This window comes from Ruegeria sp. BE1 (genome assembly GCF_056538885.1).
Genome location: NZ_JBQFTY010000001.1, coordinates 448705 through 561395 on the forward strand (window position 1 = coordinate 448705; position 112691 = coordinate 561395).

General features: G+C 60.0%; 107 protein-coding genes and 3 tRNA genes (2 of these 110 only partly in view). 67 read left to right on the forward strand and 43 right to left on the reverse strand.

Translation table 11 applies throughout. The features are described 5' to 3' along the window. A protein-coding gene (gene hisN, locus ACR0J5_RS02245) for a histidinol-phosphatase (RefSeq protein ID WP_480650225.1) crosses the window boundary here: on the forward strand, positions 1–458 show its 3' portion. Its footprint begins 334 nt before the window's first position; 458 of the gene's 792 nt are visible here — the last part of the coding sequence; its start codon lies off the left edge, out of view; the stop codon is at positions 456–458. 115 nt (positions 459–573) lie between these two features. Beyond that, a complete protein-coding gene (locus ACR0J5_RS02250; protein WP_480650226.1) occupies positions 574–1908 on the forward strand; it encodes an 8-oxoguanine deaminase in 1335 nt (444 codons plus the stop codon). On the opposite strand, the gene guaD is transcribed toward ACR0J5_RS02250, so the two are convergent. Then, positions 1905–3194: a guanine deaminase gene (guaD, locus tag ACR0J5_RS02255; RefSeq protein WP_480650227.1), complete on the reverse strand. Its 1290-nt coding sequence runs from the start codon at positions 3192–3194 to the stop codon at positions 1905–1907. The two genes, ACR0J5_RS02250 and guaD, sit on opposite strands and share 4 nt — an antisense overlap. Positions 3195–3334: 140 nt before the next feature. Between guaD and mgtE the strand changes: the two genes are divergently transcribed. Both mgtE and ACR0J5_RS02265 read left to right on the forward strand, forming a co-directional pair. Continuing rightward, a complete protein-coding gene (gene mgtE / locus ACR0J5_RS02260; RefSeq protein WP_480651421.1) occupies positions 3335–4729 on the forward strand; it encodes a magnesium transporter in 1395 nt (464 codons plus the stop codon). Further along, positions 4726–5283 carry a 5-formyltetrahydrofolate cyclo-ligase gene (locus tag ACR0J5_RS02265; RefSeq protein ID WP_480650228.1) on the forward strand — a complete coding sequence of 186 codons (558 nt, stop codon included), beginning with the start codon at positions 4726–4728 and terminating at the stop codon, positions 5281–5283. Before mgtE ends, ACR0J5_RS02265 begins: the two co-directional genes overlap by 4 nt. 2 nt (positions 5284–5285) lie before the next feature. Here the strand turns inward: ACR0J5_RS02265 and ACR0J5_RS02270 are convergent, their stop codons facing one another. Continuing rightward, positions 5286–5513, reverse strand: a complete 228-nt coding sequence (locus tag ACR0J5_RS02270) for a putative hemolysin (protein WP_480650229.1) — start codon at positions 5511–5513, stop codon at positions 5286–5288. A gap of 88 nt (positions 5514–5601) precedes the next feature. Between ACR0J5_RS02270 and ACR0J5_RS02275 the strand changes: the two genes are divergently transcribed. The 3 genes from ACR0J5_RS02275 to ACR0J5_RS02285 all read left to right on the forward strand — a co-directional run bounded on the left by ACR0J5_RS02275 (position 5602) and on the right by ACR0J5_RS02285 (position 9118). Then, positions 5602–6417, forward strand: coding sequence for a TIGR00282 family metallophosphoesterase (locus tag ACR0J5_RS02275; protein WP_480650230.1), 816 nt, complete (start codon positions 5602–5604; stop codon positions 6415–6417). Between the two features lie 79 nt (positions 6418–6496). Next, positions 6497–8275 carry an SLC13 family permease gene (locus ACR0J5_RS02280; protein WP_480650231.1) on the forward strand — a complete coding sequence of 593 codons (1779 nt, stop codon included), beginning with the start codon at positions 6497–6499 and terminating at the stop codon, positions 8273–8275. 96 nt (positions 8276–8371) lie between these two features. Then, positions 8372–9118, forward strand: a complete 747-nt coding sequence (locus ACR0J5_RS02285; RefSeq protein ID WP_480650232.1) for a YbaY family lipoprotein — start codon at positions 8372–8374, stop codon at positions 9116–9118. Here ACR0J5_RS02285 and ACR0J5_RS02290 read toward each other — a convergent pair. The 4 genes from ACR0J5_RS02290 to ACR0J5_RS02305 all read right to left on the reverse strand — a co-directional run bounded on the left by ACR0J5_RS02290 (position 9115) and on the right by ACR0J5_RS02305 (position 14241). Then, positions 9115–10776: an FAD-binding dehydrogenase gene (locus tag ACR0J5_RS02290; RefSeq protein ID WP_480650233.1), complete on the reverse strand. Its 1662-nt coding sequence runs from the start codon at positions 10774–10776 to the stop codon at positions 9115–9117. The two genes, ACR0J5_RS02285 and ACR0J5_RS02290, sit on opposite strands and share 4 nt — an antisense overlap. A gap of 11 nt (positions 10777–10787) precedes the next feature. After that, positions 10788–11639 carry a bile acid:sodium symporter family protein gene (locus tag ACR0J5_RS02295; RefSeq protein ID WP_480651423.1) on the reverse strand — a complete coding sequence of 284 codons (852 nt, stop codon included), beginning with the start codon at positions 11637–11639 and terminating at the stop codon, positions 10788–10790. 78 nt (positions 11640–11717) lie between these two features. Continuing rightward, entirely contained in the window at positions 11718–12452 is a 735-nt protein-coding gene (locus ACR0J5_RS02300) for a glutamine amidotransferase (protein ID WP_480650234.1), read from the reverse strand. Between the two features lie 16 nt (positions 12453–12468). Continuing rightward, the gene (locus tag ACR0J5_RS02305) at positions 12469–14241 is read right to left on the reverse strand and encodes an SLC13 family permease (RefSeq protein ID WP_480650235.1); all 1773 of its coding nucleotides are present in this window, start codon (positions 14239–14241) and stop codon (positions 12469–12471) included. Positions 14242–14351: 110 nt separating this feature from the next. Between ACR0J5_RS02305 and ACR0J5_RS02310 the strand changes: the two genes are divergently transcribed. Together ACR0J5_RS02310 and ACR0J5_RS02315 are read left to right on the forward strand one after the other, a co-directional pair. Continuing rightward, positions 14352–15092 (forward strand): YebC/PmpR family DNA-binding transcriptional regulator, encoded by a 741-nt coding sequence (locus ACR0J5_RS02310; protein WP_480650236.1) that lies wholly within the window; start codon positions 14352–14354, stop codon positions 15090–15092. A 133-nt stretch (positions 15093–15225) separates the two neighbouring features. After that, complete coding sequence (locus ACR0J5_RS02315) at positions 15226–16500, forward strand: MFS transporter (RefSeq protein WP_480650237.1); 1275 nt, start codon at positions 15226–15228, stop codon at positions 16498–16500. Here ACR0J5_RS02315 and ACR0J5_RS02320 read toward each other — a convergent pair. After that, complete coding sequence (locus tag ACR0J5_RS02320; RefSeq protein WP_480650238.1) at positions 16495–17373, reverse strand: LysR family transcriptional regulator ArgP; 879 nt, start codon at positions 17371–17373, stop codon at positions 16495–16497. The two genes, ACR0J5_RS02315 and ACR0J5_RS02320, sit on opposite strands and share 6 nt — an antisense overlap. A gap of 86 nt (positions 17374–17459) precedes the next feature. On the opposite strand from ACR0J5_RS02320, the gene lysE reads away from it, so the two are divergent. The 5 genes from lysE (at position 17460) to ACR0J5_RS02345 (ending at position 21639) form a co-directional block, all read left to right on the forward strand. After that, positions 17460–18059, forward strand: coding sequence for an L-lysine exporter (gene lysE / locus ACR0J5_RS02325; RefSeq protein ID WP_480650239.1), 600 nt, complete (start codon positions 17460–17462; stop codon positions 18057–18059). A 40-nt stretch (positions 18060–18099) separates the two neighbouring features. Continuing rightward, entirely contained in the window at positions 18100–19008 is a 909-nt protein-coding gene (locus tag ACR0J5_RS02330; protein ID WP_480650240.1) for a DMT family transporter, read from the forward strand. A 91-nt stretch (positions 19009–19099) separates the two neighbouring features. Then, the gene (gene betI / locus ACR0J5_RS02335; RefSeq protein WP_480650241.1) at positions 19100–19672 is read left to right on the forward strand and encodes a choline-binding transcriptional repressor BetI; all 573 of its coding nucleotides are present in this window, start codon (positions 19100–19102) and stop codon (positions 19670–19672) included. After that, positions 19669–21177: a choline-sulfatase gene (gene betC / locus ACR0J5_RS02340; RefSeq protein WP_480650242.1), complete on the forward strand. Its 1509-nt coding sequence runs from the start codon at positions 19669–19671 to the stop codon at positions 21175–21177. The genes betI and betC overlap by 4 nt, the downstream gene beginning before the upstream one ends. 222 nt (positions 21178–21399) lie before the next feature. Continuing rightward, positions 21400–21639: an HP1242/YdcH family protein gene (locus ACR0J5_RS02345; protein WP_480650243.1), complete on the forward strand. Its 240-nt coding sequence runs from the start codon at positions 21400–21402 to the stop codon at positions 21637–21639. 67 nt (positions 21640–21706) lie between these two features. Here ACR0J5_RS02345 and ACR0J5_RS02350 read toward each other — a convergent pair whose 3' ends face one another. Both ACR0J5_RS02350 and ACR0J5_RS02355 read right to left on the reverse strand, forming a co-directional pair. Next, a complete protein-coding gene (locus ACR0J5_RS02350) occupies positions 21707–23107 on the reverse strand; it encodes a helix-turn-helix domain-containing protein (RefSeq protein ID WP_480650244.1) in 1401 nt (466 codons plus the stop codon). Between the two features lie 65 nt (positions 23108–23172). Next, a complete protein-coding gene (locus ACR0J5_RS02355; RefSeq protein ID WP_480650245.1) occupies positions 23173–24378 on the reverse strand; it encodes a multidrug effflux MFS transporter in 1206 nt (401 codons plus the stop codon). Between the two features lie 183 nt (positions 24379–24561). Here ACR0J5_RS02355 and ACR0J5_RS02360 point away from each other — a divergent pair, with 183 nt between their 5' ends. From ACR0J5_RS02360 to ACR0J5_RS02370, 3 genes are all read left to right on the forward strand, one after another. Further along, entirely contained in the window at positions 24562–26094 is a 1533-nt protein-coding gene (locus ACR0J5_RS02360) for an acyl-CoA carboxylase subunit beta (RefSeq protein ID WP_480650246.1), read from the forward strand. A 221-nt stretch (positions 26095–26315) separates the two neighbouring features. Then, complete coding sequence (locus ACR0J5_RS02365; protein WP_480650247.1) at positions 26316–26693, forward strand: DUF6497 family protein; 378 nt, start codon at positions 26316–26318, stop codon at positions 26691–26693. Between the two features lie 133 nt (positions 26694–26826). After that, positions 26827–27180, forward strand: a complete 354-nt coding sequence (locus tag ACR0J5_RS02370; RefSeq protein WP_480650248.1) for a hypothetical protein — start codon at positions 26827–26829, stop codon at positions 27178–27180. Between the two features lie 87 nt (positions 27181–27267). On the opposite strand, the gene ACR0J5_RS02375 is transcribed toward ACR0J5_RS02370, so the two are convergent. Beyond that, positions 27268–28419 carry a DcaP family trimeric outer membrane transporter gene (locus tag ACR0J5_RS02375; RefSeq protein WP_480650249.1) on the reverse strand — a complete coding sequence of 384 codons (1152 nt, stop codon included), beginning with the start codon at positions 28417–28419 and terminating at the stop codon, positions 27268–27270. Between the two features lie 650 nt (positions 28420–29069). Between ACR0J5_RS02375 and ACR0J5_RS02380 the strand changes: the two genes are divergently transcribed. Both ACR0J5_RS02380 and ACR0J5_RS02385 read left to right on the forward strand, forming a co-directional pair. Further along, complete coding sequence (locus tag ACR0J5_RS02380; protein WP_480650250.1) at positions 29070–29273, forward strand: hypothetical protein; 204 nt, start codon at positions 29070–29072, stop codon at positions 29271–29273. Positions 29274–29387: 114 nt separating this feature from the next. Further along, positions 29388–31436 carry an acetyl-CoA carboxylase biotin carboxylase subunit gene (locus tag ACR0J5_RS02385; RefSeq protein ID WP_480650251.1) on the forward strand — a complete coding sequence of 683 codons (2049 nt, stop codon included), beginning with the start codon at positions 29388–29390 and terminating at the stop codon, positions 31434–31436. 76 nt (positions 31437–31512) lie between these two features. On the opposite strand, the gene ACR0J5_RS02390 is transcribed toward ACR0J5_RS02385, so the two are convergent. Continuing rightward, on the reverse strand, positions 31513–31959 hold the full coding sequence (locus ACR0J5_RS02390; protein WP_480650252.1) for a DUF4174 domain-containing protein: 447 nt from the start codon (positions 31957–31959) through the stop codon (positions 31513–31515). 168 nt (positions 31960–32127) lie between these two features. On the opposite strand from ACR0J5_RS02390, the gene scpA reads away from it, so the two are divergent. From scpA to ACR0J5_RS02420, 6 genes are all read left to right on the forward strand, one after another. Continuing rightward, the gene (scpA, locus tag ACR0J5_RS02395) at positions 32128–34254 is read left to right on the forward strand and encodes a methylmalonyl-CoA mutase (protein WP_480650253.1); all 2127 of its coding nucleotides are present in this window, start codon (positions 32128–32130) and stop codon (positions 34252–34254) included. A 107-nt stretch (positions 34255–34361) separates the two neighbouring features. Continuing rightward, a complete protein-coding gene (locus tag ACR0J5_RS02400) occupies positions 34362–34964 on the forward strand; it encodes a VOC family protein (protein ID WP_480650254.1) in 603 nt (200 codons plus the stop codon). Next, the gene (locus ACR0J5_RS02405) at positions 34961–35449 is read left to right on the forward strand and encodes an N-acetyltransferase family protein (RefSeq protein ID WP_480650255.1); all 489 of its coding nucleotides are present in this window, start codon (positions 34961–34963) and stop codon (positions 35447–35449) included. Before ACR0J5_RS02400 ends, ACR0J5_RS02405 begins: the two co-directional genes overlap by 4 nt. 45 nt (positions 35450–35494) lie before the next feature. Next, a complete protein-coding gene (locus ACR0J5_RS02410) occupies positions 35495–36175 on the forward strand; it encodes a TerB family tellurite resistance protein (RefSeq protein WP_480650256.1) in 681 nt (226 codons plus the stop codon). 4 nt (positions 36176–36179) lie between these two features. After that, positions 36180–37157 (forward strand): endonuclease/exonuclease/phosphatase family protein, encoded by a 978-nt coding sequence (locus ACR0J5_RS02415; protein WP_480650257.1) that lies wholly within the window; start codon positions 36180–36182, stop codon positions 37155–37157. Positions 37158–37195: 38 nt separating this feature from the next. Next, the gene (locus ACR0J5_RS02420) at positions 37196–37567 is read left to right on the forward strand and encodes a hypothetical protein (protein ID WP_480650258.1); all 372 of its coding nucleotides are present in this window, start codon (positions 37196–37198) and stop codon (positions 37565–37567) included. A 107-nt stretch (positions 37568–37674) separates the two neighbouring features. Here ACR0J5_RS02420 and ACR0J5_RS02425 read toward each other — a convergent pair whose 3' ends face one another. The 5 genes from ACR0J5_RS02425 to ACR0J5_RS02445 all read right to left on the reverse strand — a co-directional run bounded on the left by ACR0J5_RS02425 (position 37675) and on the right by ACR0J5_RS02445 (position 43462). After that, the gene (locus ACR0J5_RS02425) at positions 37675–39219 is read right to left on the reverse strand and encodes a Ppx/GppA family phosphatase (protein ID WP_480650259.1); all 1545 of its coding nucleotides are present in this window, start codon (positions 39217–39219) and stop codon (positions 37675–37677) included. A 49-nt stretch (positions 39220–39268) separates the two neighbouring features. Beyond that, positions 39269–39958 (reverse strand): HdaA/DnaA family protein, encoded by a 690-nt coding sequence (locus tag ACR0J5_RS02430; protein ID WP_480650260.1) that lies wholly within the window; start codon positions 39956–39958, stop codon positions 39269–39271. Further along, positions 39959–41032 (reverse strand): AI-2E family transporter, encoded by a 1074-nt coding sequence (locus ACR0J5_RS02435; RefSeq protein ID WP_480650261.1) that lies wholly within the window; start codon positions 41030–41032, stop codon positions 39959–39961. 91 nt (positions 41033–41123) lie between these two features. Then, entirely contained in the window at positions 41124–42098 is a 975-nt protein-coding gene (locus ACR0J5_RS02440) for an isopenicillin N synthase family dioxygenase (RefSeq protein WP_480650262.1), read from the reverse strand. Then, positions 42098–43462, reverse strand: coding sequence for an FAD-dependent oxidoreductase (locus ACR0J5_RS02445; protein WP_480650263.1), 1365 nt, complete (start codon positions 43460–43462; stop codon positions 42098–42100). Before ACR0J5_RS02445 ends, ACR0J5_RS02440 begins: the two co-directional genes overlap by 1 nt. A gap of 167 nt (positions 43463–43629) precedes the next feature. Between ACR0J5_RS02445 and proS the strand changes: the two genes are divergently transcribed. Continuing rightward, entirely contained in the window at positions 43630–44970 is a 1341-nt protein-coding gene (gene proS / locus ACR0J5_RS02450) for a proline--tRNA ligase (protein WP_480650264.1), read from the forward strand. Continuing rightward, a complete protein-coding gene (locus ACR0J5_RS02455; RefSeq protein WP_480650265.1) occupies positions 44954–45865 on the forward strand; it encodes a glycosyltransferase family 2 protein in 912 nt (303 codons plus the stop codon). The genes proS and ACR0J5_RS02455 overlap by 17 nt, the downstream gene beginning before the upstream one ends. On the opposite strand, the gene ACR0J5_RS02460 is transcribed toward ACR0J5_RS02455, so the two are convergent. Next, positions 45862–46221, reverse strand: coding sequence for a hypothetical protein (locus ACR0J5_RS02460; RefSeq protein ID WP_480650266.1), 360 nt, complete (start codon positions 46219–46221; stop codon positions 45862–45864). The genes ACR0J5_RS02455 and ACR0J5_RS02460 overlap by 4 nt on opposite strands. A 366-nt stretch (positions 46222–46587) precedes the next feature. On the opposite strand from ACR0J5_RS02460, the gene ACR0J5_RS02465 reads away from it, so the two are divergent. Together ACR0J5_RS02465 and ACR0J5_RS02470 are read left to right on the forward strand one after the other, a co-directional pair. After that, a complete protein-coding gene (locus ACR0J5_RS02465) occupies positions 46588–47883 on the forward strand; it encodes a lipoprotein-releasing ABC transporter permease subunit (protein WP_480650267.1) in 1296 nt (431 codons plus the stop codon). Then, positions 47876–48562: an ABC transporter ATP-binding protein gene (locus ACR0J5_RS02470; protein WP_480650268.1), complete on the forward strand. Its 687-nt coding sequence runs from the start codon at positions 47876–47878 to the stop codon at positions 48560–48562. Before ACR0J5_RS02465 ends, ACR0J5_RS02470 begins: the two co-directional genes overlap by 8 nt. On the opposite strand, the gene ACR0J5_RS02475 is transcribed toward ACR0J5_RS02470, so the two are convergent. Then, positions 48546–48983: a DMT family transporter gene (locus ACR0J5_RS02475; protein ID WP_480650269.1), complete on the reverse strand. Its 438-nt coding sequence runs from the start codon at positions 48981–48983 to the stop codon at positions 48546–48548. The two genes, ACR0J5_RS02470 and ACR0J5_RS02475, sit on opposite strands and share 17 nt — an antisense overlap. A gap of 92 nt (positions 48984–49075) precedes the next feature. Here ACR0J5_RS02475 and ACR0J5_RS02480 point away from each other — a divergent pair, with 92 nt between their 5' ends. Further along, positions 49076–49480, forward strand: coding sequence for a c-type cytochrome (locus ACR0J5_RS02480; RefSeq protein ID WP_480650270.1), 405 nt, complete (start codon positions 49076–49078; stop codon positions 49478–49480). A 3-nt stretch (positions 49481–49483) separates the two neighbouring features. Here the strand turns inward: ACR0J5_RS02480 and ACR0J5_RS02485 are convergent, their stop codons facing one another. Both ACR0J5_RS02485 and ACR0J5_RS02490 read right to left on the reverse strand, forming a co-directional pair. Further along, on the reverse strand, positions 49484–50170 hold the full coding sequence (locus tag ACR0J5_RS02485) for a hypothetical protein (protein WP_480650271.1): 687 nt from the start codon (positions 50168–50170) through the stop codon (positions 49484–49486). Positions 50171–50211: 41 nt separating this feature from the next. Continuing rightward, positions 50212–50874, reverse strand: a complete 663-nt coding sequence (locus tag ACR0J5_RS02490; protein WP_480650272.1) for a DNA-3-methyladenine glycosylase I — start codon at positions 50872–50874, stop codon at positions 50212–50214. Between the two features lie 162 nt (positions 50875–51036). Here ACR0J5_RS02490 and ACR0J5_RS02495 point away from each other — a divergent pair, with 162 nt between their 5' ends. The 4 genes from ACR0J5_RS02495 to ACR0J5_RS02510 all read left to right on the forward strand — a co-directional run bounded on the left by ACR0J5_RS02495 (position 51037) and on the right by ACR0J5_RS02510 (position 54733). Further along, the gene (locus ACR0J5_RS02495) at positions 51037–51702 is read left to right on the forward strand and encodes an NnrU family protein (protein ID WP_480650273.1); all 666 of its coding nucleotides are present in this window, start codon (positions 51037–51039) and stop codon (positions 51700–51702) included. 71 nt (positions 51703–51773) lie between these two features. After that, positions 51774–52292 carry a DUF2478 domain-containing protein gene (locus ACR0J5_RS02500; RefSeq protein ID WP_480650274.1) on the forward strand — a complete coding sequence of 173 codons (519 nt, stop codon included), beginning with the start codon at positions 51774–51776 and terminating at the stop codon, positions 52290–52292. A gap of 87 nt (positions 52293–52379) precedes the next feature. After that, the gene (locus ACR0J5_RS02505; RefSeq protein WP_480650275.1) at positions 52380–53627 is read left to right on the forward strand and encodes a D-arabinono-1,4-lactone oxidase; all 1248 of its coding nucleotides are present in this window, start codon (positions 52380–52382) and stop codon (positions 53625–53627) included. Continuing rightward, positions 53624–54733: an alanine racemase gene (locus tag ACR0J5_RS02510; protein WP_480650276.1), complete on the forward strand. Its 1110-nt coding sequence runs from the start codon at positions 53624–53626 to the stop codon at positions 54731–54733. Before ACR0J5_RS02505 ends, ACR0J5_RS02510 begins: the two co-directional genes overlap by 4 nt. A 34-nt stretch (positions 54734–54767) precedes the next feature. On the opposite strand, the gene ACR0J5_RS02515 is transcribed toward ACR0J5_RS02510, so the two are convergent. After that, positions 54768–54851: transfer RNA gene (locus ACR0J5_RS02515), tRNA-Tyr, on the reverse strand. Positions 54852–54967: 116 nt separating this feature from the next. On the opposite strand from ACR0J5_RS02515, the gene rlmB reads away from it, so the two are divergent. The 4 genes from rlmB to ACR0J5_RS02535 all read left to right on the forward strand — a co-directional run bounded on the left by rlmB (position 54968) and on the right by ACR0J5_RS02535 (position 57263). After that, positions 54968–55741: a 23S rRNA (guanosine(2251)-2'-O)-methyltransferase RlmB gene (rlmB, locus tag ACR0J5_RS02520; protein ID WP_480650277.1), complete on the forward strand. Its 774-nt coding sequence runs from the start codon at positions 54968–54970 to the stop codon at positions 55739–55741. Continuing rightward, the gene (locus tag ACR0J5_RS02525) at positions 55722–56036 is read left to right on the forward strand and encodes a hypothetical protein (protein ID WP_480651425.1); all 315 of its coding nucleotides are present in this window, start codon (positions 55722–55724) and stop codon (positions 56034–56036) included. The genes rlmB and ACR0J5_RS02525 overlap by 20 nt, the downstream gene beginning before the upstream one ends. 108 nt (positions 56037–56144) lie before the next feature. Next, positions 56145–56591: a YHS domain-containing (seleno)protein gene (locus ACR0J5_RS02530; RefSeq protein ID WP_480650278.1), complete on the forward strand. Its 447-nt coding sequence runs from the start codon at positions 56145–56147 to the stop codon at positions 56589–56591. A gap of 201 nt (positions 56592–56792) precedes the next feature. Next, a complete protein-coding gene (locus tag ACR0J5_RS02535; RefSeq protein WP_480650279.1) occupies positions 56793–57263 on the forward strand; it encodes a CoA-binding protein in 471 nt (156 codons plus the stop codon). A 3-nt stretch (positions 57264–57266) separates the two neighbouring features. On the opposite strand, the gene ACR0J5_RS02540 is transcribed toward ACR0J5_RS02535, so the two are convergent. The 4 genes from ACR0J5_RS02540 to ACR0J5_RS02555 all read right to left on the reverse strand — a co-directional run bounded on the left by ACR0J5_RS02540 (position 57267) and on the right by ACR0J5_RS02555 (position 61280). Then, on the reverse strand, positions 57267–57830 hold the full coding sequence (locus tag ACR0J5_RS02540; protein ID WP_480650280.1) for a hypothetical protein: 564 nt from the start codon (positions 57828–57830) through the stop codon (positions 57267–57269). A gap of 71 nt (positions 57831–57901) precedes the next feature. Further along, positions 57902–58219: a phosphoribosyl-ATP diphosphatase gene (locus tag ACR0J5_RS02545; protein ID WP_480650281.1), complete on the reverse strand. Its 318-nt coding sequence runs from the start codon at positions 58217–58219 to the stop codon at positions 57902–57904. After that, positions 58216–58977: an imidazole glycerol phosphate synthase subunit HisF gene (gene hisF / locus ACR0J5_RS02550; protein ID WP_170331703.1), complete on the reverse strand. Its 762-nt coding sequence runs from the start codon at positions 58975–58977 to the stop codon at positions 58216–58218. Before hisF ends, ACR0J5_RS02545 begins: the two co-directional genes overlap by 4 nt. Positions 58978–59063: 86 nt before the next feature. Beyond that, positions 59064–61280 carry a transporter gene (locus ACR0J5_RS02555; protein ID WP_480650282.1) on the reverse strand — a complete coding sequence of 739 codons (2217 nt, stop codon included), beginning with the start codon at positions 61278–61280 and terminating at the stop codon, positions 59064–59066. A gap of 256 nt (positions 61281–61536) precedes the next feature. Between ACR0J5_RS02555 and ACR0J5_RS02560 the strand changes: the two genes are divergently transcribed. Beyond that, the gene (locus ACR0J5_RS02560) at positions 61537–61983 is read left to right on the forward strand and encodes a DUF302 domain-containing protein (protein WP_480650283.1); all 447 of its coding nucleotides are present in this window, start codon (positions 61537–61539) and stop codon (positions 61981–61983) included. Between the two features lie 4 nt (positions 61984–61987). On the opposite strand, the gene hisA is transcribed toward ACR0J5_RS02560, so the two are convergent. Further along, positions 61988–62707 carry a 1-(5-phosphoribosyl)-5-[(5-phosphoribosylamino)methylideneamino]imidazole-4-carboxamide isomerase gene (hisA, locus tag ACR0J5_RS02565; protein WP_480650284.1) on the reverse strand — a complete coding sequence of 240 codons (720 nt, stop codon included), beginning with the start codon at positions 62705–62707 and terminating at the stop codon, positions 61988–61990. Between the two features lie 134 nt (positions 62708–62841). Between hisA and ACR0J5_RS02570 the strand changes: the two genes are divergently transcribed. Further along, complete coding sequence (locus tag ACR0J5_RS02570; RefSeq protein WP_480650285.1) at positions 62842–63243, forward strand: DUF2147 domain-containing protein; 402 nt, start codon at positions 62842–62844, stop codon at positions 63241–63243. Positions 63244–63246: 3 nt separating this feature from the next. Here the strand turns inward: ACR0J5_RS02570 and hisH are convergent, their stop codons facing one another. Together hisH and hisB are read right to left on the reverse strand one after the other, a co-directional pair. After that, positions 63247–63885, reverse strand: coding sequence for an imidazole glycerol phosphate synthase subunit HisH (gene hisH, locus ACR0J5_RS02575; RefSeq protein WP_480650286.1), 639 nt, complete (start codon positions 63883–63885; stop codon positions 63247–63249). 88 nt (positions 63886–63973) lie between these two features. Next, complete coding sequence (gene hisB, locus ACR0J5_RS02580; RefSeq protein WP_480650287.1) at positions 63974–64561, reverse strand: imidazoleglycerol-phosphate dehydratase HisB; 588 nt, start codon at positions 64559–64561, stop codon at positions 63974–63976. Between the two features lie 155 nt (positions 64562–64716). On the opposite strand from hisB, the gene ACR0J5_RS02585 reads away from it, so the two are divergent. Beyond that, entirely contained in the window at positions 64717–64956 is a 240-nt protein-coding gene (locus tag ACR0J5_RS02585; RefSeq protein ID WP_480650288.1) for an Lrp/AsnC family transcriptional regulator, read from the forward strand. A gap of 1 nt (position 64957) precedes the next feature. Here ACR0J5_RS02585 and ACR0J5_RS02590 read toward each other — a convergent pair whose 3' ends face one another. The 8 genes from ACR0J5_RS02590 to ACR0J5_RS02625 form a co-directional block, all read right to left on the reverse strand. Continuing rightward, positions 64958–65557 (reverse strand): hypothetical protein, encoded by a 600-nt coding sequence (locus ACR0J5_RS02590; RefSeq protein ID WP_480650289.1) that lies wholly within the window; start codon positions 65555–65557, stop codon positions 64958–64960. Positions 65558–65596: 39 nt separating this feature from the next. Then, on the reverse strand, positions 65597–66463 hold the full coding sequence (locus ACR0J5_RS02595; protein ID WP_480650290.1) for a GNAT family N-acetyltransferase: 867 nt from the start codon (positions 66461–66463) through the stop codon (positions 65597–65599). Between the two features lie 84 nt (positions 66464–66547). Then, positions 66548–66622, reverse strand: a tRNA-Gly gene (locus ACR0J5_RS02600). A gap of 34 nt (positions 66623–66656) precedes the next feature. Continuing rightward, positions 66657–66731, reverse strand: a tRNA-Gly gene (locus tag ACR0J5_RS02605). Between the two features lie 315 nt (positions 66732–67046). Further along, positions 67047–67430: an MAPEG family protein gene (locus ACR0J5_RS02610; RefSeq protein WP_480650291.1), complete on the reverse strand. Its 384-nt coding sequence runs from the start codon at positions 67428–67430 to the stop codon at positions 67047–67049. Between the two features lie 72 nt (positions 67431–67502). Beyond that, positions 67503–70940, reverse strand: coding sequence for a pyruvate carboxylase (locus ACR0J5_RS02615; protein WP_480650292.1), 3438 nt, complete (start codon positions 70938–70940; stop codon positions 67503–67505). Positions 70941–71064: 124 nt separating this feature from the next. Further along, positions 71065–72222, reverse strand: a complete 1158-nt coding sequence (locus ACR0J5_RS02620; RefSeq protein WP_480650293.1) for an alpha-hydroxy acid oxidase — start codon at positions 72220–72222, stop codon at positions 71065–71067. Between the two features lie 39 nt (positions 72223–72261). Next, positions 72262–73992, reverse strand: coding sequence for a sensor domain-containing diguanylate cyclase (locus tag ACR0J5_RS02625; protein WP_480650294.1), 1731 nt, complete (start codon positions 73990–73992; stop codon positions 72262–72264). A gap of 223 nt (positions 73993–74215) precedes the next feature. On the opposite strand from ACR0J5_RS02625, the gene ACR0J5_RS02630 reads away from it, so the two are divergent. Continuing rightward, positions 74216–76609, forward strand: coding sequence for an ATP-dependent helicase (locus tag ACR0J5_RS02630; RefSeq protein WP_480650295.1), 2394 nt, complete (start codon positions 74216–74218; stop codon positions 76607–76609). A gap of 620 nt (positions 76610–77229) precedes the next feature. Here the strand turns inward: ACR0J5_RS02630 and ACR0J5_RS02635 are convergent. Next, positions 77230–77454, reverse strand: a complete 225-nt coding sequence (locus ACR0J5_RS02635; protein ID WP_480650296.1) for a DUF1127 domain-containing protein — start codon at positions 77452–77454, stop codon at positions 77230–77232. 937 nt (positions 77455–78391) lie between these two features. On the opposite strand from ACR0J5_RS02635, the gene mraZ reads away from it, so the two are divergent. From mraZ to ACR0J5_RS02680, 9 genes are all read left to right on the forward strand, one after another. Continuing rightward, on the forward strand, positions 78392–78859 hold the full coding sequence (gene mraZ / locus ACR0J5_RS02640) for a division/cell wall cluster transcriptional repressor MraZ (RefSeq protein WP_480650297.1): 468 nt from the start codon (positions 78392–78394) through the stop codon (positions 78857–78859). Between the two features lie 4 nt (positions 78860–78863). Next, entirely contained in the window at positions 78864–79856 is a 993-nt protein-coding gene (rsmH, locus tag ACR0J5_RS02645; RefSeq protein WP_480651427.1) for a 16S rRNA (cytosine(1402)-N(4))-methyltransferase RsmH, read from the forward strand. After that, positions 79853–80221 carry a cell division protein FtsL gene (gene ftsL, locus ACR0J5_RS02650; RefSeq protein ID WP_480650298.1) on the forward strand — a complete coding sequence of 123 codons (369 nt, stop codon included), beginning with the start codon at positions 79853–79855 and terminating at the stop codon, positions 80219–80221. The genes rsmH and ftsL overlap by 4 nt, the downstream gene beginning before the upstream one ends. Further along, entirely contained in the window at positions 80218–82005 is a 1788-nt protein-coding gene (locus tag ACR0J5_RS02655) for a peptidoglycan D,D-transpeptidase FtsI family protein (protein ID WP_480650299.1), read from the forward strand. Before ftsL ends, ACR0J5_RS02655 begins: the two co-directional genes overlap by 4 nt. Positions 82006–82027: 22 nt before the next feature. Further along, the gene (locus tag ACR0J5_RS02660) at positions 82028–83509 is read left to right on the forward strand and encodes a UDP-N-acetylmuramoyl-L-alanyl-D-glutamate--2,6-diaminopimelate ligase (protein ID WP_480650300.1); all 1482 of its coding nucleotides are present in this window, start codon (positions 82028–82030) and stop codon (positions 83507–83509) included. Further along, the gene (locus tag ACR0J5_RS02665; RefSeq protein ID WP_480650301.1) at positions 83506–84900 is read left to right on the forward strand and encodes a UDP-N-acetylmuramoyl-tripeptide--D-alanyl-D-alanine ligase; all 1395 of its coding nucleotides are present in this window, start codon (positions 83506–83508) and stop codon (positions 84898–84900) included. Before ACR0J5_RS02660 ends, ACR0J5_RS02665 begins: the two co-directional genes overlap by 4 nt. A gap of 24 nt (positions 84901–84924) precedes the next feature. Beyond that, the gene (mraY, locus tag ACR0J5_RS02670; protein ID WP_480650302.1) at positions 84925–86007 is read left to right on the forward strand and encodes a phospho-N-acetylmuramoyl-pentapeptide-transferase; all 1083 of its coding nucleotides are present in this window, start codon (positions 84925–84927) and stop codon (positions 86005–86007) included. A gap of 149 nt (positions 86008–86156) precedes the next feature. Next, positions 86157–87557 (forward strand): UDP-N-acetylmuramoyl-L-alanine--D-glutamate ligase, encoded by a 1401-nt coding sequence (gene murD / locus ACR0J5_RS02675; RefSeq protein ID WP_480650303.1) that lies wholly within the window; start codon positions 86157–86159, stop codon positions 87555–87557. A gap of 126 nt (positions 87558–87683) precedes the next feature. Beyond that, entirely contained in the window at positions 87684–88037 is a 354-nt protein-coding gene (locus tag ACR0J5_RS02680; protein WP_480650304.1) for a glycine zipper family protein, read from the forward strand. A gap of 23 nt (positions 88038–88060) precedes the next feature. Here ACR0J5_RS02680 and ACR0J5_RS02685 read toward each other — a convergent pair whose 3' ends face one another. Then, complete coding sequence (locus tag ACR0J5_RS02685) at positions 88061–89239, reverse strand: BaiN/RdsA family NAD(P)/FAD-dependent oxidoreductase (RefSeq protein ID WP_480651429.1); 1179 nt, start codon at positions 89237–89239, stop codon at positions 88061–88063. Between the two features lie 141 nt (positions 89240–89380). Between ACR0J5_RS02685 and ACR0J5_RS02690 the strand changes: the two genes are divergently transcribed. From ACR0J5_RS02690 to ACR0J5_RS02765, 16 genes are all read left to right on the forward strand, one after another. Next, entirely contained in the window at positions 89381–89737 is a 357-nt protein-coding gene (locus tag ACR0J5_RS02690) for a cupin domain-containing protein (RefSeq protein ID WP_480650305.1), read from the forward strand. A 145-nt stretch (positions 89738–89882) separates the two neighbouring features. Then, on the forward strand, positions 89883–91046 hold the full coding sequence (ftsW, locus tag ACR0J5_RS02695) for a putative lipid II flippase FtsW (protein WP_480650306.1): 1164 nt from the start codon (positions 89883–89885) through the stop codon (positions 91044–91046). Beyond that, positions 91046–92143 carry a UDP-N-acetylglucosamine--N-acetylmuramyl-(pentapeptide) pyrophosphoryl-undecaprenol N-acetylglucosamine transferase gene (locus tag ACR0J5_RS02700; protein ID WP_480650307.1) on the forward strand — a complete coding sequence of 366 codons (1098 nt, stop codon included), beginning with the start codon at positions 91046–91048 and terminating at the stop codon, positions 92141–92143. The genes ftsW and ACR0J5_RS02700 overlap by 1 nt, the downstream gene beginning before the upstream one ends. Continuing rightward, a complete protein-coding gene (murC, locus tag ACR0J5_RS02705) occupies positions 92140–93570 on the forward strand; it encodes a UDP-N-acetylmuramate--L-alanine ligase (RefSeq protein ID WP_480650308.1) in 1431 nt (476 codons plus the stop codon). The genes ACR0J5_RS02700 and murC overlap by 4 nt, the downstream gene beginning before the upstream one ends. A 29-nt stretch (positions 93571–93599) precedes the next feature. Next, positions 93600–93845, forward strand: coding sequence for a DUF2484 family protein (locus ACR0J5_RS02710; RefSeq protein ID WP_480650309.1), 246 nt, complete (start codon positions 93600–93602; stop codon positions 93843–93845). Beyond that, positions 93842–94096 (forward strand): DUF2484 family protein, encoded by a 255-nt coding sequence (locus tag ACR0J5_RS02715; RefSeq protein ID WP_480650310.1) that lies wholly within the window; start codon positions 93842–93844, stop codon positions 94094–94096. The genes ACR0J5_RS02710 and ACR0J5_RS02715 overlap by 4 nt, the downstream gene beginning before the upstream one ends. A 45-nt stretch (positions 94097–94141) precedes the next feature. Next, positions 94142–95068 (forward strand): UDP-N-acetylmuramate dehydrogenase, encoded by a 927-nt coding sequence (murB, locus tag ACR0J5_RS02720; protein ID WP_480650311.1) that lies wholly within the window; start codon positions 94142–94144, stop codon positions 95066–95068. Positions 95069–95177: 109 nt separating this feature from the next. Continuing rightward, positions 95178–96095 (forward strand): D-alanine--D-alanine ligase, encoded by a 918-nt coding sequence (locus ACR0J5_RS02725; protein ID WP_480650312.1) that lies wholly within the window; start codon positions 95178–95180, stop codon positions 96093–96095. Then, a complete protein-coding gene (locus ACR0J5_RS02730; RefSeq protein WP_480650313.1) occupies positions 96083–97084 on the forward strand; it encodes a cell division protein FtsQ/DivIB in 1002 nt (333 codons plus the stop codon). Before ACR0J5_RS02725 ends, ACR0J5_RS02730 begins: the two co-directional genes overlap by 13 nt. A gap of 8 nt (positions 97085–97092) precedes the next feature. Further along, entirely contained in the window at positions 97093–98427 is a 1335-nt protein-coding gene (gene ftsA / locus ACR0J5_RS02735) for a cell division protein FtsA (protein ID WP_480650314.1), read from the forward strand. Further along, entirely contained in the window at positions 98414–98827 is a 414-nt protein-coding gene (locus ACR0J5_RS02740; protein ID WP_480650315.1) for a hypothetical protein, read from the forward strand. The genes ftsA and ACR0J5_RS02740 overlap by 14 nt, the downstream gene beginning before the upstream one ends. Before the next feature lie 348 nt (positions 98828–99175). Next, entirely contained in the window at positions 99176–100798 is a 1623-nt protein-coding gene (ftsZ, locus tag ACR0J5_RS02745; protein WP_480650316.1) for a cell division protein FtsZ, read from the forward strand. Positions 100799–101010: 212 nt separating this feature from the next. After that, positions 101011–101931 carry a UDP-3-O-acyl-N-acetylglucosamine deacetylase gene (gene lpxC / locus ACR0J5_RS02750; RefSeq protein WP_480650317.1) on the forward strand — a complete coding sequence of 307 codons (921 nt, stop codon included), beginning with the start codon at positions 101011–101013 and terminating at the stop codon, positions 101929–101931. Between the two features lie 127 nt (positions 101932–102058). Further along, positions 102059–102901 carry an outer membrane protein assembly factor BamD gene (locus ACR0J5_RS02755; protein WP_480650318.1) on the forward strand — a complete coding sequence of 281 codons (843 nt, stop codon included), beginning with the start codon at positions 102059–102061 and terminating at the stop codon, positions 102899–102901. 35 nt (positions 102902–102936) lie between these two features. Beyond that, positions 102937–104586: a DNA repair protein RecN gene (gene recN / locus ACR0J5_RS02760; RefSeq protein WP_480650319.1), complete on the forward strand. Its 1650-nt coding sequence runs from the start codon at positions 102937–102939 to the stop codon at positions 104584–104586. Positions 104587–104770: 184 nt separating this feature from the next. Next, on the forward strand, positions 104771–106456 hold the full coding sequence (locus tag ACR0J5_RS02765; RefSeq protein ID WP_480650320.1) for a chloride channel protein: 1686 nt from the start codon (positions 104771–104773) through the stop codon (positions 106454–106456). Here ACR0J5_RS02765 and ACR0J5_RS02770 read toward each other — a convergent pair. The 5 genes from ACR0J5_RS02770 to cobS all read right to left on the reverse strand — a co-directional run. After that, a complete protein-coding gene (locus ACR0J5_RS02770) occupies positions 106453–107817 on the reverse strand; it encodes a DUF3179 domain-containing protein (protein ID WP_480650321.1) in 1365 nt (454 codons plus the stop codon). The genes ACR0J5_RS02765 and ACR0J5_RS02770 overlap by 4 nt on opposite strands. A 111-nt stretch (positions 107818–107928) precedes the next feature. After that, positions 107929–108270, reverse strand: a complete 342-nt coding sequence (locus ACR0J5_RS02775; RefSeq protein WP_480650322.1) for a DUF427 domain-containing protein — start codon at positions 108268–108270, stop codon at positions 107929–107931. Positions 108271–108328: 58 nt separating this feature from the next. Continuing rightward, positions 108329–110110, reverse strand: a complete 1782-nt coding sequence (locus ACR0J5_RS02780) for an aminopeptidase P family protein (RefSeq protein WP_480650323.1) — start codon at positions 110108–110110, stop codon at positions 108329–108331. Between the two features lie 74 nt (positions 110111–110184). Beyond that, positions 110185–112062, reverse strand: a complete 1878-nt coding sequence (gene cobT, locus ACR0J5_RS02785; RefSeq protein WP_480650324.1) for a cobaltochelatase subunit CobT — start codon at positions 112060–112062, stop codon at positions 110185–110187. A gap of 122 nt (positions 112063–112184) precedes the next feature. Further along, positions 112185–112691: the 3' portion of a cobaltochelatase subunit CobS gene (cobS, locus tag ACR0J5_RS02790; protein WP_480650325.1), read on the reverse strand. Its footprint extends 480 nt past the window's final position; only the last 507 of its 987 coding nucleotides appear in the window; its start codon lies beyond the right edge, outside the window; it ends in the stop codon at positions 112185–112187.

Genomic DNA, 112691 nt, shown 5'->3' on the forward strand with positions numbered 1-112691 from the left:
AGGACGGCCCGATCATGGGGGTGATCGACCAGCCTTATATAGGCGAGCGGTTCGTGGGGTCGGCGGATATTGCTCAGATGACCGGCCCAACTGGCACGGCACGATTGCAGACCCGCGCGACACCCGATCTGAACCAGGCAATTCTGTTCACCACATTCCCCGAAGTTGGCACCGTCGAAGAACGCGCCGGATTTCAATCCGTGGCTCAGCACGTGAAACTGACGCGCTATGGTATGGATTGTTATGCCTATGCGCTGTTGGCGGCAGGGCAGGTCGATCTGGTCATTGAGGCGGGGTTGAACGCCTATGACGTTCAGGCCCCGATTGCGGTGATCGAGGCGGCGGGTGGTATCGTCACCGATTGGCAGGGCGGCCACGCGCATGAAGGCGGGCGCGTTCTGGCTGCGGCGAACAAAGACCTCCACGCGGCGGCGCTGGCACTATTGTCGCAACACTGAAACGGCTTGTCGGGTCCGGACCGGTCGGGTAAAAACGGCCCGGCTGGTTCTTGTGCCCGTTTTCCGCCAGCCCATGCTCTTCTTGCACGAAACGGGTGTATTGCAAGGGGGCAGAATGACCGAAATCCTGATCAAGAATGCAGACACCATCCTGACGATGGATGACGACCGGCGCGAGTTGTCGGGGGCAGATATACTGATCCGAGGTGGCCAGATTATACAGATCGGTCAGGGGCTAAAGACTTCGGGCGACATTCACGACGCCGTCGGGTGTGTCGTGACGCCGGGATTGGTGAACACCCATCATCACCTGTACCAGACGCTGACCCGTGCGGTGCCGGGTGGACAGGATGCGCTGCTGTTCGGATGGCTGAAAACGCTCTATCCCATTTGGTCCCGGTTCGGGCCTGAGGAGATGTTCGTCTCGGCCCAGATCGGGCTGGCTGAACTGGCGTTGTCGGGCTGTACGCTCAGCTCTGACCATCTGTACCTCTACCCAAACGGCGCTCGGTTGGACGAAACGATCGCCGCTGCGGCCGAGATCGGCCTGCGCTTTCACCCCACACGCGGTGCGATGAGCATCGGGGAAAGCGATGGTGGCCTGCCACCGGATGCGCTGGTTGAGCGGGAACAGGCGATTCTCGACGATATGATCCGCGTGGTGGATGCGTTCCACGACCCGTCTGAGGGCGCGATGTGCCGGGTCGGGCTGGCACCCTGTTCGCCCTTCTCTGTCAGCCGCGACCTGATGCGCGACGCGGCGGTACTGGCGCGGGACAAGGGGGTGATGCTGCACACCCATCTGGCCGAGAATGACGAAGACATCGCCTATTCGCAGGCCCAGTTCGGCTGCCGCCCCGGCCAATATGCCGAGGAACTGGGCTGGACCGGCCCCGATGTCTGGCATGCGCATTGCGTCAAGTTGGACGGGGCCGAGATCGATCTGTTTGCCAGAACCCAAACCGGGGTTGCGCATTGTCCCTGTTCCAATTGCCGTTTGGGGTCAGGGATAGCTCCGGTGCGTGCCATGCGCGATCATGGCGTACCGGTCGGGCTGGGCGCGGATGGCTCGGCCAGTAACGACAATGGCAGCCTGATGCTTGAGGCGCGGCAAGCCATGTTGCTGCAACGGGTGGCAAAGGGGGCCGATGCGATGTCGTCCCGCGAGGCGCTGGAGATTGCGACAAGGGGCGGCGCGGATGTGCTGAACCGCCCCGATTGTGGACGACTCGCGGCCGGGAAACGCGCAGACATTGCCATTTGGGATGCGCGCTGCATCGAAAGTGCAGGCAGCTGGGATCCTGCCGCGTTGTTGCTGGCGGGGCCGATGAAAGTAAAACACTTGTTTGTCGAAGGCCGACAGGTCGTGCGCGGCGGGCATGTCACGACCCTGGACATGCCACGCGTGATCGAGCGTCAAAACCAGTTGGCGCGCGCGTTGCAGGCTTAGGTCGTGACGCGCTGGCCGCTGATCCAGACCTCGGCGATGGCCCGGTCGTCGCCCATCATGATGGTTGGGAAAATCGCCTCCCAAAGGTCGTCCGCGCAGGCTTCGCGCTGAGCGATTGCGGGGGTTGAGGCAAGGTCGAGCACGACCAGATCCGCCTCCATCCCCGGTGCGACATTGCCGATGCTGTCATCCAGCCGCAAAGAACGCGCCGATCCTACTGTGCCCAGCCACAACAGCTGTGCGGCATGCAGGGGCGATCCGCGTAGCTGGCCGATCTCATAGGCCGAGGCCATCGTGTGCAGCATTGAGAAACTGGAGCCGCCGCCGGTATCCGTCGCCAGCCCGACGCGATGGCCGTCGCGCAGCAGCCCGTCCATGTCAAACAGGCCCGACCCGATAAAGGTGTTCGAGGTCGGGCAGTGGATCAGCGAGGCATCTACCTCGCGCAGGCGGTCCCGCTCTCGTGATTCCAGATGGATGACGTGACCGTAAACGCCATGAGAGCCCAGCAGGCCGAATTTCTCATAGGTATCCAGATAATCCCGCGCCTCGGGGAACAACTCGCGGACCCAGGTTATCTCGTCGGTCTGTTCGCTCAGATGGGTCTGCATCAGGCAATGCGGATGTTCGGCCCAGAGCGCGCCCATCGCCTCAAGCTGCTCGGGGGTCGAGGTGGGCGAAAAGCGCGGCGTGATCGCATAGGACAGCCGGTCGATGCCGTGCCACTTCTCCAGCAAGGCTTCGGATTGGTCATAGGCCGTTTGCGCGGTGTCGCGCAGCCCGTCGGGTGCGTTGCGGTCCATACAGGTTTTGCCGGCGACCACACGCTGATTGCGGGACTGCGCGGCGGCAAAGAAGGCATCGACGCTTTCGGGGTGGATGGTGCAAAAGCTGCACATGGTCGTCGTGCCGTGCGCCGCCGTCAGATCCAGATACCGGTTGGCGATCTCGGCGGCATAAGCCGGATCGCCGAACTTCATCTCTTCGGGGAAGGTATAGGTGTTCAGCCAGTCGATCAGACGTTTTCCCCAGCTGGCGATCATCGCGGTCTGCGGATAATGCACATGGGCATCCACGAAACCGGCCATGATCACGTGCTGACCGTGATCCACGACAACCGCATCGGGATGAGCAACGCGCAAGGAACCCGCATCCGCCACGGCGGAAATGCGGCCATCCTCGATCAGAACGGCCTCGCTGATTTTGACGGCATCGGTCGGTTCACCGTCAAAGGGAGAGCCGGTAAAGCTCAGGACACGGCCTTTCAGCAGCGTTTTTTGCGCCATTATGTGTCATCTCCGCCTGTATTGGGATCGGGAAACAGCATAAGCGGGGGAAACTTGTCGGTAAATCGCCGCATTGTCATTGTTTTCCGGTAGCTGCTTCTTCTAATTAGGGGTCAATGACCGAAGAAACGGGGGCAGACATGACCACAGGCTTTGATGAACCCGTAACTGAACCCGCCAGCGATGACGATGCCTATGCGCTGGATCGCCGGACGGTAGCGGCGATTTTGTATGCGGTCGATGTGGATGACCGCGACAAGCTGGTCGAGTTGATGGAACCGTTGCACCCGGCGGACATCGCTGACCTTCTGGAACAGATCAACCCCTATGACCGGGCGCGGCTGATCCGCCTGTATGACAAGGAATTTGACGGCGACATCCTGTCGGAACTTGATGAGGCCGTCCGCGAAGAGATCATCGACATCCTGAAACCAGACGTGCTGGCCGAGGCCGTGCGCGACATGGAAAGCGACGATGTTGTTGACCTTCTGGAAGACCTCGAAGAGCCGCAGCAAGAGGCCATTCTGGACGCGCTGGAGGATTCCGAGCGTGTCGCGGCCGAACAGGCGCTGTCCTACCCGGAAAACTCGGCCGGTCGTCTTATGCAGCGCGAGGTCGTCATGGCGCCCGACCATTGGTCGGTGGGCCAGGCCATCGATTTCATGCGCGCCAATGATGATCTGCCGGAACAATTCTATCATGTGGTGCTGGTTGATCCGCGGCTGAAGCCTGTGGCGCAGGTGACTTTGGGCAAGCTGATGGCGGCACGGCGCAACGTACCTTTGCACGACATCACCGAAGAAGAATTTCACACCATCCCCGTCGATCAGGACGAAGAGGATGTCGCCTACGCATTCAACCAGTATCACCTGATCTCGTCTCCGGTGGTGGATGACGATGGACGGTTGGTCGGTGTCATCACCATCGACGATGCGATGGTCGTTCTGGATGAAGAACACGAAGAAGATATCCTGCGACTTGCAGGTGTGAGCGACGAAAGCTCGATCTCGGATAGCGTGGCGGCAACCAGCCGACGGCGTCTGCCGTGGCTGGCAGTGAACCTGTGTACAGCCATCTGTGCCTCGCTGGTGATTTCACAGTTTGAGGCGGCGATCGATCAGCTGGTGGCGTTGGCGATCCTGATGCCGATTGTGGCGTCGATGGGCGGCAATGCCGGGACGCAGTCGCTGACGGTGGCAGTGCGGGCGCTGGCGACGCGCGACCTGACCGGGTCTAACGTGATGCGGGTGATCCGGCGGGAATTGCTGGTGGGGATGCTCAACGGGCTGTGTTTCGCCATCGTGTTGGGCACTGTCGGCATGCTCTGGTTCGATTCTCCGCTGCTGGGTGTCGTGATCGGGGCCGCCTTGGTCGTGAACATGATCATCGCAGGCTTTGTCGGTACGGTAGTACCTGTGGTGCTGGACCGACTGGGCGCAGACCCGGCACTTGCGTCCGGCACCTTTGTGACAACGACAACGGATGTCATGGGGTTCTTCCTGTTTCTTGGACTTGCCAGCGTGGTGCTATTGTGACCGATCTGACCGAAGTGAAAGCCGCCGCGCGCAAGGCAGCATTTGCGCGCCGCAAGGCCGCGTTTGACGCGCGCCTGCCGGGTGCTGCCGGGCGATTGTCCGAAGTTTTGGCCGGGCACCGGGGTGTGCCGATATCAGGCTATATGCCCATTCGGACCGAGATCGATCCGCTGCCCGCCATGGCCGAGGCCGCGGCCTATGGCCCGGTCGGTGTACCGGTGATTCAGGCCGCTGCGCAACCGCTGAAGTTTTCACGCTGGACACCCGAAGGGGTGCTGAAAGACGGCCCGTTCGGGGCCAAAGTGCCCGAGATCGATGACTATTTCGACCCCGAAATCCTAATCGTTCCACTTGTGGCCTTTGATGCGCAGGGCGGACGGCTGGGTTATGGCGGCGGTTTCTATGACCGCACGCTGGAAGGGCTGCGCGCCAAACGCCCGACCCTGGCCATCGGCTTTGCCTTTGACGCGCAAGAAGCCGAAGGGCTGCCGCTGGAACCCACAGACCAGCCTCTGGACATGGTGATCACGGAAAGCAGAGTGCTGAGCTTTTAGGCTCAGCCCATATTCTCGGCACGGAAATAGTCCCACGCATCCTGTGTCGATCCGTCAGGCAGGGTGCAGGTTCCGGTTTGCCCGTCAGCACCATCAACGATGTCGTAAGTGCCGCCCTTTTCAACGCAGAAGGTGGCGGCGGGGTTGGCAAGTCCGACCGTGTCATCTGCGGGCTGATCGCAGGCGGCAAGCGGGGCCAACAGGGCGGCGGGAATGAAGTAGCGGGTCATCAAACTCTCCTGTCCAAAGTGTTTTCATGGATTATGGCGGCAGTTTAACCACTTGTGCTTGGCAGACGCCACACTTAGGACAGTTCGGATGAGGATACTGTTTCTGGGTGACGTCATGGGCCGCGCGGGACGCACGGCCATTCAGCAGCATCTGCCGCGCCTGCGCGATGAATGGCGGCTGGATTTCGTTGTGGTCAATGGCGAGAACGCCTCGAACGGGATGGGGCTGACCGGCGATCACGCCAAGCTGCTGCTGAATGCAGGGGCCGATTGCCTGACGTTGGGCGATCATGCGTTCGACCAGAAGGACATGCTGCAATTCATCGAGAATGAGCCGCGCATCGTGCGGCCGGTGAATTTCGCCAAGGGCGCACCGGGGCGGGGGCACCGCCTGTATACCGCGCCGGGTGGGCGCAAGGTTCTGGTGGTGCAGGTGCTGGGTCAGGTCTTTATGAAACGGCCTTTTGACGACCCGTTTTCCTCGATCGAGCCGATCCTGAAATCCCACCCGCGCGGTGGGCAGGCACAGGCGATCATCGTGGATATGCATTGCGAGGCGACGTCCGAGAAGATGGCCATGGGCCATTATTGCGACAAACGCGCCAGCCTTGTGGTGGGTACGCATACCCATGTGCCGACGGCGGATGCGCAGATTCTTCCAGGCGGGACGGCATACCTGTCCGACGCGGGGATGTGCGGCGACTATGATTCGGTAATCGGCATGGACAAGGTGGAACCGATGCGCCGGTTCATCACCGGAATGCCCAAGGCGCGGTTTACCCCCGCCAACGGCGAAGCAACGCTAAGCGGCGTGTTCGTCGAAACCGATGATCGTGACGGGCAGGCCAAATCCGTGCAGATGGTGCGCGTTGGCGGGCGGTTACAGCAGGCGGGGCCTCAGTAAAGCTTGCCCTGACCTGCGCAATGCGAGAAACTGCCTGACGGGCGCGCAGCTCAGGTCAAGGTTCGGACACAACCCAAGAATGCAATTCCTACAACTTTCAGAAACGGGTAGCGCGATACTGGCGCTCTTGGTGGTCGCGGGCATGTTCATCATGTTCCTGCGCGAGGTTTATCCGACCGAGGTTGTGGCCATTGGCGGTGTCGCCGTGATGCTGGTGACCGGTATCCTGCCCTATCAAAGCGCGCTGGCGGTATTGTCGAACCCCGCGCCCTGGACGATTGCCGCGATGTTCATCATCATGGGTGCCCTCGTGCGGACAGGGGCGCTGGATGCGTTTACCTCGACCGCGCAAAAGCAGGCGCAGGTGAACCCGCGTATCGCGATTGGCCTGTTGATGGGGTTTGTTGTGCTCGCCTCGGCCGTGGTGTCCAACACACCGGTTGTGGTTGTGATGATCCCGGTCTTTGTCCAGATCGCGCGCACGCTGAATGTTCCGGCGTCCAAACTTTTGATCCCGCTCAGCTACGCCGCGATTCTGGGCGGAACACTGACCCTGATCGGCACATCGACAAACCTTTTGGTTGATGGTGTTGCGCGATCTCAGGGGATGGCACCCTTCACGATTTTTGAGGTCACGCCGCTGGGTATCGCAGTGGTGATCTATGGGATGGTTTATCTGCGATTCATCGCGCCGCGCCTTTTGCCGGATCGCGACAGCATGGCCTCGTTGCTTTCAGACCGGTCCAAGATGAAATTCTTTACCGAGGCGGTCATTCCCCCCGAAAGCAATTTGATTGGGCGCGAGGTGACAGGCGTTCAGCTGTTCAAACGCCCCGGTGTACGTCTGATCGACGTCATTCGCGGTGACGAGTCGCTGCGCCGCAACCTCAAAGGGGTTGAGCTGAAGCTGGGCGATCGCGTGGTTCTGCGAACCGAGATGACGGAGTTGCTGAGCCTGCAAAGCAACAAGGAACTCAAACGCGTCGATCAGGTTTCGGCGGTTGAGACCAAGACGGTCGAGGTGCTGATCACCCCCGGTTGCCGCATGGTCGGCAGAACGCTTGGCACGCTGCGGTTGCGCCGCCGCTATGGTGTCTATGTGCTGGCGGTGCATCGGCGGAACCAGAATATCGGGCGGCAACTGGATGATCTGGTGGTGCGGGTGGGCGATACCCTGCTGCTTGAAGGGTCTCCTGCGGACATTCAGAGACTGGCCGCAGACATGGATATGGTGGATGTCACCCAGCCCTCGGCCCGTGCGTTCCGCCGCAGCCATGCGCCCATCGCAATCGGGGCCCTGACCGGAATCGTTGTGCTGGCGGCGCTGGGCGTGGCGCCCATCCTGCTGCTGTCTGTTGTTGCCGTCGCTGTGGTGTTGCTGACCGGCTGTATCGATGCGGATGAGGCGTTTTCCTTTGTCGAGGGGCGCCTGCTGGCGCTGATCTTTGCCATGCTGGCCATCGGGGCGGCGCTGGACAAATCCGGGGCCGTTTCGCTGATCGTTGAGGCCGTCGCACCGGGGCTGAGCGTTTTGCCGCCGTTCCTGATTATCTGGGCCGTGTACTTGCTGACGTCGGTACTAACCGAATTGGTGTCGAACAACGCGGTGGCCGTGGTGGTGACGCCGATTGCCATTGGTCTGGCACAGGCAGTTGGGATCGATCCGCGCCCGCTGGTTGTGGCCGTGATGGTGGCGGCCTCGGCGTCATTCGCGACACCGATCGGGTATCAGACCAATATGATGGTCTATGGGCCGGGGGGTTATCGGTTCACGGATTTCCTGAAGGTCGGTGTGCCGCTGAACCTGACGGTTGGATTGCTGGCGTCACTGCTGATTCCGCTGATCTGGCCGTTGTAACGCGGGCACGGATTCGCCGATCCTTGGGCGCAACCCTTGTAAACGAAGAACCAGCCACGATCTTTTTATCCAAGACGAATGTGAAAGGATCGGATCATGCCTTTTCCAAAACTCGGGCAGGCTATCGTGGCGATTGCTGTCATGCTGACCATTATCGGTGGCCAAGGCCATGCGGGTACGGTGACCGGAACCGCCACCTATCGCGAACGGATCGCTGTGCCGCAAGATGCCACGCTGTTTGTTGAGCTGCAGGATATCTCTCTGGCCGATGCACCGGCGGTTACCCTGGCCGCGCAACGCTATGCGCTGACCGGTGTCCCGGCGCAGTTCGAGCTGAGCTTTGATGACGCGCTGATCCGCGAAGGCATGACCTATGCGGTGCGCGGCGCGATTTACCGCGACGGGCAGTTGCTGTTCACAACCGACACCGTCCATCCCGTTCTGACCAACGGGGCCGGGGATACAACGGACCTTGTTCTGGTGCAGGTCAGCGGGCAGGGCTCGGCCACGCTTGAGAATTCAAACTGGACCGCGATTGGCATCGACGGAGACGTGCTGAATACCGAACGCCCGCCGCAGCTGGACTTTGCTCTGGGCGGCGCGTTCAGCGGCACGGGCGGGTGCAACCGGTTTTCCGGTCAGGCTGACCTGTCCGGTGACACGCTGGAATTCCCTGACAACATGGCCGCCACGCTGATGGCCTGTCCGCCCGATCTTGAGGCGGTCGAGGATCAGTTCTTTGCCGCCTTGCAAGGTGTGACCACCTATGCGTTGGCCGGTGACAGCCTTGTGCTGCTGGATGCTGCGGGCGAGCCGGTTCTCAAGTTCATTCGCACGCCCTAGGCCACAGCGCGCGACCGTCCGGCGTTGCGGCCCGAAAAGATGCAGCCGCCCAGGAATGACCCTTCGAGCGCGTTGTAGCCGTGATAGCCGCCGCCGCCGAACCCGGCGACCTCTCCGGCTGCGAACAAGCCGGGAACGACCTGACCGTCTGCGCCGATCATCTGGCTGTCCAGATTGGTTTGCAGCCCGCCCAGCGTCTTGCGCGTCAGCACGTGCAGTTTGACCGCGATCAGAGGGCCATTGGCCCGATCCAGGAACTTGTGCGGCTTGGCGGTGCGGATCAGCCTGTCCCCGCGATAGTTGCGGGCCGCCAGAATGGCCGCCATCTGCGCGTCCTTGGTAAAGGGGTTGTCGACCTGACTGTCCCGCGCCTCGATCTGGGCGCGCAGATGGGCCTCATCAATCAGGCCGCCGCCCAGCTGGTTCATGCCGCTGACCAGTTCGGTCAGGGTGTTCGCGACGATGAAATCCTCGCCATGCTGTTTGAACGCCTCGACCGGGGCGGTGGCCTTTGATCCGGTCAGGATGCGCTGCAACAGCACCTCTTTCCAGCCACCATCCGTCATGTCGGGGTTCTGCTCCGAGCCGGACAGCGCGAATTCCTTTTTGATGACCTTCTGGGTCAGCACGAACCAGCTGTATTCATAGCCGGTTTTCAGGATTTCCTTCAGCGTGCCCAGCGTGTCGAACCCCGGCAGGCAGGGCGGTTTCAGACGGTTGCCGCGCGCATCGAACCACATTGAACTGGGCCCAGGCAGGATGCGGATACCATGCGACGGCCAGATCGGGTTCCAGTTGCGCACGCCCTCGGTGTAATGCCACATCCGATCGCCATTGATCACGTGACCGCCCGCTTTTTCGCTGATCCCAATCATGCGGCCATCGACGTGAAAGGGCACGCCTGCAACCATATCTTTTGGTGGCTCACCCAGCCGGTCGCGCGGCCAGTTCTTGCGCACCATCTCGAAATTGCCGCCAATCCCGCCCGAGGTCACGATAACCGAGGGCGCATAAACCTCGAACTCACCCACCTCATCGCGGTTGGTTTTTGCACCGTGCTGGGCTGTGTCGTCGGCCAGAACCTCGCCCGAGACACCTTTGGCGCAGCCGTTCTGCATGATGATGTGGCTGACCTGATGGCGGAATTTCAGCTCGATCAACCCGGCGTCCACATGTTCGCGCACACGGCGGACAAAGTTCTTCAGCACACCGGGCCCGGTGCCCCAAGTGATGTGAAACCGGGGAACCGAATTGCCGTGCCCATCCGCATAAGAACCGCCGCGTTCGGCCCAGCCGACAATGGGAAACCAGCGCAGGCCCATGTCGTAAAGCCACGGACGCATCTCTCCGGCGGCGAATTCGACATAGGCTTCGGCCCATTTGCGCGGCCATGCGTCCTCGGCACGGTCGAACTGCGCGCTGCCCATCCAGTCGCGCAGGGCCAGTTCGTGGCTGTCCCTGATCCCCATGCGCCGCTGTTCCGGTGTGTCGACCATGAATAGCCCGCCAAGGCTCCAGAACGCTTGGCCGCCCAGGAAATGCTCGGGCTCCTGATCCAGAACGATTACCTTCTTGCCGCGATCCCCCAACTCGGCAGCAGCGGCCAGCCCAGCCAGCCCGGCGCCCACGACAATTGCATCAGCAGAGTTCTTGGTCATGGCAAGTCCTTTCAGCGGCTGCGCAGCCAGGCGATATAGGGCAGGGCCACGACATACATCATGATCCCGTACACGGCCGAAGGCAGCGCCAGAGGGCTGAACCCCGACTCAGTTCCCGTGATCAGCGCGGCCAGTGTAATCCCGAGGGTCGAGTTCTGGATGCCGGTTTCGATTGAGATCGTCTTACTCTCGTCCCAGGACAGTTTCGCGGCGCGCGCGATGCCCAGACCAATGGCCAGCAGCGCAACGTTCAGCGTGACCAGACCTGCGCCCATGATCCCAAGGTTGGTGATGAATGTCTCCCAATTGGCGGCCAGCGCGGCGAGCACGACCAGAACAAACAGCCCCGTCGCCAGCTTTGACAACGGCGCGTCGATCCGCTCGGCAAAACCGGATGCAAAGTGGCGCAAGGTGACGCCGATGGCGACGGGCAGGGTTGTGATCAGAAACAGCGCGATGGCCAGCCCGGTGATCGAGACCTCGGGCGCGTCCTCTCCCATGAAATGAGCAATCGACCATGCTGCCAATATGGGAACGGTCAGCATTGACAGCAGGCTGATGACCGCAGTCAGGCTGACCGAAAGGGCCACGTCGCCCTTGGCCAGTTTCGACAGGATATTGCTGGTCACACCGCCGGGGCAAAAGCTGAGCAGCATGAAACCCACGGCAATCTCGGGCGGCAGAGCGAACAGCTTGACGGTGATGAAGGCCACAACGGGCAGCAAGATCACCTGACACACGGCGCCAATGGCAAAGGGGTAGCCCCGGCTTAGCACCCGGCGGAAATCGGCGACGTGCAGGCCAACGCCCAGCGACAACATGATGATGGCCAGCGAAAGCGGCAGGCCGACACTAATGAGCATATCCAAAAACAACTCCTCCCAAAGCCGTTCGGGGCAGCCTATGTCACGGGCCAAGCCGCAGGCAACCGCTCCGTTGGGTCATTTGTAGCGCTCGGCAAAGCGGCGCAGGATTTCTCCGGGTTTGGTGACGTCGGCGGCGTGGCAGATGTCGATCAGCCGCTGCGCATCTTCGGGCGGGAAATAGCCGAAATTCCTGTAGATATTGATACGCTGTTCAAAATCCTTCGCATCCGCCTCGGGGTGGAATTGCGTGGCATAGACGTTGTCGCCCCAACGGATCATCTGAAACGGGCAGGGGTCCGAGGTCAGCAGGTGAACGCATCCCTCAGGCAGGGATTGAACGGCCTCTTTGTGCCCGACAAATGCATCGAACCTGTCGCCCAGCCCGGCGGTCAGCGGATCGCGCGCGCCGTCCTCGGTCAGGTGGCAGGTCGACGGGCCAACGGGTTCCCCGAATTGCGCCTTGCTGACCTCTCCGCCCAGATGGGCAGCCAGAATGCCCAGACCATAGCAGCAGCCCATGAATGGGTGATCATGCGCGGTGATCTGCGGCATCAGACCCATGATCGCCGCTTCGACACGGGTGTCGATTTCGGATTTCGTAGCCGGGTCATCACTGACACAGCCCGGCCCGCCGCCAACGATCACGCCGGCATAGTTCGTGACGTCCAGCCCCTCGGGCAGTTCCTCGCAATCCAGACGGATGCGATGGGTTTGCTCGGGCGTCAGACCGGTTTTGTCGAGGATCGAGGCATATTCGGCGTCTGACGCCTCGGCCTCGGGGCGCAGTTGCAGGATCAGAAAGCGTTTCATGTGATGCCCTTACCCGTCACAGTGGCCAGAAAACAAGGATGGCGGGGATTGAGACCGCAACGATAAGGATTTCCAGCGGCAGCCCCATGCGCCAGTAATCCCCGAACCGATACCCTCCCGGTCCCAGAACCAGCGTATTGTTCTTGTGCCCGATCGGCGTGAGGAACGCGGCCGAGGCTGCAACGGCCACCGTCATCAGAAACGGATCAGGCGACACCTCAAGCGTGCGTGCCATCTGGATGCCGACCGGGGCGGCGACGATGGCTGTGGCGGTGTTGTTCAACACGTCCGAAAGGGTCATCGTGACGATCATCAGGACGGTCAGAATGGCCCATGCGGGCAGGCCGTCGGTCAGTTGGATCAGGGCATTTGCAATCAGTTCGGTACCGCCGGATGTCTCCAACGCGCTGCCCAAGGGGATCATCGAGCCCAGCAGCACCACGACCGGCCATTCGATGTGGTTGTAGAGGTCGGTGATCGGCATGATCTTGGTCAGAACATAGGCCACCACCACCAGCCCCAGCGCAATCGGCAGGTAAATCAACCCGACGCTGGCCGCCAGAACCGCTGCGGCGAACAGGCCGATGGCCAGCCACGCCTTGTCATTGGCAGTGACGTTCAGCCCACGCTGCGCCAGCGGCAGACAGCCCAGCCATTCGGTCACATCGGCGCTGCGGTCACGGGGGCAGAGCAGCAGCAGGATGTCGCCCGCCTCAACCTCGGTCTTGCGGACCTGTTCAGAGATGCGGCGGCCCTGGCGCGAAATGCCCATCAGCACCGTGCTTTGCCGCCATGCCAGCCCCAAACCCTGCGCCGTGCGCCCGGTGATACGGGCGTTTTCGGTTGCGACGACCTCGATCACCTCGAGCCCGTCGCCCTCGGCGGTCAGCAACTCCTGCCGCCGCGTGTCCGAGAAATCGAGGGTCAGCGCCGCGCGGAATTCGTCCAGCGCCTCGGGGCGGGCCTCAAGCACCAGCGCGTCGCCCTGTTTCAGCGTGGCGTGGGCGGATCGGCCATAGCGCCGTTTCCCATCGCGGATCAGGCCGATAATGGCGACGTCGGACTTTTCGGCGGCCTCATACAGCTCACTGACCCGTTTGCCGATATGGGCGGATTCGGGGGGAATGGTCAGTTCGGCGATGTATTCGGCCAGCGCCTCGGTGCTTTCGGTTTGCGGCCCCCGATCCGGTATTAGCCGCCACCCGACCAATGCGACAAAAGCCAGCCCGGCGATGGCAGCAATCCCGCCGACAGGGGCGAAGTCGAACATCTTGAACGGCTCACCCAGTGTTTCCTGCCGGATTGAGGCAATGATGATATTGGGGGGCGTTCCGATCAGTGTCGCCATGCCGCCCAGAATGGTGGCAAAGCTCAGCGGCATCAGGGTCAGGCCCACTGACCGCCCCGCCTTGCGCGCGGTTTGAATATCCACCGGCATCAGCAGGGCCAACGCGGCCACGTTGTTCATGAAGGCCGACAGCACCGCCCCGATCCCGCCCATAAGCGCAATATGGGCACCAAGACCGCGCGAGGCATCCACCAACGTGCGGGTGATCAGAAACACCGCGCCCGACCGGACCAGCCCGGCGGACACGACCAGCACCAAGGCCACGATGATAGTGGCGGGGTGGCCAAACCCGGCAAAAGCGTCATCCACGGGCACAACGCCCAGCACCACCCCGATCAACAGCGCCGAAAACGCGACCAGATCATATCGAAACCGCCCCCACAGAAGCATTCCGAAGACAGTTGCGAAAAGGGTGAAAAGAATAATCTGATCCGTCGTCATGGGGTCACCATAGCCGCAAGGGGACGTGTCGCAAGCCGCTCTCTTGATCCTTGGCCCCGCAAACGTCTATATGAGCGCCGAACACGCAATCACTATCACGAGGTCGCACTATGGCAGGCCACTCAAAATGGGCCAACATCCAGCACCGCAAGGGACGTCAGGACGCCGCGCGGTCCAAGCTGTTTTCCAAACTGTCGAAAGAGATCACCGTCGCCGCCAAGATGGGCGACCCCGATCCCGACAAGAACCCGCGCCTGCGTCTGGCCGTGAAAGAGGCCAAGTCGAATTCCGTCCCCAAGGACGTGATCGACCGCGCGATCAAGAAATCGGTTGCGGGCGAGGGCGACGAATACGAAGAAATCCGGTATGAGGGCTATGGCCCCAACGGTGTCGCCGTGATCGTTGAAACGATGACCGACAACCGGAACCGGACGGCCTCCACCGTGCGCTCGACGTTCTCGAAGAATGGCGGCAACCTGGGTGAGACCGGCTCGGTCGGGTTCATGTTCGACCGCAAGGGCGAGGTCGTGTATCCGGCAGATGCAGGCGACGCCGATGCGATCTTTGAGGCGGCGATCGAGGCCGGTGCCGAAGATGTCGAAAGCTCGGAAGACGGCCACATCATCTGGTGCGCAGATACCGACCTGAACGAGGTTTCGAATGCGCTGGAAACCGCCTTGGGCGAATCCGAATCCACCAAGTTGATCTGGAAGCCCACCACAACGACCGAGTTGGGTCTGGACGACATGCAAAAGCTGATGAAGCTGGTGGACGCGCTGGAAGATGACGATGACGTACAGCGCGTCACCACCAATTTTGAGGCCACGGACGAGGTCATGGCGCAGCTTTGACCCGCGCCGCACCGAACACGTTGAAAGCCCGGCCTTTGGTCGGGTTTTTCTTTTGGGGCCCGCATCTTGGCCGCACGGGAAGAACCCGGTAGGTTTGGCCCGACCGCCTTGTTTACTGTCCAAAGATCTACGCATGACCGACAGCCCCGAGCGCACACCCAAAAGAAACCTGCCGGTGCTGGCCGGGCAGAGTATCTTGTCTCAGGTCGCTTGGACTTTGGGCAGCCCATCTGTGGTGCTGCCGTTTTTGGCCGTATCGCTTGAGCTTCCGATGTTTGTTGCCGGTGCGCTGGTGTCGATCCGGATGGCGGGCAGCATGATTTCGGACGTGTTTCTGGCGCAACCGATTGCAGCACGTAAGCGCAAAAAGCGTGGGATTGCTTTGACCGAAATCGCAATCGGAGCCTGCCTTGTTCTGGCGGTTCTTGTTGCTGCAACCGGGGTTGTGTCGGCGACGGCGATTGCCTTTGTTCTTGCGTTCTTCTTCATCGGCCTGATCGAAGAGACGCAATCCTTGATGTACACCGATCTGCTGGGTGATCATGTGCGATCCCGGTCGCGGATGATCATGCACTACCTGCAGTTGGGCGTCGGTGGGCTGGGGGCCATCGGAATTGCCTTATTGGTGCACGAGATCACCAAAGAGAACCCGCCCTTTTCAAGACACTCGGCCATTATAGCGGTTTCAGTTGCCTTTTTCCTTTTGTCGGGCCTGTCGATCATGGCGATGTCCGAGATCGCCAAGGCCGCACCCGAGACGCCGCACGGGGACTCCGCTGCGAAACGCAAGCTCAGGGACAATTTCACCGACATCATCGCCATGTTCGACCAGCCCTGGTTTCGCCGGTACATGGTCATGCGCGTGCCTTTGGTCGTGGTATCCCTGTCGGTTCCTTTCTTTGCCCTGATCGCGGCTGAGGCACATCATGCCTCGGCCAAGGGGCTGACAGCCATGATCATCTCATCCGCGTCCGGTTATCTGGTGTCAGCGCCCCTGTGGCAGTTGGTCAATATGAAATCGCACCGCGCGGTGATGGTATTGGGCAACCTTATGGTTGCAACAACGGGCACCGTGTTGCTGTCGGCGCATTTTCTGGGGATAGATCACGACATCCACCTGCACGCGGTGGCTTTGTTTGTGGTGACAGTGGCCGTCACGGGTATCAGCGGCGCGCGCAAGCTTTATTTCCTCGACGTGGCCCCCAAGGACCAGCGCGTGAAAGGGGCTGCCGCGATCAAAAGCATCAGCCGCACGCTGGGTGTGATTTTGGCAGCGGCGCTGGCTGCCGTCGCCCATATGCACGAGGTCGCCTGGGCCGTTTTGTTCATTGTTCTGGTAAGTGCATTTGCAGCCATTGCCTGTTATCGGGTTGTGCAACCGACAGAGCAAAAGGCTGTAGCATCATGACAAGGCTTGTGCCGCAACCCGTTTGACTGCCCGGGTCAGCGGTGCCAGGGCCGGGGACAAAACGCGGCCAACTTGCCACGTCAGGGGCACATCCAGCGGCGCGTTCGGAAGCAGAGGAACCAATCGACCCTCTGATAGCGCTTGCCCGGCCAGATCGATGGGGTTCATACCCCAACCCAGCCCAACCAATGCAGCATCCACAAATCCGTGCGAAGAAGGCAGGAAATGCAGGGGCGGGGACACCCTATGGCCGATATGCTGGGCGATCCAAGACTTTTGCAGCCCGTCTTTGCGGTTGAAGGTCAGGCAGGGCGCATGGGTCAGAGTGCGCGCGCTCACACCAGCCGGGAACCACCGTTGCATAAAGCCCGGGCTTGCGGTGGCGATGTAACGCAGCGCGCCTAAATCCACTGCGTCGCAACCTGCCACCAATTGGGTGCCAACGGTGATGGCGGCGCTGACCTCTCCGCGCCGAAGCCATTCGGCGGAATGGTCCTGATCGTCGACCACCAGATCGAACAGCAGACCATCGACCTGCGCGATGGCGTCGATGAACCACGTGGCCAGCACGTCTGCAGGAACGGCGACGCGTACCCGAGCGGGGCCGGCGGTTTGATCCAGCGTCAACTCTCGCGCCAGCTTCGCCTCAAGCAGGCTGATGTCTTCGGCGTGCTGGGCAAGCCGCAGCCCCGCCGGAGTGCCTGTGCAGGGGGCGCCGCGATGGATCAGGGCCGCCCCCACACGATCCTCAAGCGCTTTGATGCGTTGTGAAATGGCCGACGGTGTCACCGACAGCTCGGCCGCTGCGGCCTCAAAGCTGCCATGGCGCAGGATCGCGGCCAAAGCCGACAGGTGATTGGGATCGAGTAACATTAGCAGAGCTTAATCAGTGTCAGTTTCTTTAATTTGATAGAGGTGCGAAATAGCCGTAGTCAATACCTCGAACTGTAGGAGGGCCCATGTCCACATCTCTGATTGCAGGCTTTGTTCTTGGCTTCAGCCTTATCCTTGCCATCGGTGCGCAGAACGCATTTGTTCTGCGGCAAGGGCTGCGGCGCGAGCATGTCCTGCCCCTGTGCCTGACCTGTGCGATCTCGGACGCCATTCTGATCGCTGCCGGGGTTGCAGGTTTCGGGGCATTGGCGCAGGCCGTGCCTTGGTTCGAAACACTCATGCGGTATGGCGGTGCGATTTTCCTGACATGGTATGGGCTGCGCAGTCTGCAATCAGCCTGGCGCGGCGGGGCGGCGATGGATGTGGCCCAAGGGCAGCGGACCAGTCTGAAGTCGGTATTGCTGACGGTGCTCGCGTTTACCTGGCTCAACCCGCATGTCTATCTGGATACGGTTGTGCTGATCGGCTCCATCTCGGCCCAGTATGAGGACCGGCTGGCTTTTGCTGTGGGGGCGATGCTGGCCAGTTTCGTGTTCTTTTTCTCGCTGGGATATGGGGCGGCGATCCTGTCTCCGGTCTTTGCCCGGCCCCGGGCGTGGCAGGTTCTGGATATGGTGATCGGCGTGGTCATGCTGGGGATCGCTCTCAAACTTGTGGCGATGTGAAGGGTTGCCCCGCAGGGGTTTTCGGTGTTCTACCGTTAACATGACAACTCTTGCGCCGACATATCGCCCCTTGGTGGGCATGTTCTGGATGTTTGCCGCCGGGGTGTCATTTGTGGCGATGACGGCGCTGGTCAAATCGCTGGGGCCGACCATGGACCCGATTCAGGCGGCGTTCCTCAGGTTTGTCTTTGGCCTTGTCTTTTTATTGCCCGCCTTGAGGCTGATCCTGACAACGCCTCTGAACCGCCGCCACCTGACCCTTTTCGGAGTACGCGGCGTGGTCCACGCACTGGCGGTGATGCTGTGGTTCTTCTCGATGACGCAGATTCCCTTGGCCGAGGTCACGGCGATGAACTACATGACGCCGGTCTATGTCACACTGGGTGCCGCGCTGTTTCTGGGTGAGAAACTGGCCTTTCGCCGAATTGCCGCGATTCTTGTTGCCGTGATTGGCGTGATCATCATTCTGCGCCCGGGGTTCCGCGAGGTCTCGGCAGGCCATCTGAGCATGCTGGCCACGTCACTGGCGCTGGGCGCGTCCTATCTGATTGCCAAGGCGCTGGTACGCGACCTGCCGCCGTCGGTTGTTGTGGCGCATATGTCCATCTGGGTGACAATTGCTCTGATCCCTTTTGCTGTCGCGGTATGGACGCCACCCGGCCTGCGGGATCTGGGCCTGCTGTTTCTGGTCGCCAGCTTTGCCACGGCGGGGCATTACTTCATGACAATCGCCCTCAAAGCCGCCCCTGTGGCCGTGACGCAACCGGTGACGTTTCTGCAGCTGATCTGGGCTACGTTGCTGGGGGCGCTTGTCTTCCATGAACGGGTCGATATCTGGGTTGTCGCGGGCGGCACGCTGATCCTGGCCGCTGTCAGCTTTATCGCCTGGCGCGAAGCTGTATTGAACCGTAGTAGCCTGACGACCCCAAGCATTGGACCCAAGCTTTGAAACCGCTTTCACCCGCCGGAAATCGTTATTAATTGACGCGTCAATAAATACTCCGTAGCGTCCTTTCATTCATCGTTGGGAGGGATCAGCTATGCCGAAAATCGGAATGGAGCCAATCCGTCGTGACGCGATTGTGCGCGCCACGATTGCCGAGCTTGGGGCCAAGAAATCCCTCGACGTAACTGTCAGCCAGATTGCCAAAAGGGCTGGAATGTCCAGCGCCCTTGCGCATCACTATTTTGGCGGCAAAGATCAGATATTTCTGGCCGCTATGCGGCACATCCTGTCCGATTTTCGCGATGAGGCGCGGTCAGAGCTGGCGACCGCTGCCCCGGAGAAAAGGGCACAAGCCATCATCCGCGCCTGCTTTGCGCCTTCTTGCTTTACGCCCGATGTCATCGCAGCGTGGATGACATTTTATGTTTTGGCGCAGACAAACGATGACGCCTTGCGCCTGTGGCAGATTTATCAGGCGCGTATCCGTTCCAACCTTGTGGACGCCCTACGCCCGGTGATGAGCGACCCGGTCGAGGCCGCCGAGAACATGATCGCTCTGATCGACGGGCTGTATATCCACGCTGCGCTCAGCGCCCCGGAAGAACCGCAACTGGCTGTGAACCACGCGATGCGCGTCCTCAACACTCTGATCGAGGCTGAAAAATGACCAAACCAAACATTCTGATCCTGATGGTGGATCAGCTGAACGGAACCCTCTTTCCCGACGGTCCCGCGGACTGGCTGCATGCGCCGAACCTGAAGAAACTGGCCGCGCGGTCCACGCGGTTTGCGAATGCCTACACAGCCTCGCCGCTTTGCGCGCCGGGGCGGGCCAGCTTCATGTCCGGGCAGCTGCCTTCGCGCACCGGCGTCTACGACAACGCGGCCGAGTTCCGCAGCGATATTCCCACCTATGCGCATCACCTGCGCCGGGCCGGATACTATACCTGCCTGTCGGGCAAGATGCACTTTGTCGGCCCAGATCAGTTGCACGGGTTCGAGGATCGCCTGACCACCGACATCTACCCCGCTGATTTCGGCTGGACGCCCGACTATCGCAAACCGGGCGAACGGATCGACTGGTGGTATCACAACATGGGCTCCGTGACCGGCGCCGGCATAGCCGAGATTTCCAACCAGATGGAGTATGATGACGAGGTCGCCTACAACGCTAAGACAAAGCTGTATGATCTGGCGCGTGGCAAGGATGGGCGTCCGTGGTGTGTGACTGTCAGCTTTACCCATCCGCACGACCCTTATGTGGCACGGCGCAAATACTGGGACCTCTATGAAGACTGCGAGCATCTGATGCCCGAGGTGTCGGACCTTGGCTATGACAATCAGGACCCTCATTCCAAACGGATTTTCGACGCCAATGACTGGCGCAGTTTTGACATAAGCGAAGAAGATATCCGCAAATCTCGCCGCGCCTATTTCGCCAATATTTCATATTTGGACGACAAGATCGGCGAAATCCTTGAGGTGCTGGAAACCACACGGCAAGAGGCGACGATCCTCTTTGTTTCGGATCACGGCGATATGCTGGGGGAACGGGGCCTTTGGTTCAAGATGACCTTCTTCGAGGGCTCATCTCGGGTGCCCTTGATGATTTCAGCCCCTGATTTGCCAGCCGGCCGCATTGATACGCCTGTCTCGACCATTGATGTGACGCCGACCCTTGGCGCGCTGGCCGGGGTGGACATGGCTGAAATCGCACCATGGACCGATGGCGAAGACCTGGTGCCACTAGCCAAAGGGGAGCCACGGACAGCACCGGTTGCGATGGAGTACGCGGCCGAGGCGTCTTATGCACCACTGGTGTCGCTGCGCTATGGTAAGTGGAAGTACAACCGCTGTGCGTTGGATCCGGATCAGCTGTTCGATCTTGAGGCCGACCCGTATGAGTTGGACAATCTTGCAGGCAAACCTGAACATTCAGGCACTCTGCAAAGCCTGCGTGCCAAGTCCGAGGCCCGCTGGGACCTCGACCGTTTCGATGCGGATGTCCGCGCCAGCCAAGCCCGTAGGTGGGTGGTCTATGAGGCGCTGCGGCAGGGCGGGTATTACCCATGGGATTACCAGCCTTTGCAAAAAGCGTCTGAGCGGTACATGCGCAATCACATGGATCTGAATATTGTCGAGGAAAGTCAGCGCTTTCCCCGCGGAGAGTGATCCCTTTATCTTCTCAAAAAACTCCCGCCAGAGGCGCAGAGATTTTTCGACGAAAAATCTTGGCCCTGGTGGGCATCGGTGGTGCTGCCACGGGCCACTGGCCGCCTGTGTGCACCTCTGGATTGCGCCTAGGTGCAGCGGTGATTTGATCCGGGTCAAAGCGGGGTGTGACAAACATCTATAGACCTGACTCGTAACGACATATTTTAGGAGCGAACAGGAATGTCCCACACCCCGCATGAACTGGCCGAAGAGTTTCCGGACAAGGTTGAATTGATGAGCCAGCTCAAGCAATCAGACGCGCATTTCGCGCGGCTGGCGGATGAGTATCATGAGATCAACCGCGTTGTTCATCGCGCCGAAACCAATGTCGAGCCGATGGAAGACCTTGCCGAGGGCGAACTGCGCAAGAAGCGCGCGGCGCTTAAGGATGAAATCTGGTCGATCCTGTCGAAGGCTTAAGCAAGCGGGCGGGGGCTTTGCCCCCGTCGTCTTCGTCAACTCCCCGCCGTTTTTGAACAGAAAAAGATCAGGTGACTTCGTACGGTAGGGTTCCGCGGGTATGGGCGTCGATGGACAGGCGACGTTCCAGCGGTGGGACCGAGCGCTGGTGGCAGTGTTGCCGCTCGCAAATCCGGCAAGAGATACCGATCGGTTCATAGGCGCTGGCGTTGTTGATATCCAGATTGTCAGCATAGACCAGCGCTTCGGCATGGCGTATTTCGCAACCAAGTGCGATAGCGTAGCGGCGCACAGGTGCCCCGAACGAGCCGCCCGATTTTGAAACATCCCGCGCCAGTGAGATATAGCGAACCCCGTCCGGTGTCTCCGCGAGTTGCCGCAGGAAATGGCCTGGAGTTTCAAAGGCGCGGTGTACATTCCATAGGGGGCAGGCACCGCCAAAGCGGGCAAATTGCAACCGTGTGGCTGAGTGGCGTTTGGTGATTGTCCCGGCCTGATCAACGCGGACAAAAAAGAACGGGATGCCTTTGGCACCCGGGCGCTGCAGTGTGGACAAACGGTGGGCAACCTGTTCGATGGAGGCTCCGAACCTGTTGCTGAGCAGTTCCAGATCGTGCCGATGTTCCTGGGCCGCGCTCAGGAAAACGCCATACGGCATAAGCGACGCCCCGGCGAAGTAATTGGCAAGGCCGATCTTGGCGATGGCGCGGGCCTCGTCGCTTTGAAATTTGGCGAAATCCAGCGTCGCGTCCAACAGTTTATCCTGACTGATCAGTGCGACTTGCAAAAGAAGCTGAAAGACCTGTGTTTGGGGCGCAATACGAGAGGATAACTGCAGAGTCTTGCTGTCGGCGTCGTATTTCCGGGTCTCTTCAATTTCTGTGAACTGAACCCGGATGCCGCGTTCGCCCAGGCTGTTGATTGCTGCGGCACGGATGCCGCCGGACTCTTCGGCCCGCGTGGAAAAGCGCTCGGCGGCGCGGTCAACCGCGTCGATGTAATTGTCGCAATAATGGAAGAAGTCGCGCACCTCTTCCCACGGGCTGGCTTGAATTTGGGCGTCTTCGCGCCCCAGCGCCTCGTCCAGCGACGCAAGCCGTTCATGGGTTTGCCGATAGGTTCTGTGCAGGGCGATAAAGGCGCGCGCCAGTGCGGGGGCGTTAGAGGCGGTCAGGCGCAGATCAGCCAAAGGCGGGACTGCATCGTCAAAGACGGGATCTGCCAGCGCCTCGCGCATGTCCGATACCATACGCTCGCTGTCGCCGGTGCTCAGCTCGGTCACGTCCATGCCGAATTCCTGCGCCAGCGCCAGAACAACCGTGGTCGAGACCGGCCGATTGTTGTTCTCCATCTGGTTCAGGTAGGGAAGCGAAACCCCCAGTTTGGTTGCGAATTCTTTTTGCGTTAGGGCCAGGCGCGTGCGCATCTCGCGCAGTTTTGCACCGGCATAGAGTTTCTGGGTGGCCATGGCGTGCCTTTGCAACTTTTCTGTTTTGGCACGATAACTTTGCAAACCAACTGAAGCAAGCTGCGTTACAGGCCCAGTTGCCTTTCCCGTCGGATGACTGACGCAATCGCGCAGATGGCCAGAACAGAAGTGGCCAGCATCAGCCAAAGCAGGGGCATTGCGCCTGTCTCATGGGTCAGCAGCGCTCCTGCAAACGCGCTGAGTCCCGCGCCGCCGCCCAACATGATTGCGCCGCTGAGGCCTGACGCGGTGGCGGCCAAATGCGGGCGAACGGACAAGGCGCCCGAGGTTGCATTGGGTATCGTCATGCCGTTTCCGACCCCCACAAAGGTCATGAAGGCGAAAAAGCTGAACGCTGTACCCAGGCCGGCCAGGAACAGTGAGGCGGAGAGGGTGATGCCCACCGCGTTCATCCAGCACCCCCACAGCACCATGCGGTTCACGCCAAAACGAACCGAGTAACGGCCGCTGAGGAAGTTGCCGAAGAAATACCCCAAAGCAGGCGCGCCGAAATAGATGCCAAGCTGTGCGGCGCTCAGGCCGAAAAGCTCGCTGCCAATAAAGGGGGCTCCGCCCAGATAGGCAAAAAACGCCCCGGACGAGAGAGCCGAAGACAGAGAATACCCCCAAAAGCGCGGAGATCGCAGCAATTCGGGATATTCGCGAAACTGTTGAACCAGCGTTTTTCCACTTTTGGTCGAGGTCTCGCCGAAGTCCAGGAATGTCAGCGCCAGGGTCAGCGCGCCCAGGAAAAACGGCAGCCAGAAATTGGCCTTCCAGCCAAAGCTTTCTTCGAGCAAGCCGCCAATGGCCGGGCCGATCATCGGGACAATCGCCATGCCCATCGTCACATAGCCGATCATCGAGGCCGCCTGATCCTGAGAATAGAGGTCGCGCACCGCCGCTCGGCTGAGAACCATGCCGACAACGACAATGGCCTGACTCATACGAAACAGCAGAAACACTTCGATATTGGGGGCGTAAATGCAGCCCAGCGTGGCGATCAGGAACAGCGCCAGCCCCCATAACAGAACGGGCCTGCGCCCGGCCTTGTCCGCAATCGGACCAATCAGAATCTGGAGGACGGCATTGACCAAAAGATACAACGCGATGGACAATTGCATCACCTTGTAATCGGTCTGAAAATGCAAGGCCATGTTAGGCAGACTGGGCAGAAACAGGTTCAAGCTCAGAGCGGACAGCCCCGAGAGCAAAACAAGCGTCGATATTGTTGGGGGTGAGCGATGGGCTCGGGGTGAACTGAACTGCATGGTTCGCATTTATAAGCACCGTTTCGGGGAAGGCCATCCATGACGTCCATTCATTTTGATACTTAGCAAATTTACATTTTTCCAGATGTTGATTGCCAAATATTTGCAAATTTGCCGAAAGATGCTTTGGACCTGAGCCTTCTGCGTATAGTGTCGCGCGAAATCTCACAGGGAATGAGCGCCATGAAAGATATTCTGACCGAGCTGGAAGACCGTCGCAACAATGCCCGGATGGGCGGTGGACAAAAGCGCATTGATGCGCAGCACGGCCGTGGAAAGCTGACCGCGCGCGAGCGGATCGAGCTGTTGTTGGACGAAGACAGCTTTGAAGAATTCGACATGTTCGTCAGTCATCGCTGCACCGATTTCGGCATGGAAAACCAAAAACCTGCGGGCGATGGGGTTGTGACCGGCTGGGGCACGATCAACGGCCGAATGGTCTATGTGTTCAGCCAGGACTTTACCGTATTTGGCGGGTCGCTGTCGGAAACCCACGCTCAGAAAATCTGCAAGATCATGGATATGGCGATCCAGAACGGCGCGCCGGTTATTGGGATCAACGACTCGGGTGGCGCGCGTATTCAAGAAGGCGTGGCCTCACTGGCGGGTTACGCCGAAGTGTTCCAGCGCAACATCATGGCCTCGGGCGTGGTTCCGCAGATCAGCGTGATCATGGGCCCCTGCGCCGGTGGCGCGGTCTATAGCCCGGCGATGACCGACTTTATCTTTATGGTCAAAGACACCTCATACATGTTTGTGACCGGCCCTGACGTCGTTAAAACGGTGACCAACGAGGTCGTCACAGCCGAAGAACTGGGCGGTGCCTCGACCCACACCAAGAAATCCTCGGTCGCGGATGGGGCGTTTGAAAACGACGTTGAGGCGCTGGCCGAAGTGCGCCGTCTGGTCGATTTCCTGCCGCTGAACAACCGCGAGAAACCTCCGGTCCGTCCGTTCTTTGACGAACCCGGCCGTCTTGAAACCTCGCTGGATACGCTGATCCCGGATAACCCGAACTCGCCCTATGACATGAAAGAGCTGATCACCAAAGTGGCGGATGAGGGCGATTTCTACGAGATTCAGGAAGACTACGCCAAGAACATCATCACTGGCTTTATCCGCCTTGAGGGGCAGACCGTTGGTGTGGTGGCGAACCAACCGATGGTTCTGGCCGGGTGTCTGGATATCGACAGCTCACGCAAGGCGGCGCGGTTCGTGCGCTTCTGTGACTGCTTTGAGATCCCGATCCTGACTCTGGTCGACGTGCCGGGGTTCCTGCCGGGGACAAGCCAGGAATATGGCGGCGTGATCAAACACGGTGCGAAGCTGCTGTTTGCCTATGGTGAAGCGACCGTTCCAAAAGTGACTGTTATCACCCGCAAAGCCTATGGTGGTGCATATGACGTGATGGCCTCCAAGCATCTGCGTGGTGACTTCAACTATGCCTGGCCCACCGCCGAGATCGCCGTGATGGGCGCCAAAGGCGCGACCGAGATCATCCATCGCGCCGATCTGGGCGATGCGGACAAGATCGCGCAGCACACGCAGGATTACGAAGATCGGTTCGCCAATCCCTTTGTCGCAGCCGAGCGTGGCTTTATCGACGAAGTGATCATGCCGCAATCCACGCGCCGTCGCGTGTCGCGCGCCTTTGCCAGCCTGCGCAACAAGCAGTTGAAGAACCCGTGGAAAAAGCACGACAACATCCCGCTGTAAGCCGGATTACTTGAACCCCGCAGCTGTCTTGCTGCCAGTCAGACATCTGTCTGGCGGCAGGATCGTAGAACATCGCCGGATGGCGTGTTTGACTTTGAGGTCAAAGCTGATACATGGAATGCCTTACGAGATATCGAAAAGCGCGGGCCAAAAGCCAGGCGCGCGCGACCCCGGAGAGAGGAGCTTGTCTTTGGCAAGTCTGGGGTCGCGCCTCTATTTCGGTGTTTCTTGCATGGTCATCCACAGCGCTGGCGCAAGCGGAAAATCTGTTGTCGGTCCCGTCCGGCCAGCCAGTGCATCTGAGCGACGTTCTGCTGGACAACAACCCCGGAGAGCTGTGGGTCAGGTTCCGCTTTATCGCGCCCAAAATCGGATCAGATGTTGGTCGGATCGGGTATGATGTGGCCTCGGTGGATATGGAGCATTTGTGCCAGACCCTCGCCATCGCCTATGTATCGCGGCACGAGCTTGAGCCTGCACGGGTTGTAATTTCGCTGTCAGACAGGCCCACCGAGTTCGGGCGCACCGCGCCGGATGCAACGCAGTTTTTTGAAGCCTATCGGTTGGAGCAATCCCACTGTATCTGGGAGGGGCTCTGACCATGAAACCCCGTTTTCACCCCCTCAGAGCGTATCTGAATACCAATGCGGCTTTGGAGGTGCGCGAAATGATCCCATCTGTTTTTGGGGGCAACTCTGTTTTCCTGAAACCCTCGAATAGCGAGGTGCCGACATGCTGAAGCATCGCGGTTTCCCCGGTCGTTTGCCGGGCACGGATTTTCAGTTCACTATCCGCCGGGCCAATCCCAAAGGCGTGACCCCCATCACACGGCGTGACCGATTTCGGGATCGCAAACCGGCAGACCGACGCGCGGATGCCGCATTCATGCAGGCGCTGTGGGAAAATTTTGGCGACCAGCCCTTTGAGCGTGGCAATCTGGATGCAGGCCGTCTGAGCTGGCTGTTTGAACGCGAAGTGATCGCCGCCGAAGATCCATTTGACCCGGCCAGCTATGACGCTTTGCTTGTGATTGATGTTGATACGGCGCGGATGTCATTTCCTGACATCTTCGACGGGGTGCGCTGAGCCGTGCCGACTGCGGTCGCGCATATCCATCCGGCAGGAGGCCCGGAGAAAACCCTGCCCGGTGTCGGGCAGGGCGGTATTGTTCGATCAGAAGTTCAGCTGCGCTGCGACCTGGATACGGTCGCCGTCAAAGTCCTGACCGGTGGTCGCGTCATTGCGTTCGCCATAGATGTATTCGGCGCTCAGCGTCAGGTTCTCGGTAGCCTGATAGAAGGCGTTGACGTGGATCGTCTCAAGCTCGGTGAAAGCAAGCGTGCCGGTCGAAGTCGGCAGATCGTAGTCTTCATAGCCGTAGGCGATGCCGACGTTCCATTTCTCACTGATCTGTTGACGCAATTCGACGGTGAAACCGTCAACGTCGTTGGCTTCGCCGCCAACAACCGCATCACCCAGACCAATCAGGTACGGGCCAAGCGCTTCGCCGGTCACGTAGTTTACCTGAAACAGGCCACCTTCCCAAAGTCGGGCAGATCCCGACACGGTCAGACCAGTTTGGTCGACTTCGACACCGCCGCCTTCTGCTTTACCGTAAAGCAGGGCGCCGCGTGCGATGAATCTGCCATCATTGTATTCGGCCGACGCGGTAAAGACCGGATCATCAGAGTTCGAGCCGCTGACGTTTTCTTCGATCGAAACGGCAACGGTTGTGTTTTCGCCAATGGTGTTCGTATAGCGAACCTGCGGAACACGGGCAAAGGCGATACCAACGGGGCCGTTGAATTCAACCGAGGTCGGGTAAGTGTCCAGCGGCTGGAAGTTCGTCCAGAACTGACCGATCAACCACTGATCGCCAATGCGGATGTTCGCGTGGCGCAGGCGCAGTTCTGCGGCACCACCACCTGCGAACAGGTCCAGTTCCAGTTGCCCACCGATGTCACCAATGGCGCTGGGCGTGCTGGTCAGCAAGCCGATGCGCGACTGGCGAACAGTGGCACCAAAGGTACCGCTTGTCGCGTTGGCCGGCTCACCGATGACGTTCACGAAGGCGGTGTCGCCCTGGTCAAAGTCAAAGTCGTAGAAGAAGTCGGCTTTGACATAGCCATACACGTCCAGTGTGGTGTTGCCGATCCTGAACTCACCGGGGGTAGCGTTTGGTCCCTGCGATTCCAGTGCTTCGATCCGAAGGCGCAGCTTTTCCAGTTCTGCCTGAGTCTCTGCATCTTGAGCAAAAGCCAGCGTGCCAGAGACGCTAAGAGCCGAGGCAGCGAGCAGGAGTGCCTTTTTTCTCTTTGTGATCATGTGGGTGTTCCCTTGTGTGCAAGATTGCACGCGCAAAGTTTCACGCATTTGTCAGCTGGGGAAATCACGAGAATGGGACAATTCAGCCGTGAATCCTCAAGGAAAATTGTTCCAAGTAAACGCCAACTTCACACAAGGGTGAACAGATCGGTTAACCTTGTGTCAGGGAACGAATTTTTTTCTCTCGCCCGCTCAACGCGGCGTGATGATGCGAGTGCAGAAAAACGGTCAGGCGGAGTTTTTTGTAACGACAATGTGACGATGGGCGTGAGTAAGCCCCAAGATGAGACTTTGCACGCTATCGGCACGAAATTGCGCGCAAATTCTCGGTATGGGCGAATTCCAGCCGGAATCCGGATGGGAAACAATCCTGTGTTTGCACACGCATTTGTGCTGTGCATGGTGGGCGGGCTGTGTGGCTCTACTTTGCCTGCGCCGCATAAGCACCTACTATTCCGTACCCCTTCCTTACGCGGGCAGGTTTGTGATGTTCACAAAACCTTGCCCGCGTTTTTCTTTGCACCCACATTGGCTGTTGGGTGGCGTAAAGCTGCGCAAAACGCAGAAAAACAACGCGTGTTATTGAATAACAGCCTGCGGTTGCGGCATGTGCCCCTCGATACAACACCAAGCCAAAAGAGGCAGAGCATATGCGATTCCAAAAACTCATCCTTGCCTTGGCAGCCTGTGCAGGACTGGCCGCCTGCGGCGATTCGACCGGCGAGCAGGCCCTGTTGGGCGGCGGCGGCGGCGCATTGGGTGCCGCGGTTCTCGGGGCAGACCCGTTTGTCGGCGCGGCCGTCGGTGCCGCCGGCAACGTGCTTTTCTGTAAAACGCAGAAGAACTGCTACTAACGCATCTTTCGGGGCGCACTCCGCCTCGACCGTCATCGCGCAAAACGCCGTTGTGGGGTTCACGCCCCGCAGCGGCGTTTTGCGTTTCCAGAACACCAAGACAAAGGACGTTCCATGTTCAACAAGATCCTGATCGCCAACCGGGGTGAAATCGCCTGCCGGGTTATCAAGACCGCGCGCAAGATGGGTATCGGCACAGTTGCCATCTACTCGGACGCAGACAAGAACGCGCTGCATGTGTCGATGGCGGACGAGGCCGTCCATATCGGACCACCGCCCGCGAACCAGTCTTACATCGTGATCGACAAGGTCATGGACGCTATCCGCCAAAGCGGCGCGCAGGCGGTGCATCCCGGTTACGGTTTCCTGTCGGAAAACTCCAAATTCGCCGAGGCGCTTGATGCCGAAGGCGTTGCTTTTGTCGGGCCCCCGGTCGGTGCGATTGAAAGCATGGGTGACAAGATCACTTCGAAGAAAATCGCACAGGAGGCAGGCGTATCGACGGTGCCCGGTTACATGGGTCTGATCGAAGACGCCGACGAGGCGGTCAAGATTTCCAACGACATTGGCTATCCGGTGATGATCAAGGCCAGCGCCGGGGGCGGTGGCAAGGGCATGCGCATCGCGTGGAACGATGACGAGGCGCGCGAGGGGTTCCAATCCTCCAAGAACGAGGCGGCGAACTCGTTCGGGGATGACCGGATTTTCATCGAGAAATTCGTGACCCAGCCGCGTCATATCGAAATTCAGGTTCTGTGTGACAGCCACGGCAACGGTATCTATCTGGGCGAGCGTGAATGCTCGATCCAGCGCCGGAACCAGAAGGTTGTGGAAGAGGCCCCGTCGCCGTTCCTGGACCCCGAAACCCGCAAGGCAATGGGCGAACAGGCGGTCGCTTTGGCCAAGGCTGTGAACTATGCCAGCGCCGGTACGGTTGAGTTCATCGTGGACGGCGAAAAGAACTTCTATTTCCTTGAGATGAACACGCGCCTGCAGGTGGAACACCCGGTGACCGAATTGATCACCGGCGTTGATCTGGTCGAGCAGATGATCCGCGTGGCCGCAGGTGAGAAACTGTCGATCACGCAGGACGATGTGACCCTGACCGGCTGGGCCATCGAAAACCGTCTGTATGCCGAGGACCCGTATCGTGGGTTCCTGCCGTCAATCGGTCGTCTGACCCGCTATCGCCCGCCGCAGGAAACGGCGTGTGGCCCGATGCTGGTCAATGGCAAATGGCAAGGCGACGCGCCCGAAGGGTCAGTGGCGGTGCGCAACGATACCGGCGTCTATGAGGGCGGTGAGATCAGCATGTATTATGACCCGATGATCGCCAAGCTGTGCACATGGGCCCCAACCCGGGATCAGGCGATCGAAGCGATGCGGGTGGCGCTGGACAGTTTCGAGGTTGAGGGTATCGGCCACAACCTGCCGTTCCTGTCTGCCGTGATGGATCACCCGAAATTCATCAGCGGCGACATGACCACCGCCTTTATTGCCGAGGAATACCCCGACGGGTTTGAAGGCGTCACCCTGCCAGAAGAAGACCTGCGTCGTATCGCAGCCTCTTGCGCGGCGATGCACCGTGTCGCCGAAATCCGCCGCACCCGTGTCTCGGGCCGGATGGACAACCATGAACGCAAGGTCGGCTCTGATTGGGTTGTCACTTTCGGGGGTGAGGTTCCGTGGCCGCTCAAGGTTATTGCCGATCAGGACGGGGCCACGATCTTGTTCGAGGATGGCCGGGAAATGCGCGTGACTGGCGACTGGACCCCGGGTGATCAACTGGCCACCATGATGGTGGATGGTGCGCCGTTGGTCATGAAGGTCGGCAAAATCTCGGGCGGGTTCCGTATCCGCAACCGGGGCGCGGATTTGAATGTGCATGTGCGCACCCGGCGTCAGGCCGAACTGGCGCAGCTGATGCCGGAAAAACTGGCACCCGATACTTCGAAAATGCTGCTCTGCCCGATGCCCGGCCTTGTCGTGAAGGTCGATGTTGAAGTGGGGCAAGAGGTTCAGGAAGGGCAGGCGCTGTGCACGATTGAGGCGATGAAGATGGAAAACATCCTGCGCGCCGAGAAAAAGGGCGTGGTCGCCAAGATCAACGCAGGCGCAGGCGACAGCCTTGCCGTGGACGACGTGATCATCGAGTTCGAGTGATCATGACCGCGCTTTTGTCATATCCCTGCAGCATCCCGGCGTTCGGCACCGGGGGCTTGGGGCGTGGTAAAGGTGCTCAGCCGCCCTCGCGCCGTTCGCGGATTTCACGTTCGCGCAGGGGGGTTTTGTCGATGGATCGGCCAATCTCGCGCACGCTCCACGGGCTGGGTTTGCGCAGCTTGACGACGCCGTCCTTGTCGACAAAGACCATCTGGAACCCGCGCGGCCGAAGCTGCGACCGGATCGGGGACCGGGCATCCGGGTCCGTGTCGGTGATCACTACGACATCGCGGTCGCGCATCGCGGCCTCGCCTTCAACCAACATGTCGATCTGCTGCTGGAAGCGCGGGTCTGCGGGCGTATCGGCAAAGACGATGATGGGCCGGTTCACCCATAGAAATTCACTGAGTTCGCTGTCACCCGCAGGTCGAACGAACTCATCTTCCACAGGCGCAGAGCCATCGGCGGCAAGAACTGCCATCGGGAATAGTGCCGAGAAAACAAGGGCAAGCGTGCGTGTCATAGGGCCTCCTGTTCTATTGAATATAGCCGCTGCTTTGACGAATGCGACCGGCGATTTGCCCGAGCTGCTCAAAATTTCGCGCTTTGACCCGGTTGGCCGGGCAGGGTGCCGCACAACAACGCGGCGGCGTCAGCCCGCCGTGATCCGAATTGACGAGAGGAAATCGACATGACCAACACAAAGGACTGGCAGGCGCTGGCGGAAAAAGAGCTGCGCGGACGGCCGTTGGACGATCTGACCAAAGAGACGCTGGAAGGCATCGACGTCAAGCCGCTCTATACAGCCGAGGACACCGCCGACCTGCCGCATATGGGTAATTTGCCGGGGTTCGGGCCCTTCACGCGCGGGGTCAAAGCCACGATGTATGCGGGCCGTCCCTGGACGATCCGCCAATACGCTGGGTTTTCGACCGCCGAGGAATCGAATGCGTTTTACCGCCGCAATCTGGCCGCCGGTCAGCAGGGCGTGTCCGTCGCCTTCGATCTGGCCACGCACCGGGGCTATGACAGCGACCACCCGCGCGTGGTGGGCGATGTGGGTAAGGCCGGTGTGGCCATCGACAGTGTCGAGGATATGAAAATCCTGTTCGACGGCATTCCGCTGGACAAGGTGTCAGTGTCGATGACGATGAACGGTGCGGTGATCCCCATTCTGGCGAATTTCATCGTGGCGGGCGAAGAGCAGGGCCATGACAAATCCGTCCTGTCCGGCACCATTCAGAATGACATTCTGAAAGAGTTCATGGTGCGCAACACCTATATCTACCCGCCCGAACCGTCGATGAAGATCATCTCGGACATCATCGAATACACCTCGAATGAGATGCCCAAATTCAACTCGATCTCGATCTCGGGCTATCACATGCAAGAGGCCGGTGCGAACCTCGTGCAGGAACTGGCCTATACGCTGGCCGATGGCCGTGAATATGTACGCGCCGCGACCGAGGCCGGGATGGACGTGGACAAATTCGCAGGGCGTCTGTCGTTTTTCTTTGCCATTGGCATGAACTTCTTCATGGAGATTGCCAAACTGCGCGCCGCGCGCACCCTGTGGCACCGCGTGATGACTGATTTCGGCGCGAAATCCGAACGCTCCAAGATGCTGCGTACGCACTGCCAGACCTCCGGTGTGTCGTTGCAGGAACAAGACCCCTATAACAACGTGATCCGCACCGCCTATGAGGCGATGAGCGCGGTTCTGGGCGGTACGCAGTCGCTGCACACCAACGCGTTGGATGAGGCGATTGCCCTGCCCACCGATTTCTCGGCCCGGATCGCGCGGAACACGCAGTTGGTGCTGCAGGAAGAAACCGGCGTGACCGATGTGGTCGATCCGCTGGCGGGGTCCTACTATGTCGAAAGCCTGACCAATGAGCTGGTCGAAAAAGCCTGGGCCCTGATGGAAGAGGTCGAGGAAATGGGCGGCATGACCAAGGCCGTCGCCTCGGGCATGCCCAAGCTGCGGATCGAAGAAAGCGCCGCGCGCCGTCAGGCCATGATCGATCGGGGCGATGAGGTAATCGTCGGCGTCAACAAATACCGCAAGGAACAGGAAGACCCGATCGACATTCTGGACGTCGACAACGTTGCTGTGCGTGAGGCACAGGTCGCCCGGCTCGAACGTATCCGTTCGACTCGCGACGATGCCGCATGCCAACAGGCGCTGGACGCGCTGACCAAGACCGCCCAAGAGGGTGGAAACCTGCTGGCCGCCGCCGTCGAGGCCGCCCGCGCCTGTGCATCCGTAGGAGAGATCAGCATGGCTATGGAGAAAGAGTTCGGCCGCCATCGCGCCGAAGTAAAGACGCTGGCCGGTGTCTATGGCGCAGCGTATGAAGGCGATGAAGGCTTCGCCGCGATCCAGAAATCCATCGAAGATTTCGCCGAGGCTGAAGGTCGCCGCCCGCGTCTTTTGGTGGTCAAGATGGGGCAGGACGGGCACGACCGGGGCGCCAAGGTGATTGCCACAGCCTTTGCCGATATCGGCTTTGACGTGGATGTCGGGCCCTTGTTCCAGACCCCGGCCGAGGCAGCGCAGGATGCGGTGGACAATGACGTCCATGTCGTCGGTATTTCCTCGCAGGCCGCCGGGCACAAAACGCTTGCTCCGCAATTGGTGGAAGAACTCAAGAAAGCAGGTGCCGAAGACATCATCGTCATCTGCGGTGGGGTGATCCCGCAGCAGGATTACCAGTTCCTCTATGACCACGGGGTCAAAGCGATCTTTGGGCCCGGAACCAACATCCCCGAGGCTGCACAGGACATCCTGCGTTTGATCCAGGAAGCCAAAGCGTGACGCTGGCCAAGATTTTTCGACGAAAAATCTTGTGATCGCGCGACTTTGACGAAAACATGCGACCAGATCCCCTGCGGGTCTGGTCGCAATCGTTTGAGAGGTCGCACATGCTGTTGGATCATCTGGCCGTGGCGGGCGAAACGCTGGAAGAGGCCGCCGCGCATATCGAAGACGCCTTGGGTGTGCACCTGCAAGAAGGCGGCAAGCATGATGCTTTCGGGACCCATAACCGCCTTTTGGGATTGAAAAACGGTCTGTACCTTGAGGCCATCGCGATTGACCCCGGAGCGCCTCGGCTGGAACGCACCAGATGGTTTGATCTGGACCGGTTCGCAGGCAAGCCGCGCCTGACAAACTGGATTTGCCGGGTGCCGGATATCGACGCCGCGCTGGCGCTGTTTCCCGATGGTGTCGGTCAGCCCATTGATCTGGCGCGGGGGGCTCTGCGATGGCAAATGGCCGTGCCGCCCAATGGAAGGCTGCCTTTTGACAATCTGTTTCCGGCGCTGATCCAATGGCATGGGGATTTGCACCCGGCCCGAATGCTGCAGGACAGCGGCTGCAACCTGCGGCGGCTGGTGGTCTACCACCCGGACGCGCTGGATCTGGCGCAGCTGTTGGGAGCGCTGGAGTATGTGGCCTTCGACACCGGTCCCGCCGCGCTGCGCGCTGAATTCGACACGCCGCATGGGCCACGCGTGCTGGAATGATGATCAGGCAGGCCCGGACCTCGGATGCCGAGGCAGTAGCCGCAATCACCAATGCAATCATACGTGATACGCTGGTGACCTTTACCACGCAAGAGCGCGACGCAGCAGCGATTGCCCGGGAAATTGAAACACGCAGCCCTGCATTTCTGGTGGCCGAAAAAGACGGTCAGGTTTTGGGTTTTGCGACCTTTGGTCCTTTCCGGAATGGACCGGGATACGCGCAATGCTGCGAGCATACGGTCCAATTGACGCCCGCCGCACGTGAGCAGGGCGCAGGTCGAGCCCTGATGGCCGCGCTTGAGGACATTGCCCTGCAAGAGGGGGTTCATGTTTTGGTGGCCGGTATTTCCTCGGCCAATCCTGCGGCCATCGCGTTTCACGCCGCGCTGGGGTTCAAACACGTCGGACTTATGCCCGAGGTAGGTTTCAAATGGGGCAAACGACTGGATCTGGTGCTGATGCAGAAAATTCTTGCGCAAGAGTGATCTGTCGCACCTGACAGTTGCGAATTGGGACGCTAGGGTGCGCTCATGTCGATCTGGACCCGTATCTCTGACGCGCTTAGCGCGCTTGCCCAAGGCGAAAGCCTCACCGCTGTTTTTGAGAAACTGCGCACGCCGCCCGAACGATCGGTCGCATTTACGATCGCCGTGATCGCGTTGGGCGCAAAGATGGCAAAGGCCGATGGGCAGGTGACCCGCGACGAGGTCACCGCCTTTCGCGACGTGTTCCAGATCGCCCGCGATGATGAGGCCGGAGCCGCCCGCGTCTTTGACATGGCACGGACCGATGTCGCGGGCTATCAGGATTACGCCCGCAAGATCGCGCAGATGTTCGCGGATGACAGCACCACGCTGTGCGACCTGATGGAGGGGCTGTTCCATATCGCCATGGCCGATGGGTTCTATCACCCCAACGAAAACGAATTTCTGGAAGAAGTCAGCCGGATTTTCGGCCAGACCGATGCCCAGTTCCTGGCCCTGCGTGCGCGGTTTGTGCCGGATGCGCCCAAGGACCCCTATACGGTGCTCGGCGTGCCGCGCGACATGGCGCTGCCTGATATTCGCAAGGTCTGGCGGCAATTGGTGCGCGAAACCCATCCCGATGCGATGATGGCCCGAGGCGTGCCCGAAGAAGCGATCCGCCTGGCCGAGAAGAAGATGATCGACATCAACCGCGCCTGGGATGAGATCAACGGCGCGCGGGCCTGAGCCTGTGCGGCTCGCGACCTACAATATAGAATGGTTCGCCAATCTGTTTGACCGCAATGACAAGCTGCTGGTCGATGACAGCTGGTCGGGCCGCTACAACGTCACCAAGGCGCAGCAGGTCGAAGCGATTGCCAAAGTGCTGACAGCGCTGGATGCGGATGCCATTCTGATCGTCGAGGCCCCCAATACAGGGAGCAGACAAAACACCGTCCGCGCTTTGCAGGGCTTTGCCGAGGCGTTTGATCTGCGCACATCCCATGCGGTGATGGGTTTTCCCAATGACACGGATCAGGAACTGGCGCTGCTTTATGATCCGAAGATGGTGACAGCGCGCCATGATCCGGTCGCCGGCGACAAGGAGGCCCCGCGCTTTGATGGCGTGTTTCACATCGACCTCGACATCGACGTGACCGAGGACCATGTGCGGTTCTCTAAACCCCCGATGGAGCTGTCGCTGCAGACCACGGGCGGGGCGCAGGTCCGGCTGATCGGGGCGCATCTGAAATCCAAGGCTCCGCATGGGGCCGGGTCGCGGGATGAGGCGATCCGCATCTCAATCGCCAATCGCCGCAAACAACTGGCGCAGGCCGTGTGGCTGTCGCGCCGGATCGGTGCGCATGTTGCGGATCACCAGCCAGTGATCCTGATGGGCGATCTGAATGATGGGCCGGGACTGGATGAGTTTGAGCACCTGTTCGGGCGATCCTCGGTTGAGATATTGCTACAAGCTGGCTTGTACGATCCCTATGCTGCAGGGGGCGATCCAGCCGCTTCAACGGCGCGGTTTGCCCGAGGGAAGGGGCAATACCTTGAGGCGCTGCTGGACTATGTCATGATCAGCGAAAATCTGCGGGCACTGGACCCGGTCTGGCGCATTTGGCACCCTTTGAATGATCCCGAAATCCGGGCCTTACCGGATCTGCAAAACGCCTTGCTGACGGCCTCGGATCACTTTCCGGTCACGTTGGATATCCGGCTCTGACCTTTCATCTGCGGGTGTCAGGGCTTATATTCAGAAACATGAAACATCTTGTTACGATCTGTGCGGTCGCGTTTACGGCGCTGCCAGCCGCAGCCGAGGAAGACACCGGAAAGTCCCTGATGGAGCAGGGGGCTGAGCTGTTTTTTGAAGGGTTGCGGCAGGAAATGGAGCCCGCGTTAGAGGATTTTCAGGGGATGGTCGATCAGTTCGGCCCGACCATGGAATCGTTCTTTGCGCAGATGGGTCCTGCACTGGCTGATCTGGCGGGTGAGATTGAGGATTGGAGCGCTTATGACGCGCCCGAAATCCTACCGAATGGTGACATCATCATCCGTAAAAAACCGCTTGAGTCTGAGCCAGAGAACCCGGATCTGCCACAGCCGGACTCGGATGGTGCCACAGAAATCTGACGCTTAGAGCGTTTCGGGTTTTACCTGAACCACTCTGCGACACGAATGTCCCGAGAACGCCACAGGCGTGGCAGGGTATTCGTGTCTCAAGTCAAACCCGAAACGCTTTAGCCGCGGATTAGGACGCGCGTATCCGATTTCAAAGCGGCGGCCAGCGAATTCAGCCGTGCTTCGGCCACTTCGTTGAATAGGGGGCCAGCAGCCTTGGGCAACAAAAGCTCAAGCTGACGTTTCTTTGGGTAAAAGCGCAATCGGCCCATGGTGGCGTCATTTTGCATCCACAGCATGGCCCCGAACCGCATCGCCTTGCCCAGAATTTCGGCCTGTTTCTGGTCTTTCTCCTCAAGCAGCTTGTAAAGCGGTTCAAACCGGTTGCCTTCGCGTTTATTGCGGTAACGATGTTGGAGTGCGAGGCCGATAAACACCCGTTCCGAGTGCTTAAGCCCGCCCAGATTGGCGCGAGTGACATAGTCGAAACAGACTTCGGCCCGATAGTCGGGATGCGCGCGCCAGCTGACATCGTGCAGCAGACACGCGGCCTTGATCAGGCGCACGCGCGTCTCTGGGGCCGATTTGAACAGAGGCATCACAAAATAATAGAGGTGTTTGCCAAAGCCCGGCAGACGGGCATCCTTGGCCTCAGAAAACCGGCTGGCTTCGATCAACGGGTCGCGATCGCGCAGGATTTGCGGCATTTGTTCATAAAGCAGCCCCTCGCGAATGCCATAGCTTGAGATGGCGATGTCCTTGGGCTTGAAAGTCCGGATCAACCGCGCCAGCACGTCCATCGCATAAGGGATCAGCGCCATGCGCGAGCTGGACACCCCGGCCTGGCTGCGCAGCTTGTCGGGATCGCCCTTTTCGATGAACTTGATGGTCTCATGCACCTGTTTGGTGGTCATGCGGTATTCGTGCAGCACATTCAGCGGGTAGCCGCGCCGCAACATGTCCAGCCGCGCAAAGGCACGCCAGCTGCCGCCCACAAGAAACAGGCGGTCGCGCTGTTGGCCCATCTGTCCGCGCAACTCTTCCATCGTGGCTTTGATATGCGCCTTGCGCGCGCGTCGCCCGCCTTTGATGTCGCGCAGTTTCAGTGGACCCAGGGCGGATGTCACCCGACGCCCGACATCGCCGCCGCCAATCTCGGCCAGTTCCATGGACGAACCACCGATGTCGCAGATCAAACCGTAAGCCCCGGGCCAGCCCAAAAGCACGCCTTGCGCCGACAGCCGGGCCTCTTCACCGCCATCAATCACCGATACGGTCAGGCCGGTTTCTTTATGGACCTCGTCGCAGAATTCTGGCCCATCTTCGGCTTCGCGCACGGCTGCGGTGGCAACCACATGAAGGCCGGGCAGCCCCAGGTCATCGGCCAGACGCTGAAACCGGCGCAAGGCGTCCAGCGCGCGCGCCCGTCCGAGGGGGTTTAGCCGCCCGGTCTCTGACAGTCCCGCACCCAGTTCGCACATCACCTTTTCATTGTAGAAATAGGCCGGAGACCGTGCGGCCCCGTCAAAGATCACCATCCGGACCGAGTTCGACCCCACATCGACAACGCCCACCCGCGACAGGGCGCGGGCCTCGGGGTTGTCAAACAACGGCTTTCCAAAAGGTCCCCAGTCCGGAATGTCGATTTCGACGGCTTGATCCATGTCTTGTCCAGATGTTCCGGTGGCAGTTTGCGAAATCGTCGGGGTTGGGTCAATTGTCTGGTTCGACATCGCTTCCGTCCGAATTCAATACTCTGATGGCCAGTGAACGCGTGATTTCGCGTTTTTCCGACAGCGCAATCTGATCCAGCCGCGCCACAACCTCGGCTGCGGTTTCAAAACGGCGATCCATGTGTTTGACCAGATAGGCGATGACCTCGGGGCCGGGGTTCAATTGCCGGTCGATAAAGAGCTTGGCCAAAACAGCACCCAACAGCGCGTCATCGGGCGGGTCCAACGCAACGTGATGCGCGCCTTCGATGCGGCTTTGCAGATCGGGCAGGGGCAATTGCCACAGCTTGGGCACCAGCCGCCCGGTCATCAGCAGGGCGTGACCCTCGGCCAAAGCCAGATTGTGCAGATGGAACAGGGTCTTTTGTTGTTCGGGGTCATCGGCGATCATCGGTACGTCTTCGACCGCGATCGGTGTGCTGGCCAGCGCTGGTACATCCTCGTAACGCAGGTCACGGGCCTGAATGATCCGGCCTCCGGTCTCGGCCGCCCAGACATGGGCAAGATGCGTTTTGCCAGCGCCCGCAGGGCCGCTGAGCACCAGTTTGTTGCCGGGCCAGGACGTGGCCGAAATCATCGCAACCGCCAGCGCATTGGCTGGTGAGACAAAGAAATCCTCGCGGCCCAGTGCGGTTTTGGCCGGTAGGTCAAAGCTGAGTTGTCGGGACATTTATTCGTCTTCCTGATTCAGTCCTTCAAGGCCAGTATACAGGCGACTGTCCAGATAAACCGATGTCAGGAAGCGGGCCACCACACCGAGAGCTGCGGCCACGGGAACCGCGATCAACATGCCTACAAAGCCAAACAGAGCGCCAAAAACCGACAGCGCCAGCAGCAGCCAGACCGGATGCAGGCCCACCGAATGCCCCACCAGCTTGGGGGTCAGAAAATTGCCTTCGGTCACCTGACCCAGGGCAAAGATGCCTGCGACCAGTCCGATATGGGTCCAGTCCCCCCAGAATTGGAACAGCGCCAGACCAATCGCCAATGTGCCGCCGATCAGCGCCCCCAGATAGGGAATGAAGGTCACCAGCCCCGCGATGAACCCGACGATCAGACCGAATTGCAGGCCAACGGCCATCAGGGCCACCGCGTAATAGGTGCCAAGGATCAGACAGACCGTGCCCATGCCACGTACGAACGAGGCCAGAACTGCGTCAATCTCACCCGCCAGACGCTTGATCGTGGGGGCGTGGTCGCGCGGCAGCAGCTCTCCGATCCGGGCGATCATGCGGTCCCAGTCCATCAGCAGATAGACTGCTACGACGGGGGCAATGATCAGCAGCACAACAACATTGATGGCCGAGCCAAGCGACGCGATCACCGATTGCAGCAAATCACCGCTTTTCGATTGCAGTGTTTCGCCAATGGAAACCAGCGCCTGGTGCGAGCTGGATTCGGAATCCAGCAGCGACGGGAACTGCTTTTCGATAAAGCCCCGCAGCTCTTTGAACAGGCTTGGCAGTACTTCGACCAGATCGATCAACTGTGTGATCAGGGCAGGCACCACCATCAGAATCATCAGGACAAAGCCCAGAACGCCGACAATGGTGATGATCCCGGTGGCGGCCATTCGCGACAGGCCCAGCGCCTCAAGCCTGTCCGCGACCGGGTCCAGAAAATAGGCAATTGCGCCGCCGATGACAAAAGGCAGCAAAACGTCGCCAAGGGCCCATAACATCAGCACAAAGACCGCAGCAGCTACGCCCCAGTACCGCAGTTGATCCTTCACCGGCAGAGCCATGCCCGTCCCCTTGTTATCGGTTCTTGCATATGTTCTTGGCGCATGCAGCCCTGTGATGCAAGCGGTTCATGGTGGGTCGGAAATGCGGGTTTCAGTCGCTGAGCGTTCCAAGTTCGGGCGTGGTGTCATCCGCATGTTCGTCGGGCCAGTTGGTGCGCCAAATCTCGGCCGACCAGTGGCCGCAATGCACCGGTGGACGTCCAAATCCGGGCAGGGGATCAACCAGTGGCGCGACCACGACATCATGGCGGGGGACGGCGAAATAGGGGAACGAGTACCGCTCGCGGCCCGAGCGGTTGACCACCCGGTGCGGCGTGGATTTCAGCCGTCCACCGGACCACAACTCCAGCATATCGCCGATATTGACGATGAACCCGCCTGGCGGGCAGTCGGGGGTGATCCAGCCGCCATCGCGGGTCTGCACCTCAAGCCCGCCGACGGGATCGGGCGCGATGATGGTCAGCGCATCTGTATCCTTGTGCGGATGGATGCCATAGCCGCCCTCATCCGGGGCCTGCGGCGGATAATGCAGCAGGGTCATGTTGGTCATCGGATCACGGAAGGCATCGCGCAGCGTGTTTGGGGCCAGGTTGAGACCGACCTCAAGCGCGCCCAGCAGCAGATCGGCCACTGCGTACAATTGCGCCCAGTAGGCGAGGATGATCTGCCCCGCCTCAGGCACCTCACGCGGCCAGATATTCGGACCGTACAGCGCGCAGTCCTTGCGGATGGGCGCGTCAGGCGCGGTTTCGCGATGCAGCTTGTAGCCCTCGTATTTGTCGGCTTTGCCCGAACCGTCATTGGGCGTGAAGAATCCCATCGGGATGTACCCGCGATAGTTCTCGCGGGTGATGGCCTGATCCCATTTGGCGCTTTCTTCGATGTCAAAGATTGCCTGCACACAGCGGCGCACCTGATCGACCTTTTCCGGCGGAATGCCCGTTCCTGTGATCGAGAGAAACCCGATCCCGGTGCAGGCGTCCATGACGTGCCGGACGGTCAGGTCATAGTCGGGATGATCGCGATCACACAGCGGCGAGACGTCTATAGTAGGGATTTGCTGCATCAGTGAATCCTCACACCCTGCCGATCCAATTCCTTGTGAACGGGGGCGAGGTTCAACTCATGCACGTCCTGGTTGCTTTTCAACGACAGCGCAGCGGCGATGCCTGCGCCCTGACCCATGACCGCGCAGCAGGCCATGTTGCGCGTGGCGGCATGGGCCACCTTGTCGGACCCGTGCGAGCGGCCCGCAACCAGCAACCCCTTGATCCCATTGGGCAGCATCGAGCGATAGGGGATCTGCATATACCGCCCGGTCGTGGGCAGGATCAGGATGCCATAGCCGTCGATGAATTCGGGGTAGATGCCGATTGTATCTTCGAACCGGCCCTGATGGCGGGCGTCGTCTTCGGTCATGTTGTACACCGCGTCGATCTTGCGGGTGTCGCGGATGCCGATGGTCATGCCGAAATTCCGCAGGCGTGCGTTCTCGCACCCGGGCATGAAGCGGCGCAGCGCCTCGATGGCCAGCATGGATTGGCGGCGGCCTTCGATCTCACCGCGCGTCAGGCTGTCAGGGTCGGTGCCGTCGATTTCAGCCAGATGGATGAGGTTCATATAGGTCAGCTCACCTGTGTCGTGCATCGCGCCCCAGGTGCCCGCGATGGTGTTCAGATGCGCCGGGATCAGGCCCGCATCAATCGCCTGTTGGAAGGGTTTGTGCACAAATGGCGAGAACATGTCGTCCTCTTTGCCCGAGGTCTCGATGTTCCATTCACCACCGCCGCCCCAGTCCTTGTAGGTCTGCGGATCGGCCTTGACGCCCTCCATAAAGGCGCGCTTGTCGACACCGGCCAAATGGAACATGACCGAGGCGGCCATCATATCCTCGCGCGCGGTCTTGTGAGTGGGGGCGCCCGCGCGATGGGCCACGTCGGCGTCGCCGGTGGCGTCGATCACCACGCGGGCCAAAATCGCCTCGCGCCCGGCTTTGGATTCGGTGATGATGCCGGTGATCCGGTCGCCGTCCATAATGGGGGCCACGAACTGACGGTGCAGCATCGGATGCACGCCCGCCTCATCCACCAGTTTGTCGGCCACCAGTTTGAACCCTTCGCTGTCCAGCTCATAACTCAGTGACTGGCTTTCCGGCACGGCTGCGCCCATGTCCTTGGCGCGGGTTTCGAATTCCATGCCGATGCCGCCGGCCTCAACCGTTTGTTCGTGGCGATACCATGCGAAGCCTTCGACGCCGACGGCGGTAATGTTGCCGCCCATGCAGCCAAAGCGGTCGACCAGCGACACCTCGGCCCCGGCACGCGCGGCTGCCAACGCGGCGGCCAGCCCGGCGGGGCCAGAGCCGACGACCAGAACGTCTGTCTGATGGATGACGGGAATCTGGCGGGCGGGTTCCTGAATGGTCTGCATCGGTGCCTCGTGGGTTTTACATTTCTGTCACATTTGAAAACCCTGATCGGCGGGTCAATCAAAAATCCGACTGACCCGAGGTCGCAAAAACGCCAATGCCCGATTGCCCCCGGCGAGGCTTTGGCATAATCACTTTTCAAGTGAACTTTCACCTTTAAGGTTACAATATGCGCCTCAGCCGTTACTTTCTGCCCGTTCTCAAGGAAAACCCCTCCGAGGCTCAGATCGTCAGCCACCGGCTGATGCTGCGCGCGGGGATGATCAAGCAAGCATCCGCCGGGATTTATTCCTGGCTGCCGCTGGGGTTCAAAGTGTTGCGCAAGCTGGAAAATATCGTGCATGAAGAACAGGCGCGGGCCGGTCACATCGCCATTCAGATGCCGATCCTGCAATCGGCGGACCTGTGGCGTGAATCCGGGCGCTATGACGATTACGGTCAGGAAATGCTGCGGATGCAGGACCGTCACGGACGGGACATGTTGTATACCCCCACGGCTGAGGAACTGGTCACCGACATCTTCCGTGGCCATGTGAACAGCTACAAAGACCTGCCGCTGACGCTCTATCAAATCCAGTGGAAGTTCCGCGATGAAATCCGTCCGCGTTTCGGCGTGATGCGGGGGCGTGAATTCTACATGAAGGACGGCTACAACTTCGACCTGACCAAAGAGGATGCGCTGCACGCTTATAACCGCCATCTGGTCAGCTACCTGCGCACTTACGAACGCATGGGCCTTCAGGCCATCCCGATGCGCGCCGATTCCGGCCCCATCGGTGGCGATGACACGCATGAGTTCCTGGTTATGGCCGAAACCGGTGAGTCCGAGGTCTTCTATGATAGCGCCGTCACCGACCTTACCTTTGGGGATCGTCAGATCGACTATGACGATCGGGCGCAATGTCAGGCCATTCTGGAGGAGTTCACCTCGAAATACGCACGTACCGATGAAACCCATGACGAGGCGCTGTTCAATCAGGTGCCCGAGGATCGTCGCCGCGTGGCGCGCGGGATTGAAGTGGGGCAAATCTTCTATTTCGGCACCAAGTATTCCGAAGCCATGGGCGCAACCGTCCAAGGCCCGGATGGCAAACCGACGCCCGTACACATGGGCAGCCATGGTATCGGCGTCAGCCGCCTGATTGGCGCGATCATTGAGGCCAGCCACGATGACAAGGGCATCATCTGGCCCGAGGGCGTGACGCCGTTCCACTGCGGGATCGTCAACCTCAAGCAAGGCGATGAAGAGGCGGATGCAGCCTGTGAAAAGCTTTATGGCGCGCTGACTGCCTTGGGGCTGGAACCGCTCTATGATGACCGCAATGAACGGGCCGGGGGCAAGTTTGCGACCATGGACCTGATCGGTCTGCCGTGGCGCATCACTGTTGGCCCGCGCGGCCTGAAGAACGGCGTGGTCGAACTGACCTGCCGTCGCACCGGCGAAAGCGAAGAACTGAGCCCCGAGGCCGCCGTCACAAAAGTTGCCGGGATTTATGAGCAAATCGCCTGAACAGGATCAGAGACCGCTGATCTCGGTCATCACGGTCACGCGCAACCTGATCGAGGCCGGGCGCGGCGAGCAAATCCTTGCCGCGCTGGACAGCGTCCAGTCGCAGATTTTTCGCGATATCGAGCATGTGATTTGGGACGGTCAGTCTGATGACGGCACGCAAGACTTGCTGAAACAGGCGATTGAAAAGATCTCGGTCTCGGACAACCCCATTCCGATCCAGTATTTCTGCGCGCCGGATCAAAGCCTCTATGACGCGATGAACCAGACGGTTGAGCGGTGTCACGGCGACTATATCCTGTTCCTGAACTCGGATGATCTGATCGCAGGCCCAGACAGCCTGTCGCGCGTCCAAAAGGCGTTGGAGCCCGACCGGCCAGACTTTGTTTACGGTGAGACGGTGTTCTTTGACGATGACGGGCACCGACGCCATGCACGTCGCCTGACGCCCAAGTCGATCCTGCAGCGCCTGCCCTTTGGGCATAACGCGATGGTCTTGAAACGCGCGTTGTTTCAGGAATTGGGCGGTCACGATCTGCAATTCCGCATCGCGGCAGATTACGACATGGTTCTGCGTATGATCCTGTCCGGGCATTCCGGGCAGCGCCTGCAGGCCCCGGTGTCCCTGTTCCGGATTGGTGGCGTGTCAGCGGACACGGATAAGGCAGGGGCCGAGATGGCAGCCTGTTGGTTGAAGAATTATAGCCAGTTTTGCGATCTGTCCTCTTATTCGGACGCAGACCGTCTTGACTGGTACAAGAAGGGGCATCTGCCGCTGCGCGTTTCCGGCACGATATTTCTGAAAACCCTGTCGCAGCCCGCGATTGCCCGCGCCGCGCTATACAGCCTGTTCAAGACTCTGCGCCGCAAGATGCAGTTCTGGCGGCGGTTCTAGCCGGGCTGAACGTCCGGCCGTTGGGCCAGGATCTCTCCGTCAGCACTGTTGCCGTGCGGCACAACGATCGGGCGCCCAAGGCGTCTGACCAGTTCTGTGAACTCAAATCCCAAGAACCGTATGCCGCAAACCCGCTCATCCGTTGCGTGATCAGTGAGGCACAGACGGCCCTGGCGGAACACAAGCCGGTATCCTTTATCTTTTAGAATATCGGTCAAACTGGCCCAGCTTGCAGCTGCGTCAAAGATCGGACGAATGGTTGCGCGCAGCAATGCGGCTGTTTCGCAATCCAGCTCATTCGCAGGATTTCGGACCAAAATAGGGTCCAGTACTTCGGTATTACTCTTTACAAACATGAGCGACCCCCGCTCTGAAATTGGTATCCCCCTTGAATTTAAGGTGGCAAAGTTTCTAAAAATAAGCAAAAGACGAAATAAAGTTGCTTAACGATTGTTGCATTTTGAGTGCAGTCCGTCACGCAACCGTCTGATTAACTTCATAACTGAAACAATCAAGAGCTGTCTGTGAAGTGCGTCACAACCATGGGTATATCTTTTTGTGCGCACATCACCTCAGGCCAGAGTGGCCCTGAGACTGATTCGTTTTGCTATACATCCAATATCGTTCCTGCAGCGCTGCCAAACGGGGACACGCATAAGCAACTTGACCATCCGGTGAAATGCCGAAAGGGTCGCGCCAAGTGAAAAAGCCCCGGAGCAGACATGGCCAAGACGCCCCCGCCCTTTGCCCCATTTGAATGGAAGATCGCCTGGCGATACCTGCGTGCGCGCCGGGCTGAGGGCGGCGTAAGCGTCATGACATGGATTTCCCTGATCGGAATCACGCTGGCCGTTTTTGCTTTGATCGCGACTCTGGCCGTTCGGTCCGGATTTCGGGCGGAGTTTGTCGGCACCATTCTGGGTGCAAATGCCCATGTCACGGTCTACTCAGCGGGCAATTTCGACGCGCAGGGCAGGCTGGACCGTACGATCGAGGATTATGATGCGGTTGCCGACCGTATCGCACAGGTCTCCGGCGTGCAGCGGGCCGCGCCTTTGGTCAAGGGGCAAGTGCTGATCACCAATCGTGACCGCAGCAGCGGGGTTGAGGTGTTCGGCATCCAGCCCGACGATTTGTTGGACCTGCCGGGCGTCGCCCAAAGCGATCAGGCGGTGGGCGATCTGTCCGAGTTCCAGAATGAGGAATTTGTGATCGCCATCGGCTCGGGCGTGGCACGCAGCATTGGGGCGACCGTGGGGGATACGGTCAAGCTGACCTCGCCCAACGGGGTGAAGACAGCTTTTGGAACCTCGCCCCGGGTCAGTGCCTACCGCGTGGTCTATGTGTTTTCTGCCGGGCGCTATGACATCGACCGCACCCGCGTCTACATGCCGTTTGAACAAGCGCAGAGCTTTTTCAATCGCGAAGGTGTTGCCGATGAGATTGAGGTGATGGTCGACCGCCCCGAAGACCTGACCCCGATCCTGATCCCGATCCTTGAGGCGGCGGGCGAGCGCAGCCAGATCTGGACATGGCAGGACGCCTCGGGCGGGTTTTTGCGGGCGTTGGAAGTCGAAGACAATGTGATGTTTATCATTCTGTCGATTCTGGTGCTGATCGCGGCAATGAATATCGTCTCGGGGCTGATCATGCTGGTGAAGAACAAGGGGCGCGATATCGGCATTCTGCGTACTATCGGGTTAAGCGAGGGCTCGGTCTTGCGGGTGTTTTTCATCTGCGGCGCATTTACCGGGATCATTGGCACCGCGATGGGGGTGGTTCTGGGATGCCTCTTTGCGATCTATATCGACCCGATTTTCTCGTTCGTGAATTTCGTCATGGGCGGCGGCGTCTGGGACCCATCCATTCGCGGTATCTATGCCCTTCCGGCTGAGTTGCACCTGTCGGATGTCCTGAAGGCGGTGGGCCTGTCGCTGGGCCTGTCTTTCTTTGTCACCTATTTCCCCGCCCGCCGCGCGGCGCGGCTGAACCCGGTTGAGGCGCTGCGCTATGAATGATGTGACGATGCGGCTGAACGGTCTGACCAAGACTTATCTCAAGGGTACACCGGGCGAGGTGCAGGTGTTACGCGGTGCCGATCTGGAGATGCGCGCGGGCGAGGCGGTGGCGCTGGTAGCCCCATCCGGGGCGGGCAAATCGACCCTGCTGCATATCGCGGGGCTGTTGGATACGCCGGATTCAGGGATGGTCGAGATTGCCGGGCAAGACGTCACCGGCAAGGGGGACCGGACCCGCACAGCCCTCCGGCGGCAGGATGTGGGCTTTGTCTATCAGTTCCACCATCTGCTGCCCGAGTTCACGGCGCTTGAGAATATCACCCTGCCGCAACTGGCAAATGGCACGTCTGAGAAGGCGGCGCAGGACAGGGCGATGGAATTGCTGGACCGGGTGGGCGTTGCCGCAAGGGCCGATCACCGCCCTGCGGCGCTGTCGGGGGGGGAACAGCAGCGGGTCGCGTTCTGCCGGGCGTTGGCCAACAAACCTCGGGTGCTATTGGCGGACGAGCCGACGGGCAACCTGGACCCCGAGACCTCGGATCAGGTGTTTGATGCCTTGATGGCTCTGGTGCGGGATGAGGGGCTGTCGGCTCTGATCGCCACGCACAACATGGACCTTGCGGCGCGGATGGATCGAAAACTAAGGCTGGAGAGCGGCATTCTCAGGCCAGTTGAGTGATCGCCACACCCGCTGCCATCACGGCGATGCCGCCTGCGCGTATCCACGTCAGCGGCGTGACCTGAGCGCCGAACAGGCCAAAGTGATCAATGGCGGCGGCGCTTATCAGCTGCCCGATCAGAACAAAGAACACCGCATTGCCGACGCCGAAATGCGGCGCGACATGGGTGATCGACAGCACGTAAAAGGCAATCAGAACGCCGCCCAGCAAAAGATGCTTGGGTGTTTCTGCGATTTTGGGCAGGGCCCCAAACCCCGGAAACAGCACCATCACGGCCGCGGATGAGGCAAAAGCAATGGCAAACAGAACCACCGCAGCGGTGGTCGGCGATCCGATCAATTTACCCAAAGCCGCGTTGAGGGCGGCCAGAATGGGGACGCCGATCCCGGCTGCCAGCATGATGGCTGCATATTGTGTCATCGCCCGTATCCTCCGGCTGCGTTGATCTGGATCATTGCGGCAAGCCCGTCCTTGAGCAAGCCTGTAAATGCCAATCGTGACAGGAGGATGCGATGAGCAGAGCGATACGAAGTGCAGTTTCAATTGGTGTGCTGGCGTTGGCGTCGCACGCGGCAGCCCAGAACGTGGAAACCGGGGCCGAGTTGTATCAGCATTATTGCGCGACGTGTCACGGGATCGACGCAACCGGGCACGGGCCAATGGCCGGGGTGCTGGTCATCCAGCCTGTCGACCTGACCAAACTGTCGGGTGAAGACGGGGTATTCCCCACAGCCCGCGTCGTGGCGCGGATCGACGGGCGGGACCCGCTGGTCAGCCATGGCAGCCCGATGCCGGTCTATGGGCCGTATTTCGACGGGCAGGATACGTCGATGAAAACGCCCCAAGGGCAGCCAATCCTGACCAGTCAGCCCATCGTGGATCTGGTCGCCTATCTTGAGACGCTGCAGAGCCAGTAGGTTTTAGCGACAAATTCCGTCGATCTTAGCCTCGCTCCACGGCAGCAGGATGCTCTGGTTGCGCGGTTGATCGGGCAGGGCTGCCAGATCGAAATGCGCGCCCAGCATGTCATGCAGGCGTTGGGTGCGGGGGGCTTGCGGGTCCAGTGCGCGGCAGCAGACATATTCTTCGACAATCGCGCCCTGCTGTTCGAATCCATAGGCCAGAAAATCGGGCGAGGTTTCCAGATCGAACAGATACGGGTCATCGCTGCCGCCGTGTTCGGCTGCGGCGCGCAGGGGGTGATAGCCCGTCGTCTCTCGGTTCTGCCATTGCCAAACATGCGTCAACTCATGCGCCAGCAGCATGGCCGCGATCAGGTTCATCTGATCGGGGAAATCCGTCATGTAGTCCTCAAGATACCAGTCGCGCGTGAAATAGACCTTGTTGAACAGGGCCACGGCGGCCGGTTTTGCGGTGACGACCCCTTCTTTGGGTGGGGGCAGGATACGCTCGCGGCAGGCCAGACGGGGCCGTTCCTGACGGTAGAATGTGATGGGTACAACAGGGGCCCCTTCGACCAGACGCACACGATCCAGGTTCAGAGTGTCGCCCTGTATCTGGCTTGCAAAGGCGCGTTCCTGATCGGTCAGGGGGCGACCGCAGGACGACAGAAGCAACAAGGCCATCATGAAAATGCGCAATGCCATGGTCAAAGCCTAGTTCGAAGTCTCTGTTTCGCAACCGGCTTTCACAGGCTCATCGCCAGGACGCGGCTGATTTCCGTCAAGGACCGACCGGATTGATCCATCCAGGTGTTGAACGCCTCTTGCACGGCGGTCATCGCCTTTTTCGATGTGGGGGCCTTGTCAACCACGCCCTCGGCAATCAGGCGGGCGGTGACGTCGCGCGACAGGATAAAGCTGTCCCGCCCGGCAAAGCGCATCGCATATTGGGCCGAGGCCCCGCCCAGCCGTGATCCGCGTTTGCCCAGCATCGTCAGCAGGCCGATGAAGTCGGTTGAAGGCCAGCCGCCCAATATCTGGCCGACGCCGCCCTCTTGCCGCAGTTCCAGAAGAAAGGCGGCATTGTCCCGCACTGCGGCGATCTTGGTGCCATTGCGCACAATGCGTGTATCCTGCAGCAGCGCGTCGAATTTCTCATCATCCATAAAGGCGCAGCGCCCGATGTCGAACCCGTCAAAGGCGGCCTCGAACCCGTCCCATTTGTTTTCGATGACCTTCCAGTTGAACCCGGCCTGAAACACGGTCTTTGTGATGATCGACAACCAGCGGTCCTCGGGCAGGGCGGCCAGTTCCTCAGCCGATTTCGGGCGTTCAAGCTTTGCGTTCAAAGCGTCCGCACCGCCATGGCGATCGGCGGCCATTGCAAAGATCTGGTCGAAATGGGTCATGGCTGCTCCTTTGGGGGGCAGCGTTACCTTTGCGCCGTGCGGTTGCAAGCCTTGGCGCGATCAAAATGGCGGGATTTGGGGCGGTGGCCATCCACTTGATTTCGGACAAAGACGGGCGGCCTTGGCAGGCCTATACCCGTGCCAACAAAGTCGGAGACTACAATGCTGGGCTGGAGCCTTTTTCTTGCCGCGCTGATCACATTCCTGCTGACCCACGCCATACCCGCACAACCCGCCCTGCGCGGGCGATTGATCGGGGTAATGGGGCGCAAGACCTATTTCGCGGCTTATTCGGCCCTGTCCCTTTTGGTTCTGGGGTGGCTGGTCGTGGCTGCAGCGGACGCCCCTTATGTTGAGGTTATCCCTCCGTTTGCGGTCCTGCGCTGGATTCCAGTATTGGTGATGCCGGCTGTGTGCTGGTTGGCCGTCTGCGGGATGTCGATTCAGAACCCGTTTTCCTTTGGCGGTCTTGGGCACCGCGCCTTTGATCCCGAAAATCCCGGCATCCTTAGGGTGACACGCCATCCTTTGCTGGTGGCCCTTATGCTGTGGGCGCTGGCGCATCTGCTGGCCAATGGCAGCCTGTCCCATGTCATCCTGTTCGGCCTATTCGCCGGGTTTGCCGTGTTTGGTATGGCCCTGATCGACCGCCGCAAGATGCGCGAGATGGGCCCGGAATGGCATCGCCTGTCCCGCAACACGGCGCGGCTGTCGCTGCGGGCACCGCGCCCTTGGCCCAGCCTGTGGACCGTATTGATTTCTCTTGCCGCTTTTGCGGTTCTGCTTCACCTGCACGTATCTGTGATCGGCCAGTCCCCCTTGCCCTGAGGCAGGGGAGTGGCGGGACAGGGCCATGCGTGCTATCTGAATTGTTGGACTTTAAATACGAGGGTCTCTGAATGTATCTGGCCTATGTTACCACTACCGATCGCGGCGCAACCGACCGGCTGCTCAGCGCGGTTGCCGAACATCTGTTGAACAAGGGCGCCCATCTGGCCGGTGTGGTCCAAACCAACACCGAATGCGCCGACAGCAGCAAATGCGACATGGATGTTCGCGTCTTGCCGGACGGAGAGACCATCCGCATCTCGCAATCCCTGGGCGAACATTCCCGCGGGTGCCGTCTGGACCCGGCCGCGTTGGAACAGGCTGTGGGCTATGTCACGTCCTCGCTTGAAGATGCGCCGCAGCTTCTGATCATCAACAAGTTCGGTAAGCACGAAGCCGACGGGCGCGGGTTTCGCCCGGTGATCGCCGAGGCACTCGCGCAGGATATTCCGGTGCTTGTGGGCGTGAACGGTCTGAACATGGAGAAGTTTCAGGAATTCACTGGCGGTGCCGCCGAAGAGGTTGCCTCGAACCTCGACGCCATTACCACGTGGCTGGACCGCGTGACTGCGCAGCGGGCAGCGGCATAAAATGGGTTTCGTAGGGTAACGCCCTGAAAACCTGACTTGTTTCAGCGTGGATGTGCTGCAATCCTCTGCCCTCAGAGGAGGCAGCACATGTGGACGAACTGGGCCGGAACCCAAAGGGCCGAGACGCCGATTGCACAACCGGGGTCGCTGATCGAAGTGCAACAGGCCATCGCTGGGGCGCAAAGCCTGCGGGTTGTGGGCGCGGGGCATTCCTTCACTCCGATTGTGGCTGGTGCGAACCAGATACTGGACCTGTCGCGCTTGGACATTCCGGTATTGGGCGCGCGGGATGGTGATCGTATCTGGGTCAATGCAAATGCGCGATTGCGCGATCTTTCCCCGGCGCTGGCGGGGCAGGGGCTGGCCTTTCGCAATCTCGGTGACATCAACGCGCAGTCGCTGGCCGGGGCCGCGTCAACCGCAACGCATGGGACAGGGCGCGGGTTGCCCTGTTTGTCTGCCGAGATCACAGCGGCAAAACTGGTAACAGCAGGTGGGGAAATCCTGACCACCGATGACATCCCGCTTGAAATGGCGCAGGTCACGCTGGGGATGCTGGGGGTGCTGACCGAGGTGCAAGTCTTGACCGTGCCCAAATACAATCTGCGCCGAAAGGTGCGGCTGGCCGATCTGAAGGACAGCCTGGCCAATATGCATCAGCACTGGGCCGACAATCGAAACTTTGAGTTCTTCTACATTCCCTTCACCGGCAAGGCTGTTGAAATCCGTCACAGCCTGTCCGACGCGTCAGAAGGCAAGGCCCCGCGCGATCTGGACATGGTCGCCGTCAAGGTCCTGAAGCTTGCGCGCAATGCGGGCAGGATCAGCGGCGGGCTGCGCAAGATGCTGCTGAGCCTCCTGACCATGGCCCAATCGGATGAGGATTACGTGGGCGAAAGCTGGCGGGTCCTGTGCAGCGACCGGCACATTCGGTTCAACGAGATGGAGTATCACCTGCCGCCCGACACCGCCCATGACGTGCTACAAGAGGTCATGACCCGTCTGCATCGTAATCACCAGGACATCTATTTCCCCATCGAAATCCGCCAGACAGCGGGCGATAGCGCATGCCTTTCGCCGTTTCAGGGCGGGCCCCGCATATCGGTTGCCATCCATACCGATGCGGCAGAGGATCATCGCCGGTATTTCGACGCGCTGGAGCCGGTGTTTCTTGAGGCGGGCGGACGCCCGCATTGGGGTAAAATGCACAGTCTGACCCACAAAGAATTGTCCGTGCTTTACCCGGATTTTGACCGGTTCTGCGCGCTGCGGGAACAGCTTGATCCGGCGGGCAAATTCCTGACCCCGGACCTTGCCAGAGTGTTTCAGCCGTGACGGAATACTTGCGATCCCTGTCTGAGACATTGCGTCAATATGGGGTGGACCAGCCCGTTGTCGTGATCGATCTGGATCGGCTGGACGCCAATTGCGACCTCGCTGCGCGTAGCTCGGACAGCGGGTTGCAGCGCCGTCTGGTGGCAAAATCCTTGCCCTGCCTGCCGCTGCTGGATCACATCCGCGAGCGGATGGAGACATCGGGGTTGATGAGCTTTTCCGGGCGGATGCTGACGGCCTTGCTGCAGGCCGAACCTAAGACGGATCACCTGATTGGCAAGCCGCTGCCCGTCAGAACTGCGGCGAGGGTCTTGTCCGATTGCCCCGATGCGGCGGCGCGGGTTCAGTGGTTGATCGACGGCCCAGAGCGGCTGCGGGACTACCTTGCACTGGCTGCCGAGCGGCAATCGGCCCTACGCCTGTCGCTGGAGGTTGATGTCGGCCTGCATCGCGGCGGGTTCCAGCCAGATCAGGTTGCCGCGATCGCGCAAGAGGTTGAGGCGAATGCCAATGCCCGTCTGTCCGGCATGATGGGATATGAGGTGCATCTGGCCAAATTGCCCGGCCCCTTACGAAACCGGGCGGCCCGGAAGACGGCAGAAGCGTTTCGTCGCGCGGCTGCCAGTCTGCCCGACGGGTTGTGCCTGAATACCGGCGGCAGCCTGACGTTTCAGTCCATCACCGCAACCGACGGCGCCACCGAAATCGCCTTTGGCTCGGTGCTGGTCAAGCCATCCGATTTTGACCACGCCACAACAGAGGCGTTCCAGCCCGCGGCGTTTATCGCGACGCCAATTCTCAAGACGATGCCGGGAAACCTGTTGCCCGGATTTGATTTTCTGCCGCGCTCAAAAACAGATATCGCGGTTTTCGGCGGTCATTTTCTGGCCAATCCGGTTTTTCCGACCGGATTCCGCTATTCCCTGGTCTTTGGGCGTTCCAGCAATCAAGAAGTCTGGACGGGCCCCCGATCGGCACCGGTGTTGCCCGGCGATGTCGCGTTGTTGCGCCCAACCCAAAGCGAGGCGGTTCTGAACCAATTTGGTCTCGTGCTGGCCGTGCGCGGAAAACAAGTGATCGCAGAATGGGAGTGTCTGCCGAGTTAACGACCCATCACCATCTATTTTCCTGTTAGGAAGATGGTGGGCGACCCTGGAATCGAACCAGGCGTGCGTCTCCGCGAGGGAGTTACAGTCCCCTGCCACACCTTGCGGCCTGTCGCCCACTGTCAGGCGTTGCACCTGACGTGGAGGCGTGATTACTAGCGCCTTAAAGGAGCGTCAACAGGAAAATACCGCTTTGACGCAGGAAACCGAATTCCCGGCCCGGAGGCCCAAGAAATGAAGAAACCCAAGTGGGTCGTTGAAAAAGAACAGGCGCGCAAAGCGGCTGCATCGGAAACCGTTTGGCTGTTCGGTCTGCACGCCGTGCGCGATGCGCTGATGAACCCCAGCCGCCGTAAACTGCGCCTGATCGTGACGCGAAATGCCCGCGATAAGCTGAGCGAAGCCATTGAATTCGCGGGGATTGAGGCCGAAATGGTCGATCCGCGCAAATTCTCTGCCCCCATTGATCCGGGATCGGTTCATCAGGGCGCTGCGCTTGAGGTCAAGCCGCTGGATTGGGGCGGGCTGGCCGAGAACTGTATCGGCCGCGAACATCCCCGCGTGATTCTGCTGGATCGCGTGACGGACCCGCATAACGTGGGGGCGATTCTGCGCTCGGCCGAGGTGCTGGGTGCCAGTGCGGTGATCGGAACGCGGCACCATTCCGCGCCGGAAACCGGGGCGCTGGCCAAAACGGCCAGTGGTGCATTGGAACGGCAACCTTATCTGCGCGTGCGCAATCTGGCCGATGCCATTGTCGAATTGCAGGGCATGGGGTTTCTCGTTCTGGGTCTGGATGGTGAGGCCGAAGATACCATCGAATCGGCCTTGGGTGGAAAGCTGGACCAGCCTGTCGCGCTGGTTTTGGGGGCCGAAGGGCCTGGTTTGCGGCAAAAAACCAAGGAAACTGTCGATCAATTGGTGAAAATTGACGCGGCAGGTGGATTTGGGTCGCTCAACGTCTCAAATGCTGCCGCAATTGCCCTATATGCTTCCAGGCACCGTTAGACAGGAGAGATCCATTCCCGGCCCGTCCAAAATCGTCACCTGCTGCTATTGCGGAACCCGCGCCGCGCTGGTCCTGAAGGGACAGCAGCGCCACGAGCTTAGCTGTTCAAGCTGCGGCGCGCCGCTGCATGACCTGAAAATGATGCCGAAACGCAAAATGGAAGATCAAAAATCCATGCGTCAGGCGCAAAAATCAGGCCAGCAGAACAAGTCCAAGAAGAAAAAGAAGAAAAAAACAATGTTCTCGCGAGTTTTCGACGAAGCCTGGGACGTGATCGAGGATATCTTCGACTAAAGCCAATTTATTCAGGCACAACTCATCACAACCGCGTTAATTGGGGTTTCAGAGTCATTAATAAATTGCATCTTGATACCCTGGTTTTCTAGGTACGACTCGATGCGAATGAACCGACGTTTTCTTTTGGGCGCTGTAACCGCCGCGATGTTTGCCCCTGCTGCGTTTGCGCAGGAACAGTCCGTTTTTTACAAGACGAACGGTGCTGCTTTGGGCGGCTATGATGTCGTCACGTATTTTGACGGTGGTGTACCGATCCGCGGCAGCGCCGAGTATTCGGTGATGTGGAAAGGGGCCGAGTGGCATTTTGCCTCGGCCGAAAATCGCGACGCGTTTGAAATGAACCCGCGCGCGTATGCGCCTCAATTTGGCGGATATTGTGCCTATGCCATGGCGCAGGGTGAATTGGTCAGCACGGATCCGACCTTGTGGCAGGTGATCGACGGGCGTTTGTACCTGACGCACTCCCCCGCGATTGAGAAGATGTGGCAGCAGGCCACCGCCGAATACATCCGTCTGGCCGAGAGCCATTGGCCGGTTATCCTGTTTGAGTGATCGGCTGACTTCCGCTTTTCGTGATCTGTCATCACAAAAATGCGCACCCCCTCTTTTTTTCTCTCAACTTATGCCTAAATGTCACAGTGACCGCGGAACGGAACTGCCGCGGGTCATTTCACTGTCCCTCGTTCCAACAACTGGCGCTCAGGTTCGACCTGAGCGCTTTTTTCTTTTCCGCACTGCGCTTAGGGTAAGGGCATGACCGAATACACGGACGTATTTCTGAAAGATGTTCTGAAGCGCACCCAGGTTGTGGCCGTTGTGGGGGTGTCGATGAACCCCGTCAGGCCCAGCTATTACGTGGCGCGGTATCTGTCGCTGAAGGGATACACGGTCATCCCCGTCAATCCGGGGCATGCGGGAACCCAGCTGTTTGGCCAGACCGTGCAGGCGTCGTTGTCCGAAATCACGGAACCTGTGGACATGGTGGACATCTTTCGCCGCAGCGAAGCCGTGCCGCCCATTGTTGATGAGGCATTGGCCGCGTTCCCAAAGCTGCAGACCATCTGGATGCAGATCGGCGTCGAACACCCCGAGGCGGCGGCCAAAGCGCAGGCGCGCGGGGTGGATGTGATCATGAACCGGTGTCCCAAGATCGAATATCAGCGCCTGTTCGGTGAATTGCGCATGGGCGGTTTTGCCACCGGCGTGATCTCGTCCAAGATCTGAGGGTCAGCCGCCGGTATAGGGCAGCAGCTCTCCGTATTGTTCGACCTGTCGTTTCTGCAGGACAACCTCGCGCGGGACCCAGTCGTATCGGGTATCGTCTGCCAAGGGTGACCAGAACAGCACTCCGCCGTAACGCCAGGGGTCCAGCACCACGCCGTCATACATCGTTTCACCTTTGCGGCTGATGATGGCCGTGCTGTGATCGATGCGAAACGGGTTATCCGCATTGGCGATGGCCCTGTGCATCTCCAGCGTTTGGAACTGTTCCTGATCCAGACGACGTTCGATGTCTTCGGCCCAATGCCAACACAGCCCGCGCGGGCGCAGGCCGTTGTTGACCTTTGCATTGTGTATCAGCGGCGGGTCGGTGATCTGATACTCCTGCACCAGTTGCGCTGTGTAGGAATAGGCGATCTGCGCCGCACGGTTCGCTTCTTCGGGATCGATATCGGGGCCAAGGTTGCGGATTTCGGTCGCCAACCGCTGCACCGCGCCCCCGTCTGATGGGGGAGGGGGCGCGCATGCGCCAAGTGTCACAAGGGCCAGAACGGCCAAAGCTCTGATCATTCGACGGGCCTTAAATCGCAAAACCTTGGCCGCGATCATAAAGGCATGGGGCAGGGCGAGGGAAGTGCGCCTTACCCTTTGGGTCGCGCCGCCTTTTCGGCAATCCCGCTGAGGCCCTGACGCCGCGCCAGTTCCGCCAGCACGTCGTCCAGTGTCACGTCCCGCGCCGCCAGCATGACCAACAGGTGATAGAGCACATCCGCCGCTTCAGCCGTCAGCCCGGCTTTGTCGTCTTTTACGGCCTCAATGATGGCTTCAACGGCCTCTTCCCCGAACTTTTCGGCGCATTTCTCGGGGCCTTTGGCCAACAGCTTGGCTGTCCAGCTGGATTCGGGGTCCGCGTCTTTGCGGGCTTGGATCGTTGCGGCCAGATCGTGCAGAATGCTCATGTCAGCCTCATGGGGATGCCCGCTGCGGCCATATGTTCCTTGGCCTCGCGGATGGTGTATTCGCCGAAGTGAAAGATCGAGGCTGCCAACACCGCGCTTGCGCCGCCTTCGGTGACGCCTTCGACCAGATGGTCCAGATTGCCGACGCCGCCCGAGGCGATCACGGGTACGTCCACCGCATCGGAAATCGCGCGGGTCAGGGGCAGATTAAAGCCCGCTTTGGTGCCGTCACGGTCCATCGAGGTCAGCAAAATCTCGCCCGCGCCTTTGGCGACGACGGTTTTGGCAAACTCGACTGCGTCAATGCCGGTGGGCTTGCGGCCACCATGGGTGAAAATCTCCCATTTGCCGGGGCTGACGGTTTTGGCGTCGATGGCGCAGACGATGCACTGGCTGCCAAACTGATCGGCGGCCTCAGCGATCACGTCGGGGTTCGCAACAGCGGCCGAGTTAAAGCTGACCTTGTCCGCCCCCGCCAGCAGCAGGGCGCGTACGTCATCCTTGGTGCGCACACCGCCGCCCACGGTCAGCGGTACAAAACACTGTTCCGCCGTGCGCTGCACCACGTCGAACATGGTGCCCCGGTTTTCATGGGTGGCATGAATGTCGAGAAAACAGATCTCATCCGCGCCCGCCTCATCATAGGCTTTGGCCGATTCCACCGGGTCCCCTGCATCACGCAGGCCGACGAAGTTCACACCCTTGACCACGCGGCCATCGGCGACATCCAGACAGGGAATGATGCGGGTTTTCAGCATGGCGACATCCTCTATTGCCGCACCTCTAACGGCAAATTCGCGCCGATGCCAGAGGTGAACGGATCGGCTGACCGGGTACAGAAACGCTAGTTTTTCGCAAGCATCCGCAGGGCAGACAACAGATTTGCTTTATCGTCCGTCCAGGGCACCTGTCCGTCCGAGGCAAGCGGTTGCCAACGCCCGGTGTCTGTGAATGTGCCAATGCGGGTTCCATCGCGGCTGAGGATGGCAACAAGCGAACTTGCCGCCCCGTCGGCTTCTGCATCTTTATCGACCTTGCCCCATCTGAGCGCTGCGTTCAGGCCAAGTGTCTCTGCGGCGCGGGCCAGTTGCGGCGACAGATCATAGTATTTGTTCGAGATGTGAAAGACTAACAGTCCATCCGGCTTCAATTGGTTGACGTAGGTGTCAATTGCCTCAAGCGTGATCAGATGCAGCGGAATCGCGTCCGAGCTGTAGGCGTCCAGAACAAGGATGTCGAAGTCGAATTTCTGATGCTCGAGCACGATCCGTGCGTCGCCCAGATGCGTCTTTGAATCAGATGCGCATTCGGACATGAAGGTAAACAGGCTTGGATCGCGGGCAATCTGATCAACAGTTTCATCGATTTCAAAATAGTCCCACTGCTGATGTGGTTGCCGATAGCACGCCATGCCACCGATCCCCAATCCGACGACACCAACCTTATCGACGCTTTGGCCGAATTCTGAGGTCATGACTTCGGCAATCGGCCCGTCCGGGTGATAATAGGACGATCCGACTTGGCTGAGCACCGTATCAGTAATTCTTTGCCAGCCGTGTATTGTGGTTCCGTTTTGATAAACGCGAAATCCGTCGCGCTCGAAAACAGCGTGGGTGCCAAAAAAACTGCGATCACGAAACATTACTCCGGTTTGCGGAAGCAGCGTGGGCACCAAGAAAACAGCAAGAGCGGTCGCAATGCGGGTTGGCGTGTTTCGAAAGACCAGCAATACGGTTGCGATCAGAAGGGTGGTCATTACCGTCGGCAGCGTGTTGGCGTCTGTGGCATTGCCTTCATTCAGTTTCACGATGCCGAAAACCAGCGGTATCGCGACAATTATGCTGATCGGTGCCTGGCGCAGGTTGAACCGGCCTTCCTTGATAAGAAACAATCCGCCGGCGGCAAGAAGCGTCAAGGCAAACTCAAGCTCTCTGTCGAGAAGGACGGGCGCGATGATCGAGTTGAACAGGCCACCGCAGGCCCCGCCAATGGACAGGGCAAGGTAAAACACCGTCAGCTGCTCGGCCGGTGGGCGCATTTCATAGAGCAAGCGGTGCGCAAACATCGCAACCAGATACAAAAGCGGGACATAGACCAGCATCGCGGCGATGGGCAGCTGCCCGCTGCCCAATCTGAACAGCAGGGCCGCTCCAATGGCCATCGCAAAAAGAACAGGTATTTTGAGGCTGTCCAACGTATCAGCCCGTCGCTTGGAAAAGGCCAGAATGAAGGTCAGCAGATATGTCGCTAGCGGGACAACCCAAATCAGCGGAATAGCCCCCAGATCGATGCTCAGCTTGGTCGTCGTGGCCAGCATCAAGGACGAGGGTACAAAGGCTATGAAAACCCAGGTCGCAATTGTCTTTGCGCTCAGGATTGTGCCTGTGCGACGAGGGCGTGCGGCTACGCTGGTATCCGTCGGGCCACGCAATGCGATCAGGCCGCTGACAGCCAGAAGTCCACCGAAACCCACAAATCCGATGGACCAGAACAGGCTTGTTTCCTGCCCGCCGAAAAAGGGATCGGCGATCAATGGAAAAGCCAACAATGCCATGAGCGACCCAACATTGCTGGCGGCATAGAGAAAATAAGGATCATCTGCCGATGGCCCGCCAGACCGTGAATACCATGCCTGTAGCAGCGGCGCGTTTGCGGACAAAACTCCAAAGGGCACCCCGACCCCAACTGCAAACAAGATCAAGGTTTGCAACGCGATCGACTGGCCGGGGTCAAAGCGCCAACCCGCTTGCGTTGCCAAAGGCAGAAAACTGAGGGCAACCAGCCAAAGCGCCAAATGCGTCACGATCTGCCAGCGCAGCGGAAGCCAGCGGGTCAACATATGCGCATAGAGATAGCCAAGGATCAGCACGAGTTGGAAGAACAACATCGCCGTGGTCCAAACCGCCGGTGTGCCACCGATCTTGGGCAGCACGAGCTTGGCAAACAGAGGCTGGACAAAAAACAGCAGGCTGGCGCTGACAAAAATCGTTGCGCAAAAGCTAAGAACCGGAGCGTATCTGCGCCAACTTGCAGTGGGTTGAGAGGTGTTTGAAAGGGACACAGAGAGACTCCAAAAAGATGTGCGCCGTTGGGTGTTAGGGGTGAAATCTGACGTTTTTACGGCTGATCCGTGCAAACTCATCGCTCAAACGCAAAATTGTTTACGAAATGTGATCGGTCTTTTTGAGGCACGCTTTTGGCTTATTCCGGGGACCAAAAGGTCGGAACCGGCGGACCGTCGCCGATGCCAGACTTGTGATTGCCGTTACACACAAACCTGTGAAAACTGGGGTGAAATTCACAAAAGGAATTCTGATATGCGCAATCTGATATTCGCAACACTACTCACATTCGGAGGGACACTGTCCGCCATGGCAGACGACATCATCAAAGTAGAAACCAGTAAATCCGTGTCCGAGGCGCTGGACGCGCTTGAGGCAGCGGTCGGCAATGCGGGCGCGACGGTCTTTGCGCGTGTCGACCACGCGGCGGGCGCCGAAAAGGTGGGCCTGACCATTCCGGCCAATCAGGTTCTGATCTTCGGCAATCCGGCGTTGGGAACTCCGGCCATGCAGATTGATCCCCGCGCGGGATTGTTCCTGCCTCTGAAAGTGCAGGCCTATGAGGACGAAAACGGGCAGGTGTGGCTGACTTATGAAGATCCCAAAGAGACCATGGACGAGTTGGACGCCGTCGAAAACTCACCGGTGATCGAAAAGATGCGCGGTGCGCTGGCCAAACTGACCTCAGTTGCCGCCCAATAAGCGGTCAAGACAAGGCGCGAATGGCCTCATTCAGGTCAATCGCGCCATCATACAATGCCCGGCCTGAAATCGCACCGTTCAGTGCGACCCCGCAATCCCGTAGCGCGATCAGATCGTTAAGCGAGCTGACGCCACCTGACGCGATCACCGGGATCGACACGGCGCGCGCCAGATTGGCCGTGGCCTCGATGTTCGGGCCCTGCATCGCGCCGTCGCGGTTGATATCGGTGTAGATGATGGCGGCCACACCTGCATCCTCGAAACTGCGGGCGAGATCGGTGACATGCACATTGGTTTCTTCGGCCCACCCTTTGGTTGCAACCATGCCGTTGCGTGCGTCAATTCCCACGGCGACTTTGCCGGGGAATTCCCGGGCCGCTTCGCGCACCAGATCGGGGTTTTCCACTGCAACCGTGCCCAGGATCACCCGAGCCAGCCCCTTGCTGATCCAGTTTTCGATCGTGGCCATGTCGCGAATGCCCCCACCCAACTGCGCGGGAACGTTACAGGCTTTCAGAATCGCCTCAACCGGGGCGGCGTTCACAGGCTCTCCGGCGAAGGCCCCGTTCAAATCCACAAGGTGTAGCCACTCACACCCGGCCTCGACAAAGGCCAGCGCCTGCGCGGCAGGATCTTCGTTGAATACGGTCGCCTTGTCCATTTCTCCGCGCAGCAGGCGCACGGCCTGGCCGTCTTTTAGGTCGATGGCGGGGTAGAGGATCATATCCGGCGGTCCTATGTCAGTGCTACATGCGTGGCGTATCGCACAGGCAGGGCAGGGGATGCAACGCGACGCTAAGTCATTCTTGCCCGCCATCGGTTGCCGGGTCACAGTGAGGGCAAAACAGGGAGAGCACTATGAAGAAAATTCTACTTGCAGCGGGATTGTCCGTCATGGCGACCACAGCTTTTGCCGCCGATCCGGCGGACGGCCTGTGGAAGACCCAGCCCGGCGATACCGGCGGCTACCTTCACGTATCAATTGCGGAATGCGGCAGTGCCATCTGCGGGACCATCGACAGTGCTTTTGACGGCAACGGCGATCAACTGCTGAGCTATGAGAATCTTGGCAAGCAGATCATCTGGGACATGGTACCCGAAGGCGGCGGCCAGTACGACAACGGTAAAATCTGGGCCCCGGATCGTGACAAGACCTACAACTCGAAGATGACGCTGGACAGCCAGAACAAGCTGACCGTCAAGGGTTGCGTTGCAGGCGGTCTGGTATGTCGCGGGCAGACCTGGACGCGTGTTCAGTAAGGCTTACGGGGCCCAGGTCAGGAAATTCCCGATCATGCGCAGGCCCACATCTTGGCTTTTCTCAGGGTGAAACTGCATGCCAATCATCGTGTCGCGGCCGATCACGGCCGTGACCTCCTGACCATACTCCACATAGGCCAACCGCTGCGCCGGGTCATTGACGCGGAAATGGTAGGAGTGGACGAAATAGGTGTGATCACCTGATCCCACCCCGTTGAAAACAGGGTGCTTGCTTTCCAGCACCAAGTTGTTCCAGCCCATATGCGGGACTTTCAGCGCCTTGTCCGCCGGGTCAATGCGCACCACGTCACCTGTGACCCAGCCCAGACCGTCAGTTTCAGAATATTCATGACCTTTTGAGGCCATCAGCTGCATCCCAACGCAAATCCCAAGAAACGGACGGCCTTTCTGTTCCACCGCCTCAACCATCGCGTCATAGATACCTTTGTGCCCCCGCAGTTCGGCGGCGCAAGCTGGAAATGCGCCGTCACCGGGCAGCACCAACCGATCCGCCCGCGCCACGATGTCCGCGTCCGAGGTTACGACAACCTCACCCGCGCCCACTTCGCGCGCCATCCGCTGAAACGCCTTTTCGGCGGAATGCAGGTTGCCCGACTCATAATCGATAATCGCGGTCAGCATGATACAGCCCTGTTCTTCTTCTTGTTCCAAATACGGCGGGGTGAATTGGCCAACGGCCAAGAGGGGCAGCGCCCCTCACACCATCGGCCTACAGCGCGCCCTTGGTGGACGGAATCGCGTCTGCCTTGCGCGGGTCAGTCTCAACCGCCAAACGCAATGCACGGGCAACGGCCTTGAATGCCGCCTCGGCGATGTGGTGGCTGTTGAAGCCATGCAGTTGGTCGATATGCAGCGTGATACCGCCATGGGTCGCCAGCGCCTGAAAGAACTCGCGCACCAGTTCGGTGTCGAACGTGCCGATCTTGGGGGTTGGTAGGTCCACGTTCCAGATCAGGAACGGACGGCCCGACAGGTCCAACGCACAGCGTACCTGCGCGTCATCCATGGGCAGGTGGCACTCGCCGTAACGACGGATACCCTTTTTGTCGCCCAGAGCCTGCGTCAGCGCTTGCCCCAGCGCAATCCCGGTATCCTCGACCGTGTGGTGATCGTCGATGTGATAATCGCCCTTGGCGCGGATGGTCATGTCGATCAGGGAATGGCGTGCCAGCTGATCCAGCATGTGATCAAAGAACCCGACGCCGGTCTGGTTGTCATACTGGCCGGTGCCGTCCAGATTGACCTCGACTGTGATCTCGGTCTCGGCGGTCTGGCGGCTGATCTTTGCGCTGCGCATGGGCGAATTCCTTTTGCTACACGCGCGCTTATAGACGGGGTTGGCCCGCCATATCCAGACCGCACGTGGCATTGAGGTCAAACTGTTGCAGGGGATTGCGCCCGGACGCGGCCCATGCCAGCCTGCGGCCAACACGAACCATCAAGGCCCGGCCCATGTCCACCTGCGTTTTCATCCAAATCCGTTGCAAGCCCGGCACCACCTACAAGGTGGCCGAAGACATCGCCCTGCGCGAAATCCATTCCGAGCTTTATTCGACCAGCGGCGAATATGACCTGCTGCTGAAACTCTACATCCCCGAGACCGAGGATGTGGGCCATTTCATCAACGAAAACCTGTTGGTGATTCCCGGTATCGAGCGTTCCTTGACCACAATGACCTTCAAGGCGTTCTAGCCTAGATCAGCGGATCGGACGTGGGCTGCTGTGGCAGGATCAGCGCCGCAGCGCCCTTTGGTGACTGCCGGTCTATCGTGCCCGCGCGCATCAGTTGCAGCAGGCCAAACATCACCATAAAGGGCAGGGCGAGGGTCATCAGATAGTTGTCGCCCGCCAAGACCGACCAAATCAGGCCAAGCCCACTGACCACCAGCAAAGCCGCAGATTGCCGTAGCATCTGAGGCCGTGTTTCGCATTCGTAGTTAAGAAACCCGAGGCGTGAAAAACAGGTCAGGCAAATACCCGTTACAAACACGCTGGCAAGAACCAGCGAGTCGATATTTCCGATCAGCGCATGTGCGAGGCTGTCACCGCCCGCCAGAAACAGCAGTTTGATTGCTGGGGTGATGACCACCATGAAAAGGTTGATACCCAGCAGGATCGGGTGTGGTCGAATCGTGTTCCTCAGATAGGCGATGCAAACAAGCATCGCCAGAATAGTGCCGATCCAACCGGTAAGCTGCAAATCGTCGGTCGCGCGAGACAGCACCAGAAAGCTCAGGCCCGGAAGGTTTTCGAAGACATCCAGCAAGAGCCGTTTTTGTTGAACTCCAATCATATGAAACGCTCCTGTGAAGGCATTGTTTAACCCGTTGATTTAGCCCAGTTCAAAAGTCGTCACGCCATAGATGCGGCTCAGATCAATGTCGGGCTCATGATCGGAATACATGCGCGCCGTTTCAAAGACTTTGACCAGCCCAAGTGCCTCAGCCAGAGCAAAGGCCGCCGCGTTGGGTTGGGGCATGTCGATGAAAACCTCCTGATCCGAATCGGCGTCGGGTATTGCGGTCAATAGGTCTGCCAGCAAAGCGCGTGCGATGGCATCCGTATCCGCAAAGAGCGGCCCGATCTTATAGCCCGATTGGCAGGGGCGCAGTGTGCCGTAGCCCCGGACCGTGCCATCCTCGGTCCAGACCTTCGAAACATGACGCTCGGCCCTGAACCATGCGTCCAGAAACGCATCACGGGGGGCGGGAAACAGGTCTCGGTCATAGGCTTTCACCGCATCCGAAAGCTGGCTCAGATCGCTGATCCGCTCGCTTGGCCCGGCATTCAGTCCGGCCAGCATCTGCCTTTTCGTGCCCGCAAATCGGTAGTTGTTATAGGCAAAGGTGAAACCGGATTTGCGGTAGTTGTCCTGTTGCTCGACCACACCGTCCAGCCCCATGTTGCGCCCTTTGCAATGGGCCAGCGCGTGGCCTGCGATCTCAAGCCCGTGACCTGATCCCCGAAACTCGGGTCTGACGATGTAAAAGCCCAGAAACGCAAAGGCATCGTCATAGTTCACCGCCGAAACCGACGCGACCATTTCACCATTCAGAAAACCGCCCAGAAACCCGTCGGGGTCCGTTGGGCGAAAGCATGCGGCGTCATGCACGCCGGGATTCCACCCCTCGCGCCCGGCCCAATCCACGGCCTGTTGGACCTCGGCTGCGGTGAGGGGGCGGACGACATAGTCTGACATTGGAAAATCCGTGGGCGATTGAAATTACGGCCAGAATGCCGCAACGCCACCGAAAGAACCAGAGTGTTTGGAGAGCTTTGTATCTGGAGCGGGCGAGGCGATTCGAACGCCCGACCCTAACCTTGGCAAGGTTATGCTCTACCCCTGAGCTACGCCCGCATCAGATACATATGTTGGTCCGAAGACCTCTCAATGGAGCGGGCGAGGCGATTCGAACGCCCGACCCTAACCTTGGCAAGGTTATGCTCTACCCCTGAGCTACGCCCGCGCCGTTGAGTGAGGAGGGATGTATTAATTCCCGCGCAGGGCTGCAAGCGGAAAAATACAAAATCCCGGAAAAATCTTTCGACGGAATACCGCTTGCCACGCGTGTAAGACTCAGGTCAGCACATAAAAAGAAGGTTCACAGAGCGGACATGAGATACATTGCAGATATGAAAATGGCACTCCTTGCAGCACTTATCGCGTTTACCACCGTGTTTTGCGCAAAGGCCGAAGACAGAGTGAGCGACATCGATACCACCTTCAGATATCCGCCCTTGGTTGAGGCACGGATACTGGCGGGGTAATCCCTGCAGATCCGTCAAAGCGCAAGTAGAAGACTGGCAATAGCTGCAACCAGAATAGCTGTGAAGGTCAACACCATACCGATTTGGCGCAGGATGATGATCTGAGGGCTGCGTCCGAAACCATAAGCATGCAGAATACGTCCAGCCAGCAAGGTGAGACCCAGCAAGTTTACGAACAGCCCGCTTGCGCCCTGTAGCTCGACCATCAGCATCAGCAGCAGGGCAAAGGGCGTATATTCCACAAAATTGGAGTGCGTCCGTATCACCTTAAGCATTTCTGATTTCCCGCCATCCCCGTAGGAAACCTTGTCGCTGCGCCTTTGACTGATCACTTTGAAGCTGAGGTAAATGTACAACAGCGCCAGCAAGGCGGCGTAGATCGGGGTAACGGTCAGCATGGGGGTCCTCCTATAGCAAAAAGGCCGCCCGGTTGCCCGAGCGGCCCCTGTCAGACCAGAAAGCTAGTCCGCTTACTCCAGTTCGACCAGCAGGTCCTTAGCGTCAATCTGGCCGCCGGGCTGGACATGCACGGATTTGACGACTGCGTCACGCTCGGCATGGATACCGGTTTCCATCTTCATTGCCTCGATGGTCAGCAGCAGATCGCCCTCTTTGACCTCTTGGCCGGCGGTGACGGCGACTGTTGCCACCACGCCCGGCATCGGCGCGCCGATGTGGTTGGGGTTGCCTGCCTCGGCCTTGGGCCGTGCTTGTGTCGAGGATGTCACCAGACGGTTCGGCACCCGGATCACGCGGGGCTGGCCGTTGAGTTCAAAGAACACTTTGACCTCACCGTTTTCATCGGTTTCACCAATGGCCTGACACAGGATTTCCAGCGTCTTGCCCGGATCGATCTCGGCCGTGATCTCTTCGCCAGACTCCATGCCGTAGAAGAACGTCCGCGTCGGCAGCGTGCGCACCGGACCGTAGGTACGGTGACGGCCCATGTAATCTAGGAAGACCTTGGGATACATCAGATACCCGTTCAGGTCCTCATCATCGACCTCTTTGCCATCCAGCTGCTTGGACAGCTCGGCGCGGGTGGCCTCCAGATCGACCGCGGGCACGTCCTTGCCGGGGCGCTGGGTGTTGGGGGCTTCGTCTTTCAGCACCTTCTTGATGATTGTGTCGGGGAAACCGCCCGGAGGCTGGCCCAGATTGCCGCGCATCATGTCCACGACTGAATCAGGGAAGGCCACATCCGTATCCGGGCTTTCCACATCATCGCGGGTCAGGCCCTGACTGACCATCATCAGCGCCATGTCACCGACAACCTTGGACGAGGGCGTCACCTTGACGATGTCACCGAACATCTGGTTCACGTCGGCATACATCTGCGCGACCTCGTGCCAGCGTTCCTCCAGCCCCAGAGAACGCGCCTGTGCCTTGAGGTTGGTGAACTGACCGCCGGGCATTTCGTGCAGATAAACCTCGGAGGCCGGGGCCTGAAGGCTGGATTCGAACGCTGCGTATTGGCCGCGCACGGCCTCAAAGTAATCGCTGATTTCGCGGATGGCTTTGATGTCCAGACCGGTGTCCCGCTCGGTATGGCGCAGCGCTTCGACCACGGTGCCCAGCGTCGCCTGGGACGTGTTGCCCGAGAAGCTGTCCATCGCGCAATCCACCGCGTCCACGCCTGCCTCGGACGCCGCCAGAATGGTCGCGCTGGCGATACCTGCGGTGTCATGCGTATGGAAGTGGATCGGCAGGCCAACCTCTTCCTTCAGCGCGCGGATCAGAATTTTGGCCGAGGCCGGCTTTAGCAGACCCGCCATGTCTTTCAGGCCCAGCACATGCGCGCCAGCGTCACGCAATTCCTTGGCCATGCCGACATAGTATTTCAGGTCATACTTGGCGCGATCCGGGTCCAGAATGTCGCCGGTATAGCACACGGTGCCTTCACAGATTTTGCCATTCTCAACAACGGCATCCATGGCAACGCGCATGTTCTCGACCCAGTTGAGCGAGTCGAACACGCGGAAGACGTCGATGTTTTTCGATGCCTGTCGGACGAACTCCTGCACCACGTTGTCGGGATAGTTGGTGTACCCAACACCGTTCGCCCCACGCAGCAACATCTGGGTCATCAGGTTCGGCATTGCCTCGCGCAGGTCGCGCAGACGCTGCCACGGACATTCCTGCAAGAACCGATAGGCCACATCGAACGTCGCTCCGCCCCAGCATTCCACGCTGAACAATTGCGGCAGGTTCGCCGCATAGGTCGGCGCGACCTTGATCATGTCGATCGACCGCATCCGCGTGGCCAGCAGCGATTGGTGCCCGTCGCGCATGGTGGTGTCGGTGATCAGCAACTGCCGCTGGGCCTTCATCCAGTCGGCCACGGCCTGCGGGCCTTTCTGTTCCAGCAGGTTGCGGGTCCCCATTTGGGGTTCGCCATGCAGCGCGGGGGGCTTGGCTTCCTTCAGGTCAGCGCGCGGTTCGGGTCGGTCCTTGGTTTCGGGATGACCATTCACGGTGATGTCCGCGATGTAGGTCAGAACCTTGGTGCCCCGGTCGCGGCGCTTTTTGAAGTGGAACAGGTCCGGTGTGTCATCGATGAATTTGGTGGTGTATTCATTCGACAAAAAGGTCGGGTGCTTCAGCAGGTTTTCAACAAATGCGATATTGGTTGAAACACCGCGGACCCGGAACTCGCGCAGCGCGCGGTCCATGCGGGCAATCGCCTTTTCTGGTGTGGGGGCCCAAGCCGTGACCTTGGTCAGCAGCGAGTCGTAATACCGCGTGATCACACCGCCCGCATATGCGGTGCCACCATCCAGACGGATGCCCATGCCAGTGGCTGAGCGATAGGCGGTAATGCGGCCATAGTCAGGGATAAAGTTGTTCAGCGGGTCTTCGGTCGTCACGCGGGTCTGCAGCGCGTGGCCGTTCAGGCGAATCTCGTCCTGGCTGGCCTTGCCGGTGGCCTCGGCCAGCGTTTTGCCTTCGGCGATCAGGATCTGCGCCTGCACGATGTCGATGCCCGTGACCTCTTCGGTGACGGTGTGTTCAACCTGCACGCGCGGGTTCACCTCGATGAAGTAGAACTTGCCGGTGTTCATATCCATCAGGAATTCAACCGTGCCCGCGCATTCATAATTCACATGGGCACAGATTTTGCGGCCAAGCTCACAGATTTCCGCGCGCTGTTCTTCGGTCAGGTACGGGGCAGGGGCGCGTTCCACGACCTTCTGGTTGCGGCGCTGGACCGAGCAGTCGCGTTCATAAAGGTGATAAATCTCACCGTGTTTGTCGCCCAGAATCTGCACCTCGACGTGGCGGGCGCGGGTGATCATCTTTTCCAGATACCCTTCGCCATTGCCAAAGGCGGCTTCGGCTTCGCGACGGCCTTCCAGAACCTTTTCTTCCAACTCGTCTTCCGAGTTGATCGGGCGCATACCGCGCCCGCCGCCGCCCCAGCTGGCCTTCAGCATCAGCGGGTAGCCAATCTCGGCCGCTTCCTTCCGGATCGCATCCATGTCATCGCCCAGGACCTCGGTGGCCGGGATAACCGGAACGCCTGCCTCGATCGCGACGCGGCGTGCGCTGGCCTTGTCGCCCAGAGCGCGCATGGTCTCGGCCTTGGGACCGATGAACGTGATGCCGTTTTGTACGCAGGCATCCACGAAGTCAGGGTTCTCTGACAGCAGACCGTAACCAGGGTGGATCGCGTCCGCACCGCAGTCCTTGGCGACGCGAATGATCTCATCAATCGACAGATAGGCCGCAACGGGTCCCATCCCCTCGCCAATGCGATACGCCTCATCGGCCTTGAAGCGATGCAAGCCCAGCTTGTCTTCCTCGGCGAACACGGCGACGGTGCGTTTACCCATCTCGTTCGCTGCGCGCATCACGCGAATGGCAATCTCGCCCCTGTTGGCGATCAGGATCTTGTTGAAGTCGGTCATTTTCGGTCCCGGTCTTTATGGTTTGGCCGTTTTGATAGGCGGACAATACGCGCTCGTATATCAGTCGTTCTGGGTAGAACCGGCATGTTATCGCTCGCAAACGCCGCCTTTCGGCGTGATTGTCTTACACACGCTGCGTTGCAGCATCAACGTTTGAGGGCACGGATGCGATTTCTGTCAGGCTTTTCAGGCCCAGTTGTCCCATATTCGCGACCAGATCCTGACGCAGGATGTCGATCACGTGGGCGGGCCCCTTTTCGCCCAACGCACTGAGACCATACAAGAAACTGCGGCCCAGCATCACAAAGTCAGCCCCTGATGCCAGCGCGCGCAGGATATCGAGACCACCCTCAACCCCGCTGTCGAAGATCAGGGGCAGTTTCGTGACCCTGCGGATCGCAGGTAGCGCATTGATACTTGCTGGCGCCCCGTCGAACTGACGCCCGCCATGATTCGAGACCCAAAGCGCATCAACGCCTGCCTGCTCCAACCGCTCGGCATCCCCGGCCCGCATCACGCCCTTGACGACAAGCGGGCCGTCCCATGCGTCTCGCAGCCACTTGAGATATTCCATGTCGGGCGAGGTGCGCAGAAGGTAACCCACATGCGCCGTTGGGGGCAGGGCGCTTTGGCCGTCGATATATTTGTCCAGGGTCCGCATCCGAGGCATGCCGCTACGGGCCATGGCCATGGCCCAGGCCGGGCGCGTGGCGATCTGGGCCAATAGGCGTGGGGTCAGCCGGGGCGGGTTGGTCAGGCCCGAGCGCGTCTGACGTTCACGCCGTGATGCAACGGGCACATCCACGGTCAGCACCAGCGTGGAAAACCCCGCCGCCTTCGCACGGTTCAGCATATCGGTGCGAATGTCCGGGTCTTTGGGAGGATAAAGCTGAAACCACGCATTGCGCCCCAGATGCGGGGCAAGGTCCTCGGGGCTTTGGCTGGCAACTGTCGACAGGGTGTAGGGCAGGTCTGCTTCGGCGGCGGCGCGGGCCAATATGGCTTCGGCGTCTGGCCAGATCAGGCCAGACATCCCGATAGGCGCGACCCCGAAAGGCAGGGGCAGGTCGTAGCCCAGAAACCGCGTGCTGGTGTCACAATCAATCGGGCCGTGCAGGATCGACGGCGTAAGCTCGACCTTGTCCAGTTCAGATCGGTTGCGCTGCAGAGTGGTTTCGATGCCTGTTCCGCTGGCAAGATATTCCCAGACGAAAAACGGTACTCTGCGCCGGGCGCGACGTTTCAGATCGGCAATGCCGGGATATGCGCTGTGCAGGTCCATATGGATTGATCCGACCTGCACAGCGATTCTGCAAGGTTGTCAGGCGGCTGAGGCCGGAGGGATCGGTTTGGATGGGCCGAAGGCATTGTCTTCAGTCGCGCCTTTGGCGACCTGAACCTGATTGCGCCCCTTATCCTTGGCGGCGTACAAAGCGTCATCCGCAGCGCGCATCAGATCCTGTGGCATCGTGCCATGCGCCGGATAGTGCGACACCCCGACCGAGATCGTGATGCGCGGCAGCGACTTTTCACCATAGCGGACCGAGACGGCTTCGACCGCCTGACGCAGATTCTCGGCGCGTGTCATTGCGTCTTCGGGTATGTTGTCAGGCAGGATCAGCATGAACTCTTCCCCGCCGATGCGGCAGGCGACCTCATCCCGGTCACAACCCTGTTCCAGAGCAGAGCCAACCGCGCGCAGAACCATATCCCCGGCATCATGCCCGTGTGTGTCGTTGAACTTTTTGAAATGGTCTACATCCACGGCAATCAGGCTGAGCGGCGCGCCCGTCTGCTGGCTGCGGCCGATGGACTTGCGCAGGGTTTCCGTCATGTGCCGACGGTTGAACAACCCGGTCAGAGGGTCGCGCACCGATTGGTCATGCAACTGATCCCGCATCCGAACATTGGCGATCGCCATGCTGATCTGCTCGGCGCAGAGCTGGGCGAGCTTCTTGCTGGCGTGAAATGCCTCATCGCTGCCTTCATGGGCGCGCAGATGCAGCAGGCCAACCGTTTCGCCATGGGCCAGAATGGGAAAGCAGAAATAGGGGCGCCCGTCATGCGGTTCGGCATGTTCGCAGACAAAATCAATCTCGGACGCGCCATATTCATAGGTGCGCCCGCGGCGCAGGCCCCAGCATCCCTCGGGGTGGATATGCGCCTTGTGCGTGCCGCCATTCCAGCTGGCGCAGCCATCCAACACATCGCGGGAGTTGGAATAGACGTACACGCTCCCCTCGGCTTCGGGCAGGATGTGGGTCATAAAGCGCGAGACCATGTCGAACAATTCATCCAGCGACCGGCTGGATTGCAGCCATTCGTTCAATTCGCCCAGCAACCGAACCTCACGGGCAAGGCGCAATTGATCGTCCATCAGCTCACGCTCTTTCGCGGCCCGTCCCCGCAATGCGCGCACTTGTTTTCGGTTGGATCGGAAAATCACCAGCGTGACAACGGACAGGGCCAGCAGGGCAATGCCGCTGAGTGCTGTCAACAACAACCGGACGCGGTCGATGAAAAGGTTCCGTATATCGGTGATGTCCGAATAGAACTCGATAGCGCCAATAAACCGCCCTTCGCGGATGACGGGGGTATACACCTCTGCCACGTGACGGGTTTGCGGGCCGTCAGCTTCCAAACTCTCAGTGTTGAAATTGTCCACTTCGGCCAGGGGCTTTTCTTCGTGCTTGTAAAACAGGTTGCCTTGGCCAACGACTTCTTTGAAGTAAGGTTTGACATTGACCGTTCCCACATCTGCCGCCCGTGTCGACCAAAAAACAACGCCTGAGCTGTCGAAAATCTTGAAACGGTAAATGTCCGAGGTCGCGGGCAACAGCTCCAGAAACTCCTGATCATGATCGCTGATCGTGTGGGTCAGGAAGGTCGTATCCACATCGTCGAGATGCGTCACAACCTGTCGTTTCAGTTGCATTGAGGCCTGCCGCAGATCGGATTCCAGCATCCGGTCGACCACCGGGGCGGGAATCGCATAAATCCCCCAACCCGACAGGGCCGTCAGGCCACCCAACATAAGAACAAAACCTGCCATTTTCAGACGAGAGGCTAGGCCCGTTTTAAAGTTCGCATTCATGATCCACGCTCCCACAGCTTTGATCGCAAGCATCGGAGGCAAGATTTGACAGTGGGTTAACGCCTAAGGGTTAAGCCTGCGCGTATTAGTTAAAATGAAGGGTAATCAGAGGTAAAAAACTGTGTGAACAAGGGGTGAACAAACTCTTTCCATTGGCGCGCATCCGGCGTAATTTGGCGGGATGAGCAGTTATGACGAAACGGACGCCTTCGAGGGCGCATCGCTGTCCGCGCGCGCTATGGCCGCGCGCCCGGCGCCCTATCTGGATGAGTTGAACCCGGCCCAACGCGAAGCGGTCGAGCGGCTGGATGGTCCGGTCCTGATGCTGGCGGGGGCGGGGACGGGTAAAACCAAAGCCCTGACCGCCCGGATTGCGCATCTTCTCAGCACCGGGCGCGCCCGTCCGAACGAGATTCTTTCGGTGACCTTTACCAACAAGGCCGCGCGCGAGATGAAGACTCGCGTGGGCCGCCTGTTGGGGCAGCCCGCCGAAGGGATGCCGTGGCTGGGCACCTTCCATTCGATCTGCGTCAAACTGCTGCGCCGTCATGCGGAACTGGTCGATCTGAAATCCAACTTCACCATTCTGGATACGGATGATCAGTTACGCCTGCTTAAGCAGCTGATTCAGGCTGCCAATATTGACGACAAACGCTGGCCAGCGCGCATGCTGGCGGGAATCGTCGATGATTGGAAGAACCGGGCGCTGACGCCAGACAAAGTGCCTGCTGCCGATGCCGGGGCATATAATCACAAGGGTATTGAGCTTTATGCCCAGTACCAGATCCGCCTGCGCGAGCTGAATGCGGTGGATTTCGGCGATCTGCTGTTGCACATGGTTACGATTTTCCAAACCCATCAGGATGTGTTGGAGCAGTACCAGCGCTGGTTCCGCTATATTCTGGTGGACGAATATCAGGATACCAACGTGGCCCAATACCTGTGGCTGCGACTGCTGGCCGGGGCGCATAAAAACATTTGCTGTGTGGGCGATGACGACCAGTCAATCTATGGCTGGCGCGGGGCTGAGGTTGGCAACATCCTGCGCTTTGAAAAGGACTTTCCGGGCGCGTTTGTGGTGCGGTTGGAGCAGAACTACCGCTCGACCCCGCATATTCTGGCGGCGGCCTCGAATGTCATTCGCGGCAATGAAAATCGTCTGGGCAAAGAGCTGTGGACGGATGCCGAAGAAGGCCACAAGGTCAACCTGATTGGCCATTGGGATGGTGAGGAAGAAGCCCGCTGGATCGGCGAGGAAATCGACGCGCTGCAAGGGGGCACGCGCGGGATTCGTTCGATGGGGCTGGATGAGATCGCGATACTCGTCCGTGCCTCGCATCAGATGCGCGCGTTCGAGGATCGGTTTCTGACCATTGGCCTGCCGTATAAGGTGATCGGCGGCCCCCGGTTCTATGAGCGGATGGAGATTCGCGACGCCATGGCTTATTTCCGGCTGGTGGTCAGCCCTGGCGACGATCTGGCGTTCGAGCGGATCGTGAACACCCCAAAACGGGGGCTGGGCGACAAGGCGCAGCAGACGATCCAGAAAACAGCCCGTGACAATGGCGTTTCCCTGATCGACGGCGCGCGGATTGCTGTCGACAGCGGGTTGATCAAAGGCAAGGGCGGCAAGGCGCTGCGTGAGCTGATCGACGGTCTGGCGCGGTGGAACGCAATGACGCGCGGACCGCGGATTGAGGTCGAAGACGACTCGGTTATTGATGATGGCGCACCGCTGAGGTTTGGCGAACCCGAGGTCTCGCATATCGAGCTGGCGCAGATCATTCTGGACGAGTCGGGCTATACGGCCCACTGGCAGAACGAAAAGACGCCCGAAGCGCCGGGGCGGCTGGAAAACCTCAAGGAACTGGTGAACCAGCTGGACAATTTCGAGAACCTGCAAGGGTTTTTGGAGCATGTCAGCCTGGTCATGGACAATGAGCAGGACGGCGACGGGGCCAAGGTCTCGATCATGACGCTGCACGCGGCCAAGGGTCTGGAGTTTCCCGCCGTGTTTCTGCCGGGGTGGGAGGACGGGCTGTTCCCCTCGCAGCGGTCCATGGACGAATCGGGCCTTAAAGGGTTGGAGGAAGAACGGCGACTGGCCTATGTGGGCATCACCCGCGCGGAAGAGATATGTACGATTTCGTTTGCGGCCAATCGGCGGGTGTTCGGGCAGTGGCAAAACTCGATGCCGTCGCGGTTTGTCGACGAATTGCCGGAAGATCATGTGGAGGTGCTGACGCCGCCGGGCCTTTATGGGGGTGGGCAAACGACCGCCAGCATCGAAACCCGTGCGGCCGAAGCGAATGTCTATAACTCGCCGGGGTGGAAGCGGATGCAGGCCCGGCAGGGGCAGTACGGAACGTCGCAGCCCCGCGAAACCCGCAACACAGTGATCGATGCGACAGCATTGGCGAGTTTCACATTGGGTGAGCGCGTGTTTCACCAGAAATTCGGCTATGGCGCGGTGATCGGTATCGAAGGCGATAAGGTCGAGGTCGATTTCGACAAGGCCGGGGTGAAGAAAGTCGTCTCGCGGTTCTTGTCGGCCAAGGACGACGTGCCGTTTTAAGCGTTTCGGGTTTAACTTGAGACACGAATACCCTGCCACACCTGCGGCGTTCTCGGCACATTCGTGTCGCAGAGCGATTCAGATAAAACCCGAAACGCTGTAATCAAATGGAATGTGCCTGACGGCACATGCTCGATTCCTAAAGAGGGCGCCCGGTTTTGACCGCGGCGCCTTTTTCGATGGTGCGACAAAGAAAAACGGCGGTTTCCAGGGAGGAGGAGGGGAAACCGCCGTTCTTTGCAACATCAGGACAGGGAGGAGGAGAGTCCCGATGTATCCGAACCCGGGTTTGATCCCGGTATGTGTAAGTCGCGGCGACACCAGGGAGGAGGAGAGGTGTCGCCGCGCTCTTTCAACATCAGGGCAGGGAGGAGGACGCCCCGATGTATCCGGTTCCGGGTCTGATCCCGGTATTTGGAAGTCGCGGCGACGTCAGGGAGGAGGAGAGACGTCGCCGCGCGCTTTCAACACCGGGAAAGGGAGGAGGACCCGGTGTGTCTGCGTCCGGCATTCAGGGCCGGTATAAGGCGCGGCGACATCAGGGAGGAGGAGAGATGTCGCCGCTGAAATACAGGTCCTAAGGGAGGAGGAAGGACCTGATCTCGGTTATGTCTTCGCGCTTAGTGCGCGACGTATTCTTCGGCCGCTTGCAGGGCAAGGCGGCGGATCATCGAACGGTGCAGGCCCAGATCAGCCAGTTCGCGGTTCGACAGGCCCGACAGTTCGTTGACCGTCTGGCGATAGATGCGATGGCGGGCAAACCGTGTCTTTACAGCATCGATCAGCGACGCCAGACCGGTCGTCGGTGCGCTTTTGAGCGCTGTGTGATGTGTTGCTACGGCCATTTGCGTACCTCGAAAACTCTGTGCGTCCGGGTGTGTCCCGGCGCTTGCTTGAGACTGAAAATAGGTAATTGCTGCGATTGCACAATGGCTCACGTCGTCAATGCCGCTATGCAGCAAACGCATAGATATCAACGTCTTGAAGGTTCGGGTGAGGTAAGGCCTTGAAAATAAGGGTTTTGGGTGTGCCTTTTAGCCGTTACCGCAATCGGTCGGTCATTTGCCGTATGGATGATCGCCGTTTCTTTGTGCGTTTTGTTTTGAAATTTGGGCAGTTTGTGACTGATGGGTTCGAACTCAGACTTACAGCGCACTATGTCATGGGAATTCATGGCCCTGTGGTTTGTGCGTTGTCCTTTTCAGAACTTTTAGCGGGCTGTTGACGTGATTCGCGCCGCGACACGAATGATTTTTCTGCGTTTAAGAGTGTTTTGAGCACGAATGGAAAAAATATTGGGAAATCGTGGGAACAGCAGGGTTATGTCTCTTTGATACTATATGTTGTGCGTAATTTGGTAATGTGTCAATTTATAGCATTCTTGAGGTAGTTCTGAACGTAAATCGCTTAGCGTTGTGCACATGAAAGATGAAGTTTCCCTAAGTTTTCTGTTGATTTCCATGAATTCCCATGTCATCCCTTATTCATCCGATGAGGACGAGGCACATGGGGCGCCAAACGACCCCGAAACAATAAAAACAGGTTTCATACAGGCATCTCGCTTTCATCACTCAAGAGATCCGGCGCGCGGGCGAGCAGACATCCCCCCAGGTGGCGCGCGCAGCTGGACATCCCGCGCAGCGGGTCAATGCGGCGGGTTGATCAGTGGCAGCAGATCAACCCGCCGTTTTTCATCCGGGGGGAGGCGAATTTTTAGGTGGGGCGCAAGCGAAAGGGACAGTCGTCTTGGCGCGCAGGTTCAGAGGTGAAAGCCACCATAAGGTGGATACGAAGGGCAGGGTGTCGATCCCGGCCTCGTTTCGCCGTGTGCTTGAAGCGTCCGACCCCAGCTGGCAGCCCGGCGACAGCCCTGAATTGGTGATTGTCTACGGGGATCACCGTCGCAAGTTCCTTGAATGCTATACAATGCAGGCGATCGAAGAGGTCGACGATAAAATTGATGCGCTGCCGCGCGGTTCGATGCAGCGAAAGATGTTGCAACGTATGTTCCATGGTCAGTCCTTTCCGACCACGGTGGACGAAACCGGGCGTCTGGTGCTGCCTGCCAAGCTGCGCAGCAAGATCGGTCTTGAGAGTGAGGCGTTCTTTATTGCCGCCGGTGACACGTTCCAGATCTGGAAGCCCGAGACCTACGAATCCGAAGAACTGGCAGCAGCCGAAGAATGGCTGGACGAACAGCCCGAGGACTTTGACCCTCTGGAGTTCCTAGATGGCGTCGGGGACGCGTAACGGCATGGCCGGCGCTGAAACCCCCTCTGACAAACCGCATATCCCTGTTTTGCTGCGCCCGTTGCTGGCCGCTGTGGCGCCGGTGTCTGGTGTCTGGCTGGATGGCACTTTTGGCGCGGGCGGTTATACGCGCGGTCTGCTTGAGGCCGGGGTCGACAAAGTCATTGGCGTGGATCGCGATCCCTTGGCGTTTGAGATGGCCGCTGATTGGGCGGGTGAATTTGGCGACCGGTTGGTGATGCAGCCCGGTGTGTTCTCGCGCATGGATGAGTATGCGCAGGATCTGGATGGCGTGGTGCTGGACCTTGGTGTGTCGTCGATGCAGCTGGACCAGGCCGAACGTGGGTTTTCGTTCATGAAGGACGGCCCGCTGGACATGCGGATGAGCCAGGAGGGTGAAAGCGCCGCCGATCTGGTCAATACCGCGACCGAGGCGCAACTGGCCGATATTCTGTTCCATTTCGGCGAAGAACGCGCCAGCCGCCGCATCGCAAAGGCCATCGTCAAGGCGCGGGCTGATGAGCCGATCACCACAACGCTGCGTCTGGCTGAGATCATCGAATCCTGCCTGCCGCGCCCAAAGCCGGGGCAATCGCACCCTGCGACGCGCAGCTTTCAGGGGCTGCGGATTGCGGTGAACGCCGAATACGAAGAACTGTTTGAGGGGCTTATGGCCGCCGAGCGCGCGTTAAAGCCGGGCGGGCAGCTGGCCGTGGTGACCTTCCATTCCATTGAGGACCGGATGGTCAAACGGTTCTTTCAGTCGCGGGCGGGAAAGACCGGGCGGGCCAATCGCTATGCGCCCGAGATGGGACAGGAATTGCCGCAATTCACGCTGAAGACTCGCAAAGCCGTGGGACCGGATGAGCAGGAATTGCAGGAAAACCCGCGCGCGCGCTCGGCCAAGCTGCGTGTGGCGGTACGAACTGAGGCTCCGGCGGGGGAAATTGAAGCCCGCGCCATCGGGATGCCGCAACTTGGGGGAAGGGCGAAATGAAGAGTGTTTTGTATGTGTTGACCGCTCTGTCCGTGTTCGGACTGGCGCTTTGGGCGTATCAGGAGAATTACCGGACCCAGCAGGTGGTGAAGGAAACGCAGAAACTGCAACGCGAGATTGGCATGGCGCAGGTGCGGCTGGCCGTTTTGAATGCGGAATGGGCCTATCTGAACCGCCCCGATCGTTTGCGTGAACTGGCTGATCTGAACTTTGAGCGTCTGGGCCTGTTGCCGCTGCGCGCCGAACAATTTGGCCGTGCGGATCAGATTTCCTACGCCGAAGACCCGGACCTGCCCATTGTCGATCCCATCGAACTGCAGGCGATCACCGATACTCAGGCGCTGGGTGAGGTGCAGATCCCATGACCCGGACCCCTCTGCGCCCGCTGGCCCGCATCCTTGACGCCCGCGCCCGCGGCGAAAATCCCAAAGCGATTGAGCGGGAAAACATCCGCCAGCGTCACGAAGACATGAAAGACCGCGCCCGCGCCCGTGCCGAAGGCCGACTTTTGGTGCTGGGCCTGTTCTTTTTCTGCGCGTTCTCGGTGGTTGGTGTTCGTATGGGCATGCTGGCCACGTCTGAGGCGCAGGAGCCTGTGGCAAGCGCCCCGGGTGCGGCGATTGCGATGCAGCGGGCCAATATCGTGGACCGTGAAGGGCGTATTCTGGCGACCAATCTGGATACCTATTCCGTCTACGCTCAGCCCCCTCTGATGATCGATCCGGTGGCTGCCGCCGATCAGTTGGTGGCGATCTTCCCCGATCTGGAAAAAGAGCGTCTGGTCAAGGACTTTACCGGCAACCGCAAGTTCCTTTGGATCAAGAAACGCATCTCGCCGGAACAAAAACAGGCGGTGCATGATATTGGCGATCCCGGCATCCTGTTCGGCCCGCGTGAGATGCGGCTGTATCCGAATGGCCGATTGGCCGCGCATATTCTGGGCGGCTCGGGCTTTGGGCGCGAAGGGGTCAGCGCGGCTGAGGTAATCGGCGTTGCCGGCGTTGAAAAACAGTTCGATGACTATCTGCGCGACCCGGCCAATGGCAACAAGCCGCTGCAACTGTCGCTGGACCTGACCGTTCAGGCGGCGGTCGAGCAGGTGCTTTATGGCGGCATGAAGATCATGAACGCCAAGGGGGCCTCGGCGGTTCTGATGAACGCCCATACGGGTGAGGTTGTTTCGGCCGCGTCGCTGCCGTCCTTTGACCCCAATGACCGCCCGCGCCCGCCGACCTCGGGCTTTGATCCGTCAGACAGCCCGTTGTTCAACCGCTATGTACAGGGTGTTTATGAGCTGGGGTCGGTTTTCAAAATCTTCACCGCCGCGCAGGCTGTGCAACTGGGACTGGTGAATTCCGAGACGATTGTTGACACATCAGGCCCGATGCGGATCGGGCGCTTTCCGATCGGAGAGTTCAACGGCAAGAACTATGGCAAGATCAGCGTCGCAGACGTGATCGTCCACAGCTCAAACCGGGGCACAGGGCGGTTGGCGCTGCAGATCGGTGCCAAACGTCAGCAGGATTTCCTGCAATCGCTGGGCATGTTCGATCCGACCCCATTTGAAATTGTCGAGGCCGCCGGCGGTGCGCCCCTTAAGCCCAAGAAATGGGGTGAGCTGAGCACGGTCACCATTTCCTATGGCCACGGCTTGTCGACCAGCCCGATGCATCTGGCTGCGGGCTACGCTGCGATTGCCAATGGCGGGCACTATGTCAGCCCCACCATCCTGCGGAAGAACGGCCCTCAATACGGTCCGCGTGTGATGTCTGAAAGCGCGGCGAAACAGGCGCAGGCCATGCTGCGCAAGGTTGTCACGGACGGCACGGCCAGCTTTGGCGATGTGGCGGGTTATGACGTGGCGGGCAAAACCGGAACCGCCGACAAACCCAAGCCGCGCGGCGGGTATTATGATGACAAGGTCATCGCGACCTTTGCGACCTTTTTCCCGGCTTATGATCCGAAATACGTTCTGATCGTCACGCTGGATGAGCCGTCCATCGTCGCCTATGGCGAAAAGCGCCGTACAGCGGGTTGGACCGCTGTTCCGGTCGCCGCCGAGTTGATTGGCCGCATCGCACCCCTTTTGGGCTTGCGTCCCCGGCTTGAGCCTGAGGCGCGCGCTGCTATAACCCTGACCTCAAATTAGGCTGTCCGGAACGAGGTGGGGCATGGGCACAAGGACAAAAACACTCAGCCAACTGGCCCTGACCGCGCGCGGGGGGGCGAATCCTGACATCACCGGGCTGGCGGTGGACAGCCGCGAGGTCAAGGATGGCTACCTGTTCGCGGCGCTTCCCGGCACGCGGGTGCATGGCGGTGAGTTCATCCAATACGCTCTGCGCATGGGCGCGGCGGCAATCCTGACCGATGCCGAAGGGGCCGAGATCGCGGCCAGCGAACTGGCCGCATCCGACGCCGCTTTGGTCGTGGTCGAGGACCCGCGTCAGGCTTTGGCCGGATGTGCCGCGCTGTGGTTCGGCGCGCAGCCCCAGACCATCGTGGCGGTCACCGGCACCAATGGCAAAACCTCTGTCTCGACCTTCGTGCGCCAAATCTGGATCGAATTGGGTCTGGCGGCAGTAAACCTCGGCACCACCGGGGTTGAGGGGGCGTGGACCGCCCCTCTGGCGCATACCACGCCCGAACCGATCACCCTGCACCGTTGTCTGGCTGAGGCCGCCGAGAATGGCGTGACCCACGCGGCGATGGAAGCTTCCTCGCACGGGCTGGACCAACGCCGTCTGGACGGCGTGCATCTGACTGCCGCCGGGTTTTCGAACTTCACACAGGACCATCTGGACTATCACGAAACCTTCGAGGCGTATTTCGCCGCCAAGGCCGGGCTGTTCGACCGTGTTCTGCCGCAGGACGGCACCGTTGTGATTAACATGAGCGACCCGAAGGGTGCGCAGGTCCGCAAGATCGCCAAGGCGCGGGGGCAATCGGTGTTGACCGTGGGGTTGGGTGATGCCGACCTGTGCCTGATCAACCAGCGCTTTGATGCAACCGGGCAGGATTTGCGCTTTTCGTGGCGGGGCAAAGTGTTCCAGACCCGTCTGAACCTGATTGGCGGGTTCCAGGCCGAAAACATCCTGCTGGCCTGTGGACTGGTTATCGCAGCAGGGGCCGAGCCTGAGCGTGTGTTTGAGACCCTGCCGCATCTGACAACCGTCCGGGGGCGGATGCAACTGGCCGCCACGCGTGAAAACGGCGCGGCGGTGTTTGTCGATTATGCGCATACGCCGGATGCGGTGGCCACCGCGCTCAAGGCGCTGCGACCGCATGTGATGGGCCGTTTGATTGCCATTGTTGGTGCCGGTGGTGACCGGGACGCAACCAAGCGCCCGTTGATGGGAAAGGCTGCTGCGGATCACGCGGACCTTGTGTTCATAACCGACGATAACCCGCGTAGCGAAGACCCAGCGACCATCCGCGCCGCCGTCTTGCTGGGCGCGCCCGAGGCGACCGAGGTAGGCGACCGGGCTGAGGCGATCCTGCGCGGTATCGACGCCCTGCAACCGGGCGATGCATTGCTGATTGCGGGCAAAGGGCACGAGACAGGCCAGATCGTCGGTGATCAGGTTTTGCCATTCGATGATGTTGAACAGGCGAGCATCAGCGTGGCCGCGCTGGACGGGAGGGTGGCATGACCCTCTGGACTGCGGCTGAGGCCGCCGAGGCGACCGGAGGCCGGGCCACTTCTGACTGGGTGGTGAATGGTGTGTCGATCGACACAAGAACCTTGCAGCCCGGTGATTTGTTTGTGGCCCTCAAGGCTACGCGGGATGGGCATGACTTTGTGGCGCAGGCTTTGGAAAAGGGCGCAGGCGCGGCTTTTGTGTCACGTGTGCCCGAAGGCGTTTCCGAAGATGCGCCCTTGCTGATTGTCGACGACGTGCAAACCGGGTTGGAGGCTTTGGGCCGGGCAGGGCGCGCGCGAACTGAGGCGCGCGTGGTTGGTGTGACGGGGAGTGTTGGCAAAACCTCGACTAAAGAAATGCTGGCTAATATTTTGGAAACGCAAGGTAAAACCCATGCCAGCGTCGCCAGCTACAACAACCATTGGGGTGTGCCTCTGACGCTGGCGCGGATGCCGCGCGACACCGAATTCGCAGTGATTGAGATCGGTATGAATCACCCGGGTGAAATCGCTCCGCTGGCGCGTCAGGCCCGCCCGCATGTGGCGCTGGTGACGACGGTTGCAGCCGTGCATCTTGAGGCGTTTGAGTCGGTTGCGGGCATTGCCCATGAAAAGGCCGCGATATTCGAAGGGCTCGAACCCGGCGGCGCGGCCATCGTGAATGCGGATATCGACCACGCCGAAATTCTGCGTCAAACCGCGCAGGATCACGGTGCGGGGATCGTGGATTTCGGTCGTGAGGCGGCGGACTACACGCTGACCGAGGCCACTCAGGCCGGCAATTCGGTACATGCAGGGGCCGAGGTCGGAGAGGCCCGGATCACCTTTGATGTGAACTCCGCAGGGACGCATTTTGCGATGAACGCGCTGGGTGCTCTGGCCGCGTGCGTCGAGGTGGGGGTTGATCTGGAGGATGCCATCGCAGGGTTGCGCCAGTGGTCCCCGGTCAAAGGGCGCGGCGTGCGCGAGGTTTTGCCGCTGGCGTCAGGTGGGCAGATCGAAGTGCTGGATGACAGCTACAACGCCAACCCGACCTCGATGGAGGCCGCGCTGGATGTTCTGGCGGCCTCTCAAGGGGAACGGCGGATTGCGTTTCTGGGCGATATGAAGGAACTGGGTGCGCAGGAAGTTGCCATGCATGCTGCGATGGGTGACGTCGCTGCGATGGCAAAGGTGGATCAGGTGCATTGTATCGGACCGCTGATGCAGGCGCTGCATCAGGCGTTGCCTGCCGAGAAGCGCGGGCTTTGGTTCGAGACCAGTGCGGAAATGGCTGAGCATTTGCCGGATGTGATCCGCGCAGGTGACACGGTGCTGGCCAAGGGCTCGCTGAGTATGGCATTGGCCCGGATTGTTGACGGTTTGCGGAAAATGGGGCAAGGGACCGCGCTTGACCCATGATCGCCGCGTGAGAAAGGTTTTGACATGCTTTATTGGTTGACCGCCCTGTCGGATGGAGGGGATTTTTTCAACCTCTTCCGCTATATCACCTTCCGTGCGGGCGGGGCCTTTTTGACGGCGCTGATCTTTGGGTTCCTCTTTGGCAAACCGCTGATCAACGTGCTGCGTCGCAAGCAGGGCAAAGGTCAGCCGATCCGCGACGACGGGCCCGAGGGGCATTTCTCGAAAGCCGGAACACCAACAATGGGCGGTTTGCTGATCGTGGGCGCGCTGGTGACCTCGACACTGGTGTGGGCACGGTGGGACAACCCGTATATCTGGATGGTGTTGTTTGTGACGCTGGCCTATGCGGCGATTGGTTTTGCGGATGATTATGCCAAAGTGTCCAAGCAGAACACCAAAGGTGTGTCGGGCAAGATGCGTCTGGCGCTGGGGGTGATTATTGCGGTGCTGGCCTCGCTTTGGGCCACATTGCATCACCCGGAGGCATTGCAGAACCAGTTGGCGGTGCCGGTGTTCAAAGACACACTGGTCAATCTGGGCGTGTTCTACATTCCGTTTGCGATTGTCGTGATCGTGGGGGCCGCAAATGCGGTGAACCTGACCGATGGTTTGGACGGGTTGGCGATTATGCCTGCGATGATTGCGGCGTCGACCCTGGGTGTGATTGCCTATGCGGTGGGGCGGGTCGATTTTACCGAATATCTGGACGTGCACTACGTGCCGGGAACCGGTGAGATTTTGATCTTCACGGCAGCCCTGTTCGGAGGCGGTCTGGGCTTTCTTTGGTATAACGCGCCCCCGGCGGCGGTGTTCATGGGCGATACCGGATCATTGGCTTTGGGCGGAGCTTTGGGAGCGATTGCGGTAGCGACGAAACACGAGTTGGTTCTGGCCGTGGTTGGCGGCCTGTTCGTGGTCGAAGCGCTGAGCGTGATCATCCAGGTGCTGTATTTCAAACGCACCGGACGGCGCGTGTTCCTGATGGCACCGATCCATCATCACTATGAGAAAAAGGGCTGGGCTGAGCCGACGATTGTCATCCGGTTCTGGATCATTTCGCTGATTCTGGCGATGATCGGTCTGGCAACTTTGAAAGTCCGGTAGCCCCCCCGCCAGGTTCGTCGGGCCTGCGGCCCGCCTGTCACCTGTTGGGCCCGGCTCGCGCTGATGCGCGAGCCTGAGTTGCGCTTGCCATTGCGGGGGTCTTCTGCGCAGTGTGGCGGCCAATTGAACGTCAAGAAAAGGTTGGTGGCATGATCCCGGTCAAAGGGTTTTCAGGGCAGAAGGTTGCGGTTCTGGGGCTGGGCCGGTCGGGGTTGGCCACAGCGCGCGCATTGCGGGCAGGCAAGGCCGAGCCGGTTTGCTGGGATGACAATCCCGCAGCGCGGGAAAAGGCCGAAGCCGAAGGGTTCACCTGTGCTGACCTGCGCCGCCACGGCGCGTTTGAAGGGGTCGCCACGTTGGTTGTCTCGCCCGGTATTCCACATCTGTACCCTGAGCCAAACCCGGTGGTTGCTGCCGCGTTGGAGGCAGGCGTTCCGATGGACAATGACATCGGTTTGTTCTTCCGGTCGTTCGCCGGGCCGGAATGGAGCGAATATGACACCCCGCCGCGGGTGATTGCGGTGACTGGCTCGAATGGGAAATCGACCACGGCGGCCCTGATCCATCACATTCTGACCGAGGCGGGCCGGGATGCTCAGCTGGCGGGCAATATCGGGCGCGGGGTGCTGGATATTGATCCGGGTGGGGATGGTTCGGTCGTGGTGTTGGAACTGAGCAGTTATCAGACGGAACTGGCGCGCGCGCTGACGCCAGATGTTGCGGTCTTTACCAACCTTTCGCCAGACCATCTGGATCGGCACGGCGGAATGGGGGGGTATTTTGCCGCCAAACGCCGGTTGTTTGCCGAAGGCGGGCCGGATCGCGCGGTGATCGGCGTTGATGAAAACGAAGGCGCGTTTCTGGCCGGGCAACTGGCCGAGGGGCCGACAGACGATCGGGTGATCCGCGTCTCGGTGGCGCGAAAACTGACGGGTCCGGGGTGGCAGGTCTTTGCGCGCAAGGGGTACTTGTCGGAATACCGCAAGGGGCGGCAGGCCGGATCGATTGACCTGCGGCAGATCAAGGGGCTGCCCGGGGTGCACAATCATCAGAACGCCTGTGCTGCTTATGCTGCCTGCCGTGCCCTTGGCATGGCACCGCGTGTGATTGAGGATGCGTTGCACAGCTATCCCGGCCTGCCTCATCGCAGCCAGATCATCGCCGAAGCGGATGGTGTGACCTATGTGAACGACTCGAAGGCCACCAATGTGGATAGTGCGCTCAAGGCCCTTATGGCGTTCAAAAAGATCCGTTGGATTTGCGGGGGGCTTGAGAAAGAGGGCGGTCTGGCCCCGCTGAACGGCGCAGCGGATCAGGTTGTGAAAGCCTATGTGATCGGGCGCGAAGCAGCGAAGTTCGCGCTTCAGCTTGAGGCGGACGCTCAGGTCTGCACCACCATGGACGAAGCCGTGGCCCAGGCTATGGCCGATGCCGGACCGGGGGAGACGGTGCTGCTGGCACCAGCCGCCGCCAGCTTTGACCAATATGACAATTTCGAGCAGCGCGGAGACGACTTCACCAATCAGGTTCGGCAACGCCTTCATAACTAGATATTTGCAATGAACCGCCGGTTGCGCCAAGCTGCAGAGCTATCAGCTTGACGCACCAAGACAATTACGATTGGTTCCGGGCAAATTCAACACGAGGTTATGACGATGTCTTTCCGTAAGTTCTCTTTGATCCTTCCTGCAATTCTGGTCGCCGGGGCGTGCACCAATACCGGTGCGAATTATCAGCCGATTGTGGATGGCCCGATTGGGCCGAATTACAATGTTGACCTGCAGCAGTGTCAGCAACTGGCCGCGTCACAAGCCAGCGTCGACGGAACAACTGCAGGCAATGCCGCCATCGGCGCGGCAGGTGCGGCTGCCGTAACCGGTATCGTTCAGGACAGCAGTGATAATCTGGGTCGTGCCGCCGTTGCCGGTGCATTGGTCGGGGCCGGGGCGGATGTGATCAACAAGAACCAGAACAAAGAAGTCATCGTGCGCAACTGTATGCGTGGACGCGGCTACAACGTCGTCGGCTAACGCCGCGCACATGCAAGCGTCGGTTAACGCGCCGCGATGGCGGTTCCGGCGGCATGGCCCGAGGACCATGCCCACTGGAAATTGTAGCCGCCCAGCCAGCCGGTGACATCCACCGCTTCGCCAATTGCATAGAGGCCGGGGACATCCCTGGCCTCCATCGTTTTCGACGACAGATCATCGGTGTCGATTCCGCCCAGCGTGACCTCGGCTGTGCGATAGCCTTCGGTGCCTGACGGGGTCAGCTGCCAGTTCGAAAGGGCCGTCACCAGATCGGTCAGGGCCGCATCGGATTGGTCGGCGAGGTTACCGCCCATCGGTATGTGGTGTTTGAGGTAATCCACCAGACGCGCGGGCAGATGGCGTGCCAGTTCGGTGGTCAGGGCCTTGCGCCCGCCGCTCTGACGTTGGGTGCGCAGCAGATCGAAAAGGCGCAGATCGGGGATCAGATTGACCCCAATCACCTCGCCTTCGCGCCAGTAAGAGGACAGTTGCAGAACCGACGGCCCGCTGAGGCCGCGATGGGTGAACAGAAGCGCCTCATCAAAGCTGGCGCGCGTATTTGACAGTCGTGCGGGCAGGGACACGCCCGAGAGGTCCTTGAACCTTCCGTCCGAGAAGGTGAACGGTACAAGCGCCGCGCGTGTGTCTGTTAGGCGCAACCCGAATTGTTGGGCAATATCATAGGCCAACCCGGTTGCACCCATCTTGGGGATGGATTTGCCACCGGTGGCCAGAACCAGATTGCGGCAGGTCAAGCTGAGGCGCTGTCCCTCGCGCTCGACCTCCAGCGCGAACCCATCCTCGGTCTTACGCAGATCGCGCAGGCTGGTCAGTAGCCACAGCTCAGCCCCGTTGTGCGCCATCTCGTCCAGCAGCATCTGTATGATCTGTTTCGAGGACCCGTCGCAAAAGAGCTGCCCCAACGTCTTCTCATGCCACGCGATACCGTGTTGCCCGACCAGCTCGACGAAATCCCATTGCGTATAGCGTGCCAGTGCGGATTTGCTGAAATGCGGGTTCTGCGACAGGAAATTGCCCGGGCCCGCATACATATTGGTGAAATTGCAACGCCCGCCGCCCGAGATGCGGATTTTCTCACCCGGAGCTTTCGCGTGATCGATCACCAAAACGCGCCCGCCGCAATGGGCGGCGCACATCATGCCAGCGGCACCGGCCCCAAGGATGATCGTGTCATAGGTCATCAGATGCGCATGACGCGGATTGGTTGCCAAGGCAAGGGGCAGTATGCTGCAAAGGCTGTATCAGCCGTACCAAAGGCTGTTTCGAACCCGGCCACACGCCGCGATCGCGTTGCGGTATAACACACAAACTGGAGACAAAGTATGAAACCCGTGAATCTGCAGGAAAAACTGTCCCGGTTTTCAACGCATTGGGACCCGCATGTCGTGGCCGATTACAATCAGAACGACGTGATGGTCGTGAAATTCTCGGGTGAGTTTCCCTTTCACAAACACGACACGACCGACGACTTCTTTTTGGTCCTCGAAGGCGAAATGATTATGGATATTGAGGGCGAGCCGTCGAAAACTGTCAGGGCCGGAGAGCTGTTCGTGGTTCCAAAGGGCGTCGTGCACCGCCCGCGGGCCGAGCACGAGGTCAAAGTGTTGTTGATCGAACCCAAGGGAGAGCCGAATTCCGGCGATTCCGACCGTGCTCCGGCGACCAAGCCGCGTCTTTAGATCTGCGGGTCGCCCGGTGCAGGCATGGCGGCTTGGAATTTCCGGTTTCGCCGTCATTCCCCTAGCCCAAACGCCAAAATCGCTGTAGAGTCTCAATCAGACCCCGAAAACGGGGCGTGAACGAGGCAGAGAGTGGCGGTATCTCATGACTGAGATGGTGTATGGCGCGGTCCAGGACCAGCGCGGCGAACCGATTCTTCCGAAATGGTGGCGGACAATTGACCGCTGGACGATGTCCTGCGTGCTGATCCTGTTTGTCATCGGATTGCTGCTGGGGCTGGCCTCATCGCCGCCTCTGGCCGGTCGCAACGGGTTTGATCCGTTCCATTATGTCGAGCGTCAGGCGATTTTCGGCGGATTGGCGCTTATTGCGATGCTGTTGACCTCAATGATGTCACCCACATTGGTGCGGCGGCTGGCGGTGCTGGGGTTTCTGGGGGCCTTTGTGGCGCTGGCCTTCCTGCCGGTCTTTGGCACCGATTTCGGCAAAGGCGCGGTGCGGTGGTATTCGCTGGGATTTGCCTCGCTGCAACCGTCCGAGTTTCTGAAACCCGGCTTTATTGTCGTGGCTGCGTGGCTCTTGGCTGCGTCGCAAGAGATCAATGGCCCTCCGGGTCGGTTATGGTCGTTTGCGCTGTGTATGGCCATCGTGGGGATGCTGGTGTTGCAGCCCGATTTCGGTCAGGCCTGTCTGATCCTGTTCGGCTGGGGTGTGATGTATTTCGTGGCCGGCGCGCCGATGCTGTTGCTGGTCGGCATGGCTGGTGCGGTCGTTCTGGGCGGGATGCTGGCCTATTCGAACTCGGAACACTTTGCCCGCCGCATTGACGGGTTCCTGAACCAAGAAGTCGATCCGACCACGCAGCTGGGCTATGCCACAAATGCCATCCGCGAGGGTGGTCTGTTCGGTGTTGGCGTGGGTGAGGGGCAGGTGAAATGGTCTCTGCCCGATGCCCATACAGATTTCATCATCGCTGTCGCGGCCGAGGAATATGGCCTGATCCTGGTGCTGATCATCATCGCGCTTTATTCGCTGATTGTCGTGCGTTCGCTTCTGCGTCTGATGAAAGAACGCGATATGTTCATCCGGCTGGCCGGGACCGGTCTGGCCTGCATGTTCGGCGTGCAGGCGATGATCAACATGGGCGTTGCCGTGCGCTTGCTGCCCGCCAAGGGCATGACGCTGCCGTTTGTCAGTTACGGTGGTTCGTCCTTGATTGCGGGCGGTATTGCAGTTGGCATGTTGCTGGCCTTTACCCGGACCCGCCCGCAGGGCGAGCTGGGTGACATTCTGCGCGGAAGGGGTTGATGAGCGTACCTTACCTACTGATTGCGGCAGGCGGCACTGGGGGTCACATGTTCCCGGCGCAGGCGCTGGCCGAGGCGATGCTGCACAAAGGCTGGCGCGTGCGCCTGTCGACCGATGCGCGCGGTGCGCGCTATACGGGCGGCTTTCCGCATTCGACCGAGATTGTCGAGGCGACCTCGGCGACCTTCGCACGTGGCGGTTTGGCCGCCAAAGCGCTGGTCGGTCCAAAGATTGTGGGCGGCGTGACCGGCATGGCAATGCAGATGATGCGCGACCGCCCGGACGTGGTGGTGGGCTTTGGCGGCTACCCCTCAATCCCGGCGCTGGGCGCGGCGACCCTGTTGAAAATCCCGCGCATGATCCATGAGCAGAACGGCGTTCTGGGTAAGGTGAACCAAGTGTTTGCCAAGCGTGTCGCGCAGGTCGCCTGTGGTGTTTGGCCAACCGATTTGCCCGAGGGCGCAAAAGGCATCCACACCGGCAACCCGGTTCGTGCCGCCGTGTTGGAGCGTGCCGCTGCTGGGTACATCCCGCCGGGTGACTACCCGATGTCGATCCTTGTCATGGGTGGATCGCAGGGCGCGCGAATCCTCAGCGATGTGGTGCCCGGTGCGCTTGCGGCCCTGCCGGAAGACCTGCGTGACCATATCCGCGTGTCCCATCAGGCCCGCGATGAGGATGGCGAGCGCGTGACAGCCTTTTACGCCGATCACGGCATCCGGGCCGAGGTGTTGCCCTTTTTCGACGACGTGCCCCGGCGCATGTCCGATGCGCAACTGGTGATCAGCCGCTCGGGCGCGTCCAGTGTGGCTGATATCTCGGTCATCGGGCGGCCCTCGATCCTGATCCCGTTTGCCGCCGCCGCGGGTGACCATCAGACCGCCAACGCGCGCGGTCTGGTTCAGGCCGGTGGGGCGATCATGATCCCCGAAAACCTGCTTGACGTTGCCGCCCTGACACAGCAAATCAGCGCCGTTCTGACAAACCCCGAAGCCGCGCAAAAGATGGCCCATGCCGCCCTTTCGACCGGAGCCCCCGACGCGACCGAGCGTCTGGTTCACCTCGTCGAAGAGCTGGCGCAGAAGGAGACCACATGAATCCTGCAACCAAACTGCCGCAAGACGTAGGGCCGATCCATTTCGTTGGCATCGGCGGAATTGGGATGTCAGGCATTGCTGAGGTTCTGTTGAACCTGGGCTACCGGGTACAGGGGTCGGACCTCAAGGCGTCCAAGATCACCGATCGTCTGGCCAGTTTGGGGGCCGAGATTTTCGTGGGCCAAAGCGCCGAGAACCTTGAAAACGCGGCCGTTGTCGTGGTGTCGACCGCAATCAAGCCGGGCAATCCCGAACTCGACGGTGCCCGTGCGCAGGGCCTGCCGGTGGTGCGTCGCGCCGATATGCTGGCCGAGCTGATGCGACTGAAATCCAATATCGCAATCGCCGGAACCCATGGCAAAACGACCACGACCACGATGATGGCCGAACTGATGGTGGCCGGGGATTTTGACCCCACCGTCATCAACGGCGGCATCATCCACGCCTACGGCTCGAACGCCCGCATGGGGCAGGGTGAATGGATGGTCGTCGAGGCGGATGAGAGCGATGGCTCGTTCAACCGCCTGCCCGCGACCATCGCCATTGTCACCAATATCGACCCCGAGCATATGGAGCATTGGGGTGATTTCGATAAGCTGCGCGACGGCTTTTACGAGTTCGTCTCGAACCTGCCTTTCTATGGGCTGGCCGTCTGCTGCACCGATCATGCCGAGGTGCAGACGCTGGTGGGCCGTATCACCGACCGCCGCGTGCGCACCTATGGGTTCAACGCCCAGGCCGATGTGCGGGCGGTGAACCTGACCTACAAAGGCGGCGTGGCGCATTTCGACATCCACCTGCAATACGAAGACACGGTGATCGAGGGCTGCACTTTGCCGATGCCGGGGGATCACAACGTCTCAAACGCCTTGTCTGCGGCGGCTGTGGCCCGCCATTTGGGCATGAAAGCTGCGGAAATTCGCGATGCGCTGGCCAATTTCGGTGGCGTCAATCGGCGGTTCACCAAGGTCGGAGAGGTGAATGGCGTCACCATCATCGACGATTACGGCCATCACCCGGTTGAAATCTCGGCGGTTCTGAAAGCCGCCCGTCAGGCGACCGAGGGGCGTGTCATCGCTGTGCACCAGCCGCACCGCTATTCGCGCCTGTCCAACCTGTTTGACGATTTCTGCACCTGCTTCAATGATGCCGACGTGGTTGCCATCGCCGATATCTTTGCCGCCGGTGAAGACCCGATCGAGGGCGCATCCCGGGATGATCTGGTGCAGGGCCTGATCCGCCACGGCCACCGTCACGCCCGGGCATTGCTGGATGAAAACGATCTGGAGCGTCTGGTTCGCGAACAGGCCCGCCCGGGTGACATGGTGGTCTGCCTTGGGGCCGGTACGATCAGCACCTGGGCCAACGGGCTGCCAGAGCGGTTGCAGACAAAAAAAGCCGTCGAAGGCTCGGTCAGCGCGGTCTGACAAAGCAGGCGTCTTCGGAGGGACAATAGGTGTATTCAGTTGTCTTCGCATCCTTGTGGGTTGTGGCTGCGACCATTGTGGCGATGCTGCCGATGCGGCTGCAATTCCCGCCGGGCATCGTGCTGCTGATCTGTGCGCCTGTGGGGATTGTCTGGCTGAGATATGATTTCGGGTGGTTTGTCTCGGTGCTGGCTTTTGCGGGCTTTGTGTCGATGTTCCGAAATCCGATCCGCTATTACTGGCGCCGCTGGACGGGCAGAGAGGTGCAGGAATGAACTTGTCCATTGCTCTGGCCGCGCTGTGGGGAATTGCGGCGAATGTGTTGGCGATGATCCCCAGTAAAGACAATCACTGGACGCGGGCCTATGTCCTGATTGCAGTGGGTATTCCGATCCTGGGATACGTGACGCTACAAAACGGCCCCTGGATCGGGTTGCTGGTTCTGGCAATGGGGATGTCGGTCCTGCGCTGGCCGGTGATTTATCTGGGTCGGTGGCTTAGGCGGTTCACCGGGTCTGCCCGGTAGCGGATACAGCTTGCGTTGTTCCGGCAAATCCGCGATTTAGCGGGCATGGCAAGTCTTCCTACACCGCGTGGCAAACTCTCGGAAAATCGGTCATTGAATGACCTCACATGGCTGCGTGTCGGCGGCCCGGCGGACTATTTGTTCCAGCCTGCTGATCTGGATGACCTCAGGGATTTTCTGCTTGGCCTTCCGGACAACGTTCCTGTTTTTCCGATGGGCGTCGGATCGAACCTGATCGTGCGCGACGGGGGGCTGCGCGCCGTGGTGATCCGGCTGGGGCGCGGGTTCAACGGGATTGAGGTCGATGGCAACACCGTCACCGCAGGGGCCGCCGCGCTGGACGCGCATGTGGCGCGCAAGGCGGCGGATGCGGGGGTTGACCTGACCTTTTTGCGCACCATCCCCGGCTCGGTCGGTGGGGCGGTGCGGATGAATGCAGGCTGCTATGGCAGCTACACATCGGATGTATTGCGCAAGGCCACCATTGTCACGCGACAGGGCGAAGTTCTGGAGCTTGCACCGCAAGACCTGAACTTTCGCTATCGCCAGTCCGACCTGCCCGAAGGGGCGGTGCTGGTGTCTGCCACCTTCCAAGGCCCCAGCGGCGACCCGGACGACCTGCACACCCGTATGGCCGCGCAGCTGCAAAAGCGCGATGAGACGCAACCGACCAAGGACCGCAGCGCTGGATCGACATTTCGCAATCCGGCTGGCTTCTCATCCACGGGCAAGGCGGATGATGTGCATGACCTCAAGGCGTGGAAAGTCATTGACAACGCGGGCATGCGCGGGGCCATCAAGGGCGGCGCGCAGATGAGCCCCAAACACTCAAATTTCCTGATCAATACCGGTGACGCAACCGCCGCTGACCTTGAAGGTCTGGGCGAAGAGGTGCGAAAAAAGGTTTACGAAACAAGCGGCATCACGCTAGAGTGGGAAATCATGCGGGTCGGCGATCCGCTGACAGAATAAAGCCCCAGCCGTCAGACCATAATCAGGCAAATTCAGGCGACGGATCAAAGGCATAAACGCAGTACGGACCACCACATAAGGTCCGGGGACATTGAGGCGCACGTTGGGTATGTCGAGCAGGACAAACCCCAAAGTGGCGGTATTGATGGGCGGCCCCTCGGCGGAACGCGAGGTGTCACTCAGCTCTGGGCGCGAATGCGCGGCCGCCCTTGTGGGAGAAGGCTTTGAAGTGGTTGAGCTGGACGCAGGTCCCGACCTCTATGCGCGCCTTTTGGACATCAAGCCGGATGTGGTTTTCAACGCCTTGCACGGTCGCTGGGGCGAAGATGGCTGTGTGCAGGGCCTGCTGGAATGGATGCGGATTCCGTACACGCATTCCGGCGTTCTGGCCTCGGCATTGGCCATGGACAAGCAACGCAGCAAAGAGGTGTACGAGGCCGAAGGTCTGCCTGTCGTGCCCAGCGTGATCGTGCCCAAGATCGAGGTGATCGAAGTTCACGTGATGGAGCCCCCATACGTGGCCAAGCCCAATAACGAAGGCTCTAGCGTCGGGATCTATATCGTCCACGAAGGCTCGAACGGGCCGCCGCAATTGTCTGAGGATATGCCCGACCATGTGATGGTCGAGAAATACGTGGCGGGCCGCGAGCTGACCGTGACCGTTATGGGCGACCGCCCCTTGACCGTGACCGAGATCATGACCGATGGCGGCTGGTATGACTATGACGCCAAGTACAAGCCGGGCGGGTCCTGGCATGTCCTGCCTGCCGACATCCCGCAAGACATCTTTGACCGCTGCATGGGCTACGCGCTGAAGGCCCACAATGCCTTGGGCTGCCGTGGCGTGTCGCGCACGGATTACCGTTGGGATGACAGCATGGGCGCGGACGGGTTGTTCCTGCTGGAAACCAACACGCAGCCCGGTATGACGCCGACCTCTCTGGTGCCGGAACAGGCTGCGCATATCGGCATGACATTCGGCCAGCTTTGTGCGTGGATGGTGGAGGACGCCTCATGCGACCGCTAAGAGCCACCCGTGCCCCCGTTATTCACCGGTCCAAGCCCCTTTCTGGCCCGGATGCGGATTTCGCGTCGGGGGATCGGCATGCGGTTGAGCCAAAGCTGCGTCTGCGCGGCGGAAAGCTGTTTGGACGCAAGTCTCAGGGCTTTGATCCGGCGCCGTCCCGGCTGAGCTATCGCCTGCAGCGCTGGATGCTGACGCGCGGTGTGCGGCGCGGGCTGAAAGTGGGACTGCCGATTTTCGCGATTTGCGCAGGGTTGGGTCTGTATTTCAGCGCCGAAGACCGGCGTGAGGCCGTTGTGGCCTATGTTAACGACATCAAGACCTCGATCCAGCAACGCCCGGAATTCATGGTCAATCTGATGGCCATCGACGGGGCGGGGCCTGATCTGTCCGAAGATATCCGTGCGTTTGTGCCGCTGGATTTCCCCATGAGCTCTTGGGACATGGATGTCGAACAAATCCGCGACACGATCACCGGGTTGAACCCGGTCAAATCGGCGACCGTGCGCGTGCGGCCCGGCGGCATCCTTCAGGTGGACGTGGTCGAGCGTAAGCCGGTCATCGTCTGGCGGACGCGAGGCGGGATCGCACTGTTGGATGACACGGGCGCGTTTGTGGCCCGCATCGCCTCGCGGAAGGAACACTCGAACCTGCCGTTGATCGCGGGCAAGGGCGCGGATGCGCATGTAGGTGAGGCGCTGCAGCTGATGGCAACCGCCCGCAGCCTGGGCACCCGTGTACGCGGCCTTGTGCGGATAGGTGAGCGGCGCTGGGATCTGGTGCTGGATCGCGGTCAGCGCATCATGCTGCCGACCGAACGCCCCGTGCGCGCGTTAGAGCGTGTGCTGGCCGTGAACGAGGTGCAGGACCTTTTGGAACGCGACGTGGCCGTGGTGGATATGCGCCTTGGCCAGCGTCCGACCATCAGAATGACCAAAGCCGCCAGCGAAGACTGGTGGAACACAAAGACAGACGTGAGTAGCAGGCAGTAACAACCATGATGACCGATCTCTATCAGTCCCAACGGGCAATGCGGCAGATGCGCCGGCAGGCAATGCAACGCGGTGTTGTCGCCATTCTGGACGTGGGCAGTTCCAAGATTGCCTGCCTTGTGCTGCGGTTCGACGGCACCGGACGGCTGAGCGAGGATAACAGCATCGGCTCGCTGGCGGGGCAAACCGGGTTCCGTGTGATCGGCGCTGCGACCACGCGGTCACGCGGGGTGCAGTTCGGTGAAGTCACCGCCATGCAGGAAACCGAGCGCGCGATCCGCACCGCATTGCAAGCTGCGCAGAAGATGGCCGATATTCGGGTCGATCACGTGATTGCCTGTTTCTCGGGCGCGAATCCGCGATCCTATGGTCTGGATGCGCAGGTTGATCTGGAAGGGCAGGTGGTGTCCGAAGCCGAAGTGGGCCGCGTTCTGAACGCCTGTGACGTGCCGGATTACGGCGTCGGGCGCGAGGTGCTGCACGCGCAACCGGTGAACTTTGCGCTGGACAACCGATCAGGCCTGATCGACCCGCGTGGTCAGATGGGGCAGAGCCTGGCCGTGGATATGCACATGCTGACCGTCGATGCGGTGGCGATCCAAAACATCGTACGCTGCATCAAACGTTGTGATTTGGAACTGGCGGGGATTGCGAACTCGGCCTACGTGTCCGGTGTCTCGGCTCTGGTCGAGGACGAGCAGGAGCTGGGCGCGGCCTGTATCGATATGGGCGGCGGCACGACCAGCGTGTCGATCTTCATGAAGAAACATATGATCTATGCCGATTGCGTGCGCATGGGCGGTGATCACGTCACGGCAGATATTTCGATGGGGTTGGGCGTTCCGGCGGCTGTGGCCGAGCGGATCAAGACCTTTAACGGTGGTGTGCATGCAACCGGGGCTGATGATCGTGATCTGATCGACATCGGCGGCGATACCGGCGATTGGGAACATGATCGCCGCACCGTCAGCCGCGCCGAACTGATCGGCATCATGCGCCCGCGCGTCGAAGAGATTCTGGAAGAGGTTCGCGTGCGACTGGATGCAGCCGGGTTCGAACACATGCCCAGCCAACAGATCGTTCTGACCGGAGGCGGCAGCCAGATCATGGGGCTGGACGGCCTTGCAACCCGCATTTTGGGCCAACGCGTGCGTTTGGGGCGCCCGCTGCGTGTTCATGGCCTGCCGCAATCGGCGACCGGGCCGGGGTTCTCATCGGCGGTGGGGCTCAGCTTGTTTGCCGCGCACCCGCAGGACGAATGGTGGGATTTCGAGATTCCGGTCGACACCTATGCGGCCCGACCGCTCAAGCGCGCGATGCGCTGGTTCCGTGACAATTGGTAGAACACTCGCTGCCGCGGTGATCGCCCTGATCCCGGTCGGTGCACAGGCGCAGACCCGGATCACGCCCGAGGCCTTTCTGGACGCCGTCATGGGCAAGACCGTAATGTTCTACGACTATCCCAGCGGATTTCTGGTCGGGACCGAAGAGTTTCTGAGTCGCACCCTCTCGGTCTGGCGGATGGAGGGGCGGGGCTGTGTCTATGGGCAGATCACCACGCCCAATGGTCAGATCTGTTTTCTCTACGATGACGATGAGGATGGCCTGCCCGTGTGCTGGTGGCCCTTTCTGCACGAAGATCGCCTGATGGTGCGGCTGGCAACGTTCAGCCGTGCCGAGGTGCAAGAGATTCGCAGCATCACTGAAGACGGTTTGAATTGTCCAAGTGTCCCGATTGGCTAAGAAAATAGGTTGCAGCCGACGGAATTATCCCCCAAACTATCCACAAGGCCCGTCAGAGGCCCCGCGGCAGGACCCTGAGCAGTTTTCCGCACCCGAAAACCTGAAGATTCGCAAAGTGACGTGCGTGTAGCTGCGGCGCATGCGTCGCTTTTGTTGTGGTGGATTGAGTTCATTCCGCAACATATCGCATTTAATGCGAAATACCGCTGTCGCGTGCCTTATTTCCTCCATATTTTGTAGAATTTGGCGATTTTTGGCGTGACCTTTGGCGTTTCGCTCGGTAGGATTGTCCGTGGATAGGTAAGAAAAACACCGCTTTGGCGGGTCAATAAAACAGGCGGACAGAGCATGACATTGAATCTTTCGATGCCCGGGCACGACGAACTGAAGCCTCGGATTACAGTATTTGGCGTTGGTGGCGCGGGCGGCAATGCTGTCAACAATATGATTGAGAAACAGCTGGATGGCGTCGATTTTGTGGTCGCCAACACTGACGCGCAGGCGCTGCAGCAAAGCCAGTCCTCGGCGCGGGTTCAGCTGGGCGTAAAGGTCACCGAAGGTCTGGGGGCAGGGGCCCGTCCAACCGTGGGTGCCGCGGCAGCCGAAGAAAGCATCGAACAGATCGTCGATCATCTGGCAGGGGCGCACATGTGCTTTATTACTGCCGGTATGGGTGGTGGCACCGGAACGGGCGCGGCTCCGATCATCGCGCAGGCCGCGCGTGAGTTGGGCGTGCTGACCGTGGGTGTTGTCACCAAGCCCTTCCAGTTCGAAGGCGCCAAGCGGATGCGTCAGGCCGAAGACGGTGTTGATGCGCTGCAAAAGGTCGTCGATACACTGATCATTATCCCCAACCAGAACCTCTTCCGTCTGGCCAATGAAAAGACCACGTTCACCGAGGCGTTCTCGATGGCCGATGACGTGCTGTATCAGGGCGTTAAAGGCGTGACCGATCTGATGGTCCGTCCGGGCCTGATCAACCTCGACTTTGCTGATGTGCGCGCCGTGATGGACGAGATGGGCAAAGCGATGATGGGCACCGGTGAGGCCACCGGCGAGGATCGCGCGGTTCAGGCGGCTGAAAAGGCGATTGCCAACCCGCTGCTGGACGAAATCAGCCTGAAAGGGGCCAAGGGCGTTCTGATCAACATCACCGGGTCGCACGACCTGACCTTGTTCGAACTGGACGAAGCGGCAAACCGCATCCGCGAAGAAGTCGACCCCGAGGCCAACATCATCGTCGGCTCGACCTTGGATACCGCGATGGAAGGCGGCATGCGTGTGTCGGTTGTTGCCACGGGTATCGACGCCAGCGAGAAATCCGAGGATGTGCCGGTGGCACGCCGCACCATGTCGGCCCCGCTGACCCGCACCGTTTCCGCAGAAGAGGCGCTGCACGAAGAAGCTCCCGCTGCGGCTGAGCCTGTTGAGGCGCCTGTTGCCTCAGCGGAGCCTGCGCGTGAACCGTCCTTGTTCGAAACCCCGGATGAACCCGCGCAACCGCAGTTCCAGCCGCGGGCAGAACAGGATGATGACGGTCTACCGCCTCCGGCATATCAACCGCGCGTGGCTGAGTTTGAGCCGACGCCCGAGCCGGTTGAACCTGCTCCCGAGAGTTTTGTGGCCCCCCAGCCGCAAGCCGCAGCCGGAACGCCATCACCCGAAGCCCTGCAGCGCCTTCAGGCTGCCGTGCAAAATGTGCCCGCATCCGAGCGCGGCTATGCGGCCCCGCGCCCACAGGCCCCGCAACCGGCCCCGACCGCGCAGGCAGATGCGCAGGATCGTCCCCGGTTTGGGTTCAATCGCCTGATCGACCGGATGACCGGTCACGCGACGGATACTCCGGCGCAGCCGGTGCGCCAGCAGCCACCGATGCGCCAGGCTGACGCAACGGCTCCTGCGCAGGAAGAGGCCGATCCCGAACAGGACCGGATCGAAATTCCCGCATTTCTGCGTCGTCAGGCGAACTGAATACAGTAACAATATCATTGGAAAGGGTCGCCGCTGGGCGACCCTTTTTCGTTTAAAATAAGGTGCTTAACTGTATGTAAGCAGGGTTTTGCCGATCTGTTACAAACATGTTTCATTCAGTTGCAAAGAGTGAGTTGAGCCTTGAACCGCCCTTGCTTAGTTGAGTGTTCAACACGGCCCCTGCGGTCGGACACCACTCACCGAGGTTTATTTTGCAACATACGCTCAAATCTCCGATCACGTTTACAGGCGTTGGGCTGCACAGCGGCAAGCCTGCGACGATGGTCCTGAAACCGGCAGCCGCCGGTCACGGCATCTGGTTCAAACGGACGGATATTGATTTGGGCAATGCGTTGATCCCGGCCATCTATGACGTGGTCGAGCGGACGCCGCTTTGCACCCGGTTGGTGAATGAAGCGAGTGTTTCGGTGTCGACCGTCGAGCACATCATGGCGGCCTTGGCTGGCTGCGGTGTGCATAACGCGGTGATTGAGATTGATGGTCCCGAAGTGCCGATCATGGATGGGTCTTCGATTGATTTCGTACGCGGCATCGTTGCTAAGGGCGTGCGTCGTCAGGCCAGCCCGGTTCTGGCCTTTGAGGTTCTCAAACCTGTCACCGCATCGCGGGAGGGGGCCAGCGCGTCGATTGCACCGGCGGATGGTTTGATCATCGACTTCCATATTGATTTCGAAGACAGCGCCATCGGTTCTCAAACCAAGACGCTGGATATGCGTAATGGATCCTTTGCGCGCGAGCTGAGCGATTGCCGCACCTTCTGCCGTCGCACCGATGTCGAAACGATGCGTGAGAATGGTCTGGCTTTGGGCGGAACGCTGGACAATGCAGTGGTTGTTCAGGGCGATGATGTGCTGACACCCGGCGGGTTCCGCCGCGCAGATGAGGCTGTGCGTCACAAGATGCTGGATGCGCTTGGGGATCTGTACCTGGCTGGTGGCCCGATTCTGGGGCATTTCACTGGTGACAAATCCGGCCACGCGATGACAAATACGCTACTGCGTAAGCTGTTTGAAACACCCGGCGCGGTACGCCCGGTATTGTGCACGCCAGAACAGGCAGCCCGTTTGCCGGGGCAGGGGCTTGTGCGCGACGAAATCCCTGAAGTCGCCTGATTAGTTCAACTCTGTCGACAATTCCGCCAGCGGACGTACTAAGGCGTTTTGCCCCGGAATTATTTGTGCTAAACCAAAGCCCGATCTGGGGCTTACCCCGACAAGAAATACGACAAGGATAGGCGGAATGGTTGGCACCAAAGCGGCAGTCAGAGTCGCAGGCGCGATTCTTCTGGCAGCAGTTTTGACGGCGTGCAGCGACAAAGGCGCAGACCGCAATCAGAACCTGGAAGGCTTTACGCCGGAACAGATTTTCACGCGCGGTGAGTATGAGCTGTCGCAGAATCGCTCGGATGACGCGGCGTGGTACTTCTCGGAAGTTGAACGTCTGTACCCCTATTCCGACTGGGCCAAGCGTGCGTTGATCATGCAGGCGTTCTCGTTCCACTCGGACAAGAACTATGAAGAAAGCCGCGCGGCGGCGCAGCGCTATATCGATTTCTATCCGACAGATGAAGATGCCGCCTATGCGCAGTATCTTCTGGCGCTCAGCTATTATGACCAGATTGACGAAGTAGGTCGCGACCAGGGCCTGACCTTTCAGGCGCTGCAATCGCTGCGCACCGTGATCGAGGTCTATCCCGACAGTGAATACGCCACATCGGCGGTGCTGAAATTCGATCTGGCCTTTGACCATCTGGCGGGTAAAGAAATGGAGATCGGGCGCTATTACCTGCGTCAGGATCACTACACCGCCGCAATCAACCGGTTCCGGGTTGTGGTTGAGGATTTCCAGACCACCACCCACACCGCTGAGGCGCTGTATCGCCTGATCGAGGCTTATCTGTCTCTGGGTCTGGTGGATGAGGCGCAATCGGCCGGTGCGATTCTGGGTTTCAACTACCAGTCCTCGGAATGGTATGATGCGGGCTACAAGCTGCTGACTTCGCGCGGGTTGGAGCTTAAGAGCCGTGGCAATAACTGGCTGAGCCAGATTTACCGTCAGACCATCAAAGGTGAGTGGTTGTAATCGCCATGGCTACAGGCTTGGGACGCTAAGACCCGATGCTGCGCGCCCTTGAGATACGCGACATGCTGATCATTGACCGGCTGGATCTAACCTTCCAGCCGGGTCTGAACGCGTTGACCGGTGAGACCGGGGCAGGCAAGTCGATCCTGCTGGACTCACTGGGCTTTGTGCTCGGGTGGCGCGGGCGCGCGGAACTGGTGCGTCAGGGTGCGGCTCAGGGTGAGGTCATGGCAGAGTTTGAACTGCCCCCGGACCATCCCGCCCATGCGGTGCTGGCCGAGGCTGGGCTGCCCGGTGGGGCAGAGTTGATCCTGCGCCGCGTCAACACCGCCGAAGGGCGCAAAACGGCCTGGGTGAACGATCGTCGTTGCTCGGGCGAGGTGCTGCGGGCCTTGTCCGAGACGTTGATCGAATTGCACGGACAGCATGATGATCGCGGTCTGCTGAACCCGCGCGGCCACCGGGCCATGCTGGATGAATACGCGGGTGTTGGGGATCATCTTGCAGCGGTACGCGCCGCCTGGACCGACATGTCCCGCCTGCGCAAAGCGCTGGCCGAGACCGAGGCCGCGCTGGCGGCGATGCGCGCCGAAGAGGAATTCCTGCGCCACGCCGTGGCCGAGCTGGACAAGCTGGACCCGCAACCGGGCGAAGATGCCGATCTGGACGCTCGCCGCCGGATGATGCAGGGGGCCGAGCGTATACGCGACGATGTGGCGCGTGCGTTCGATCTGCTGGGCGGGCAAGGGGCCGAAGGGGCGATGTCCGACGCCGTGCGCTGGCTCGAAGGTGTGTCAGACAATGCGGGCGGTCAGTTGGAAGAGCCGATTGCCGCGCTGGGTCGCGCCCTGATCGAATTGGGCGAGGCGCAGGACGGCGTGAATACCTGCCTTCAGGCGCTGGATTTCAACCCGGCGGAATTGGAGGCGGCCGAGGAACGGTTGTTCGCGATCCGCGCACTGGCCCGCAAGCACGATGTGGCCCCGGATGATTTGGGCGCTTTTGCCGATACCTTGCGCGACCGGTTGAACCGGCTGGATGCGGGCGATGCGGATATGGCGGATCAGCGCGCCGCGGTCGAGGCTGCTGAGGCCGCATTCAGTCAGGCTGCGACCGAGCTGAGCACAGCGCGCAAACACGCCGCAGGACAGTTGGATACGGCCGTGATGACGGAACTCGCACCGTTGAAAATGGAACGCGCGGTGTTTCAGACCGAAATCACCGCCGCCGATCCGGGCCCCGAGGGTATTGATGCGGTGGCCTTTACGGTGGCAACCAACCCCGGCGCGCCATCCGGCCCGTTGAACAAGATCGCCTCGGGTGGTGAGCTCAGCCGGTTTCTTCTGGCGCTCAAGGTCTGTCTGACGGGTGATGACAGCGCCCGCACCATGATTTTTGATGAGATCGACCGGGGCGTCGGCGGGGCCACTGCGGATGCGGTGGGGCGCCGTCTGGCCGCGTTGGCGCAGGGCGGGCAGGTGCTGGTCGTGACGCACTCACCACAGGTGGCGGCCCGCGCGGCGCATCACTGGCGGGTGCAGAAACAGGTGGCGGACGGGCAGACGCTGTCGACGGTCATTCCGCTGGCCGAACCTGACCGGGTTGACGAGATCGCCCGCATGGTGGCAGGCGACACCATCACGGATGAGGCGCGCGCCGCCGCCCGTGCCTTGCTGGACGCCTAGAGCGTTTCGGGATTACCTGAATCACCCTGCGACATGAATGTCCCGAGAACGCCGCAGGCGTGGCAGGGTATTCGTGTCTCACGTTAAACCCGAACCGCTTTAAGCCCTTCACTGTCGCGCGATCCGGCTTTTATCTGTGCCCTCCGTGGCTTACTAAGGGATATGACCTGATCCCCGAGGGCCAATGACCCAATCGACGCGCACCGTTCTTCGCAACCAGCTAAATCAGGCTTTGGCCGCGATGAAAGAGGCGTGGCGGGTGATGCGGCGACGTGGACCAAGCCAGATCCAGTTCTGGTTCATCGCACTGGCAATCGGGATCGCGGCGGGCTTTATGGCATTGGGCTTTCGCAAGGCGATCCGGGGGTTGCAGGCCTGGGTCTATGACACCGAAGACATCCTGCTGCTGCACAGCCATGTGGAAAAGCTGCCCTGGTTCATCGTTCTGATCACACCGATCATCGGCGGTTTGATCGTAGGGATTATCCTGCACAGGTTTACCGACGATGGCCGTGTGCGCTCGGTCGCTGACGTGATCGAAGGGGCTGCCATCACCGACGGACGGGTCGAGAAAAAGGCCGGAATCGCGTCCTTCTTTGCCTCGCTGGTCACGCTCAGTACCGGGGGGTCAACGGGCCGCGAAGGGCCAGTTGTACATATGGCCGGTGTGATCTCAACCTGGGTCAGTGACCGGATACATGCGGATGGCATCACCGGACGCGACCTGTTGGGATGTGCGGTGGCGGCGGCTGTGTCGGCCAGCTTTAACTCTCCGATCGCGGGGGCCCTGTTTGCGCTTGAGGTTGTGCTGCGCCATTTCGCCGTGCACGCCTTTGCCCCGATTGTCATCGCCTCGGTTGCGGGCACGGTGATCAACCGACTGGAATATGGCGACGTGACCGAGTTTGTGCTGGAGACGCCGGGATCGCTGCAATTCTACGTCGAACTGCCTGCCTTTTTGATCCTTGGCCTGATCTGCGGGCTGGTGTCGCTGGTGCTGATGCGCTCGATCTTTTTTGCCGAGGATATCGGCACCCATATCCAGAACCGCCTGTCTCTGCCGCGTTGGCTGCGCCCGGCGGTGGCGGGGGCGATGCTGGGTCTGCTGGCGATCTGGTTTCCGCATATTATCGGCGTAGGGTATGAGACGACGATCCGCGCGCTGACCGGCGATCTGACCCTGACGGCCGCGATTCTGTTTGCGGTGATGAAAACCGTTGCCGTTGCCGTCACCATGGGGGGGCGTATGGGCGGCGGGGTATTCTCACCCTCGTTGATGGTTGGGGCTCTGACGGGCCTGGCCTTTGGCCTGATTGCCACCGGGCTGCTGCCGGATGTGTCGGGGACGCACACGCTTTATGCCTTTGCCGGGATGGGGGCAGTGGCTGCTGCGGTTCTGGGGGCGCCGATCTCAACCACGATGATTGTCTTTGAGCTGACCGGGGATTGGCAGATCGGGCTTGCGGTGATGGTCTCGGTCTCAATGTCCACTGCTTTGGCGTCGCGCCTTGTCGACCGGTCGTTCTTCCTGACACAGTTGGAGCGGCGTGATGTGCATCTGGCCGCCGGGCCGCAAGCCTACCTGCTGGCGATGCTGCGTGCCGGGGCTGTGATGCGGCCAATCGGCGATCCCCGCTCGATCACCAAGGAACAGGCGCAGGGGTTGATCGAACAGGGCCTGTGCGTGAAAGCCAGCGCAACGCTTGAGGCTGCGATGCCGTACTTCGACCGTGACGACATCCCGTGCATCCCGGTCGTGATCGTGGATGAGGACGGGTGTGAAAACCCTGTGGGCGCGCTTTATCACATAGACGCGCTCAAGGCGTATAACCGGGCTCTGGCGGCCACAGCTGCCGAGGAGCACTCTTAACCGCGATAAACCGTGGCCGCGTCGCCCAGATAATTGTCCCAGGCGAACCAGTACGAGATATGCCCCGCAACTCGTGGCAGTTCCGCGCCGTCCGGTCCGATCAGCGCCTCTTCGGTCAGTTTCCACTTCTGTCCGTTCTGATCCACCAGACCGCTGCCGGATGCCTTGAACTGATGCGATTTTCGTTCATACGCCCGCACAGCACGCTTGTCAGCATTACCGATCAGAACCAGCGGTCGGTTGGCAATTGCGTCATTGATCACACGGGTTCTGCTGAACGCCTCAAGCGGCCAGGCCCGCGCTGCACCGAACTGCCGAATGGTAAAGATGTAATCCTTTTGCTGGTGCTGGGATTGATCGACCAAAGCAGGAAACATCAATTCGGGCGAGGCGAAATATTCGCGATACACCACCCCTGACCCATAGTTGCGCCGATGCCCGGTTGTCAGCGACAGAACGCGGGTCTTGGGGTGCGAGCTCTTCCAGCTTTGCCATGTGGTGATGACGACCGGGCGCTGTTTCAGCTCGATCCCGCTGTTGACCAGCGGCCCGGAAACCGGCTTGCCCGTATATTGGTTCCACAGCGAATTTGTCTCACGGTCGAACATCAGCTTGTTGGACCGGTAGAGGAACCCGGATGAGCCAAAGACCAGAGGTTTTCGCCGACCTGCAACCTGTGTCTCAAACAAAATGCCCGAGCCGCAGAGTGTGCAATAGGCCAGTGCCACCGGCACGCCTCCGATCACCTCGTTGAACATCTCGTGCCAGCCCATGATCCGCAGCGGATAGGCACGCACATCTCCGTTGATCGAGACGCCAAACACCAGATCACCGTCCTTGAGGTAATCGGCACGGTCAGCAGAGATCAGATTGGGATTGTCCAACGAGGGGATACCGTCCTTGAGCACGCCGCCCCAGGTGATCTCTTCCAGTCGGATTTTCATTTTGTCCCGCTGTATATACTCCGGGCGCAGGAAGTCATCAAAGTTTTCGTCGAGGCCCAGCAAGACCTCGCGCTTGAACGGAATCAACGAAGGATGCGGCACCACCTGCGGGTTCTGTTCCTGCCACAGCATCCAGTCGAACCAGTCGGTGCCGATGCTGGTGCCGGTCAGCTGGCGCATGACTTCGGCGATCTCATCACTGCGCCGCCGGGCATAGCGCATGGCGGTGATCAGGGCAGGGACCACATCCGGATTGCCCCGTTGCACCAGAAAGGCCATGCCCTCTTCGAATTCAGAATTGCTGCTGTACAGAGTGGACCTGACGGCCTCAAGCACTGGGTCCTGCTGCGCCCAAAGGGCACCGGGAAGGGCGGCGCTGGCCAACAGTCCTGTGAAAGTGCGGCGCGTGATCGACATGGCATCCTCCGATGGTATCCATGCACATTTTGCACCGTGGGCGGCTCACGTGCATTCAACAGCTGCGTGAACACGCCCGGTTTTATGGCCTGAAGCGGCCGGTTGGTCAGATCAGATTTGCTCGACCTTCACCGACTCGGCCGGGTAGAAGGCCACATAGCCCTTGATTTCACCCATGGCCGATACCGGGTTGTCATAACTCCAGGCGGCGTTCTCGGTCACCGAGGATTTGTTGACGATCGAGAAATGCGTGGCGTCGCCTTTGTGCGGGCAATGCGTGACCTTGTCGGTTTCGTCCAGAAAGGCCATAGCGATATCCGAGCGCGGGAAATAGATCACTGGGGTCAGATCACCTTCGGCCAGTTCCAGCGCCTCATGACTTTCGCCCAGAATGGCACCGCCTGAACGGACGCTCCATTTGCCCGGAGCTTTGCGGATCGTAATCTCAACCATATCTCTTCCCTCGTCTTTCTGGGCCTCTCCTCTGCCCGGTATATGTAACAGTTTCGCGTCAGATTGGCGCGGTTGCGGCATCCAACCACAGTTGCGCGTCATCGCCCAGCCTTGGCCGGATTTTTTCCGCAACCTCGCGGTGATAGGCGTTGAGCCAATCGCGTTCCGCCGTTGTCAGCATCTGGGGCAGGATCAACCGCCGGTCGATGGGTACAAAGGTCAGGGTGCGCCATGCCAGCATCGCGCGTTCGTCGTCACCGCCAGGCAGGGTGGGCGCGTCTTCGACGACAACAAGGTTCTCGATGCGGATGCCAAACGCCCCTTCGCGGTAGTAACCCGGCTCATTCGACAGGATCATCCCCGGCAGCAGCGGCACATGGCTGACCTTGGACAGACGCTGCGGCCCTTCATGCACGCTGAGATAAGCGCCCACGCCATGTCCCACGCCATGGTTGAAGTCCTGCCCTGCGGCCCATAGCGGCGCGCGGGCAAAGGCTTCGATATCCCGTCCGGCCAGACCCACGGGCCAGCGCAGCATCGACAGGTTGATCATGCCTTTCAACACACGGGTGAAGCAGGCTTTTTCCTCATCCCCAACCTCGCCGATGGCGATGGTGCGGGTGATGTCGGTGGTGCCGTCCAGATACTGCCCGCCACTGTCGAGCACCAGAATATGCCCGTCTTCCAGAACGCTGTCGGTCTCCTCGGTCACGCGGTAATGCATGATCGCGCCGTTGGGGCCAGTGCCCGCGATTGTGTCGAAGGAAATATCCTGCAGCGCGTTATCCTTGCGCCGGTTTTCCTCCAGCCGTGTTACGACCTGAGTTTCCGTCAGCGTACCGGGGGCCTGCGCATCCAGCCAGCACAGGGTTTCGATGACAGCCACGGCATCGCGCAGATGGGCTGCGGCGCTGCCCGCGATCTCTGCCGCGTTTTTGCAGGCTTTGGGCAGTGCGCAGGGATCGCCATCGTCGACCATCCGGTCCTGCAACACATCGGCCACGGCCTGGGGCAGAGTGCCCAGATCGACCTGCACCTGGCCTTCAAGCGCCGCGACGGCCTCCAGAAAATCGTCCGGTGCATGAACGCGAACTGCGTCCCCCAGAGGCACCGCCAGCTTTTCCCGGGCCATGAATAGATCCACTTGCCCGCCGGCCTGCAGAATAGCAAAGCCATGCGCCACCGGGTTGTATCCGATGTCCGAGCCCCGGATGTTCAGCAACCACATGATCGAGTCGGGCAGGGTGATGACAGCCGCGCTGCAGTCCGCTTCTCGCAGCGCCTCTGAAAGACGGGCGATCTTGTTATCCGCAGATTCGCCTGCGAATTCCAGCGGGTGCGCCTTGACCGGGTTCATCGGGGCGGGGGGCTGATCCTGCCACACCCGATCCACCAGATTGTCACAGCGCAACAATTCGATACCACTGCCCGCCAACTCTCTCTGAGCTGCGGCGATCTGGCCGGCCGAATGCAGCCAGGGGTCAAACCCCACTTTGCCACCTTTGGGCAATTGATCCTTCAACCATGTGCTCAGGCTGACATCGGGCCACGGCACCGGGGTATAGTCAGACGCAACCTGCGCCTTGACCTGCGTGCGATACCGCCCGTCCACAAAAACACCCGCCACATCCGTCAATGCCGCACAAAAACCGGCCGATCCGGTGAACCCGGTCAGCCATGCCAGACGCTCATCCCGGGGGGCCACATACTCGCCCTGATGCGCATCCGAGCGGGGGATCAGAAATCCGTCCAACCCTTCGCGCGCGAGTTCTTCCCGCAATGCAGCCAAACGCGGAGGGCCCTGTTCCGGGCGCGCGGTCACCTCAAAGGACTGAAACATATCTTACCCCTCCCATACGGGCCTTTGTCTTTTCTTCTATTTGGAAAATACGCCCGCCCGAGGCAAGGCCAGCCCTAGCTGGCCTTTTTCATTCCCATCACGCGGGCCCGCGCCCGCGGGTCGCTGTCGAATAGGGCCGCCAATTGCTCGGTCATGGCACCGGCCAGCTGTTCGACATCCGTGATTGTCACCGCGCGGTCGTAATAGCGGGTCACGTCATGGCCGATACCGATCGCCAAAAGCTCGACCATCTTGCGCTTTTCGACCATCGCGATCACGTCGCGCAGGTGCTTTTCCAGATAATTCGCCGGGTTCACGCTGAGCGTTGAATCGTCGACCGGTGCGCCATCGGAAATCACCATCAGAATCTTGCGCTGTTCACGACGTGCCAACATCCGGCGATGGGCCCATTCCAGAGCCTCACCGTCGATGTTTTCCTTCAGCAGGCCCTCTTTCATCATCAGGCCCAGATTGGGGCGTGCACGCCGCCAGGGGGCATCGGCACCTTTGTAGATGATGTGGCGCAGATCGTTCAGGCGACCGGGCTGCTGCGGGCGGCCATCATTCAGCCATGCCTCACGCGCCTGACCGCCTTTCCATGCGCGGGTGGTAAAGCCCAGAATCTCGACCTTCACATTGCAACGTTCCAGCGTGCGGGCCAGAACATCGGCGCAGATGGCCGCAATTGAGATCGGACGCCCACGCATCGATCCCGAATTGTCCAGCAACAGCGTCACGACCGTGTCGCGGAATTCGGTGTCCTTTTCGACCTTGAAGCTCAGTGGCGTGGTCGGGTTTGCAACCACGCGGGCCAGACGACCGGCATCCAGAATACCTTCTTCACGGTCGAACTCCCAACTGCGGTTCTGTTGCGCCTGCAACCGGCGCTGCAGCTTGTTGGCCAGACGGCTCACAGCGCCTTTCAGCGGCTCAAGCTGCTGGTCCAGATAGGCGCGCAGACGTTCCAGTTCAGCGGGTTCTGCCAGATCTTCAGCCGCGATCTCTTCGTCATGGGTGCTCAGATAGACCTTGTAGTCCGGATCGGCCTCGGATGCGGGCTGCGGGGCAGGCGGTTCCAGCGGAGCCTCCCCCTCGGGCATCTCGGCCTCATCGCCCATCTCTTCATCGGCCATCTCATCCATCGAGACCTGGGCCTGAGATTGATCCTGTTGCTCTTCCTGCGTCTGTTCGGGCGTCGCGTCGGCGTCCTGTTCGTCGGGATCATCCTGACCGGTGCTGTCGGGATCGGGCTGCTCTTCGGCGTCTTCCTCGGCCTGATCTTCCTGCTCGTCGTCCAGCTCATCCGGGTCATCACCCAGCTGGTCGCCATAGCCCAGATCCTTGATCATCTGGCGCGCGAACTTGGCGAATTCGGCCTGATCCGAAAGGATATCGTCAAGGTTTTCCAGCGTCCCGCCGGCTTGTTCCTCGATAAACCCGCGCCACAGATTCATGATGTTGTCAGCCGCAGGCGGCAGGTCTCGCCCGGTGGCCAAATGGCGGATCAGATAGCCCGCCGCAACCGACAAAGGCGCATCCGCGGGCTGTTTGCATTGATCATAACCGCGACGCAGGGCCTCATGCCCGATCTTGACGTCGATATTCGAGGCCGTGCCCGGCATATCCCGCGCGCCCATCGCCTCGCACCGCGCCACCTCCATCGCCTCATAGAGGTCGCGCGCCATATCTCCCGGAGGGGCATAGCGCGCGTGGGTCGCATCATCGTGATAACGCCGCTGCAAGGCCAGAGCGTCCGCCGTTCCGCGCGCCAGCAACACCTCTTCACGCGTCATCCGGCGGCTGACCTGCGGCAGGCGCATCGATTCACCGGACAATCCCGACGGATCGACCGTGTAGGACACGTTCAGTTCAGGATCATCGGCCATGACCTTGGTGGCCTCGGCCAGGGCCTTTTTGAACGGATCAGCAGGGTTGTCGTTCTTTTGTACCATGTGCAGACGCCCTTCGTATTGCATGGGCCCGGAAAGTCAAAGCAGAACCGGATCCACCTTCATCTGGCCAAAAATATCCCCGCCGGAGGCATTGCGCCCGGTACGGGCGCAATTCACTTTTCTTACCCCAGGCTCACGCTCGCGGCGCTTTCGGGCAGTTCCTCATCAAAGCAACGCTGATAGAACTCAGCCACGGTCTGGCGCTCCAGTTCGTCGCATTTGTTCAGGAAAGACAGACGGAACGCATAGCCAACATCGCGGAAAATCTCGGCATTCTGGGCCCAGTTGATCACGGTGCGCGGGCTCATCACTGTGGACAGATCACCGTTCATAAAGGCGGTCCGCGTCAGGTCGGCAACGGTGACCATCTGGCTGACGGTCTTGCGGCCTTTCTCGGTGTTGTAATGCGGTGCCTTCGACAGAACGATCATCGTCTCGGCATCGTGGCTGAGGTAATTCAGCGTCGAGACCAGCGACCAGCGGTCCATCTGCGCCTGGTTGATCTGTTGCGTGCCGTGATACAGACCGGTGGTGTCGCCCAGACCCACGGTGTTTGCGGTGGCGAACAGGCGGAAATTCGGGTTCGGCGTGATGATCTCGTTCTGGTCCAACAGGGTCAACTTGCCGTC

Excerpts from the sequence above, each read along its gene's own strand:
- ACR0J5_RS02485 (WP_480650271.1), bottom strand. The coding sequence starts at position 50,170 with ATGGCATTGCGCATTTTCATGATGGCCTTGTTGCTTCTGTCGTCCTGC.
- ACR0J5_RS02300 (WP_480650234.1), bottom strand. The coding sequence starts at position 12,452 with ATGAAACGCTTTCTGATCCTGCAACTGCGCCCCGAGGCCGAGGCGTCA.
- ACR0J5_RS02290 (WP_480650233.1), bottom strand. The coding sequence starts at position 10,776 with ATGACCAAGAACTCTGCTGATGCAATTGTCGTGGGCGCCGGGCTGGCT.
- ACR0J5_RS02320 (WP_480650238.1), bottom strand. The coding sequence starts at position 17,373 with ATGTTACTCGATCCCAATCACCTGTCGGCTTTGGCCGCGATCCTGCGC.
- ACR0J5_RS02385 (WP_480650251.1), top strand. The coding sequence starts at position 29,388 with ATGTTCAACAAGATCCTGATCGCCAACCGGGGTGAAATCGCCTGCCGG.
- ACR0J5_RS02280 (WP_480650231.1), top strand. The coding sequence starts at position 6,497 with ATGCAATTCCTACAACTTTCAGAAACGGGTAGCGCGATACTGGCGCTC.
- ACR0J5_RS02595 (WP_480650290.1), bottom strand. The coding sequence starts at position 66,463 with ATGTCAGACTATGTCGTCCGCCCCCTCACCGCAGCCGAGGTCCAACAG.
- ACR0J5_RS02465 (WP_480650267.1), top strand. The coding sequence starts at position 46,588 with ATGGCCAAGACGCCCCCGCCCTTTGCCCCATTTGAATGGAAGATCGCC.
- ACR0J5_RS02355 (WP_480650245.1), bottom strand. The coding sequence starts at position 24,378 with ATGCAGTTCAGTTCACCCCGAGCCCATCGCTCACCCCCAACAATATCG.
- ACR0J5_RS02535 (WP_480650279.1), top strand. The coding sequence starts at position 56,793 with ATGACCGAATACACGGACGTATTTCTGAAAGATGTTCTGAAGCGCACC.
- ACR0J5_RS02615 (WP_480650292.1), bottom strand. The coding sequence starts at position 70,940 with ATGACCGACTTCAACAAGATCCTGATCGCCAACAGGGGCGAGATTGCC.
- ACR0J5_RS02770 (WP_480650321.1), bottom strand. The coding sequence starts at position 107,817 with ATGTCGATCACGCGCCGCACTTTCACAGGACTGTTGGCCAGCGCCGCC.
- ACR0J5_RS02370 (WP_480650248.1), top strand. The coding sequence starts at position 26,827 with ATGCTGAAGCATCGCGGTTTCCCCGGTCGTTTGCCGGGCACGGATTTT.
- ACR0J5_RS02625 (WP_480650294.1), bottom strand. The coding sequence starts at position 73,992 with ATGGCAGGTTTTGTTCTTATGTTGGGTGGCCTGACGGCCCTGTCGGGT.
- ACR0J5_RS02250 (WP_480650226.1), top strand. The coding sequence starts at position 574 with ATGACCGAAATCCTGATCAAGAATGCAGACACCATCCTGACGATGGAT.
- scpA (WP_480650253.1), top strand. The coding sequence starts at position 32,128 with ATGACCAACACAAAGGACTGGCAGGCGCTGGCGGAAAAAGAGCTGCGC.
- ACR0J5_RS02425 (WP_480650259.1), bottom strand. The coding sequence starts at position 39,219 with ATGGATCAAGCCGTCGAAATCGACATTCCGGACTGGGGACCTTTTGGA.
- ACR0J5_RS02405 (WP_480650255.1), top strand. The coding sequence starts at position 34,961 with ATGATGATCAGGCAGGCCCGGACCTCGGATGCCGAGGCAGTAGCCGCA.
- ACR0J5_RS02685 (WP_480651429.1), bottom strand. The coding sequence starts at position 89,239 with ATGACCTATGACACGATCATCCTTGGGGCCGGTGCCGCTGGCATGATG.
- ACR0J5_RS02490 (WP_480650272.1), bottom strand. The coding sequence starts at position 50,874 with ATGACCCATTTCGACCAGATCTTTGCAATGGCCGCCGATCGCCATGGC.
- ACR0J5_RS02690 (WP_480650305.1), top strand. The coding sequence starts at position 89,381 with ATGAAACCCGTGAATCTGCAGGAAAAACTGTCCCGGTTTTCAACGCAT.
- ACR0J5_RS02400 (WP_480650254.1), top strand. The coding sequence starts at position 34,362 with ATGCTGTTGGATCATCTGGCCGTGGCGGGCGAAACGCTGGAAGAGGCC.
- ACR0J5_RS02285 (WP_480650232.1), top strand. The coding sequence starts at position 8,372 with ATGCCTTTTCCAAAACTCGGGCAGGCTATCGTGGCGATTGCTGTCATG.
- betI (WP_480650241.1), top strand. The coding sequence starts at position 19,100 with ATGCCGAAAATCGGAATGGAGCCAATCCGTCGTGACGCGATTGTGCGC.
- ACR0J5_RS02455 (WP_480650265.1), top strand. The coding sequence starts at position 44,954 with ATGAGCAAATCGCCTGAACAGGATCAGAGACCGCTGATCTCGGTCATC.
- ACR0J5_RS02275 (WP_480650230.1), top strand. The coding sequence starts at position 5,602 with ATGAGGATACTGTTTCTGGGTGACGTCATGGGCCGCGCGGGACGCACG.
- ACR0J5_RS02310 (WP_480650236.1), top strand. The coding sequence starts at position 14,352 with ATGGCAGGCCACTCAAAATGGGCCAACATCCAGCACCGCAAGGGACGT.
- ACR0J5_RS02420 (WP_480650258.1), top strand. The coding sequence starts at position 37,196 with ATGAAACATCTTGTTACGATCTGTGCGGTCGCGTTTACGGCGCTGCCA.
- ACR0J5_RS02435 (WP_480650261.1), bottom strand. The coding sequence starts at position 41,032 with ATGGCTCTGCCGGTGAAGGATCAACTGCGGTACTGGGGCGTAGCTGCT.
- ACR0J5_RS02470 (WP_480650268.1), top strand. The coding sequence starts at position 47,876 with ATGAATGATGTGACGATGCGGCTGAACGGTCTGACCAAGACTTATCTC.
- ACR0J5_RS02505 (WP_480650275.1), top strand. The coding sequence starts at position 52,380 with ATGTGGACGAACTGGGCCGGAACCCAAAGGGCCGAGACGCCGATTGCA.
- ACR0J5_RS02610 (WP_480650291.1), bottom strand. The coding sequence starts at position 67,430 with ATGCTGACCGTTACCCCGATCTACGCCGCCTTGCTGGCGCTGTTGTAC.
- lysE (WP_480650239.1), top strand. The coding sequence starts at position 17,460 with ATGTCCACATCTCTGATTGCAGGCTTTGTTCTTGGCTTCAGCCTTATC.
- ACR0J5_RS02440 (WP_480650262.1), bottom strand. The coding sequence starts at position 42,098 with ATGCAGCAAATCCCTACTATAGACGTCTCGCCGCTGTGTGATCGCGAT.
- ACR0J5_RS02780 (WP_480650323.1), bottom strand. The coding sequence starts at position 110,110 with ATGTTTCAGTCCTTTGAGGTGACCGCGCGCCCGGAACAGGGCCCTCCG.
- ACR0J5_RS02305 (WP_480650235.1), bottom strand. The coding sequence starts at position 14,241 with ATGACGACGGATCAGATTATTCTTTTCACCCTTTTCGCAACTGTCTTC.
- ACR0J5_RS02570 (WP_480650285.1), top strand. The coding sequence starts at position 62,842 with ATGAAGAAAATTCTACTTGCAGCGGGATTGTCCGTCATGGCGACCACA.
- ACR0J5_RS02775 (WP_480650322.1), bottom strand. The coding sequence starts at position 108,270 with ATGGTTGAGATTACGATCCGCAAAGCTCCGGGCAAATGGAGCGTCCGT.
- ACR0J5_RS02530 (WP_480650278.1), top strand. The coding sequence starts at position 56,145 with ATGAACCGACGTTTTCTTTTGGGCGCTGTAACCGCCGCGATGTTTGCC.
- murB (WP_480650311.1), top strand. The coding sequence starts at position 94,142 with ATGGCAAGTCTTCCTACACCGCGTGGCAAACTCTCGGAAAATCGGTCA.
- ACR0J5_RS02330 (WP_480650240.1), top strand. The coding sequence starts at position 18,100 with ATGACAACTCTTGCGCCGACATATCGCCCCTTGGTGGGCATGTTCTGG.
- guaD (WP_480650227.1), bottom strand. The coding sequence starts at position 3,194 with ATGGCGCAAAAAACGCTGCTGAAAGGCCGTGTCCTGAGCTTTACCGGC.
- ftsL (WP_480650298.1), top strand. The coding sequence starts at position 79,853 with ATGAAGAGTGTTTTGTATGTGTTGACCGCTCTGTCCGTGTTCGGACTG.
- ACR0J5_RS02725 (WP_480650312.1), top strand. The coding sequence starts at position 95,178 with ATGTCGAGCAGGACAAACCCCAAAGTGGCGGTATTGATGGGCGGCCCC.
- ACR0J5_RS02380 (WP_480650250.1), top strand. The coding sequence starts at position 29,070 with ATGCGATTCCAAAAACTCATCCTTGCCTTGGCAGCCTGTGCAGGACTG.
- recN (WP_480650319.1), top strand. The coding sequence starts at position 102,937 with ATGCTGCGCGCCCTTGAGATACGCGACATGCTGATCATTGACCGGCTG.
- ACR0J5_RS02315 (WP_480650237.1), top strand. The coding sequence starts at position 15,226 with ATGACCGACAGCCCCGAGCGCACACCCAAAAGAAACCTGCCGGTGCTG.
- ACR0J5_RS02495 (WP_480650273.1), top strand. The coding sequence starts at position 51,037 with ATGCTGGGCTGGAGCCTTTTTCTTGCCGCGCTGATCACATTCCTGCTG.
- ACR0J5_RS02480 (WP_480650270.1), top strand. The coding sequence starts at position 49,076 with ATGAGCAGAGCGATACGAAGTGCAGTTTCAATTGGTGTGCTGGCGTTG.
- hisA (WP_480650284.1), bottom strand. The coding sequence starts at position 62,707 with ATGATCCTCTACCCCGCCATCGACCTAAAAGACGGCCAGGCCGTGCGC.
- ACR0J5_RS02445 (WP_480650263.1), bottom strand. The coding sequence starts at position 43,462 with ATGCAGACCATTCAGGAACCCGCCCGCCAGATTCCCGTCATCCATCAG.
- ACR0J5_RS02460 (WP_480650266.1), bottom strand. The coding sequence starts at position 46,221 with ATGTTTGTAAAGAGTAATACCGAAGTACTGGACCCTATTTTGGTCCGA.
- ACR0J5_RS02525 (WP_480651425.1), top strand. The coding sequence starts at position 55,722 with ATGCTTCCAGGCACCGTTAGACAGGAGAGATCCATTCCCGGCCCGTCC.
- ACR0J5_RS02765 (WP_480650320.1), top strand. The coding sequence starts at position 104,771 with ATGACCCAATCGACGCGCACCGTTCTTCGCAACCAGCTAAATCAGGCT.
- betC (WP_480650242.1), top strand. The coding sequence starts at position 19,669 with ATGACCAAACCAAACATTCTGATCCTGATGGTGGATCAGCTGAACGGA.
- ACR0J5_RS02635 (WP_480650296.1), bottom strand. The coding sequence starts at position 77,454 with ATGGCCGTAGCAACACATCACACAGCGCTCAAAAGCGCACCGACGACC.
- ACR0J5_RS02390 (WP_480650252.1), bottom strand. The coding sequence starts at position 31,959 with ATGACACGCACGCTTGCCCTTGTTTTCTCGGCACTATTCCCGATGGCA.
- ACR0J5_RS02410 (WP_480650256.1), top strand. The coding sequence starts at position 35,495 with ATGTCGATCTGGACCCGTATCTCTGACGCGCTTAGCGCGCTTGCCCAA.
- ACR0J5_RS02660 (WP_480650300.1), top strand. The coding sequence starts at position 82,028 with ATGGGCACAAGGACAAAAACACTCAGCCAACTGGCCCTGACCGCGCGC.
- ACR0J5_RS02540 (WP_480650280.1), bottom strand. The coding sequence starts at position 57,830 with ATGATCAGAGCTTTGGCCGTTCTGGCCCTTGTGACACTTGGCGCATGC.
- ACR0J5_RS02270 (WP_480650229.1), bottom strand. The coding sequence starts at position 5,513 with ATGACCCGCTACTTCATTCCCGCCGCCCTGTTGGCCCCGCTTGCCGCC.
- hisF (WP_170331703.1), bottom strand. The coding sequence starts at position 58,977 with ATGCTGAAAACCCGCATCATTCCCTGTCTGGATGTCGCCGATGGCCGC.
- ACR0J5_RS02360 (WP_480650246.1), top strand. The coding sequence starts at position 24,562 with ATGAAAGATATTCTGACCGAGCTGGAAGACCGTCGCAACAATGCCCGG.
- ACR0J5_RS02700 (WP_480650307.1), top strand. The coding sequence starts at position 91,046 with ATGAGCGTACCTTACCTACTGATTGCGGCAGGCGGCACTGGGGGTCAC.
- rsmH (WP_480651427.1), top strand. The coding sequence starts at position 78,864 with ATGGCCGGCGCTGAAACCCCCTCTGACAAACCGCATATCCCTGTTTTG.
- ACR0J5_RS02715 (WP_480650310.1), top strand. The coding sequence starts at position 93,842 with ATGAACTTGTCCATTGCTCTGGCCGCGCTGTGGGGAATTGCGGCGAAT.
- cobT (WP_480650324.1), bottom strand. The coding sequence starts at position 112,062 with ATGGTACAAAAGAACGACAACCCTGCTGATCCGTTCAAAAAGGCCCTG.
- ACR0J5_RS02620 (WP_480650293.1), bottom strand. The coding sequence starts at position 72,222 with ATGGACCTGCACAGCGCATATCCCGGCATTGCCGATCTGAAACGTCGC.
- ftsZ (WP_480650316.1), top strand. The coding sequence starts at position 99,176 with ATGACATTGAATCTTTCGATGCCCGGGCACGACGAACTGAAGCCTCGG.
- ACR0J5_RS02295 (WP_480651423.1), bottom strand. The coding sequence starts at position 11,639 with ATGCTCATTAGTGTCGGCCTGCCGCTTTCGCTGGCCATCATCATGTTG.
- ftsW (WP_480650306.1), top strand. The coding sequence starts at position 89,883 with ATGACTGAGATGGTGTATGGCGCGGTCCAGGACCAGCGCGGCGAACCG.
- ACR0J5_RS02655 (WP_480650299.1), top strand. The coding sequence starts at position 80,218 with ATGACCCGGACCCCTCTGCGCCCGCTGGCCCGCATCCTTGACGCCCGC.
- rlmB (WP_480650277.1), top strand. The coding sequence starts at position 54,968 with ATGAAGAAACCCAAGTGGGTCGTTGAAAAAGAACAGGCGCGCAAAGCG.
- ACR0J5_RS02475 (WP_480650269.1), bottom strand. The coding sequence starts at position 48,983 with ATGACACAATATGCAGCCATCATGCTGGCAGCCGGGATCGGCGTCCCC.
- ACR0J5_RS02560 (WP_480650283.1), top strand. The coding sequence starts at position 61,537 with ATGCGCAATCTGATATTCGCAACACTACTCACATTCGGAGGGACACTG.
- ACR0J5_RS02430 (WP_480650260.1), bottom strand. The coding sequence starts at position 39,958 with ATGTCCCGACAACTCAGCTTTGACCTACCGGCCAAAACCGCACTGGGC.
- hisH (WP_480650286.1), bottom strand. The coding sequence starts at position 63,885 with ATGCTGACCGCGATTATCGATTATGAGTCGGGCAACCTGCATTCCGCC.
- ACR0J5_RS02545 (WP_480650281.1), bottom strand. The coding sequence starts at position 58,219 with ATGAGCATTCTGCACGATCTGGCCGCAACGATCCAAGCCCGCAAAGAC.
- ACR0J5_RS02665 (WP_480650301.1), top strand. The coding sequence starts at position 83,506 with ATGACCCTCTGGACTGCGGCTGAGGCCGCCGAGGCGACCGGAGGCCGG.
- ACR0J5_RS02630 (WP_480650295.1), top strand. The coding sequence starts at position 74,216 with ATGAGCAGTTATGACGAAACGGACGCCTTCGAGGGCGCATCGCTGTCC.
- ACR0J5_RS02375 (WP_480650249.1), bottom strand. The coding sequence starts at position 28,419 with ATGATCACAAAGAGAAAAAAGGCACTCCTGCTCGCTGCCTCGGCTCTT.
- ACR0J5_RS02345 (WP_480650243.1), top strand. The coding sequence starts at position 21,400 with ATGTCCCACACCCCGCATGAACTGGCCGAAGAGTTTCCGGACAAGGTT.
- ACR0J5_RS02755 (WP_480650318.1), top strand. The coding sequence starts at position 102,059 with ATGGTTGGCACCAAAGCGGCAGTCAGAGTCGCAGGCGCGATTCTTCTG.
- ftsA (WP_480650314.1), top strand. The coding sequence starts at position 97,093 with ATGACCGATCTCTATCAGTCCCAACGGGCAATGCGGCAGATGCGCCGG.
- ACR0J5_RS02585 (WP_480650288.1), top strand. The coding sequence starts at position 64,717 with ATGTCCACCTGCGTTTTCATCCAAATCCGTTGCAAGCCCGGCACCACC.
- murD (WP_480650303.1), top strand. The coding sequence starts at position 86,157 with ATGATCCCGGTCAAAGGGTTTTCAGGGCAGAAGGTTGCGGTTCTGGGG.
- hisB (WP_480650287.1), bottom strand. The coding sequence starts at position 64,561 with ATGCGCAGCGCAAAGATCAGCCGCCAGACCGCCGAGACCGAGATCACA.
- murC (WP_480650308.1), top strand. The coding sequence starts at position 92,140 with ATGAATCCTGCAACCAAACTGCCGCAAGACGTAGGGCCGATCCATTTC.
- mgtE (WP_480651421.1), top strand. The coding sequence starts at position 3,335 with ATGACCACAGGCTTTGATGAACCCGTAACTGAACCCGCCAGCGATGAC.
- ACR0J5_RS02500 (WP_480650274.1), top strand. The coding sequence starts at position 51,774 with ATGTATCTGGCCTATGTTACCACTACCGATCGCGGCGCAACCGACCGG.
- ACR0J5_RS02350 (WP_480650244.1), bottom strand. The coding sequence starts at position 23,107 with ATGGCCACCCAGAAACTCTATGCCGGTGCAAAACTGCGCGAGATGCGC.
- ACR0J5_RS02730 (WP_480650313.1), top strand. The coding sequence starts at position 96,083 with ATGCGACCGCTAAGAGCCACCCGTGCCCCCGTTATTCACCGGTCCAAG.
- ACR0J5_RS02590 (WP_480650289.1), bottom strand. The coding sequence starts at position 65,557 with ATGATTGGAGTTCAACAAAAACGGCTCTTGCTGGATGTCTTCGAAAAC.
- mraY (WP_480650302.1), top strand. The coding sequence starts at position 84,925 with ATGCTTTATTGGTTGACCGCCCTGTCGGATGGAGGGGATTTTTTCAAC.
- proS (WP_480650264.1), top strand. The coding sequence starts at position 43,630 with ATGCGCCTCAGCCGTTACTTTCTGCCCGTTCTCAAGGAAAACCCCTCC.